Genomic DNA, 114,166 nt, shown 5'->3' with positions numbered 1-114,166 from the left:
TCGCGACATTTGCCATTTTGTTTATCCTCCACTCCAAAACAGCCTGTTGGAGCGCCCATTGGCAGGTCCGGCATTCCTCCCGAGAATGGCCGGACGTGGTGCGCCTGGTGAAGAGGATGGCAGAAAACAACCGATGCAGGCAGAGATGCTTTCGGCTTATGACTTTCGTCTAATGCGGCGATCAATCGCGGCCGGACCGGAGAGCGTGCTGGCGCGCGGCAACGTCTTGACTCTTCCCCAAAACCGCGTAAGAGCAGCGACGAACGAGGAAATCACCACCATGCGACCGATCGGTCCAGCCATCGCTGCTTTGATCCTGCCGGCTCTTGCCGCGGGGCAGGATGTCGATTTTTCGTTCGCTTGCAAAACAACGGCCAAAACGACGACGAAAACCGTCTGACGTCTCTGGCCCTCCGCTCTCTCCCCGGTTTGGCCGGGGACAGGAACCCTCGCGGCAGGTCGCGCGGTTTCCCCCTCACCCGACGAGGAGAGACAGAAAAGAGAGCTTAGATCATGGGTTTCAAGATTGCAGTCGCAGGCGCCACCGGCAATGTCGGCCGGGAGATGCTGAACATTCTTTCCGAACGCGGCTTTCCCGCAGATGAAGTGGTCGCCCTTGCTTCGGCCCGCTCCCAGGGCACGGAAGTTTCCTTTGGCGACAAGACCCTCAAGGTCAAGAACCTCGAAAACTACGACTTCTCCGACACCGATATCTGCCTGATGTCGGCCGGCGGCGCCGTGTCGCTGAAGTACTCGCCGAAGATCGGCCAGCAGGGCTGCGTCGTCATCGACAACTCCTCGGCCTGGCGCTACGACGCCGAAGTGCCGCTGATCGTGCCGGAAGTGAACCCGGACGCGATCGCGCAGTTCACCAAGAAGAACATCATCGCCAACCCGAATTGCTCGACCGCCCAGCTCGTCGTCGCGCTGAAGCCGCTGCACGACCACGCCAAGATCAAGCGCGTCGTCGTCTCGACCTACCAGTCGGTTTCCGGCGCCGGCAAGGACGGCATGGACGAACTCTTCAACCAGACCCGCGCTGTCTTCGTTGCTGATCCGATCGAATCGAAGAAGTTCACCAAGCGCATCGCCTTCAACGTCATCCCGCACATCGACGTGTTCATGGAAGACGGCTACACGAAGGAAGAGTGGAAGGTTCTGGCCGAAACCAAGAAGATGCTCGACCCGAAGATCAAGGTGACCTGCACCGCCGTGCGCGTGCCCGTCTTCATCGGCCACTCGGAATCGGTCAACATCGAGTTCGAAAACGAGATCACCGCCGACGAAGCGCGCGACATCCTGCGCGAAGCGCCGGGTTGCCTGGTCGTCGACAAGCACGAGAACGGCGGCTACGTCACCCCTTACGAATGCGCCGGCGAAGATGCCACCTACATCTCGCGCATCCGCGAGGACGCGACCGTCGAAAACGGCCTCAACCTGTGGGTCGTCTCCGACAACCTGCGCAAGGGCGCTGCTCTCAACGCCATCCAGATTGCCGAGCTCCTGGTCAACCGCGGCCTGATCAAGCCGCGCAAGCAGGCTGCCTGAAAACGGCACTAGAACCATTCACTCCCGCCAGGCTCTTTCGGGCCTGGCGGGTTTCCTGTTTCACGAGGGGCCGATCCTTCCCGGATTCACGTGAAACCACGATAAAGTTACCTGCCGCTTGCGGGAGGTGACACGGCCGGCGAAGGCTGGCATTTTCAAGAGCAACGAGATTCGGGCTATGACGGGGTATTTCATGCACAGGGCGAAGTGCGCAGCAGTGGGGCTTGTCGCCCTGATTTCGACTGCAGTTTTTCCGGCGGTGGCATCTGCCGCCCAATGCGGCAATGACGGAAGCGGCTTTGAAGCCTGGGTGCAGAACTTCAAGCAACAGGCTTCCGGCAGCGGCATCAGCCCGCAGGTGCTCGACCGTGCACTCTCCGGCGTCTCCTACAACAAGGCGACGATCCGCGCCGACCGCGGCCAGAAGAGCTTCAAGCTGTCGCTGGACCAGTTCATGCAGAAGCGTGGCGGCCAGGTGATCATTTCCCGCGGCAAGAAGATGAAGCAGCAGAACGCTGCTCTCTTTGCCAGCATCGAGCGGCGCTACGGCGTACCGGCCGGCCCGCTGATCGCCATCTGGGGCATGGAAACCGGTTTCGGCGGCTTCATGGGCAAGGAGCACACGCTCTCGGCCGTTTCAACGCTCGCCTATGACTGCCGTCGCTCGGACTACTTCACCAACCAGCTTTATGCGGCCCTGCAGCTCGTGCAGCGCGGCGACCTGAGCCCGGATGCGCGTGGCGCCGCCCACGGCGAAATCGGCCAGACCCAGTTCCTGCCCGCCAACGTCCTGAAATACGGCGTCGATGGCGACGGCAACGGCCATGTCGACATGGTTCGCTCCAAGGCCGACGCGCTGGCGTCCACCGCCAACTTCCTGCGCGGCCATGGCTGGCAGCCGGGCGCCGGCTATCAGCAGGGTCAGGCGAACTTCGCCGCGATCCAGGGCTGGAATGCGGCAACCGTCTACCAGCAGGCGATCGCCATCATCGGCGCCGAGATCGACGGTCTCTAGGATTTGCGTCTTTCGGAACGTTTAGCCGTTCCAACCAGACAAAAGGCCCGGTTCGAAAGAGCCGGGCCTTTTTGCTGAGCGGTCACATTCCCGGGCGGGAGAAGTCGCCGGTGACCGGGTCCATCACCCAGAGTTCGCCGGTCGAGATGTCGAACCAGGCGCCATGCAGGTGGAGCTTGCCCTTGGCCTCGAGGATCTGGACGCAGGGGAACGTGCGCAGATTGGCAAGCGAGTTGCGGATCGAAACCCGCTCGAGCGCGCGCTGGCGCTCCGCCTGGGTCATCACGTCGTTGCTCTGGATCTGCTCGGCCGAGGGCTTCAGAAGATGCATCCAGCGTCCGATGAAATCGCCCGGCGACAGCGGCTCGGCATCCGGATCGAGTGCCGCCTTGATACCACCGCAGCGGCCGTGGCCCATGACGACGATGTCGCTGACGCGCAGCGACTGGACGGCGAACTCCAGCGCCGCCGAAGTCGAGTGGTAGTGCCCATCCGGCTCGTAGGGCGGCATGAGATTGGCGACGTTGCGCACGACAAAGAGTTCGCCCGGGCCGCTGTCGAAGATCGTTTCCGGCGCAGCGCGCGAGTCGCAACAGGCAATGACCATTGTCTTCGGCTTTTGCCCGGTTTCCGCCAGCGCCTTGTAGCGTTTCTGCTGCTCGCTGAAGCGACCGTTCATGAAATTGTGGTAGCCGTTCAGAAGATAGTCCGGAAAACGCTGCTGCTGCTTGTCCATCGATTGCTCCGCTCGTGCTTCAAGGCGGCATGGCCGGCTTTCGCCCACCCGCACCTCCGTCATGAAAATGATCGCGATCTAAAATTCAATCCACGATGCCATAGGGTGGCGGTCCGTGAACAGCTTCTTCACTTGCGCCGCATCTGATTCGGATGAACCAGCCGGCGCATCTGCACCATCGCCATGGGCGTCGAGAGGCTCGACGCGTCCTGCTCGATGGTCAATTCATCTGCGCCGCGCTTGACGCTCCGCGCGATGATCTCAAATACGCTCGCCGTCGCCATCTGCAAGGCGCGTTCCTCTGAAAGTCCTTCAAGGATTCGGGCGAGAAACACCGCCGCCAACAGGTCGCCCGTGCCGTTCGGCGGGTTTTCGACCAGACGATGTTCGGCAAGCAGCGCGTGGTTGCCCGAAAGAAAGAGATTGCCGGTCCCGCCGCTCATCATCGGCACGGCGGACGTCACCAGCACGCGGGCCGGACCAAGGCCGAGCGCCGCGTCGAGGATCGCCGTGTTCGTCTCCAGCGTCGCGCCAGCGAGCCAAGCAAGCTCGTAGCGGTTCGGGGTCGCAAGATTTGCAAGCGGCAGCAGGCGGTCGCGAATGGCAACCGCCGTGGTTTCCGGCACATAGAGACCACCGGCATCGCCGACCACGGGGTCGCAGGCATAGATCAGCTTGGGATTGCGCTCCTTCAGCGCCGTCACCAGCCGCGCCACAGCTTCCGCCTGTCCCGCCGAGCCGAGGTAGCCCGAAAGCACGGCGCGCACCTCTCCGGCCCAGGGTGCTGCAATGAGGTCATCGATCACCGCCCCGAAATCCTGATCGGAAATGGCGATCCGCGTCGAGCGGCCATGGCCCGGATGCCAGGGGAGGATGACGGTCGGCAGGGCCCAGACCGGATGCCCCAGGGTCTCCAGCGCGAAGACCACGGCCCTGTTGCCCACCTTGCCGCGCACGACATGGCTCGAGATGACGATGACGGCGCCGGGCAGGGAAGGCATTTCGGGCATCGACCAGTCCAATCCTACGATCTCGAAACTCTGTTCACCCGACTGTCACCGCCCTGTCAACAGCCGATGGCAGATAGGCTCCGGAGAAGCCTCTGGCGTTTTCGTGCTTTTTCTTCGATTTTCGAGCAATTTTCGCGAAATTACCTTCGATTTAAATGGATTTAAGCTGTTTTCACGTGAAATTCTCCGATTTTGGGCTCGATTTTGCCGAAATCAGCGTAAAAAGCGGTCGCCATTAGCCATGGTTCTGATAGGGTTTGGCCTATCATGAATGGGAGAGACTTCATGGGCGTGAAATACAATCCGAAGCGGGACAGACACATCGACGCAGCGAAGGCGGCCGCCATCAAACTGGGCGTCGAGGCGCTGGCGCCGGAGATCCTCTTCGGTGGGGCCAGCAACGATGACCTCGATCTCTATTCGGCGGACATGCTGGCGCTGACCGCAGCCCATGCGGCTCGTGAACTCGCCCGCTGGGACGGCGGCAAGCCGCAGGTTTCGGTCGAAGCCGTCGCCGGCATCGCGCCGGGTGGTACCGAGGTATCGGTCATCGCCGTAACCGAACGCAACATGCCGTTCCTCTATGACTCGGTCATGGGGGAAATCACCAGCACCCACCGTGACATTCACCTCGCGATCCATCCCATCCTGGTCAAGGAACCGGGCAAGCCGGCAAAGCTCTTCGATCCGGAAGAGGAAAGCGATCCGTCGCACCGCGTCAGCCATATCCAGATCCACCTGACCAAGCTTGCGCCCGTCGAGGCGGAGCAGCTCAGCAACCGCATCCGCGACGTGCTGGAGCAGGTCCACCAGACCGTGCACGACTGGCCGGCGATGACGACCTTGCTCGATCAGGCCATGTCGGAACTCGAAACCTACAACGCGACGCGCAAGAAGAGCGACCGCGACGAGGCGCTCGCCTTCCTTCGCTGGCTGCGAGACAACAACTTCACCTTCCTCGGCATGCGCGAATACACCTATTCGGGCAAGGGCGAGAAGGCAGCCGTCGAACGCGGCAAGGGCAGGGGCCTCGGCATCCTCTCCAACCCGGATGTGCGCGTTCTGCGCCAGGGCAAGGACGCGGTGCTGACCACACCTGAAATTCTCGCCTTCCTCGATGGCCCCGATTTTCTGATCGTCACCAAGGCCAACGTCAAGTCGGTCGTGCATCGCCGCGCCTACATGGACTATATCGGCGTCAAGCGCTTCGACGCCGACGGCAACGTCGCTGGCGAGTTGCGCATCGTCGGCCTGTTCACCTCCTCGGCCTACACCCGCCAGGCAGCTGAAATTCCGCTTCTGCGCCACAAGATCGAAAAGATCGTCGATCACTTCGGCTACGATCCGCAAAGCCATTCCGGCAAGATGCTGGCCAACACGCTGGAATCCTATCCGCGCGACGACCTGTTCCAGATCGATGTCGGCCTGCTGGCCGCCTTCTGCGAACAGATCAACGAACTCGGCGATCGGCCGCGCATCCGCGTGCTGCCGCGCATCGACCATTTCGACCGCTTCGTGTCGGTCATCGTCTTCGTGCCGCGCGAACAGTACGATTCGGATGTTCGCGAGAAGATCGGCGACTATCTGAAAACGGTCTATGACGGCCGCGTCTCCGCCTATTACCCGGCCTTCCCGGAAGGCGGTCTCGCCCGCGTCCACTTCATCATCGGCCGCTCCGCCGGCAAGACGCCGCGCATTCCGCAGGCCAAGCTCGAAGAGGCCGTTCGCGGCATTGTCACCCGCTGGATCGACCGGTTTGACCTGCTTGCCCGCAAGGACGGCATCGAACTCGATGTCGACAATGCCTACCAGTCGTTCTTCACACCGGCTGAAGCCTATGCGGATCTCGCAGATATCGCCGCCTGCAAGGGGCCGGATCCGATCCGGATCGAGTTCTATCACTATCCCCGTACCGTTTCGCGGCCCGATACCGCCGAGCTCAAGATCTTCCACGCCAGCGAACCCGTGTCGCTGTCGCGCCGCGTGCCCTTGCTTGAAAACCTCGGCTTCCGAGTGATCAGCGAACAGACCTACGACATCGGCGTCAACGCCCACGGCGAAGAGAAGCGCAAGGTCGTGTTGCACGATATGGAGCTGATCCATCGCGATGGCCTTGCGCTGAACCTCGAAAAATCCGGTCCGGCGCTCGAAGAAGCGTTCCTGGCCGCCTGGAACGGCACGACCGAGGACGACAACTTCAACCGTCTGGTCCTGCTTGCGGGCCTCAATGCCCGTGAGGTGACGGTCTTGCGCGCCTATGCCCGCTATCTGCGCCAGGCGGGGATCACCTACTCGCAGGGCTATATCGCCGACACGCTGAACAAGTATCCGGCGATCGCCGCCGACATCTTCAAGCTGTTCGTGACCCGCATGGATCCGAAGCTCGAGGAAAAGCCGCGCGCCAAAAAGTGCAACGCGCTGCTGTCGGCGATCGAGGACGCGCTCTCGGCCGTTCCGAGCCTCGACGAGGATCGGATTCTGCGACGCTACGTCAACGCGATCGAAGCAACGCTCCGGACCAACTACTTCCAGCATGACGCCGACGGCAAGCCGCGCGCGGTGCTCGCCTTCAAGCTGGACCCGAAGCAGCTCGACGGCCTGCCGGAACCGCATCCGTTCCGCGAAATCTTCGTCTACGGCACCGAGGTCGAGGGCGTGCACCTGCGCTTCGGCAAGGTCGCCCGCGGCGGCCTTCGCTGGTCGGACCGCGCCCAGGACTACCGCACGGAAGTGCTCGGCCTCGTCAAGGCGCAGCAGGTGAAGAACGCCGTTATCGTGCCCGTCGGCGCCAAGGGCGGCTTCTATCCGAAGCTGCTTCCGGTGGGCGGCACCCGCGACGAGGTCTTCAAGGCCGGTACCGAAGCCTACAAGACCTTCATCCGCACGCTTCTGTCGGTCACCGACAACATCGTCGGCCAGGACGTCGTGCCACCGGCCGACACGCAACGCCATGACGGCGACGATCCCTACTTCGTCGTGGCCGCCGACAAGGGCACCGCGACCTTCTCCGACACGGCCAACGGCCTGGCGCAGGAAGCAGGCTTCTGGCTCGACGACGCCTTCGCATCGGGCGGCTCGGCCGGTTACGACCACAAGAAGATGGGCATCACCGCCCGCGGCGCCTGGGAAACCGTCAAGCGACACTTCCGCGAGATGGACATCGATATCCAGACGACGCCCTTCACCGTTGCCGGCGTCGGCGACATGTCGGGCGACGTCTTCGGCAACGGCATGCTGCTCTCCGAAAAGATCCGCCTGATCGCCGCCTTCGATCACCGCGACATCTTCATCGATCCGTCGCCGGATATCGATGCCTCCTTTGCCGAGCGTAAGCGCATGTTCGACCTGCCGCGTTCGAGCTGGCAGGATTATGACCGCAAGACGCTTTCGGACGGCGCGATGATCATCTCGCGTGCCGAAAAGTCGGTGACGCTGACGCCTGAGGCGATGGCCGCCATCGGCCTCGACAAGCAGAAGGCAACGCCCTTCGAGATCATGAACGCGATCCTGAAGAGCCAGGTCGACCTGCTCTGGTTCGGCGGCATCGGCACCTATGTGCGCGGTAGCAACGAAACGGACGCCGAAGTCGGCGACCGCGCCAACGACGCCATTCGCGTGGCGGCCGAAGAGGTCCGCGCCCGTGTTATCGGCGAGGGCGCCAACCTCGGCGTTACCCAGAAGGGTCGCATCGGCTTCGGCCTCAACGGCGGCCGCTGCAACTCGGATGCCATCGACAACTCGGCGGGCGTCAACTCGTCCGACGTCGAGGTCAACATCAAGATCGCGCTTGCGTCTGCCATGCGCGACGGTCGCCTGACCCGTCCGAAGCGCAACACGCTGCTCGCCTCGATGACCGAGGAAGTGGGCCACCTGGTGCTGCGCAACAACTACGAGCAGTCGCTGGCGATCTCGCTGACCGCCATGCAGGGGCTCGGCAACCGCACGACACTCGGCCGGCTCATGACTCGCCTCGAGGCCGATGGCCATCTCAACCGCAAGGTCGAGACGCTGCCGACCGACCAGGCGATGACCGAGCGTTACCAGGCGGGCAAGCCATTGACCCGCCCGGAAATCGGCGTGCTGCTCTCCTACTCCAAGCTCGTTCTCTTCGATGAGCTGATTGCGAGCGAGCTGCCCGACGATCCGTACTTCACGGCGACGCTCGAGCGTTACTTCCCGGGCAAGATGCGCAAGGCCTATGCCGGCGACATCCACGGCCACCGCCTGCGCCGCGAAATCATCGCGACGATCCTCGCCAACGAGGTGATCAACCGCGGTGGTCCGGCCTTCGTCTCGACCCTGACGGACGCCACCGGCTTCCTCTCGGCCGACGTCGTCAAGGCGGCGGTGCTGGCGCTCGACGGCTTTGACCTGCCGCGGATCTATGACGAGATCGACGCGCTCGACAACAAGATCGGCGGTGGCCTGCAGAACATCCTCTACCAGGAAGTGGGCCGCATCTTCACGCTCGTCACCGAGCGGACGCTGCGCACCCATGCGGCGACCGGTTCGGTGTCCGAGGCCGTATCGCGCCTCGGCGATGGCCTGCAGAAGCTGCGCGCGACCATGCGCACTGCAGTCTCCGGCGAGAGCGCCGAGGAAGCACGGTTGAAGACGGCTGCCTTCGTCGAGGGCGGCGTCCCCGCCAAGCTCGCCGAGGAAATCTCGGAACTGGCGCTGATGACTCTGGTGCCCGAGATCATGCAGATTGCCGCGGAAACCGGCGAGACGCTGAGCCGCACGGCGCAAGGGTACTTCGCCGTGACCGACACGCTTCGCATCAACCGCCTGCTGGCGGCGTCCGATCGCGTTCCGGCAACGGAGCAGTTCGAGGCCATGGCTCTGTCTCGCGCCGTCTCCGATATCGCCGCTGCCCGGCGCGATATCACCGCGGCGGCCCTGCGCGAGCAGAAGAAGGAGCGCAATCCGGTTGCCGCCTGGGAAGAAAGCGAACGCGTTCGCGTCGCCCAGGCGACCGGCCAGTTGCGCCTTCTGACCGAGAAGGGTGAAACGACGCTTGCCAAGATCACCGTTGCTGCGGGTCTCCTCAACGACCTCGCACGCGGCAGGGCGAAGTAACGGACAAAAATGCGGGCAGTTTTTTCGCCCGCATCCGGTTCCAGACCTTTTGGAATCGGTTCAATTGAAGATAGGCTGCGCCGCGCGTTCGAGGGGACGCGCGGCGCAGTCGTTTCGGGAGGGGACTTTGCAGATTTCGGCCGAGCGGACTGAAGACCAGCCACGTACGTCCCGTGCGGGCATCGCCGGCTGGATGCTGTTCGACTGGGCCGCGCAGCCCTTCTTCACCGTCATCACCACCTTCATCTTCGGCCCCTATTTCGTATCGCGGCTGACGGAGGACCATGCGGTCGGCCAGGCGATGTGGGGCTACACGCTCACCGTTTCGGGCATCATCATCGCGGTTCTTTCGCCGGTGCTCGGCTCGATCGCCGACGCCACCGGGCCGCGCAAGCCCTGGATCGCCTTCTTCGCCGTCATCAAGATCGGATCGCTGGCTATGCTCTGGTTCGCGGCCCCCGGCTCGCCGATCCTCTATCCGGCGATCTTCATGATCCTTGCGACGGTCGCAGCCGAGTTCTCGATCGTCTTCAACGATTCGATGATGCCCCGGCTGGTGCCAGAGAAGGACGTGGGGCGCATTTCCAACATCGCCTGGGGGCTCGGCTATCTCGGCGGCATGATCGTGCTGATCGCCGTGGTGGCGCTGCTTGCCGGAAGTCCTGAGACTGGCAAGACGGCCCTTGGCATCGACCCACTGTTCGGCCTCGATCCGGCTGAGGGCGAGGATGCGCGCATCACCGGCCCGATCTCCGCCGTCTGGTACCTCGTCTTTATCCTGCCGATGTTCCTGTTCACGCCCGATGCCACCAAGGCGGCGATGTCGCTCGGCAAGGCAACCGTCACTGGCCTCAGGGAGCTCAAGGGCACGCTCGTCGAGCTTCGCGAAAGGCGCGGGATCCTGCGCTTCCTGATCGCGCGCATGATCTTCCAGGATGGCGTCAATGGTCTGCTGGCGCTCGGCGGCACATTCGCGGCCGCGATGTTCGCGTGGCAGACCCTGGAACTCGGCGTCTACGGCATCATTCTCAACGTCGTCGCGATCGGCGGCTGCCTCTGTGCAAGTTGGCTGGATGCGCACCTTGGCTCCAAGGTGATCGTCACCGCCAGCTTGATCTGCCTGACGATTGCCACCATCGGCATCGTCTCGACGGGCCCCGGTTTCACGCTGTTCGGGCTGCTGCCGCTGTCGATGGACGATACCGGCGGCCTGTTCGGCACCGCCGCCGAAAAGGCCTACATTCTCTACGGCCTGCTCGTCGGCGTCGCCTTCGGCCCCGTTCAGGCCTCGTCGCGCTCCTATCTCGCCCGCAGCGTCAGCCTCGACGAGGCCGGTCGCTACTTCGGCCTCTATGCGCTGTCCGGTCGCGCCACCTCGTTCCTCGCTCCCGCATCCGTTGCCACGATCACGCTTGCCACCGGCTCGGCAAGGATCGGCATGATGGCGCTCATCGCCTTTCTGGTCGTCGGGCTGCTGATCCTTCTGCGCACGCCCTATCCGGCCGATGACGGACGCAAAAAAGCCGCCGCCTCCTGGGGACGCGACGGCTTCTGACTTTCCGGGCATCCGGGAAGAGCGCGTGGCGCTCGTCCCGAACGAACTCAGTGGCGGAAGTGGCGCATGCCGGTGAAGACCATGGCGACGCCATGCTCGTTCGCAGCCGCAATCACCTCTTCGTCACGCATCGAGCCACCGGGCTGGATAACAGCCGTGGCACCCGCCGCAATCGCCGAGAGCAGACCATCGGCAAACGGCAGGAAGGCTTCGGAGGCAACGGCCGAGCCCTTGGTAAGCGGCGTTGCAAGACCCAGTGCCTTGGCGGCTTCTTCGGCCTTGATCGCGGCAATACGGGCGGAATCGACGCGGCTCATCTGGCCGGCGCCGATACCGGCCGTCTGGCCGTCCTTGGCGTAAACGATGGCGTTCGACTTCACGTGCTTGGCGACCTTGAAGGCGAACTTCATGTCTTCAAGCTCCTGCGCCGTCGGCGCGCGCTTGGTGACGACCTTGAGCTCGAGGTCCTCGACCATGCCGTTGTCGCGCGTCTGCACGAGCAGGCCGCCCGAGACGGTCTTGGCCGCAAGGCCCGGGATGCGCGGGTCCGGCAGGCCACCGGTCGCAAGCAGGCGCAGGTTCGGCTTGCGCGCAATCACCGCCTTGGCTGCGTCGCTGACAGCAGGCGCGATGATCACTTCGGTGAAGAGCTTGACGATCTCTTCGGCCGTCTCGGCGTCGAGCTCCTGGTTGAGCGCGATGATGCCGCCGAAGGCCGAGGTGGAGTCGCAGGCAAGAGCCCGGCGATAGGCTTCGGCAAGCGTCGGAGCAGTCGCAACACCGCAAGGGTTGGCGTGCTTGATGATGGCGACAGCCGGTGCCTTCTCGGGCAGGAACTCGGCCACCAGCTCGAAAGCCGCATCCGTGTCGTTGATGTTGTTGTAGGAGAGCTGCTTGCCCTGCAGCAGCGTCGCGGTGGCGACACCCGGGCGGTTCTCGCCGGTCAGGTAGAAGCCCGCCTTCTGGTGCGGATTCTCGCCGTAGCGCATCTCTTCCTTCAAGACGCCGCCGATCACCCGGTGACGCGGCATCGGCGTGTCGAGCGCCTCGGCAAACCAGTTGGAAATGGCGGCGTCGTAAGCCGCGGTGCGGGCATAGGCCTTGGCGGCCATCTTCTGGCGGAAGGCATAGGTCGTCTTGCCGGAAGCAAGCTCTTCGAGCAGCACCGGATAGTCGGCCGGATCGGTGACGATCGTCACATAGGCATGGTTCTTGGCCGAAGCGCGGATCATGGCCGGACCACCGATATCGATGTTTTCGACGGTTGTCGGATAGTCGCCGCCCTTGGCCCGGACTTCCTCGAAGGGATAGAGGTTGATGATCGCAAGATCGATGGCGGTGATGCCGTGGGTCGACATGGCGGCAACGTGATCCGCATCGTCGCGGATCGCCAGGAGGCCACCGTGAACGCCCGGATGCAGCGTCTTCACGCGGCCGTCCATGACCTCAGGGAAACCGGTCAGCTCGGAAACGTCACTCACCGGCAGGCCGGCCTCGGAGAGCGCCTTGTGCGTGCCGCCCGTCGAAACGAGCCGGATGCCCTTCTCGTTAAGAGCGCGCGCGAGCTCGACGACACCCGTCTTGTCGGAGACGGAGAGGAGGGCGGTGCGGACCGTAACCTCGTTCGGGGCGGGGATTTTCTTGGAGGCGACAGCCACAACCATGCTCCTTTGGCGGCGCCGGACGCCCCGGGAGGAAGCTCCGGCGGTTGAGATGGCTGCCCGTTAGCATAGCTTGCCGGGCGAAGGAACCTCGCCGGGCCTGAAGATCGCGATGAATTTGGATCGGATCGATCCAAATTCATCAATGCTACCGCTTCTGAAACGCGAACGGAAAACCTGAGGCGCTTTCTTGGGCGTGCCCGTCGTCAAGACAGAAGGCTCAGTTGGCGCGTGAAAACGTCCACTGGATCTCCGGCTGCTGCGCGATCGCAAAGGTCACCGTCAACTGCTGCGAGGCCCGGATACCCGAGGGATCGGCAAAGAAGATATCCTCCTCGACTGCAAGCTCGCCGTCCTGGCAGGCAAACAGCCAGATCTCGCCGTCGGGCGCCGTCAGGAAGATCTCGCGCGCACTGTTCTGGCGAATGGCGACCGCGGGGTGAATGTGGAATCGTGCTACGGCAACCCCCGTATCGCCTGCCTCAGGGTCGCTGCCGTCTGTGCGCGACAGCCGGTCGCGGCCGCGGATCATGCGGCCGCCGTTCAGGACGCCGATGCCACGCTCGTGAACGAGACCGAAGGCGGAAAGGTAGCCGTCATGGCTCGCCGTCACCGACTCGAGCCCGCCCGCCTCGTCCTTGCGGGCCGCCGTCACCTGCTTGACGCCTGACGTCATGATCGGTCCGAGAAAGCGCGACTGCGAGAAGCGCGACGACGAGGTGTCGTTGACCGTCACCGTCGAATGGGCAGCCGTCATCCGCGCCATCTGGCGGAACCGCTCCCCGGCAAACTTCGGCGCACCGGAATTGACGACGAAACGCGTCTTGCCCGAGGACATCTCGAAGGACAGGCAACCGGCATGGGCGCTGCGCGACAGGTCGACCGAAAGCGGCCGGCCAGTGTCCATGATGACGACGGTGTTTTCCATCGCCATACGTTCGTAGTGGGCGTGCGGCAGCGAACGGAAGGGTTCGCCGGCCGTCTCGTCATAGCGCAGCACCGACGCCAGTTCATGCGCCAGGACCGACGTGGCGCCGTTGAACAGCGCCAACTCACCACCCTGATGCCGGAAGAAGCGCAGGGCCGGGTACATCCGGTCGATGCAGGGAATGAGGCGCGACGGCACGTCATGGCCGAGATTGACGTAGGTCTGGCGGAGCGGCAGCAGGTCCAGCAGCAGTTCGAGGCCAGCGCGCGGGCTGCGCGAGAAGTGGCTGCCGTCCGGCAGGATCTGCCGGTCGAGTTCGAGATCGAGGTGGCGCGATGCCTTGCGGATGGCGCTGGGCGATGCCGGCATGGAAACCGACGCCATGGCAAGCGCAAGCCGCACCCGAAGCCTCTGCTCGCCGTCGCGCACCGTATCGGCGATATGCCTGAGATAGCGCACCTGCAGCGCCAGGCTCTTGAGGAAGCGTCGGTAGAAGCCATGTTCGGCATTGCGCAGCACGACCGGCGAATGAGAAAGCCAGGCGATGATGCGCTGCGCCATGATATCCGCATCCCAGGCAACGCCGCCGAGATCGCGTCCATGGGTGCCGATCCAGTCGTCGACGATCTGCCGCAGCCGGACGAAGCCTGCATCCTCGCGGATCGCCCGCAAGTGCCGCAGCCAGCCGAAGGAATGCAGCCGGGCGGCAAATTCGCGCGACGGCAGATCGATCTCGAACGGCGACTCGCCCTCCGTGTCGAGCACGCGGCCGGCAAGCGGGAAACGCCCGGCAAGAATCTCTTCCGCGACAAAGGGATCGACGGCCCTGAGATCCGTCGGCGCAACAATCAGCCGATTGGGGGTGGAGCCGGTGAAGCGCAGCGTGGAGACGCGCCCGATCGACAGGCGACGCGACACACGGCGCCAGCCTTCACGCACATACAGGTAAGAAAGCCTTCGCCTGCCGGAAAACAACATCAACGCCGCCGGTTACCTCATTTCTGGCACGATCACTCACATCATCGGAGCGCGCCAGGACCTCGCGCCAGCGCCCGCATGGTGCCGCGAAGACCATTAAACTTTTATCAATCCTGCCATCTTTGATAGGCTTCCCGGTCGAAAGCGTCAAATGATGCGGTGAAACAGGGCCTTGAGGCCCAGTTCCAAGCGCTGAAATGCGAGTTTGCGCTGTTATTTGCGGCGAATCACCGCTGCGTAGAAACCATCGAGGCCGCTCGAAAACGGAGCATCGAGCGGCAGCATGGCAGGCGTCGTCCGCATTTCGCCGATCGGCGTGATCGCGTCCTCGAGCCCCGGCCAGTCGGCGGCGGAAATCGGCACCCGCTCGTAGCTTTCGCCAGAACCTACGACCCGGGCAACGACCTCTTCGCCTTCGCGCGGGTCGAGGGAGCAATTGGAGAAGACGACCGTGCCGCCGGGCTTGACCACCGTCAGCGCATGACGAAGCAGCCGCTCCTGCAGGTCTGCGAGCTTTTCGATGTCTTCCGGTCCCTTGGTCCACAGCACGTCAGGGTGACGGCGGGTCGTGCCGGTCGAAGAGCAGGGGGCGTCGAGCAGGGCGGCATCGAACAGTGTCTCCGGCTGGAAGTCCGCCATGTTGACTTCCGTGGTCTCAGCCTCGAGCCCAAGCCGCTTGAGATTGCCCTTCAGCCGGCGCAAGCGGCTACCGGACTGGTCGAGCGCCGTCACTTCGGCGCCGGCGAGGATGAGCTGGGCGGTCTTGCCGCCGGGTGCGGCGCAGAGATCGACGGTTCGCTTGCCCTTGAGGTCTCCGAAGAGCCGCGCCGGGATCGATGCGGCCGCGTCCTGAACCCACCAGGCACCGTCATCGAATCCGGCTAAGGAAGGGATCGAGCCTGAGAATGCGCCAAGCCGTACCGAGCCGGTTGGCAGGACGGTACCGCCAAGCCGCTCGGCCCAAGCCGCAGGCTCGGACTTGACGGAGAGATCGATCGCCGCCGGCGTCAGCTGCGCCTCGGCGATCTTCTCGGCCGCCGCTGCGCCATAGTGGGCAATGAGGCGCTCGAAGAACCATTCCGGCATCGCCGGAATATGGCGCGTGCTTTCGAGAACGGCATCCTTTTCACGCGACAGACGCCGCAGCACGGCGTTCACGAGATTGGCGAAACGACGGTTACGCGGATCGTTCTGTGCCTGTTCGACGGCGAGATCGACAGCGGAATGATCAGGCACGTCCAAATAGAGGATCTGTGCCGCCGCCACGGCAAGCACGTGATCGAGCGCCCGCGCACCCTCCGGCAAGGGCGTCTGCAGCAGCGAGTTGATCGCAGCCTGCACGCGCGGGAGATGGCGAAGGGCGGAATTGAGGATTGCCCGGACCAGGGCGCGGTCGGCTTCATTCAGCTCGCGATAGGCCGGGTTGCCGTGCTCGCTGTCGAGCATGCCGTCGAGCGACGTCTTGCGGTCGATAACGGCCGCCAGGATCTTCGCGGCGGCCTGACGCGCTCTCAGGCCAGGCTTCTCCGGACCACGCGGCGCCGGGGCAGGCTTCTTCGACCTTGCTGCGGCGCCGTTGCGGTGCGATCGTTTCGGACGTGAATCGTTGTTGTTTTCTGCGGACATCAGGACCAGGGACCTTTGGGCGGTTCGGAACCACCGCGACCCCAACCGGTAGAGGGCACAGAGCGCGATTTGCGCACGGGATTATCAGCCCGAACCGGCGGCGTCGAGACCGAAGACATCTCCTGGGCCATCTGCTGCAGGGCAGCGATGCGGTTTTCGGTGTTCGGATGGGTCGAAAACAGGTTGTCCATGCGCTCGCCGGAGAGCGGATTGATGATGAACATATGCGCCGTCGCCGGGTTGCGCTCGGCATCGTCGTTGTGGATCTGATGGGCGGCGCCTGCGATCTTCTGCAGCGCCGAAGCGAGCGCCAGCGGCTTGCCGCAAATCTCGGCGCCACGACGGTCGGCCGAATATTCGCGCGTCCGGCTGATCGCCATCTGCACCAGCATTGCCGCAATCGGCGCCACGATCATCGCCACCAGCGTGCCGATGAAGCCGAGCGGATTGTTGTTTTCACGGTTGCCGCTGAAGAAGAAAGCAAAGTTGCCGAGCATCGAGATCGCGCCGGCAAGGGTGGCCGTCAGCGTCATCGTCAAGGTGTCGCGGTTCTGTACGTGGGCGAGTTCATGCGCCATCACGCCGGCGACCTCGTCATAGTTGAGAGCGTGAAGCAGGCCGGTCGAAGCGGCAACCGCGGCATTCTCCGGGTTGCGGCCGGTGGCAAACGCGTTCGGCTGCGGGCTGTCGATCACGTAGACACGCGGCATCGGCAGGCCGGCATTGCGCGCGAGGTCGCGAACGATGCCGTAGTACTCCGGCGCGCTGCGCTCATCGACCTCCTGCGCGCGGTACATGCGCAGCACCATCTTGTCGGAGTTCCAATAGGAGAAGAAGTTCATACCTGCGGCCATGATGAAGGCGATCATCATGCCGCCGCGTCCGCCGATGGCGAAGCCTACCGCCATGAACAGGGCGGTCATGACTGCAAGCAGCATGGCGGTGCGGACAAGGTTCATCAGAAGGCTCCGGGTCGTCGACGTTTCACGTGAATCAGGGTTCCCGTACGGGGAACGGCATCCTATATGATGGGTGCAAACAGCCAATTCTTCAATATTGATGCTCGAATCCGGATACCGTTCAGATGCAGAACGACAATGACAACGCCGCCGACCGCCCGAAGAAGCCGCTGCCGCCTGCCGCCGTGCGGGCCCTGAAGGAAGCGGAAGAGCGGCGTCAGGCGGAGATCAAGAAAGAGCTGCCGCCGGAGATCGGCGGGCGCGGGGGCGAAGATCCAGCCCGCTACGGTGATTGGGAGATCAAGGGTCGCGCAATCGACTTCTAAGTTCGGGTTAGGTGCCGGCGCCTGCGACCGCTATCTGAATCCGGCTCACGAAATTGTCCGGCTTGCCGAGACAGGTGCCGCATCGGCGATACCGGAGATCTTACATCATCTGCGACGATAGGAGAGCCGCCGCACGCCCGAGAGGTGCGCGGCGGCTTTTCAAGGTCAGGCCTTGTTCTGGCGGTTCGCGATCAGATCGTCGACGACGGCCGGATCGGCGAGCGTCGAGGTATCGCCGAGCGCGCCGAAATCATCCTCGGCGATCTTGCGCAGGATGCGGCGCATGATCTTGCCCGAGCGGGTCTTCGGCAAGCCCGGAGCGAACTGGATCTTGTCCGGTGTGGCGATCGGGCCGATTTCCGAACGGACATGCTTCACCAAGGCGGCGCGCAGTTCGTCGTTGCCGATTTCACCAGCCATCAGCGAGACATAGCAATAGATGCCCTGGCCCTTGATCGGGTGTGGATAGCCAACGACGGCCGCTTCCGAGACGAGGTGGTGCGACACGAGCGCCGATTCCACTTCAGCCGTGCCGAGACGGTGGCCCGACACGTTCAAGACGTCGTCGACGCGGCCGGTGATCCAGTAGTAGCCGTCTTCATCGCGGCGGCAGCCGTCACCGGTGAAATACTTGCCCTTGTAGGTGGCAAAGTAGGTCTGCCCGAAACGCGCGTGGTCGCCATAGATTGTGCGCATCTGGCCCGGCCAGCTGTCGATGATGCAGAGGTTGCCGTCGGCAGCGCCTTCGAGCACGTTGCCTTCATTGTCGACGAGCTGCGGCTGAACGCCGAAGAACGGCCGCGTAGCCGAACCGGGCTTGAGGTCGGTCGCGCCCGGGAGCGGCGTGATCAGGATGCCGCCGGTTTCCGTCTGCCACCAGGTATCGACGATCGGCGACTTCTGCTCGCCAACGACGTTGTAATACCACTCCCAGGCTTCCGGGTTGATCGGCTCGCCGACCGAACCGAGCAGGCGAAGCGAGGAGCGCGAGGCGCGCTTGACGAAGTCGTCGCCGGCGCCCATCAGCGAGCGGATCGCCGTCGGCGCCGTGTAGAAGACGTTGACCTTGTGCTTGTCGACCACTTCCCAGAAACGCCCGGCATCCGGGAAATTCGGCACGCCTTCGAACATCACGGTGGTCGCAGCATTCGCGAGCGGACCATAGACGATATAGGAGTGGCCGGTGACCCAGCCGACGTCGGCCGTGCACCAGTAGACCTCGCCATCGCGATAGTCGAAGACATATTCGTGCGTCATCGATGCATAGACCAGGTAGCCGCCGGTCGTGTGCAACACGCCCTTCGGCTTGCCGGTCGAGCCCGAGGTATAGAGGATGAACAGCGGATCTTCCGCCTTCATCTTCGCCGGCTCGCAATGCGGCTTCACGGTGGCGATTTCCTGGTGGTACCAGAGGTCACGGCCCGGTGCCCAGGCGGTCTTGCCGCCGGTGCGGCGCACGACCAGAACCTTGTTGACGATGACATGCTGTTTGGCCGCGATGTCGATCGCCGTATCGGTGTTTTCCTTGAGCGGGACCGGCTTGCCGCCGCGAACGCCCTCGTCGCAGGTGATGACGAAGGTGGACTCACAGTCGACGATACGGCCGGCAAGCGCATCCGGCGAAAAGCCGCCGAAGACGACCGAATGAATGGCGCCGATGCGGGCGCAGGCAAGCATCGCATAGGATGCTTCCGGGATCATCGGCATGTAGATGGTGACGCGGTCACCCTTCTTGACGCCATGCTTCTTCAGGACGTTGGCAAGGCGGCAGACCTGCTCGTAGAGCTGGTTGTAGGTGATCTTCTTGTCGATATAGGGATTGTCGCCTTCCCAGATGATGGCGGTCTTTTCGCCATGCGTCTTCAGGTGGCGGTCGATACAGTTGTAGGAGACGTTGGTAAGGCCGTCTTCATACCACTTGATCGAGACCTTGCCCTTGAAGGATGTGTTCTTGACCTTGGTATAGGGCTTGAACCAATCGATCCGTTTGCCGTGCTTGCCCCAGAACTTTGCCGGATCAGAAACGCTCTCTTCGTACCACTTCAGGTATGTGGCGTTATCAAGCAGCGTCCGGCTCTTGGCAGACTTCAACACCGGATAGATTTTGGCGGACATATTTTCCTCCCTACGCATTCCTAGTGCGGTTCGCCCCTCCTAGGGCTCCCCCGTTTCGCGCACATTCATAGCAGGTCAAATGCCCGCCGCAATTAGACAAAAGGACATTTGGAACTGAAGAATTGCAATTTCGCGACAACGACGGTATAGAGGCCCACATTTCCCGGAAATCAGTGGTAGACTCCACGGCCCGCGACACCGGCGCGGCGGACAAAAGGACTATATCCATGGCTCAGCAACTGCTTATGCCCAAGGCGACCGCCGTCTGGCTGGTTGACAATACCGCGCTGTCCTTCGACCAGATCGCGCAGTTCTGCAAGCTGCACCCGCTCGAAGTGAAGGCGATCGCCGACGGTGAATCCGCGCAGGGCATCAAGGGCCTCGACCCGATCGCGACCGGTCAGCTTTCGCGCGACGAGATCGCCCGCGCCGAAGGCAACCCCAACCACAAGCTGAAGCTGTCCGAGCCGAAGGTTCGCGTGCCTGATAGCAAGCGCAAGGGCCCGCGCTACACCCCGGTTTCCAAGCGCCAGGATCGCCCGAACGCTATTCTGTGGCTCGTCCGCAACCATCCGGAACTCAAGGATGCGCAGATCTCGCGTCTCGTCGGCACCACCAAGTCGACGATCGAACAGATCCGCGAGCGCACCCACTGGAACTCCGCCAACCTGACGCCGATGGACCCGGTAACCCTCGGCCTCTGCTCGCAGATCGACCTCGACCTCGAAGTCGAACGCGCTTCCAAGGGCCGTCCGCTGCCGACGGCTGCCGAACTCGGCCAGACGCTGGAATCGGCCCAGGAAACCGAAAAGCTGGGCTTTAGCTACGAGCGCGAGGAAGAGAAGGAAATCGACGCCGATGCCGTCTTCGCCAAGCTCAAGTCGCTGAAGTCGGACCGCAAGGACGAGGACGAAGACGATCAGTACTGATCGCCGTCCAGCCCAATGAAAAAAGCCCGGATCGTCGATCCGGGCTTTTTTGTTGGTCGGTGCTCGGCAACGAGTTCAGTAGGCCGAGCCGGATGGGTCGTTGAGATTGTGCCGCTCGGTCCCCTTGAGTGGCGGATTGAAGATGCTGACGAGAACCAGATCCTCGTCCTTGCCGCCGCGCAAGAAATGTTTGTCGTTCTGGTCGAGCACGTAGATATCGCCCTTGTTGATCGGGAAGACCTTGCCCTGCATGTCCTCGACCTCGCCGTGCCCGGCGATGCAATAGCAGGCTTCGAGATGGTTGCGGTACTCGAGCAACGATACCGTTCCGGCACGAACGACCGTGTGGCAGACGGTGAAACCCATGCCATCCCGCTCGGTTAGCAGCCGATGGCTGGTCCCGCTGCCCCATTCGACAAAATGGTCGGTAGCTTCGATCTGCTGCAGGCTGCGCACGAACATAGGTCTCTCCATCTGTAAGGATTTCTAATGTCTACGGACGGGAAACTCTCTCCCAATCCGGTGATAGGCCCAGTATCCATTGACAACGGTGACCAATCAAACGACCTTTCCTCAAGGCATTGATGAGGAAAGCTTACAAATGATGTTGCCACCACTCGGCATGCTGCGTGCCTTCGAAGCCGCGGCGCGTCTGGCGAGCTTCTCCCGCGCCGGCGACGAGTTGCATGTGACGCACGCGGCCATCAGTCACCAGATCCGGCTGTTGGAGGAGTGGTTCGGCCGGCCGCTCTTCGTGCGCGAGAAGCGTGGGGTCAGGCTGGCGCCAGAGGCCGAGAACCTGGCCGCGGTATTGACATCGGCATTGGAGCGCATCGCTGCGGAAACGGAACTGCTACGACTGAACGCCAAGGCGCAGGTGAGCGTTGCCTGCATACCCTCGATCGCCACGCGCTGGCTGATCCCGGCACTCGGCGAATTCCTGCACCGTCACCCGGAGGTGGACGTCAAGGTCGTCTATGCAATGGCAGAGCAGCAATTGCGGGAAACCGGCTGCGACGTCCTCATCACGCTCGGGGCCGACAAGAGCGAAGGAACCCGTTCCAACCGGCTGTTCTCCCGCATCAACCGTCCGGTTGCGAGCCCTCGCTATCTCGAACGAAAAGGCGCGCTGACGTCACCGCAGGCGATCGCGTCAGCCGATCTGTTGCACGACGAAACGACGTCACGCTGGCGCGATTGGCTGGCAAGGGCAGGGCAGGAGGCCACGCAGACGTTGCGTGGCCCCGTGTTTCAGGACTTCAACCTTTTGGCAACGGCAGTCATTGCCGGCCATGGCGTGGCGCTTTGCCCGGTCGAAGTCTTCCGGCGCGAAATCGACAACGGAGACCTGGTGATCCTGTCCGATATCGCCACCCTGGAGGACGAAAGCTACTTCCTGATCACCAAAGTCACACGCTCAAGGGCCGCAGCCAGTTTCAGTGATTGGTTTGCCGCGGTCGTGCACACCTAATGCGGCGTGCACCGCGCAAATTCATGAGCCGGCTTAGCAATCACTAGACGCCGATGCCTCGCCCATGCAGAGCGACGGTGATTTCGTCGAGAATGACAGGATCATCGATCGTCGCCGGCATTTTCCAGGGCTGACGGTCGGCGATCTTCTGGATCGTGGCGCGCAAGATCTTGCCCGACCGCGTCTTCGGCAGCCGCTTGACGCAGATCGCCAGCCGGAAGGCGGCAACCGGTCCGATGCGTTCGCGCACGAGGCTGATGACTTCGCGTTCGATCTCCGACGTTTCACGGGAAACATTGGAGTTGATGACGAGGAAGCCGGCCGGGATCTGGCCTTTCAAATCGTCGGCAATACCGATGACGGCACATTCGGCAACATCGGGGTGGCTGGAGCAGACCTCCTCCATCGCTCCGGTGGAGAGGCGATGGCCAGCCACATTGATGATGTCGTCCGTTCGCGCCATGATGAAGATATAGCCATCCTCATCGAGATAGCCGGCATCGGCAGTCTTGTAGTAGCCGGGAAACTCGTCGAGATAGGCCGCGCGGAACCGGTGGTCTGCATTCCAGAGCGTCGGCAGGCATCCCGGCGGAAGCGGCAGCTTCACGACCACATTGCCCAGCGTACCGGCTGTTACCGGATGTCCGGCATCGTCGAGGATCTGGACGTCGTATCCCGGTAGCGGAACGGCCGGCGAACCGTATTTTACCGGCAGAAGGCCGAGCCCCATGGGATTTCCCGCCACAGGCCATCCGGTTTCCGTCTGCCACCAATGATCGATGACGGGCACGCCGAGCGCCTTCTCGGCCCAGTGGATCGTGTCGGGATCCGCCCGTTCGCCGGCGAGAAACAACGCGCGAAACTTCGACAGGTCGTATCGGCGAACGTGAGAAGCCTCCGGATCCTCCTTGCGAATCGCCCTGAGCGCCGTCGGCGCGGTGAACATCACCACGACGCCGTGCTCGGCTATGATCCGCCAATAGGTTCCGGGGTCCGGCGTGCCGACCGGCTTGCCTTCGAACAGGATCGACGTGCTGCCATTCAGGAGCGGGCCGTAGACGATGTAGGAGTGGCCGACGACCCAGCCGATGTCCGACGCGGCCCAGAAGACTTCGCCCGGCTGCACGCCGAAGAAGTTCTCCATGGACCATTTGAGCGCGACCATGTGGCCGCCATTGTCGCGCACCACCCCCTTGGGCTGGCCGGTCGTGCCCGAGGTGTAGAGCACATAGAGCGGATCGGTCGAGGCGACCGGCACGCATTCGGTTTCTTCCCCTGCCTCTTTCGCCGCGGCGAGCGCCGACGCGAAATCGATGTCGCGTCCCTCGGTCATGGCGGCTTCCGCCATCTCGCGCTGGAAGACAAGGCAATGGGCCGGCTTGTGGGTTGCGATGTCGAGCGCCGCATCGAGCAGCGGCTTGTAGGCGACAGTACGACCGGGTTCGATCCCGCAGCTTGCAGACACGATCAGCTTCGCTTGACAATCGTCGATGCGCACGGCGAGCTCGTTGGCGGCAAAGCCGCCGAAGACCACGGAGTGCACGGCGCCGATGCGCGCAGCCGCGAGCATCGCAACCGCCGCCTGCGGGATCATCGGCATATAGATGATGATCCGGTCGCCCTTGCCGACCCCCAGCTTGCGGTAGACGGCGGCCAGGGCCGCTACGTCGGCGAGCAGAGATGCGTAGGAGATGCGCTCCACACGCCCGGTGACGGGGCTGTCATAGATGAAGGCGATCTGCTCGCCACGGCCAGCGACCACATGGCGATCCAGGCAGTTGTAGCAGGTATTGGTAACGCCATCGGCGAACCAGTGCCCATAGATGCCGGCCTCCGCATCGAACGCCCGTACCGGTCTTTCAAACCAGTCGATCGCATTGGCTGCATTGGACCAGAAACTCTGCGGGTCCGCTTTCCAGCCCGCGTACACGTCGGCATAGCTGCTCGCCATGTCCGTTCCTCCCTGCGCATGTTGCCGGACATGTCCGGCCTCCTCGTGCACAAGGATAGGCTAATGAGAGACGAGGGGAACCCCGACGAAAGCGGTATGTGACGAAGTGACCTCAGCGTGCGCCGAAAATGGCCGAACCGACGCGAACGCCGGTGGCGCCGAACTGGATAGCAGTCTCGAAGTCGCCGGACATGCCCATCGACAGCTTCTCGAGCTTGCAGGCAACGGCCAGCTTGGCGAGCAGAGCAAAATGCGGACCGGGATTTTCCTCGACCGGCGGAATGCACATCAGCCCCTCGATCGAAAGGCCCAGCTCGTTGCGGCAGAGTTCCACGAAGGCGGCGGTCTCGTCCGGCGCAATGCCGGCCTTCTGCGGCTCCAATCCGGTGTTGACCTGCACATAGAGCCTGAGCGTTCGGCCCTGTTTCTGCATTTCGGCAGCAAGCGCGCGGGCGATCTTCTCGCGATCGACCGTCTCGATGACATCGAACAGCGCGACGGCTTCCGCCGCCTTGTTCGACTGCAGCGGACCGATCAGGTGCAGTTCGAGACCGGACGTCTCGGCCTTCAGCTCCGGCCACTTGCCCTGCGCTTCTTGCACGCGGTTCTCGCCGAACACCCGCTGCCCGGCCGCAATCACCGGGCGGATGGCATCAGCGTCGAAGGTCTTGGAAACAGCCACGAGCGTGACGGCGCCTTTGGCGCGACCAGCAGACTTCTCCGCCGCCTGAATCCGGCTCACGACATCCTGCAACCGCTCTTGAACTTCCATGGACCTGCTCTCCGACACGGGATTTCCAAACCACTGACCGAGCGGCTTAGGCAAAGTTGAGCCGATTGCCAAGGCCGCTCCGTCGCGGACCGGCTCAAATCCGCCAAAGTGTCGCGCCAAACCCTTCAAAAACTTGACCGTCAGGCGGTTTCGTGGTGAAGGTCACCCCAACTATCATGAGGCGCAACTATGCGCCGCAGAACTTCCGGAACATCGAAAAGACATGTCTAGCGAACGATACAATCCGCGTGATGCCGAGCCCCGTTGGCAGCAGGAATGGGAAAAGAACGAGGTCTTCCAGACCGAGAACGACGATCCGCGCGAAAAGTACTACGTGCTCGAGATGTTCCCCTATCCCTCGGGCCGCATCCACATGGGCCACGTGCGCAACTACACCATGGGTGACGTGGTAGCGCGCTACAAGCGCGCCCGCGGCTTCAACGTGCTGCACCCGATGGGTTGGGACGCCTTCGGCATGCCGGCCGAGAACGCCGCCATGGAGCGTGGCGTGCACCCGGCCAGCTGGACCTACCAGAACATCGCCTCGATGAAGGCGCAGCTGAAGGTCATGGGCCTGTCGCTCGACTGGAACCGCGAGTTCGCAACCTGCGACCCCGCCTATTACCAGCGCCAGCAGTACCTGTTCCTGGACTTCCTGGAAAAGGGCCTCGTCTACCGCAAGCAGTCCAAGGTCAACTGGGACCCGGTCGATAACACAGTGCTGGCCAACGAGCAGGTGATCGACGGCCGCGGCTGGCGATCGGGCGCTCTGGTCGAACAGCGCGAACTGACGCAATGGTTCTTCCGCATCACCGACTTCAGCCAGGAACTGCTCGACGCGCTCGATACGCTGGATCAGTGGCCCGAGAAGGTGCGCCTGATGCAGAAGAACTGGATCGGCCGCTCCGAGGGCCTGTCGCTGCGTTGGGAAATCGTCGAGGGCACCGCCGGCGACGCAACGGAACTCACCGTCTACACCACCCGTCCGGACACGCTCTTCGGCGCCTCGTTCCTGGCGATCGCTGCCGATCACCCGTTGGCAAGGCAGGTGGCGGCCAGCAATCCCGAGGTCGATGCATTCTGCGAAGAATGCCGCCGCGCCGGTACCTCGCTTGCTGCGCTGGAGACGGCCGAGAAGAAGGGCATCGACACCGGCATCCGTGCCAAGCACCCGCTCGATCCGAGCTGGGAGCTGCCGGTCTATGTCGCGAACTTCGTGCTGATGGACTACGGCACGGGCGCCATCTTCGGCTGCCCCTCCGGCGACCAGCGCGACCTCGACTTCGCCCGCAAATACGATCTGCCTGTCGTTCCAGTCGTCATGCCGAAGGACGGCGACGCCGCAACCTTTGCCATTGGTGACGAGGCCTATATCGGCGACGGCGTGATGATCAATTCGCGCTTCCTCGATGGCCTGTCGACGGAAGACGCCTTCGAGACCGTTGCTTCGAAGCTCGAGAAGGAAATGCTCGACGGCGCGCCACGTGCCGAGCGCAAGGTCAATTTCCGCCTGCGTGACTGGGGCATCTCGCGCCAGCGCTACTGGGGCTGCCCGATCCCGGTCATCCATTGCGAGGACTGCGGCGTCGTGCCGGTTCCGAAAGCCGACCTGCCGGTCGTGCTGCCGCCGGATGTCACCTTCGACAAGCCGGGCAATCCGCTCGACCGTCACGCCACCTGGCGCCACGTCGCCTGCCCGCAATGCGGCAAGGACGCCCGCCGCGAGACGGACACGATGGACACCTTCGTCGATTCGTCCTGGTACTTCACGCGCTTCACAGCACCTTGGGAAGACAATCCGACCGACCCCAAGGTCGCCAACCACTGGCTGCCGGTCGATCAGTACATCGGCGGCATCGAGCACGCGATCCTGCATCTGCTCTATTCGCGCTTCTTCACCCGCGCGATGAAGGCGACCGGCCATGTGGCCGTCGACGAGCCGTTCAAGGGCCTGTTCACGCAAGGCATGGTCGTGCACGAAACCTATAGCCGCGGCGAAGGCGCCCAGCGCGAATGGGTGACGCCGGCCGAAATCCACATCGAGGAGATCGATGGACGCCGCCGTGCGACGCTGATCGAGACAGGTGAGGACATCGCCATCGGCTCGATCGAGAAGATGTCGAAGTCGAAAAAGAACGTCGTCGATCCCGACGACATCATCGCCTCCTACGGCGCCGACACCGCTCGCTTCTTCGTTCTCTCCGATTCACCGCCGGATCGTGACGTGATCTGGTCCGAAGCCGGTGTCGAAGGATCGCATCGCTTCGTGCAGCGCGTCTGGCGCCTGATCAGCGAAGCGGCCGAGAAGCTGCGCGCAATCGAGGCCGCCCCGGCGCTCGAAGGCGAGGGACTGTCGGTTTCGCAAGCCGCGCACAAGACGCTGCGAGCGGTCGAGGCGGACTATGACAAGCTCGCCTTCAACAAGGCCGTGGCGCGCATCTACGAGCTCGTGAACACGCTTGCCGCACCGCTGACACAGGTAGCCGCCGGCAAGGCCGACGCGGCCCTGGCAAGTGCCGTAAAGGATGCCACGACGATCCTGATCGACCTGATCGCACCGATGATGCCGCACCTCGCCGAGGAATGCTGGCGCCAGATCGGCGGCGAAGGGCTGATTGCAGAACGCCGCTGGCCGGCGTTCAACCCAGCCTTGGTGGTCGAGAACGAAATCACCATGCCGGTGCAGATCAATGGCAAGAAGCGCGCTGATTTGACAATCGCCCGCGATGCGGATCAGAGTGCGATCGAAAGCGCCGTCCTGGCGCTCGATGCCGTCAAGTCCGCGCTCAACGGCAGCAGCCCCAAGAAAATCATCGTCGTGCCCCAGAGGATCGTCAATGTCGTTGTCTGATAGAGCTGGTTTCCGTATCCGGTCGATTCCGGTTCTGGCTGGCGTGCTCATGTTGACCGCGCTCGCCGGCTGCCAGGTCCGGCCGCTCTATTCCGACCCGGTCGGCACCTCGACGGCACTGGCGGCGATCGAGATTTCCGAAGCCAACGACCGCGTCGAGCAGGAAGTGCGCAACGCGCTGATCTTCCTGGCCGCAGGTGGCCAGGGCGAGCCCGCGAACCCGCAATATCACCTGGCGCTCACCGTCACCCACCGCTCGATGGGCGTGCTCTACGATCAGGCCAAGGACCGCGCCGGCGCCGGCCGTATCGTCGTCAAGGCGGACTACAATCTGACGAAGATCGGCACGGGCGAGACCATCAAGTCGGGCAACCGCACGGCGGTGGCCCTCGTTGACTTCCCGGTTCAGGAATTTGCCAAGGTGCGCGCCGTTCGTGACGGCGAAAACCGCGCGGCCAAGGAACTGGCCGAGCTGATCCGGGCCGACATCGCCGCGGCTCTCAGCCGCTAAGCGGTGTCGGCATGAGCGAGGTCAAGTCGCACGAGTTCGACTCCTTTCTCCAGAAGTCAGCCGGAGTCTACCGGCTTTTCATCCTCTACGGGCCCGACCGCGGGCTCGTCTCCGAGCGTGCTTCGGCAATCGCCGGCCGCTGCGGCGTGCCGCTCGACGATCCCTTTTCGCTGTTGAAGCTCGACGTCAGCGAACTGACGCAGTCGCCGGGGCGGCTGCTCGATGAGGTAAACTCGATCGGCCTCTTCGGCGGAGAAAAGCTCGTCTGGGTCCGTGGCGCAGCCAACGAAAAGCCGCTGGTCGATGCCTTGCAAATCCTGTCCACCGAACCACCGACCGGAAGCTATGTGATCGTCGAGGCCGGCGACCTGAAGAAGGGGTCGGCACTTCGAAAGGTCGGCGAGAGCGCCCGTTCGGTCGCCTGTATCGCCTGTTACAGCGACGATACGCGCAGCCTGCAGGCGCTGATCGACAAGGAACTCGGCGACGAGAAGCTGGGCATCAGCCCCGCGGCTCGGCAAAGGCTGCTGGAGGCGCTCGGCGGCGACCGCCTGGCCTCGCGCAACGAGTTGCGAAAGCTCGCGCTCTACTGCCGTGGCAAGTCCACGGTGGACGAAGAGGACGTTCTCGATATCGTTGGCGATGCCAGCGCCATCTCCGTCGACGATGCCGTCGATGCGGTGCTGAAGGGCGACCTCGATGGTTTGCTGCACGCCATGCAGAAGATCACGACATCCAAGACGCCGGCCTTTCTGGTGCTGCAGGCGTGCCTGCGCCAGTTCCAGCAACTCGATGTGATGCGCGCCGAGATGGACGCAAGCCGTCAGCAGGCCGGCCAGGTGATCGCCACCCTCGGACGTGGTCTGCACTTTCGCCGCAAGCCGATCGTCGAGGCAGCCTTGAAGCACTGGTCGAGCCCTGCCATCCGTCGCGAACTCAACCGCCTGCAGACGACCGTTTTTCAGAGCCGCAGCCGCGCGAGCCTGGAAGAGAGCCTTGTGCTACAGAACCTGATGGCGATCGCGGTGCAGTCGGCGCGACGCTGAGTTCTCCGCCAGGCCTATTGCCGCTTCCAACGCTGAGTCAGAGCTTCACCGGCGGGCTTTCGGCGGGTCTGCCTGAGATGTTTGGGTGCCTTCATGTCACCAGCCGAATTAAGCTGTATGCCAAAAGATCTCGTTATATCAAACAATTAGGCGCGCCGCTCTTGGAGCGACGCGCCATCAATGCATGAATTCGAGATCTGAAGGAGTGGCTTATCGCCGCTCCAGCAGCCTGCAGATTTCTTCAAGCTGATCCAGCGTCTTGTAGGCGATGCGCAGATGGCCACCGGACGCCTTGTGGTTCACCGTGACTTCAAGCCCGAGGCTATCGGACAGCGTGCGCTCGAGCGCCAGCGTGTCCGCATCCTTCTCGTCGCGACGGGCGGTCTTGCCGTAGTTCGGATCGTTCTGCGCGCGAATATCGTTCTGCGCGATACGCTCGGCGTCACGCACCGAGAGACCCTTGGCAATGATCGCCCGGGCGAGGGTGGCAGGATCCGACGTTGGAATGAGTGCGCGCGCATGTCCGGCCGACAGCGTGCCTTCCGACAACATGTCCCGAACCGGCTCCGGCAACTTCAAGAGACGCAGGCTGTTGGCGACATGGCTTCGGCTCTTGCCGATGATCTCGCCGAGATCGTTCTGCGTATAGCCGTGCTCGGCGATCAGTTGTTCATAGCCAAGCGCTTCGTCCAGCGGATTGAGATCCGAGCGCTGGACGTTTTCAACGATGGCGATTTCGAGCGCCGTGCGATCGTCGACGTCGCGAATGATGACCGGGATTTCGGTGAATCCGGCCAACTGTGCCGCACGCCAACGGCGTTCACCAGCGATGATCTCGTAGCGATCGGCGCCGATCGTCCGGGCGACGACAGGTTGAACGATCCCGTGCTGGCGGATCGAATTGGCAAGATCCTGCAGTTCGGCCTCGTCGAACTGACGACGCGGGTTGCGCGGATTGCGCGATACGAACTCGATCGGCACGCGCCGATCGGGATTGACCGGGGCAGGGGCGGCCGCGCCCGTTTGCAACGGCTGATCCATCTCGCCGATCAACGCGGCCAATCCGCGACCGAGCCGCCTCTTCGAGCTATCGTCGTTCATATCGTCACCCGAGTTAAATTACGCTACCGAAATGATTATGCCGCCTTGCGCTGGCGCTCGCGCTGAATGACTTCGGAGGCCAGCTGCAGATAGGCCTGGCTGCCGGCGCATTTCAGATCATACAGAATGGCCGGTTTGCCGTAGGACGGCGCTTCCGAAACGCGAACATTGCGCGGAATCAGAGTGTGGTAGACCTTGTCGCCCAGATGCGTCCGCACGTCGCTGACGACCTGCTGTGCCAAGTTGTTGCGCGAATCGAACATGGTCAGGACGATACCCTGGATATCCAGGCTCGGATTCACGGTCCGGCGTATCTGATCCACGGTCTCCAGTAGCTGGCTCAGCCCCTCAAGCGCGAAGAATTCGCACTGAAGCGGCACAAGCACCGAATGGGCCGCTGCCATCGCGTTCATCGTCAGTAGGTTGAACGATGGCGGGCAATCGACCAGCACGTAGGAGTACTCCATTGCGGCGGGGCTGACCAAGGCCTTGCGCAAACGGAAGACACGATCCGGTTCCTGCGCGATTTCCATTTCGACGCCGAGAAGGTCCATTGTCGACGGAATGATTGCAAGGTTGGGGACCGCCGTTTCCTGGGCGATCTCGCCGATTCCGTGCGATCCCATCATCAATTCATAGGACGACAGGTTCCGATCGCGGCGCTGGATACCAAGACCGGTACTGGCGTTGCCCTGAGGGTCGAGATCGACGATCAGGACGCGCTCGCCGATAGCCGCCAATGCGGTCGCCAGATTGATGGCCGTCGTGGTTTTGCCCACGCCACCCTTCTGATTTGCGATTGTGATGATCCGGTTTTTGCCACCAAACATGTTTCCGCTCGCGATCACTAAGCCTTGCGTGACAGATTTGCGATCTCGAGCACGACAGAATCCGGCTCGACCACGCTTGGATGTTTTACCAGATCAAACTGATAGCGGCTAATGGCTTTGTCGATTTCGCGCTGGTAATCCCGCCCTTTGTGAAAATAGGCGACTGCTTTTTGGTCCTGTGCCGTCATCCACGGCGCAGAATAGTCAAGCAGCAGGGTCAAATCCGCTAACGCACGCGCAGAAACAGCGTCGGCGCGGGGAATAATCGCGCCCGCATCTTCGATTCGAACCGGGTGAACGGAGCCGCGCGCGCCCGTTTCTGCCAAGGCGACGCGCAAAAAGGCAGCCTTCTTGTTGTTGCTTTCGACGAGATGCACCCAGCCATCAGCAAACTCAGCGAGATAGATCGCCGTAATCACGCCGGGAAAACCGCCACCGCTCCCGAGATCGACCCAGGTCTTCGGATCCGGCGACAGCTGCGCGAGTTGCAGACTATCGACGATATGCCGGCGCCAAAGATCCTCGACCGTCGACGGCGCTACAAGATTGATCGACTTCGCCCACTTCTGAAAAAGTCTGGCAAAATGCTCGAGCCGTTCATTCGTTTCACGTGAAACACGCAGTCCGTTCAACACATCGATTGGACTCGCCTTCATTGTACGCTGACCTTTTCTTCACGTTCTACGGTACGGTTCTGTCGCTTCAGCCATGCCAGGATCAGCGATGCGGCTGCCGGCGTCATGCCGTCGACCTTCATCGCCTGAGCCAGATTGCGGGGCGCCTGCTGCTTGAGCTTCTGCTTCAACTCATTGGAGAGGCCCGAAAGCATATCGAAGTCGAAGCCATCGGGTATGACGAGATTTTCTTCGCGCTGAATGCCGGCAATATCCGCGGCCTGACGATCCATGTAGACGGCGTAGACCGCATCGATCTCAAGCGCCTCAACGACGCGCGGACCAATCGACGACAGCTCGGGCCAGATCGGCTGCAAGCTGGCAATCGACTGATCGGGATAGGACAGGATCTCGAAAGCGGTACGCCGTTGACCATCCTTATTGAGCTTCAAGCCATGACGGTTACCCTCGGCCGGGGTGACCGAGAGGCTCTTCAGCAGCGCGCGCCCCTCATCGAAACGCGCACGCCAATCGACAAAGCGATCGCGGCGCACATCGGAGATGCAGCCAATCTCCATGGCAAGCGGTGTTAGGCGTGCATCGGCATTGTCAGCCCGCAGCGACAGTCGGTACTCCGCGCGGGAGGTGAACATGCGGTAGGGCTCAGTGATGCCACGCGACGTCAGGTCGTCGATCATGACACCAATATAGGACTGCGTCCGGCTGAACACGACTTCGGGACGGTTCGTCGCGACCAGAGCGGCATTCAAGCCGGCGACGAGGCCCTGGGCGCCAGCTTCCTCGTAGCCCGTCGTGCCGTTGATTTGCCCAGCCAGGAAAAGCCCCGGCATCTTGCGCACGGCGAGGGTCGCGTTCAATTCGCGCGGATCGACGTGATCATACTCGATCGCATAACCAGGCTGGAGGATTGCAACATTCTCCAAGCCGGGGATCGTCTTGATAAAGGCTTCCTGAATGTCTGCCGGCAGCGATGTCGAAATACCGTTCGGATAGATCGTGTCGTCGTCGAGACCCTCGGGCTCCAGGAAGATCTGGTGACCATCACGCTCGCCAAACCGTACGATCTTGTCCTCGATGGACGGGCAATAGCGCGGTCCGACACCCTCGATCTGACCAGAATACATCGCCGACTTGCCGATATTGTCGGCAATGATCTTGTGTGTCGCTTCCGTGGTGCGCGTCACGCCGCAATCGATCTGGCGGTTCACAATCGTGTCGGTCATGAATGAGAACGGCACCGGATCCTCGTCCGGGCCCTGGCGGCCAACACTTGCCCAGTCGATGGTGCGTCCATCCAGGCGGGCGGGCGTTCCAGTCTTCAGGCGGCCAAGCCGCAAGCCAAACCGCAACAAGGTGCCGGAGAGCCCGACGGACGGTTCCTCACCAACGCGACCGGCCGGGATCTTTTGATCGCCGATATGAATGAGGCCCTTCAAGAACGTGCCCGTCGTCAGAACGACGGACTTGGCTTGGAAGCTTCGGCCGTCCTTCATGACGACACCTTGGATACGGCCGTGGTCTTCCAACAGGTCGAAGGCATCGCCCTCGATAACCGTCAAATTGTCGATGGCAGCGATCTCCCGCTGCATGGCTTCGCGATAGAGGCGACGATCGGCTTGCGTGCGAGGTCCACGCACGGCCGGTCCCTTGCGGCGATTGAGCAGACGAAACTGAATGCCGCCAGCATCCGCGACGCGCCCCATCAAGCCGTCCATCGCATCGATCTCGCGGACCAGGTGTCCCTTGCCCAGGCCACCGATGGCCGGGTTGCAGGACATAATCCCGATCGTCGATGCCTTGTGCGTGATCAACGCCGTGTTGGCGCCCAGACGCGCGGCTGCAGCCGCGGCCTCGCAGCCGGCATGACCACCGCCAATGACGATTACGTCAAATTGCATCTTTGCCTCTTCTCCGGGGTTGACCCCTGTACGAATCGTTTCACGTGAAACACGATGAAGGACTCGCAAACGTTGTATTGCTCTGCGCTACTGATTATTTCCCGATACAGAATTCGGAAAATATCACATCAAGAAGGTTCTCAACATCCACACGCCCGGTTATCCGTCCAATTGCATCGCCAGCAAGGCGCAAGAGTTCTGCGCGTATGTCCAGTCCCAGATCCTGCCTTGCCAGGCTGTCGTCGATCGAGTGTTGCGCCTGCCGCAGGCTATCGACATGTCGCCGCCGAGACGGCAGTGACAGCGACGTGCGCCCACTGAGATCGGGCAGATGCGCCGAGATCGCGTCCAGCAGTTGTTCCATACCGTCGCCGGTTTTCGTGGAAACCAACACGTCGGCAGAACCATCGCGCCAACTAACACTGCCGCGATCGAGTTTGGTTCCGACGCGCAGCACCGGCGTCATCTCGGGTGCAAGGTCGGATATGACATCAAATCCATCAGGCGCATCGGCCAGCAGCAAGATCAGATCCGCTCTCTCGATAATTTCTCGCGCGCGACGAATGCCTTCTTGTTCTACTTTCTCGTCGGTCTCCCGCAGACCGGCCGTGTCATAAAGTTTCACGGAGAATCCGGCTAAGGAAAGGTCGACAGAAAGAACGTCGCGGGTCGTGCCGGCAATCTCAGTGACGATTGCAATGTCGCGTTGGGCCAGCGCGTTGAGCAAGCTCGACTTGCCGGCGTTTGGCTCACCTGCGATAACGATCTTCAGGCCATCGCGGATGATCTCCGCGATCGGTGCGTCGGCAATATGCGCTGCGATCTCTTGCGACAGTAGAGACATGTCCCGCCAGATGCGCTCGCTGACCGATCCCGGCACGTCGTCTTCATCGGCAAAATCGAGCTCCGCCTCGATCATCGCCCGCGCATGGGTCAAGCGCTTCGCCCAGCCGGCATAGACTTTTGACTGTCCGCCGCCGGAATGCTCGATCGCGAGCCGACGCTGCATTTCCGTCTCGGCGACAATCAGGTCAGCGAGACCCTCCACCTCGACCAGGTCGAGCTTGCCGTTCTGGAAAGCGCGGCGTGAAAACTCACCGGCTTCTGCATGGCGCAAACCCTCGAGCTTCGAGAGTTCCTCAAGCAGCGCGTTGACCGCGGCGCGGCCACCATGGATCTGAAATTCGGCGCAATCTTCTCCGGTAAAGGAGGCAGGTCCGTGAAAGTAGAGAACAAGGCCGCTATCGATAACATCACCGTTACGAGACCGAATCGATCTCAATGCCGCCGACCGCGGCGAGGGAACCCCACCGCATAGTGCCTGCAGCACCGCTTTGGTATGCCTTCCGCTGACACGCACGACGGCGACGCCGGCGGGCAGAGCTCCGCTGGAAAGCGCATAGATCGTTTGCGTCGCTGTCATGGGCTCACCTGAAAAGACCGCGGGCGCATGCAAGTGCGTCGATGGTCGAAACAATGGGGATCGTCGAAGTTCCCGACCGGATCGTCCTGCTTCGCGGAGTGCGCTCACACGGAGCCAAACGGTATCTCAAAGGGTCGGCGTGCTTATGCCGAAAGAATGCCGAAATTTCAAGATGCCGCTGCATCCTCGTGTTTCACGCCCGTACGTGTTTCACGTGAATCAGCAGGTGGGGCGGCGATCCAACGGCGGGCGTAGAGCGGAGATCGTTGCTAAACCGAATCGAACGCAGTGGAGAATCCGGCTAAGGTTTTGAAACGAAAAAACCGGCCGACGCATGGTCGACCGGCTTTCACAATTGGCGATGAACGTCTTAGGTGTTCATCGAGTCGAAGAAATCGCCGTTGTTCTTCGTCTGCTTGAGCTTGTCGATAAGGAACTCGATCGCGTCCGTCGTTCCCATCGGCGCCAGAATACGGCGGAGCACGAAGATCTTCTGCAGATCCTGGCGCGGAACGAGCAGGTCTTCCTTACGCGTACCGGACTTGAGAATGTCCATCGCCGGGAAGATGCGCTTGTCGGCGACCTTGCGGTCAAGCACGATTTCCGAGTTGCCGGTGCCCTTGAACTCTTCGAAGATGACTTCGTCCATGCGGCTGCCGGTATCGATCAGCGCGGTCGCGATGATCGTCAGCGAGCCACCTTCCTCGATGTTACGGGCGGCACCGAAGAAACGCTTCGGGCGCTGCAGGGCGTTGGCGTCGACACCGCCGGTCAGGACCTTGCCCGATGACGGAACAACGGTGTTGTAGGCGCGGCCAAGGCGGGTGATCGAGTCGAGCAGGATGACGACGTCACGACCGTGTTCCACGAGGCGCTTGGCCTTTTCGATCACCATTTCGGCGACCTGAACGTGGCGCGTCGCCGGCTCGTCGAAGGTCGAGGAAACGACTTCGCCCTTCACCGAGCGCTGCATGTCCGTCACTTCTTCCGGACGTTCGTCGATCAGGAGAACGATCAGGTAGCATTCCGGATGGTTGGCGGTGATCGAATGGGCGATGTTCTGCAGGAGAACGGTCTTACCGGTGCGCGGCGGCGCGACGATCAGGCCGCGCTGGCCCTTGCCGAGCGGTGCGACCAGGTCGATGACGCGGGCCGAAAGATCCTTCGAGGTCGGAACATCGAGTTCCATCTTGAAGCGCTCGTTCGGGTAGAGCGGCGTCAGGTTGTCGAAGTGGACCTTGTGACGGATCTTTTCCGGATCGTCGAAGTTGATGGTGTTGACCTTGAGGAGGGCGAAGTATCGCTCGCCTTCCTTCGGTCCGCGGATCGGACCCTCGACCGTGTCGCCGGTCTTCAGCGAGAAGCGGCGGATCTGGGAGGGCGAGATGTAGATGTCGTCCGGGCCGGGGAGGTAGTTTGCATTCGCCGAGCGCAGAAAGCCGAAGCCGTCCTGCAGCACTTCAACGACGCCTTCACCGATAATCTCGATATCCTGAGCCGCGAGCATCTTGAGGATTGCGAACATCAGCTCCTGCTTGCGCATCGTGCTGGCGTTCTCCACCTCGAGCTCCTCGGCGAAAGCGAGCAGATCGGTCGGCGTCTTGTTCTTGAGTTCTTGTAGCTTCATTTCAGCCATGAAGGATCCATGTTTGGTATGGGTAGTGGAGAGATGGCGAGTATTGATTAGGGAGCTGCAGCTGGAAGGGGCAGGCTCTTGTCTTTGTCACAAGCCATGAAGAGGAGATGGCAGAAAATAGCGATTCACGTGAAACCCTGCAAGGGGCTGTCGCAAATTAGAAACGCCTATGACAGGCCGCAAATCGATTAAATTCAAAATGGCTTCACGACGACCATGATGACGATGAGGATCATCAGCAGCGTAGGGGCCTCGTTCATCAACCGCCAATAGCGCGCGTCGTGCCTGTTTTCGTCGCGCTGAAAGGCGCGCACCGCACGGCTGAAACGCATGTGGACAACCGTCAGCAGCACCACGAACAGAAGCTTGGCATGCAGCCAGCCACCCTGGAAGCCATAGACGCTCCAGGCGAGATAAAGCCCGAGCACCCAGGAAATCATCATCGCCGGGTTCATGATGACCTTCAGGAGCCGCAACTCCATCATCTTGAAGGTTTCCGACTGGGCGGAGCCGGGCTCGGCATCCGTGTGGTAGATGAACAGCCTGGGCATGTAGAGCAACGCCGCCATCCAGGACATCACGGCGATAACGTGCAACGCCTTGATCCAGAGATAGAGATCATCCGGGCGCCAGACGAACAGACCGACAAGAAGCGCCGCGAACGCGCCGAGCGCGATCGCTGCCCTGAGCCGCGCCCTGTTGCCGGGCGCCCTATCGGTCTGCTTCTCCGCCATCATCTTGCTCCGCGAACCCGGGCAACCAGCGCCGAGACGTGATCTGGATCTGCCTGCGGCGTTATGCCATGGCCGAGATTGAAGATCAGCGGACCGTGACCGAGTGCGTCGAGAATGCGGTCGATGCCTTCCTCAAGCGCCACGCCGCCGGCGACCACCCGCATCGGATCGAGATTGCCCTGTACCGGCCCTTCCTTCTGCAGGTCCTTGGCGAAGGAAAGCGGAACCGTCCAGTCGAGGCCGATTGCGTCTGCCCCGGTCGCCTGCCGGTAGCCGTTCAAAAGCTGCCCTGCGCCCTTTGCAAAAGCAATGATCTTTGCCTGCGGCCGCTGCGCCCGAACGGAGGCGATGATCCGCTGCACCGGTTTGATGGCGTAGCGGGCGAATTCCTCCTCGCCGAGAACACCTGCCCAGGAATCGAAGATCTGCACCGCATCGGCGCCGGCATCGATCTGCCGCACGAGATAATCCGCCGACACATCCGCCAGAAAGGCGAGCAAATGATCGAAAGCTTCGGGATTGCGATAGGCGAAGAGACGGGCAGGGGCCTGATCCGGCGTACCGTGTCCGGCGATCATATAGGTCGCAACCGTCCAGGGAGCGCCACAGAAGCCGAGCAGCGTCGTTTCTGAGGGAAGTTCTGCGCGCAACCGCGAAACCGTCTCAAAGACCGGCTGGAGGTGCTCAGCGATGCCCTCTGGCTTCAGGAGACGGATACCATCGACATCGATCGGATCCATTCGCGGCCCATGGCCTTCTTCGAAGCGCACGTTGCGTTTCAGTGCATCGGGAATGACCAGGATGTCGGAGAAGAGAATGGCAGCATCGAAAGCGTAGCGCCGGATCGGCTGCAAGGTGACCTCGACGGCGAGATCGGGCGTGTAGCAAAGATCGAGGAAGCTTCCGGCGACAGCACGTGTCGCCCTGTACTCGGGCAGGTATCGTCCCGCTTGGCGCATGAGCCAGATCGGGGGAGGTGACACCGTCTTCCCTGCCAAAACTTCCAGAACCTTTCTGCGCGTTTCGGTCACGGATCGTCTCTCCCAATTTAAAATCAAAGATATTTACAAGGTTTCTATTTCTTAGAGTCGGTGGGTATCAAGGATTAAAACTACCCACCGACTTGTCCACGAGCGGCGATCGTAGCGCCAACTGACGGGACAATGAGAGCGATCTCTGGAAAAACAGCGTGGTCAATCCAGGAAACGCTTTTTGAATCATGTCTTTAAGCCGCGCTCGATTTTTGCCGCGCCTGTGGAAAAGCGGTTGATACGCGTGACACTTTGTCCGCACCGCGAGTCTTGTCCACATCCGCCCCGAAACAATGTCCGCGACAGTGCCAATTGTGAATAACTCGGCTGTTTTCCACTTGCCTGGATCCAGGCCCCGTCGTTAGCTGTGTTTGATCCCGGCTTATCAACAGCACCAGGAGAATTGCGTGGAGAACAAGAAAAACTACTTCCACCTTCACCTGATTTCGGACTCAACGGGCGAGACTCTCATTGCCGCCGGGCGCGCCGCCGCCGCCCAATTTCAAAGCTCGCATGCGCTCGAGCACGTCTATCCGCTGATCCGAAACCGCAAGCAGCTGCTGCAGGTTCTCGACGCCATCGATGGCGCACCGGGCATTGTTCTCTATACGATCGTCGATCGCGAACTCGCCGACATCATCGATCGCCGTTGCCGCGAGATGGGCGTTCCCTGCGTCTCGGTGCTCGATCCGATCATCGACCTTTTCCAGTCCTATCTCGGATCCCCGTCGCGGCGGCGCTCAGGCGCTCAACATGTGATGGATGCGGAATATTTCGCCCGCATCGACGCACTCAACTTCACCATGGACCATGACGACGGTCAGCTGCCGGCCGATTTCGATGATGCGGATGTCGTTCTCGTCGGCATCAGCCGGACGTCGAAGACGCCGACCAGCATCTATCTCGCCAATCGCGGCATCAAGACGGCGAATATCCCGATCGTCCCGGGCGTGCCGCTGCCTGAAAGGTTGATGGAAGCGACGAAGCCTCTCGTCGTCGGGCTGATCGCGACGGCCGACCGTATTTCGCAGGTGCGCCAGCACCGGGTGCTCGGAACGACGCAAGGCTTTCACGGCGATCAGTACACAGACAAGGCCTCGATTACCGAGGAACTGAAATATGCCCGGTCTCTCTGCGCGCGCAACAATTGGCCGGTCATCGACGTCACCCGCCGTTCGATCGAGGAAACCGCGGCGGCGATCGTTGCCCTGCGTCCGCGTCTGCGTTAGAGCGGATTCGAACAATTCGGGAACCTGAATGATGACATCTTCGCTCGTCCTGGCCTCGGCCAGCCCGTTTCGGCGGGCGCTCCTGGAGAATGCCGGCCTGGTCTTTAAAGCGAGGGCAGCCGAGATCGATGAGCGCGTGCTGGAAAAGCCGCTTGAAGATAAAGGTGCAGCACCCGAGACCGTCGCTCTCGAACTGGCGGAAGCAAAGGCGCGGGATGTCGCGCGGCATTTTTCCGGGGCGCTGGTGATCGGTTCCGATCAGACGATGTCCCTGGGCTCGCGGGTCTACCACAAGCCGAAGACCATGGCTGAAGCCGCCGCACACCTGCTGTCGCTTTCCGGCCAGACGCACCGCCTCAACAGTGCGATCGTGCTTCTTCGTGATGACGAGATTGTCTGGCGGCACGTCTCTTCCGCCCACATGACCGTACGACCGCTGACAGCGGAGTTCGTCGAGCGTCATCTGGAGCGTGTCGGCGAGAAGGCGCTTTCGAGCGTCGGCGCCTACCAGCTGGAAGGCGAGGGCATCCAGCTCTTCGAAAGGATCGAGGGCGACTACTTCACCATCCTCGGTCTTCCGATGCTGCCGCTGCTTTCCAAACTTCGCGAACTGGGAACGATCGATGCGTGATTCACGTGAAACATTTGTTAACCACGCCTTCGTCACCGGCTACCCGATCAAGCATTCCCGGTCGCCGTTGATCCATGGTTATTGGCTGAAACAGCTCGGGCTGCCCGGCAGCTACCGCGCCCATGAGGTCAAGCCGGAAGATTTCGCCGCCTTCGTGGCCAGCCTCAAGGATGGGACATCCGGTTTCAGCGGCGGCAATGTCACCATTCCCCATAAGGAAGTGGCCTGTCGGCTGGCGGATCAGCCGGATGAGCTGAGCCAGGAACTCGGAGCTGCCAACACGCTGTGGGTTCAGGACGGAAAGGTGCATGCCACCAACACCGACGGCCGCGGCTTCGTTGCCAACCTCGACGAGCGGGCGGCCGGTTGGGACAAAACGTCGACGGCGGTCATCCTCGGCGCCGGCGGCGCCAGCCGGGCGATCATCCAGGCTGTTCGCGACCGTGGCATAAAAACGATCCATGTCGTCAACCGCACCGTCGAACGGGCGCAGGAACTTGCCGACCGGTTCGGCCCGGCGGTCGAAGCCCACCCGATGGGCGCACTCACGGACGCAATGACCGGCGCAGGTCTGTTCATCAACACCACCTCACTCGGCATGGACGGCAGCGAAGCACCGGCAATCGACTTCGGTGTCATGGCTTCGAGCGCCGTTGTCACGGATATCGTCTATGTTCCCTTGAAGACGCCGATCCTGGCGCAGGCAGAAGCGCAAGGCTTTGCGACCGTAGACGGTCTGGGCATGCTTCTGCATCAGGCGGTGCCCGGCTTCGAACTCTGGTTCGGCTGTCGGCCGACGGTGGACGCCGCTCTTCGACAATTGATTATCGACGACATGGACAGGCACTGATGATTATCCTCGGGCTCACCGGATCGATCGCCATGGGCAAGTCGACGACCGCCCAGATGTTTCGCGATTTCGGGGTGCCGGTGAACGATGCCGACGAGGTCGTGCATCAGCTCTATAGCGGCGAGGCGGTCGCACCGGTGGAAGCGGCCTTTCCCGGAAGCACGAGAGATGGAAAGGTCGATCGCGCCGAACTTTCGCGCCAACTCATGCAGGCGCCGGAACGGCTGCGCGAACTCGAGGCGATCGTCCATCCGCTGGTGCGCGGCAGGGAGCAGGAGTTCCTTGCGGAAAACCGCGCCGCCAATGCGCCCTTTGTGGTCCTCGACATTCCTCTTCTGTTTGAAACGGGCGCGGAAAAGCGGGTCGATCGCGTCGTCGTCGTGACCTGTTCGGCCGAACTGCAACGCCAAAGGGCGCTGAAGCGCCCAGGGATGACCGAGGAAAAACTTGCGATGATCCTTGCGCGGCAGGTGCCGGACAGCGAAAAGCGTAAACGCGCCGACTACATCATCGATACCAGCGACAGTTTCGACGTCACCCGGGCCCAGGTGAAGGCCGTCGTCGACCAACTCGCAGCCAGCAACGGAGACGCGGATGCGTGAGATCATCTTCGATACGGAAACGACAGGCCTCGACAATCGCGAGGACCGGGTGATCGAAATCGGCGGTGTCGAGCTCGAGAACCAGTTTCCGACCGGCCGCACGCTGCACATCTTCGTCAATCCCGGCAGCCGCAAGGTTCACCCGGATGCGCTCGCCATCCATGGCATCACCGACGAGTTCCTGAAGGACAAGCCGCCATTTGCCGATGTGGTCGAGGAGATCCTCGCGTTCTTCGGCGATGCCCGCTGGGTCGCGCACAACGCCACCTTCGACATGGGTTTCATCAACGCCGAGTTCGCAAGGCTGGGAATGCCTCCGATCGCGAACGATCGGGTAACGGATACGCTGGCGCTCGCCCGCCGCAAAAATCCGATGGGACCGAACTCGCTCGACGCACTGTGCCGCCGGTATGGCATCGACAATTCGCATCGCGCCAAGCATGGCGCTCTTCTCGACTCCGAACTGCTGGCTGAAGTCTACATCGAGATGCTCGGTGGCCGTCAGGCCGCACTCGGGCTCGTGTCCAGCAAATCGACCGGCCAGGCGATCGAACACGATGAAGCGCCGATCCTTATCGGCCAGCGGCCGCGCCCCTTGCCGAACCGGCTCTCGGAGGCTGACCTGGCAGCTCATGCGGCGTTGATTGCAAAGATCGGTTCCAAGGCGATCTGGACAAAATACGAACCTCAGGAATGAGGCAGATACGAAAAAGCCCGGCACATTGGCCGGGCTTTTCGTTTCAGCAATCTGAAATTCGATCAGTTTGCGGTTTCGTTCGAAACCTGGGCGCGGACCTTTTCTTCGGCCATGCGCTGGGCGAACATCTGGGCGAAGTCGATCGGGTCGATCATCAGCGGCGGGAAGCCGCCGTTGCGGGTTGCGTCGGCAACGATCTGACGGGCGAACGGGAACAGCAGGCGCGGGCACTCGATAAAGAGCAGCGGCAACATGTGCTCCTGCGGGAAGCCGGCAACGCGGAAGACGCCGCCATAGGCGAGTTCAACGTTGAACAGAACGCGGTCGCCGTCCTTGGCTTCTGCGTTCAGCGAGAGCACGACGTCGAAATCGTTCTCTGCGAGCGGGTTTGCATTGACGTTGACGTTGATATTGATCGCCGGCGCCTTGTCACGGGCCTGCAGCGAACGCGGCGCGCCCGGGTTTTCGAAGGAAAGGTCCTTGATATACTGGGCGAGGATGTTCAGCGTCGGGCTCTGCTGCGCGCTGCCGTTGCCGTTGGATGCGGTATCAGTCGTCATAAGGGTTCCTCGACAAAAATAGGTGAGGCCATCTAGCATTTCGGCCTAGGGCTTACAACCCTGCGGGCCCGGCGCTTTCCAGCGGCCGCGCGGCCTCCCGCTCCAAGCGGAGAGTTGAAAGAATGCTCCGGAATATGGGCGATAGCGTGCCGTTCCTGCATTCTGCCGGCATGGCTTTGGCTAGGGCCGGCGGCGATCGTCGACCTGCGGCGGGTCCTCGTCGTCCGTCCGCGAGAATTCGCCGTCTTCCAGGTCGATGACGCGCGGCGAGGGGCCCGGTTCGCGCGGACGTGTCCAGCCGGCACCGGAGGCAGCGGTCACGATCGTCATTCGCTTGCGCAGAAAACCGGCAACCGCATTGCGCACGAAAGGCAAAAACAGCAGGAGACCGATCACGTCGCTGACGAAGCCCGGCACCACCAGCAAGATCGCCGCGACGAACAACAATGCGCCGCCAAGCACCTCCCGGCCCGGGTCGCTGCCGTTGCGCGTGGCGTCCTGCATCCGACGAATGACGGTAAATCCCTGGACTCTCAGCAGGATAACGCCGACAAATGCACTGGCAAGAACCAGAAGCAACGTCATCAGGAGGCCGATCTCTCGGCCGACGACAACGAAACCGGCGATCTCGGCCAGCGGAAGCCCGAGGATGGCAAGGGGGATAAGAAATGAACGCATCGATGCTGCCCGAAAATGAAACCTGGTGTCACATCCCCGTCTAAGGGTGCGACATCGCCATTTGAATGATCTATTCTTGCGGACTATATGGAATAGCCACGAGAAATTCTAACAGCGGTTCCGGGTGGAAATGGGCTCTTTTGACTTCATCACGTTTTTTTTCCTGATCGCCGCGGTGGTCATTTTCCTGCAACTGCGCAGCGTCTTGGGCCGCCGGACCGGGAACGAGCGGCCGCCGTTCGATCCGTATTCGCCACGCGACATGAGCCAGGGGCCGGATAACGGTGACAAGGGCAAGGTCGTGCAATTGCCGCGCCGCGAGAATGCGGACGAAGAAGCGAACCGCTACGAAGCGATCGACGCCTTTGCCAAGACCGGAACGACGCTGAACACCCAGCTACGGGCGTTGAGCGATGCGGATCAGGCTTTCGATCCCAAGGAATTCGTCAACGGCGCCAAGATGGCCTACGAGATGATCGTCATGGCTTTCGCGGACGGCGACCGCAAGACGCTGAAGAATCTGCTGTCCCGCGAGGTCTATGAAGGCTTCGACGCGGCGATCACCGATCGCGAGCGCAAGGGCGAAGTCGTCAAGTCCACCTTCGTCGGCATCGACAAGGCGGACATCATTCACGCCGAAGTGAAGGACAGCGAAGAGAACATCACCGTTCGCATCGTCAGCCAGCTGATCTCGGCGACCTACGACAAGCAGGGCGGTCTGATCGACGGCGACGCCGAGTCAGTTGCGGAGGTCAACGATCTCTGGACCTTCGCGCGCGACATTCGCTCGCGGGATCCGAACTGGAAGCTGATCGCCACCGAATCCGAAAACTGAGCGGACGCGGTACCGATGTCCTATCGACTTGAGCCAGCCCGTTTCTCCGAGCTTCCGGGCTGGCAGGATGATGATCCGACCACGGTGATCGAGGCGATGCGTCGCTGTCACCAGCATGTCTCGACGGTCAAACCCTATCGCACGGGTTCTCTCGGGATTTCGGTCGACGATCTTTCGCCGGCCTTCTCCGCATCGCAGCAGCAGGTTGACAGCGCAGAGAACGCGCGGGCGTTTTTCGAAGCGCAGTTCGTCCCCTTCCGGATCGTGCCCGAGACGGGTTCCGGTTTTGTCACGGCCTTCTACGAGCCCGAGATTGATGTCCGCGCCGAACCGGACGAGACCTATCGTTATCCGCTCTACCGCCGGCCGGACGATCTGGTCGATGTTAACGATGGCAACAGGCCGGAGGGCATGGATCCCTACTTTGCATTCGGCCGCTCCGAGGGTGGACGGATCAGCGAATATCCGGACAGGCAGGCAATCGAGCAGGGCCATCTGGCCGGCCGCGGCCTGGAGATCGCCTATGCGAAGTCCAAGGTCGAGATCTTCTTCGTTCATGTGCAGGGTGCCGCACGGCTCCGGTTCCCGGATGGTTCGCGTCGTCGCGTCACTTATTCGGCCAAGACCGGGCACTATTTCTCCGCCGTCGGCAAATTGCTGATCGAGCGCGGCAAGATCGATGCCGCCACCGTTTCGATGATGAGCATTCGTGACTGGCTGGAAGCCCATCCCGACGAGGTCGATGAAGTTCTCTGGCACAACCGGTCGTTCATCTTCTTCCGCGAGGCAGAGGTCGAGGACGAGCGGTTGGGGCCGATTGCCGCCGCCAAGGTCTCGCTCGAGCCGAACCGCTCATTGGCCGTCGATCGGTTGATCCACACTTTTGGCGTTCCCTTTTTTATCGCCAGCGGGAGCTTGACGCGGCTCGATGACGGAAAGCCCTTCCAGCACCTGATGCTGGCGCTCGATACCGGCTCGGCGATTGTCGGCCCGGCGCGCGGCGATATCTTCACCGGGTCCGGTTTCGAGGCTGGCGAACGGGCCGGAGCGGTTCGCAACGCGGCCGACTTCTACGTCTTCGTTCCCAAGGCGGCCGCGGCCCGTTACGGCCATGGTTAAGGACAAGAAGCTCTCGGCCGAGGATCGCATTCTCTGGGGCAAGGTTGCCCGTTCGGCGAGACCGATGCCCGGTCGGCTCGTCGATCTCATGGAGATTCTGGCCGAGGCCGAACAGGCAAAGCCTCCGGAAGAGGCGAAGGCCAAGCAGCAGCCGCAACAGCCGGCAACGGCAGCCGAGCAGTCGGGCATAGCGCTGACGAAGAAGCCCGGCGAAAAAGTGCATCATCCTCTGGAGCGGCCGGTCAAGCGCAAGCTGGCCAAGGGGCACCTGGTGCTCGAGGGTCGCATCGACCTGCACGGTATGATCCAGAGCGAAGCGCATGGTCTTCTTCTGCAGTTTCTGCTGAGGGCGCACGAGCGGGGGCTGCGGCATGTGCTCGTCATTACCGGCAAGGGCACTTCGTTCGGCAGTGACGGCGCCTTGAAGCGAGCCGTGCCACTCTGGTTCTCGCTTCCCGAATTCCGGCCGCTGATCTCGTCCTATGAACCTGCCGCCCGAAACCATGGCGGCGACGGCGCGCTCTATGTTCGCCTGGCGCGGGTGAGGGGCAGCGCGCTATGACGCCCTTCGGCCAGGCTCTGCGCGAACTCCGGCGCCGCAAGGGCGTGTCGCAGAAGGAGATGGCGAAGGCGATCGGCGTCTCTGCGGCTTATCTCTCGGCGCTCGAGCACGGAAAGCGCGGTGCACCGAGCTTCGATTTCCTCCAGCGCGTCACCGGCTACTTCAACGTGATCTGGGACGAGGCGGAGGATTTGTTCCGCATCGCCAATGTCTCCTCGCCGAAAACGGTGCTCGACACGTCGGGTCTGACGCCCGAGCACACCGCATTTGCAAACCGTCTGAGCGAGCAAATCCGTGCTTTGTCTCCGGAGACGATCCGCAAGCTGGAAGATGTTTTGGAAAAAGCCACATTTCCTGATAATGACAGGGGATGAATGCTTGTTTCCGGCCGCTGCCTGGCGGTCCGGGATTTGGAACCGTGGACAAATTTCCTATAGTCCGCGAGGCGTCCGAGACGTGATTCGCAACGAATCACCATGTCCGAAGAACCTGGAAAGACCCGTACCGTATGACCGATACTCCTGAAACCGCAGCCGGCGCCAGCGCCGAATATGGTGCCGATTCCATCAAGGTGTTGAAGGGCCTCGACGCCGTACGCAAGCGGCCGGGCATGTATATCGGCGACACGGACGATGGCTCCGGCCTGCATCACATGGTGTACGAAGTCGTCGACAACGCGATCGACGAGGCGCTTGCCGGCCACGCCGACGTGGTCACGGTGACGCTCAATCCGGACGGATCCGTAACCGTGACCGACAACGGTCGCGGCATCCCGACCGGCATCCATAAGGAAGAGGGTATCTCGGCCGCCGAGGTCATCATGACCCAGCTGCACGCCGGCGGTAAGTTCGACCAGAACTCCTACAAGGTTTCGGGCGGCCTGCATGGCGTTGGCGTGTCGGTGGTCAACGCGCTTTCGGTCTCCTTGAAGCTGAAGATCCGCCGCGACGGCAAGATCCACGAGATGAGCTTCACCCACGGCGTCGCCGATGGTCCGCTCGCCGTCACCGGCGATGCGGGTGACGCGACAGGCACCGAGGTGACGTTCCTGCCGAGCGCCGAGACCTTCTCCAAGACCGAGTTCGACTATAGCACGCTCGAACATCGCCTGCGCGAGCTCGCCTTCCTCAATTCCGGCGTCCGCATCATGCTGACCGACAAGCGCCATTCCGACGTCCGGCAGGACGAACTGATGTATGAGGGCGGCCTCGAAGCCTTCGTCGCTTATCTCGACCGCGCGAAGAAGCCGCTGGTGCACAAGCCGGTGGCTATCCGCGGCGAAAAGGACGGCATCACCGTCGAAGTGGCGATGTGGTGGAACGACAGCTACCACGAAAACGTGCTCTGCTTCACCAACAACATCCCGCAGCGCGACGGCGGTACGCATATGGCGGGCTTCCGGGGCGCGCTGACCCGACAAGTCACGTCCTATGCCGATACATCCGGCATCACGAAGCGGGAAAAGGTCACGCTCCAGGGTGAGGACTGCCGCGAAGGCCTGACGGCTGTGCTCTCGGTCAAGGTTCCCGATCCGAAGTTCTCGTCGCAGACCAAGGACAAGCTGGTGTCGTCGGAAGTGCGGCCGGTGGTCGAAAGCCTCGTCAACGAGGCGCTGAGCACCTGGTTCGAGGAACACCCGACCGAAGCCAAGATCCTGGTCGGCAAGGTCGTCGAAGCGGCTGCCGCCCGTGAAGCCGCCCGCAAGGCCCGCGAATTGACCCGCCGCAAGGGCGCGCTCGATATCTCGTCGCTGCCCGGCAAGCTGGCGGACTGCTCCGAACGCGATCCGGCCAAATCCGAAGTCTTCCTGGTGGAAGGTGACTCGGCCGGTGGTTCCGCCAAGCAGGGCCGGTCGCGCGAAAACCAGGCGATCCTGCCGCTGCGCGGCAAGATCCTCAACGTCGAGCGTGCGCGCTTCGACAAGATGCTGTCGAGCCAGGAAATCGGCACGCTGATAACCGCGCTCGGCACCTCGATCGGCAAGGACGAGTTCAACGCCGACAAGCTGCGCTATCACAAGATCATCATCATGACGGACGCCGACGTCGACGGCGCCCACATCCGCACGCTGCTGCTCACCTTCTTCTTCCGGCAGATGCCGGAACTGATCGAGCGCGGCCACATCTACATCGCCCAGCCGCCGCTCTATAAGGTGACGCGCGGCAAGTCGGCGCAGTATCTCAAGAACGAACAGGCGCTCGAAGATTACCTGATCTCGATGGGTCTCGAGGAAGCGACGCTGCAGCTTGAATCGGGTGAAGTCCGCGCCGGGCAGGACCTGCGCGAGGTCATCACCGACGCGCTGCGCCTGCGTAACCTCATGAACGGGCTTCACTCGCGCTACAACCGGGCGATTGTCGAGCAGGCGGCCATTGCCGGCGCGCTGAACGTCGAGCTCAACGGCCAGCGCGACGAATACGAAAAGACCGCCGCTGAAATCGCCCGACGTCTCGACGTGATCGCCGAGGAAACCGAGCGCGGCTGGACCGGTACCGTTACCAGCGAAGGCGGGCTGCGGTTCGAACGCATGGTGCGCGGCGTCAAGGAAGCCGCGGTGCTCGATATGGCGCTGATCGGTTCGTCCGATGCGCGCTACATCGACCAGCTGGCGTCGAAGCTGAAAGAAGTCTACTCGGCGCCGCCGGTATTGCGTCGCCGTGACGGCACGCAGGAGATCAGCGGCCCGCGTGCGCTTCTCGACGCGATCTTCGCCGCCGGCCGCAAGGGCCTGTCGATGCAGCGCTACAAGGGTCTGGGCGAAATGAACGCCGAGCAGCTCTGGGAAACGACGCTCGATCCGAACGTCCGCTCGTTGCTGCAGGTCCGGGTGACCGACGCCACCGACGCGGACGGTCTGTTCTCGCGCCTGATGGGTGACGAGGTCGAGCCGCGTCGCGATTTCATTCAGGAAAATGCGCTGAGCGTCGCCAACCTCGACATCTGATCGAGGCCATTGCAGAGACAAAAAGAAAATCCCGGCCTGAGAGCCGGGATTTTTGTTTGTGCTTCACTCGCCCTTGAACTGGCCCTCGAAGGCGAATTCGCCGACCGGCTTGCGCTGGCTCGGAATTTCGCGTGCGCGCAGATCGTCCGGCAATGTCGAGGGATCGGCGAGCCGGCCGATCGCAACGGCGGCTTCGACCCGGTAGTGTTCGGGGACGTTCAGGGCGTGCATTGCCTTGTCGCGATCGATGCCCGCCATGCCGTGGGTGTGCCAGCCCGCAAGCGAGGCCTGCAAGGCGAGGCTGTACCAGGCCGCCCCGGTATCGAAGGCGTGGGTATAGGCATGCCGCATCTCGCCGTTCTGTGCTGCATTATGCGTTCTTGAAATCACGATCAGCAGTGCTGCCGCATTCTTCGCCCAGCGTTGGTTTCCCTCGTCGAGCGTTTCGAGCAGCACCGGGAAGCGATCCGTGCCGCGACGCGCATAAACGAAACGCCAGGGTTGTCGGTTGCTGGCAGACGGCGCCCAGCGGGCCGCTTCGAAGAAGGAAAGCAGGGTCTTTTCGTCGATTTCCTCGTTGGTGAAGGCGCGGGGCGACCAGCGCTCGATGAACATGGCATCGATCGGATGGTCAGCTTTTCTGTTGTCGGTCGCCGTCATGGACATGCCTCTTCTCGGTGTCGCGTGAACTTGGGAACGCCGCCGGACCGACGGGCGGCCCATGGTTTGATTCGTTTCGAACGCTACATGAGGACGGATGGCGAAGGAACGGGTTGGATGCACGCAAACGTGAGCGCCCGTTCGCCTAGTGCGCCTCAGGAAATTGCAGAAACGGCGACTTGGGGTCATTGCTGTTTCCAAGAAAAAAGTTGTATAAGTTCTGTAGGATTTGAGAGAGGACGGATCATGTCGTTTAAGGACCCATCATTGTTTCGCCAGGCAGCGCTTATCGGCGGCGAGTGGATCGAAGCGGACGCGGCAAACGCGATCGAGGTGAACAACCCGGCGACGGGTGAAATCATCGGTCGCGTGCCGAAGCTCGGCGCCAAGGAAACCAAGGCTGCGATCGAGGCCGCGCGTGTCGCCCAGAAGGGCTGGGCAGCGCGCACGGCCAAGGACCGCGCCGGTGTCCTGCGCAAATGGTTCGAGCTGATGATCGAGAACAAGGAGGATCTCGGCCGCATCCTGACGCTGGAGCAGGGCAAGCCGCTGGCCGAAGCGACCGGCGAAATCGTCTATGGCGCAAGCTTCGTCGAGTGGTTTGCCGAAGAGGCGCGCCGTCTCTATGGCGACCTGATCCCCGGCCACCAGCCCGACAAGCGCATCCTCGTGATGAAGCAGCCGATCGGCGTTGTCGCAGCGATCACGCCCTGGAACTTCCCCAATGCGATGATCACCCGCAAGGCCGGCCCGGCCTTTGCCGCCGGCTGCGCCATGGTGCTGAAGCCGGCCGCCCAGACGCCGTTCTCGGCGATTGCGATCGCCATTCTGGCCGAGCGCGCCGGTCTGCCGAAGGGTCTTTTCAGCGTCATCACCGGCTCAGCTCGCGAGATCGGCGCCGAGATGACCTCGAACCCGGTCGTGCGCAAGCTCACCTTCACCGGCTCGACCGAAGTGGGTGCGGAGCTCTATCGCCAGAGCGCGGCCACCATCAAGAAGCTCGGCCTCGAGCTTGGCGGCAACGCGCCCTTCATCGTCTTTGACGATGCCGATCTCGACGCGGCTGTCGAAGGCGCGCTGATCGCCAAGTTCCGCAACAACGGCCAGACCTGCGTCTGCGCCAACCGCATTTATGTGCAGGACAAGGTCTATGACGCCTTCGCCGACAAGCTCGCCAAGGCGGTCGCCAAGCTGAAGATCGGCAACGGCGTCGACGAGGGCGTGATCCTCGGCCCGCTGATCGACAAGGCGGCGCTGGAGAAGGTGGAGGAACATGTCGCCGACGCCACCTCGAAGGGCGCTCGCGTCATCCAGGGCGGTAAGCGTCACACCCTCGGCGGTAACTTCTACGAGGCGACGGTTCTGGCCGATGTCACCCAGGCGATGGCGGTTGCACGCGAGGAAACCTTCGGGCCGGTCGCACCGCTCTTCCGCTTCACCGACGAGGCTGATGTGGTCGAGCAGGCGAACGACACCGAGTTCGGCCTTGCCTCCTACTTCTACGCCAAGGATCTTGCGCGTGTTTTCCGTGTGGCCGAAGCGCTGGAATACGGCATGGTCGGCGTCAACACCGGGCTGATCTCCACGGCCGAAGCGCCGTTCGGCGGCGTCAAGCTGTCCGGCCTCGGACGCGAGGGCTCACGCTACGGCATCGAGGAGTTCACCGAGATCAAATACGTCTGCCTCGGCGGCGTTGCGTAAGATACGGTACCCAATCTGAAAAACCGGCCGGAAAGTTCTGGCCGGTTTTTTTCTTTGCCGATAGAAATCTCGTAATTGCGGGATCGAGGCATCGCTCGTCCCGTCGCATTGCAGGAGGAGACGACCCATGCCGGCACCGAAGAACCCGTTCAAAGCAGCGCTGCGCGAAAACCGCTTCCAGCTCGGGCTGTGGGTGGCGCTTGCCAGCCCCTATGCAGCCGAGGTGGTGTCCGGCAGCGGTTACGACTGGCTGCTGATCGACGGCGAGCACGCGCCGAACGACATTCCGCTGCTGTCGGCGCAGTTTCGTGCCGTCGCCGCATCGGCGAGCCACCCGATGGTTCGCCTTCCGGTGGGCGATACCGTGCTGATCAAGCAGATCCTCGACACCGGCGTGCAGACGCTCCTGATCCCCATGGTCGAGAGCCTGGCGCAGGCGCAGCAGCTGGTGCGCGCCACCCGCTATCCGCCGCATGGTATTCGCGGCGTCGGCGCCGCCCTCGGGCGCGCCTCTGAGTTCGGCCGCATCGGCGATTATCTCCAGACCGCCGGCGATGAAATCTGCCTGATCCTGCAAATCGAAAGCCGCGCGGGTCTTGCCGCCATCGACGAGATTGCCGCACTCGATGGCGTCGACGGCCTCTTCATCGGTCCCTCCGATCTGGCCGCCGACATGGGCTATCTCGGCAAGCCAGGCCATCCGGAGGTACGCGCGGCGATTGCCGACGCGTTCGAGCGCATCAAGAAGGCCGGCAAGGCACGCGGCATCATGACGCTCGACCTCGAGCAGGCGCGCGACTATCGCGAGATGGGCGCTGATTTCATGGCGATCGGCACGGATGTCACCTCCCTCGTGCGTGCGACGACGACGCTGCGCCAGGAGTTTCTCGGCGAAGCGACGTCGGCTCCGAAGAGGCAGGAATCCGGCTACTGATTGCAGATTGCCTGGAGTTCGGGCATCGCAACGCCCGGGCTCCAGCGCCGCAAATCGACGATCCGCCGCTCGATCTTTTCGCGGTGGTGGTTGGCGATATCGCCTAGGCGGTGATCGAGGAACGGGTTTCTGAAGCGTTCCAGCGTCGCGACAACATAGTCTGCCGCTTCGCTCTCCAGGCCCTTTGCCGCAAAGGCCGGAATCACTTCGGATCGATAGATACGGTCTAGCGGCATGGCGATGTCGGGATCGGTCAAGATTTCCCGCACAGTCTCCTTCGGGTCGCGGCCTTGCCTAAGCCAGAGATCGGCCAGCACCGTGTGGCCGAGATTGAGGATGTGGAGCTTCAGCTTCTCGTAAGGCGTCAGGTCATCCACGAGCTTTACACAGGGGTGGATGCATGGGGGCTGCAAGCCGGGCTGGTTTTCGATTGCCCAGAGCGCATAGGGCTCGGCAATGGCACCGGCCGGCTCGAGCGGCTCGGAGACGATGCGGTCGACCAGCGTGTTGGCCCAGACGACATCCTTGTCCAGCCAGTCGGCAAAGGCTTTGTCTTTCACCCGCTCCGCCGCAAGCCGCAGCATCAGTGCCTTCAGCACGTCGCCGTTGCGCGATACCAGTTCGCAGGGAAGCATCGTCAGGGGACGCCCGCCTGCGTCGAAGCGCGCCTTCAACAGCAGAAGCAGCTTGCCCGGAAAGGAACGGGGAACTTCCGTTATCGGATCGTCCTCGCCGAGCTGGTAGCCCGTGTCGCCAGTGTTGGAGATCAGGATTTCGGCTTCCTCGGCGACAATCGCCCGGATCTCGCTCCAGTTTTGGGCTGTCGAAAGCGCGCGCACGACGCTTGTCACGTGCTGCGTTGCGTCAATCCTCTCGCCTCCCTGGATGCCACGAATGATAACGGGAAAGCCGTCGGGGCGCGAAAGTGCCGCAAGACGTCCGGAGCGTTCGCTGGACCCGGTCGTCTGAACGATCGTGATCGGTCCTGCTGCCTCTCCTCTCTTCAAAGCCTCGCTGATGAAGAGGTCGGCATGCGCCTGAAGGAAACGGCTCGTTCCGAATTGCACGATCGGCGTCGGCATGCGTAGGCTCCGATAGCTGGCTATGGAATGGATTGGAGAAGGGTTTCGCGCGCCGACTGAAGGTGTCGCCGGCAGGCCTGTTCGGCCTTTGCCGGATCGTGCGAGCGCAGCGCTTCGATATAGGCGAGGTGTTCTTCCAGCGCACGGGCGTTGCGCTGGCGGGCATTCGTCTTGTTCCACTGGTAGTGATAGTGGAAGACGATCGCGATGATGTCGTAGAAATCGATGATGAAGCGGTTGCTCGATGCCTTGTGCACCAGCAGGTGAAACTGCTCGTCGAGCTCGGAGAACTCCCGGTAACGGTTGTCGATGTCGGCGAGGATGTCCCGGTGCAGGGCCTCGATTTCCCGAAGCTCATCCCAGGCCGGATGATCGTGGGGCAGGGAGACAAAGCGGGCGGCCGAGCGCAGCTCGAACATCTCGCGCACTTCCGTCAGTTCCAGCGCGAATTCGCGGGTGAAGCCTTTCAGGATCCAGTGGCTGTTCGGCCGCTTCTCGATCAGGCCGAAGCGGCTGAAGCGGATCAGGAACTCGCGCACGCTGGTCGTGCCGGTGCCAATGTCGCGTGCCAGTTCCAGTTCGTTGATCTGCATGCCCGGCTCGGCGCCACCGGCGAGAATCCGGCGCATGAAGCTGCGCTCGATAATCTCGGCGAGTGAATCCGTCTCTTCCGTTGGAAAATAATCGTCGGGCCGGGGTTGGCGCAGCACGCTCTTCTTGCGTTTGTCCCAGGCGATTAGCTGTAGTTCCTCGAAGCGGCTGAGGATCGCCCGCACCGTCGTCCGGCTGACGCCGAGCATCTGCCCGAGCTCCGGCTCGGAGGGCAGCGAGGATGTGTCCGCCAGCAGCTTCAGGCAGCGGTTATAGGCATCCTTGAAGACGGTGTTCTGTTTTGCCATGGGCGACGTCCGGATCGTTCGAAGTTTTCTGCGCTTACGCGGAACGCTCCTCTATCCCGTCGCTCCGGTTTTGTCTGCGTCTGTCATCCATATCTGTTCCTCCCAGCCGCTCCGGGGCGTCTCGGCCGTGCCGTCGATGTTTTCGCTATAATACCCATTGACGGCAATCTGTCTATTGTAGATAAAAGACAGAACGAAAATCGTGAGGGAGAAATCGGGTGTCCGCGCCGTCCACCATCCTGCTCGCACCGGAGGACAATGTTGTCGTGGCGACGCTGGCGATTGCAGCCGGCGACGTTCTGCCAAACGGCGTGCGCGCGGCGGCAAAGGTCGATGCCGGACACAAGATCGCCATCCGCGCCATCCGCTCCGGCGAACCGGTCGTCAAATACGCCCAGGCGATCGGCCGGGCGACCGCTGATATCGCGCCGGGCGACCACGTGCACGCCCATAATCTCGCCTTCGACAAGGACCGCCTGGCGATCAGCCCTCAAGGGGCGCCGGAAGCGGCAAGCGATGCCGACAGGGCGCGCACCTTCATGGGTTATCGAAGAGGGGACGGCCGCGCAGCGACGCGAAACTACATCGGGGTCGTCGCCAGCGTGAACTGTTCCACCACCGTCTGTCGCGCCATCGCCGAGGAGGCGAACAGGCGCATCTTGCCGAGGTACGAAGGCATCGATGGTTTCGTGCCGATCGTGCACGATCAGGGCTGCGGCATGTCCTCGACGGGCGATGGCATGGCCAATCTGCACCGCACGCTCGCCGGCTACGCCCGCCATGTCAATTTCGGCGGCGTGCTGATGGTCGGCCTCGGCTGCGAGGTCAACCAGTTGACGCTCTATGGCCAAAGCGGCACCGGCGCGGAGAAACGCCATTTCAACATCCAGGAAGCCGGCGGCTCGCGCCGTTCCGTCGAAAAGGCGTTGGGTATTCTCGAGGAAATAGCTGTCGAAGTCGGCAAGGAACGTCGGGTCGCTATCCCGGTCAGCGAGATTATCGTCGGTCTGCAATGCGGCGGGTCGGACGGGCTTTCGGGCATCACCGCCAACCCGGCGCTGGGTGCTGCGGTCGACATCCTTGCGGCCGCCGGCGGCACGGCGATCCTCTCCGAAACTTCGGAAATCTATGGCGCCGAGCACCTTTTGCGCAGCCGGGCAGTGAACGACGCGGTCGCGGTGAAACTCGATGGGCTGATTGCCTGGTGGGAGAACTATGTGGCGCTGCATGGCGCTTCGCTCGACAACAATCCTTCGCCGGGCAACAAACGGGGTGGCCTGACCACCATCCTCGAAAAGTCGCTCGGCGCCGTCGCCAAGGGCGGTCGTTCGCCGCTGAATGCGGTCTACCGCTACGCCGAGCGCGTGACCGAGCGCGGGCTCGTCTTCATGGATACCCCCGGCTACGACCCGGTATCGGCCACCGGCCAGGTCGCCGGCGGCGCCAATGTCATTGCCTTTACCACCGGCCGCGGCAGCTGTTTCGGCTGTCGCCCCGCGCCGTCGATCAAGCTCACCAGCAACACGGCGCTCTACCGGGCGATGGAAGAGGACATGGATATCGATTGTGGCGTGATCGCTTCGGGGGAGGCGAGCATTGCCGGGCTCGGCCGCGAGATCTTCGACCTGATCGTCGAGACCGCCTCGGGCCGCAAGACCAAGAGCGAGCTTTTCGGCTACGGCGATAATGAGTTCGTGCCCTGGCATTTGGGCGCAACGCTCTAAATACCTAAGGCATCCTGAGAGGAGGAAACGGGGAATGCAGACGAGACGGATCGGTCGAACCGACCTATCGGTGACCGAGTTTAGCTTCGGCGCTGCCGGTCTTGGCGGCCTCTACCGCGAATGCACCCGCGACTCCGCGATCGTGACCCTGGACGCTGCCTGGCAGTCGGGCATGCGCTACTTCGATGTCGCGCCTTTCTACGGTCTCGGTCTTGCCGAGCGTCGTGTCGGCGACTTCCTGCGCGACAAGCCGCGTGATCAGTTCGTGCTCTCCACCAAGGTTGGCCGTCTCCTGCATCCGGTGCCGGAAGACAAGGTGCCGGACTATTCCTACGTGAACCCGCTCAATTTCGACGTCACCTACGATTACAGCTATGACGGCATCATGCGCTCGGTTGAGTTCAGCTATGCCCGGCTCGGGCTCAATCGCATCGACATCCTCTATGTGCACGATATTGGCGTCTACACCCATGGAGCCGCTCGCAATGCGGTCTACCTCCGGCAATTGCTGGAGGGCGGCTTCAAGGCGTTGGAGGCGCTGAAATCCTCGGGAACGATCGCGGCCTATGGCCTCGGCGTCAACGAGGTGCCGGTCTGTCTCGATGTCCTGCGTGAGGCCGATCTCGACTGCATCCTGCTCGCCGGGCGTTACACGCTGCTCGACCGGTCCGCTGTCGCTGAACTGCTGCCGCTCTGCGAGAAGAAACAGACCTCGCTCGTCGTCGGTGGGGTGTTCAATTCGGGCATCCTGGCGACGGGACCGGTCGAAGGTGCGCATTTCGACTACATGCCGGCGACGGACGATATCCGGCAAAAGGTTGCCGCCATGGACGCGGTTGCGCGCGGCATGAATATGCCGCTTGCCGCACCTGCCATGCAGTTTCCGCTGGCCAGTCAGCAGGTCGCCTCGGTGCTGCTCGGCACCGCCAAGCCGCAGAGCCTGGCGCGCAACATGGCGCTCGCCGAGCACCGGTTTTCCGCAGCGGATTTCGCGGCTTTTGAACCGTTCACACTGGTCGCACCGGAGCTCGGGGACGCGCCGGTTCGGGTCTAGCGGACGGCACTAGAGCGCCGTCTGAAATGCTGTTCCGGCAGCTTGCCAAGCCGGGATTGTCGTATTAGCATTCCAATATGTTTTTTATCGATAAAAGGTCGATAAGCCAGCACCTGCGATCGATCTCCAAGAAGTGGAACACGGTGCACCAAGAGGAGAAACCTGGGATGAGCATTCTGAAAAGCAGCCTTACCCGCCGCGCCTTTACCGCCTTGGCCGGCGCCGCGATGATCGCCGGCATGTCGCCGGTCGCGTCCTTCGCACAGGACGTGACGATCCCGATCATCGTCAAGGATACCACGTCCTTCTATTGGCAGATCGTGCTCGCCGGTGCCCGCGCCGCCGGCAAGGATCTCGGCGTCAACGTGCCGGAACTCGGCGCTCAGGCCGAATCCGACATCAACGGCCAGATCAGCATTCTCGAGAACGCGGTTGCCGGTGCCCCGGCTGCCGTCGTCATCTCGCCGACGGAGTTCAAGGCGCTCGGCAAGCCGATCGACGAAGCGGCCAAGACCGTGCCGATCATCGGTATCGATTCCGCAGCTGATTCCAAGGCCTTCTCGTCGTTCCTCACCACTGACAACGTCCAGGGCGGTCGCATCGCCGCCGATGGTCTTGCCGCAGCGGTCAAGGAAATGACCGGCAAGGAAGAGGGCGAAATCGCCATCATCACCAACCTCCCGGGCGTCGGCTCGCTCGACCAGCGCCGTGAAGGCTTCCTCGATCAGATCAAGACCAAGTATCCGGGCTTCAAAGTCGTTGCGGATAAGTATGCGGACGGCCAGGCAACCACTGGCCTCAACATGATGACCGACCTGATCACAGCCAACCCCAATCTGGTTGGTGTCTTCGCATCCAACTTGATCATGGCGCAGGGCGTTGGCCAGGCGATTGCCGAAAACAAGCTCGGCGACAAGATCAAGGTGATCGGCTTCGACAGCGATGACAAGACGGTGGGCTTCCTCAAGGAAGGCGTTCTGGCCGGCCTCGTCGTTCAGGATCCCTACCGCATGGGCTATGATGGCATAAAGACGGCGCTCGCCGTCTCGAAGAAGGAGAAGGTCGAGGCGAATGTCGATACCGGTGCCAATCTGGTGACCAAGGCCAACATGGCCGAGCCGAAGATCGACGCTCTCTTGAACCCGAAGATCAAGTGACGACGGCTGCGGCGGGCTTGAGCCTGCCGCACCCGCTTGCGGCCGGAACGAGGACCGGCCGCAAGCGATCTCTGCGATGGGAGGAATGCGCAGATGACCGACTTGCAAGAGCCACGCGACATCAGAACAGAAGGACTGCATGTGGCGACGCGTCACCCGGTTCCCAAAGGCGAGCCGATCCTGGAACTGCGCGCCCTGCAGAAGAAGTATGGTGCCGTCGAAGCCTTGAAGCCCGCGTCGCTGACCTTTCTTTCCGGTGAAATTCACGCGATCGTCGGCGAAAACGGTGCCGGTAAGTCGACGCTGATTAAGCTTCTGACCGGCGTTATCAAGCGCACGTCCGGTGAAATCTTCTGGTGCGGAAAACCCGTTCAGCTCGGTACGCCGCAGGAGGCGATCGAGCGCGGTATCAATGCCGTGCACCAAGAGGTCGTACTTTGCGCCCACCTGTCGGTTGCGGCCAATATGTTTCTGGGCGACGAGATCAATCGCAACGGCCTGATGCGCAAGCGCGCGATGACCGATGCGGCACAAAACGTGCTGGATGATCTCGGCTTCAACCTGCCGGCCGGTGCCGTGCTTGGTAGCCTGACGATCGGCCAGCAGCAGCTCGTCGCCACCGCGCGCGCCGCCATGCGCGGCACGCAGTTTCTAATCTTCGATGAGCCGACCGCCTATCTCACCCGTCAGGAATCGGCCCAGCTCTTCCGGCTGATCCGAAGGCTGCAGACCGAAGGGGTGACGATCGTCTATATCAGCCACCGCATGGAGGAAGTCTTCGAACTGGCCGACCGTGTCTCGGTGCTGCGTGACGGCACCCATGTCGGCACCCGCAAGATCGGCGAGACCAACGAGGCAGAACTGATCGCGCTGATGATCAACCGCACCATCGAGCAGATCTATCACAAGGAACATTTTCCGCCGGGCGCTGTCATCGTGGAGACGCGCAACTTGAGCGGCCCCGGCTTTCAGGATGTGTCGCTGACGGTGCGCGCCGGCGAAATCGTCGGCCTCTACGGGCTGATCGGCGCGGGACGCAGCGAGTTTGCGCTCGGCCTTTATGGCCGGCATCCGCCAACGGGTGGAGAGGTCTACTGGCAGGGCCGCAAGGTGGAGATCGCCAGCGAACGTAAGGCCATGGACCTCGGCATTGCGCTTGCGCCCGAAAGCCGGCGTGACCAGGGCCTCTGCCTCAACTTGCCGATCGGCCTCAACATCAATCTGCCGGTTTTCAACCGGCTGACGCGCGGCCTGACGATCAACGGCCAGCAGGAGCGGGAAAATGCCGACCGGCAGATTCGAGACCTGAAGATCAAGACGCCGTCACGCCGGGTGCTGGCGTCGGCCATGTCCGGCGGCAACCAGCAGAAGATTGTGATCGGCAAATGGTTGAGCCACGGCGCCAAGCTTTTCATCTTCGATGAGCCGACGGTCGGGGTCGATGTCGGCACCAAGGCGGAAATCTATCGCCTTTTTGCGCGGCTTCTGGAGAACGGGGCAGGCATCATCCTGATCTCGTCCTATTTGCCGGAGGTCTACGAACTGGCAGACCGGCTGCATGTGTTCCGGCGCGGGCGGCTGGTCGCCAGCCATGATTATCACGCCGCCAGCCATGAGGAAGTGCTGACGCAGGCGATCGGCGTTTGATCACAGAGCGGGATGAGCGTGAGCGGTTTTCCGCCCGCATCCGGCTTCAAGAAGTTTTAGGGGACGCAGGGAGGAAGACGATGAGTGCGGAGACGGCGGAGAGCGGTGCAAGTGCTGCACCAAGGAAAGGTGTGAGCATCCTTTTTGGTCTCACCCTACTCGGTTTGCTTCTGTTGCTCTGGGCGGCGCTGGGCTTCGCGACCAACAGCTTCTGGACGCCCAACAACATCAGCAACCTTTTGCGCCAGGGGGCGATGACGGCGATCCTGGCAGTTGGCCAGACCTTCGTCATCATCACCGCCGGCATCGATCTGTCGGTCGGTGCCGTGGTCGGCTTCACCAGTGTTATCGTCGCCTGGCTGCTGGCCGCCGGCGTTCCGCTCTGGATTGCCATCATCCTGACGCTCGCCTTCGGTGTCCTGATCGGCGCCTTCCATGCCTTCGGCATTGTGCGTATGGGTCTGCCGCCCTTCATCATCACGCTGGCGACCCTGACGTCGCTGCGCGGCATCGGCCTCCTGATCACCAATGGCTCGACCATCTCGATCACCAATGAGGCCTTCACCAATTTCTCTCGCGCGGATTTCCTGGGCGTTCCGAGCCTGTTCTGGATGGTGATCGTGGTGGCGATCCCGGCCTATGTCTTCCTGCATTTGAGCCGTTTCGGCCGCTATCTCTTTGCGGTCGGCTCCAACAGCGAGGCGGCGCGCCTCTCCGGCGTCAACGTGCATCGCACGATCTATCTCGCCTATATCCTGTCATCCACCTGCGCCGCCTTTGTCGGCCTGCTGCTTGCCTCGCGCATCGGTATCGGCAACGCCACCCAGGCCGAAGGCTGGGAGCTTCAGGCGATCGCCTCGTCGGTCATCGGCGGCACCAGCCTGTTCGGGGCGGTCGGCTCGGTACATGGGCCGCTGCTCGGCGCATTCATCCTCGCGACGATCAACAACGGCGCCAACCTCTTGAACGTCAACTCGTTCTGGCAGCGCATCATCACCGGGGTGCTGATCATCGTTATCGTCTATTTCGACCAATTGCGTCGCCGCAGCGCCCGTTAGGCGCTGCCGTATTCGAGAGAATTGCCATGAAAGCCGTGCTCTGCCCGCAACCCGGTCGGCTGGAGGTCGTCGACCGCACGCCAATCGAAACCGTGCCGGACGGTTGGGTCCGCCTCGCCGTCAGCCATGTCGGCATCTGCGGTACGGACTACCATATCTTCGCCGGCAAACATCCGTTCCTCGAATATCCGCGGGTCATGGGCCATGAGATTTCGGCAACGGTGATGGCCGGCGGGAAAGGGACGACGATGGCGCCCGGCACGCCGGTCGTGGTCAACCCCTATCTCGCCTGTGGTGCTTGCGTTGCCTGCCGAAAGGGCAAGCCCAATTGCTGCACGGCCATCAAGGTACTCGGCGTTCACACCGACGGCGCGTTTTGCGAAGAGATCGTCGTGCCGGAGGGCAATCTTTATCCGGCGCAGGGTCTTTCGCCGGAGGCGGCCGCCACTGTCGAGTTCCTGGCGATCGGCGCCCACGCGGTCCGCCGTGCATCGACGGATGCGGGGTCACGGGCGCTGGTTATCGGTGCCGGACCGATCGGTCTCGGCACCGCGATCTTTTCCCGCATCGCCGGCCATGACGTGGTGCTCGCCGACACCAGCGCGGAGCGGCTGGACTTTGCCGCCCGCAAACTCGGCTTTGCCAAGGGCATCGTCGTGGATACCGATACGGCGGCGCGCGTTGTCGCGGCGACGGATGGAGACGGTTTCGATGTCGTCTTCGACGCGACCGGGCATGGCGGCTCGATGCAGGCGGCCTTCGCCCACGTCGCCCACGGTGGCACCCTGGTCTTCGTCAGTGTCGTCAAGGACGATATCCGCTTCTCCGATCCGGAGTTCCACAAGCGCGAGATGACGCTGGTCGGCAGCCGCAACGCGACGCGGCAGGATTTCGACCATGTCGTCGCATCGATCGCGTCCGGCCTGGTGCCGGTAGAGGCGCTGATCACCCACCGCACAACGCTGGACGGCGCGGTTGCCGATCTGCCGCGATGGGCGGAGGAAAAGACGGGCCTGGTGAAGGCTGTCATTCAAGTGGCGGCCGCGTGAACGCTGGCGGGTTTGCTGCATCGCCACAGCGATGCGCACCCCATCTTTGCCGCTGCGAGGCGCCAATTATCCCAGAAAAGGCCAGGTATTGCGGCTCGACGCACGAAAATAGCGGAAAACGGCCAGTTTCGAGCAAGCTCGTTTGCAAATCGTCAGGAATCCGGATTCATTCTGGCTTCAGGCCTTGTATCGAGGCGAGACGGGTATATTTGTTGCACTGCACAAGAAAAGTGGTAGTCTGGCAGCGATTGCGGACACCAAGACAAACAATCGCAAGCTTGCGTCCGACCGGGAGCGGCGTTGTCGTTGATTGAACCAAGGGGTACGCTTCCCATGTTCTACCAGCTCTATGAACTGAACCACGCAATGATGGCGCCGTGGCGCACGGCAGCCGACGCCATGCGGCTCGCGTTCAGCAATCCGATGAACCCCGTCTCGCACACCTATTTCGGTCGCGCCGCCGCAGCCGGTCTTGAAGTGTTCGAGCGCTCCACCCGCCGTTATGGCAAGCCCGAGTTCGGTCTTCCCGAGACGGTCGTCGATGGTCAATCGGCTTCGATTTACGAGCGCATCGTCTGGCGCGCGCCGTTCTGCAACCTCATTCATTTCGAGCGTGCCTTGCCCAAGGGCCGCGCGCCCGATCCGAAGGTGCTCATCGTCGCGCCGATGTCCGGCCACTATGCGACGCTGTTGCGCGGCACGGTGGAAGCCCTGCTGCCGCATTCCGACATCTATATCACCGATTGGATCGATGCCCGCATGGTGCCGCTCAGCGAAGGCACCTTCGATCTCGACGATTACATCGACTACGTCATCCAGATGCTGCATTTCCTCGGGCCTGACACCCATGTGATCGGCGTCTGTCAGCCCGCGGTGCCCGTGCTTGCTGCCGTCGCATTGATGGAAGCTGCCGATGATCCGCTGTCGCCGGCGACGATGACGCTGATGGGCGGACCGATCGACACCCGCATCAACCCGACAGGCGTTAACCAGCTCGCGGAAGAGCGTTCGATCGAATGGTTCCGTGACAATGTCATCATGCCGGTGCCGTGGCCGCAACCGGGTTTCATGCGCATGGTCTATCCGGGCTTCCTGCAGCTCTCCGGCTTCATGTCGATGAACCTCGACCGGCACCTGATCGCCCATAAGGAGTTCTTCGCCCACCTGGTGAAGAACGACGGTGACGCCGCCGAAAAGCACCGCGACTTCTACGACGAATATCTCGCGGTCATGGACCTGACGGCCGAATTCTACCTGCAGACGGTGCAGGTGGTGTTCATGCAGCATGCGCTTCCGAAGGGCGAGATGATGCATCGCGGCAAGCGCGTCGACACGACGGCGATCAAGAAGGTGGCGCTCCTGACGGTCGAAGGCGAGAACGACGATATCTCCGGTGTCGGTCAGACCCAGGCGGCGCAGACGATCTGCACCAACATCCCCGACCACATGCGCCTGCATTACATGCAGCCGGATGTCGGCCACTACGGCGTCTTCAACGGCTCGCGCTTCCGCCGCGAAATCGCGCCGCGCATCGTCGCTTTCCACCGCGAGCACGCGCGCCACGCAAAACCGGTGAAGCAGCTGATCAAGGGCGGCAAGTCGGCCTGATCTCGGCGGCACGGCCGTTTTGACTGCGTAGAGTCAAGGGTTTGTCCGATTCCGGGGGAGGGCGTCTTGCAGAGCCAAGAGCGCCTTCCCACATCGTTTTCATCGGGCCGCATGGGCGGCCCGGATGATTGCGAGGAATCCTGAAGATGAACCAATCTGCAATGATCCGTCCGGATTGGACGCCCGCGACCATCGCCCTGATGGTGCTTGGCTTCGTGGTCTTCTGGCCGCTCGGCCTGGCCATGCTCGCCTACATTCTCTTTGGCGAAAAGCTCAAGACGTTCAAGAAAGACGCAAACGATACGGTGGATGGCATGTGCTCGGCTTTCAAGCGCGGCGGCCGCCGTTCCAACTGGACGCATCGCACCGGTAACGTCGCCTTCGACGACTGGCGCGAAGCCGAACTTACCCGTCTCGACGAGGAACGCCGCAAGCTCGACGAGATGCGCGAAGAATTCGACAGCTATGCGCGCGAGCTTCGCCGCGCCAAGGACCAGGAAGAGTTTGACCGCTTCATGCGCGACCGCAAGAACGGCGGCTCGGGCCCGATTGTCGAAGCCCACTGACCTGACGAAACCGCTTCCGGCGTTTCACATGAAACGCCGGATCACTTTTGGCACGCACCCCAACCTGTGAACTGTAGGCGAAAGCCCCGCGAATCGGTTAGAAAGCCTGCATGTTCCCTTCCTTCAAGCGGCGCATTCAACCTGCACCACCCGCAACGACGCGGCAGATCGAGGTCGCCGGCAAGTCCCTGCCGCTGACGATCAAGCAGAACGCGCGCGCGACGCGCATGACGCTGCGCATCGAGCCGGGCGGCCGGGCCCTGAAGATGACGGTGCCGCAGGGCCTCCCCGAGCGAGAGGTCAACGCCTTCCTGACACGACACCAGGGCTGGCTGATGACCAAGCTCGCCCGCTTCTCCGGCGAGAGCCAGATCGAGGAGGGCGGTTCCATCCTCATCCGCGGCATCGCCCACCGCATCGAGCGCACCGGCAAGATCCGCGGGCTCACGGAAGCGATCGTGATCGATGACGAACCGGTGCTGCGCGTCAGCGGCGGCGAGGAACATCTCAACCGGCGAATCGTCGATTTCCTGAAGAAGGAAGCCCGCCAGGATCTCGACCGGTTGGTGGCGATCTACACCGGCCGTATCGGCCGACGGGCAAAGTCGCTGTCGCTCAAGGACACGCGCAGCCGCTGGGGATCATGCTCGGCCGACGGGGCGTTGAGTTTCTCCTGGCGCATCGTCATGGCGCCGCCGAAGGTCATCGCCTATCTCGCGGCGCATGAAGTGGCGCATCTGCAGGAAATGAACCACGGCCCGAACTTCTGGGCGCTCTGCGGCAGATTGTGCCCCGATACGGAGGACGCCAAGCGCTGGCTCCGCCGCAACGGCACGATGCTTCACGCGATCGACTTCGATTGAATCCTGGAGGGCGATGAGCGGCTCGTTATGCGCGGTGGCGCAACGCTTCGCGGATCTTCTCGTCGGTCTTGTATTGGCTGAGCGCATAGACCGACCAGATCGCCGCCGGTACCCAGCCGATCAGCGTCAGTTGCAGGATCAGGCAAATGAGGCCGGCAAAGGGGCGGCCGATGGTAAAAAACTGCAGCCAGGGCAGGATAAGCGCGAGCAACAGGCGCATCAGCGCGCCTGCCGCGCAAGGGGCCCACACCCGGCGAAGGACGGGTGCAGGGGCGCTGAGTGACCGCTTTTGCGTCGGTTTTTGGCTCGACTCGCGCGGCATTTCATGCAAGGTCGCTTCTCATGAAAACCCAAGTGAAGATATGCGGGCTGAAGACCGCGGAAGCGGCGGAGCGTGCTGTCGCGCTCGGCGCATCCCATGTCGGCTTCATCTTTTTCCCGAAGAGCCCCAGGAACATCGAGCCTGACGATGCCGGCCGCATCGCCGACAGGATTCGCGGCCAGGCAAAGATCGTCGCCGTCACCGTCAATGCCGACAATGACGAGCTCGACGAAATCGTTTCGGCGCTCAACCCGGATATCCTGCAGCTTCATGGCAGCGAGGACGGGGAGCGGCTGCTGACGGTTAAGGCAATGTACGGCCTTCCCGTCATGAAGGCCCTTTCGGTGCGCGAAGCATCGGACCTTGAAAAGATCGATGCCTATATCGGCATCGCCGATCGCTTCCTCTTCGATGCCAAGCCGCCAAAAGGGTCCGAATTGCCCGGTGGCAACGGCGTTTCCTTTGACTGGAAGCTGCTCGATGCGCTTGACGGAAGCGTCGATTACATGCTTTCCGGTGGTCTTAACGCCGACAACATCGGCGAGGCCATGGCGCAGACCAGCGCGCGTGCCATCGATATCTCCTCCGGCGTCGAGAGCGCGCCGGGCGTCAAGGATCTGAAGCTCATGGAATCGTTTTTCAATGCCGTTCGCCAGGCAGAGGCGGGCATGCCACGGTCAGGGAGCAGGACGTGAACCAGGCGCCAAAGTTGAATTCCTTCCGGGGTGGCCCGGACGAGGACGGCCGTTTCGGTATCTTCGGCGGTCGCTTCGTGGCCGAAACTCTGATGCCGCTGATCCTCGATCTCCAGAACGAGTGGGACAACGCGAAGAACGACCCGGCCTTCAAGGCGGAGCTGGAGCATCTCGGCGCGCATTATATCGGCCGCCCGAGCCCGCTCTACTTCGCTGAACGGCTGACGGCGGAGCTTGGCGGCGCCAAGATCTACTTCAAGCGCGAAGAGCTGAACCACACCGGTTCCCACAAGATCAACAATTGCATCGGCCAGATCCTGCTCGCCAAGCGCATGGGCAAGACGCGCATCATCGCTGAGACCGGCGCCGGCCAGCATGGCGTGGCCTCGGCAACCGTCGCCGCCCGCTTCGGCCTGCCCTGCGTCGTCTACATGGGCGCGACCGACGTCGAGCGCCAGGCGCCGAACGTTTTCCGCATGAAGCTCCTGGGCGCCGAGGTAAAGCCGGTAACGGCCGGCAGCGGCACGCTCAAGGATGCCATGAACGAGGCGCTGCGTGACTGGGTCACCAATGTCGACAACACCTACTACCTGATCGGCACGGCTGCCGGCCCGCATCCCTATCCGGAGATGGTCCGCGATTTCCAGGCCGTCATCGGCCAGGAAGCCAAGGAGCAGATGCTCGCTGCCGAAGGCCGGCTGCCGGATCTCGTCATTGCCGCCGTTGGCGGTGGCTCCAACGCGATCGGCATCTTCCACCCGTTCCTCGATGACGAGAGCGTCAAGATCGTCGGCGTCGAAGCCGGCGGCAAGGGCATCGAGGGCGACGAGCATTGCGCCTCGATCACCGCCGGTTCGCCCGGCGTGCTGCACGGCAACCGCACCTATCTGCTGCAGGACGGCGACGGTCAGATCAAGGAAGGCCATTCGATTTCGGCCGGCCTCGATTATCCCGGCATCGGCCCGGAACATGCCTGGCTCAACGATGTCGGCCGCGTTGAATACGTGCCGATCATGGACCACGAAGCGCTCGAAGCCTTCCAGACGCTGACCCGTCTCGAAGGCATCATCCCGGCGCTCGAGCCGTCGCATGCGCTTGCCGAGGTGATCAAGCGCGCGCCGAAGATGGGCAAGGACGAGATCATCCTGATGAACCTCTCCGGCCGTGGCGACAAGGACATCTTCACCGTCGGCAAGTTACTGGGAATGGGGCAGTAAGATCATGACCGCACGCATGGACAAGCGATTTGCCGATGTCGCGGCCGAAGGACGTCCGGTCCTCGTCACCTATTTCATGGGCGGCGATCCGGATTTCGAAACATCGGTTTCGATCATGAAGGCGCTGCCGAAGGCCGGCGCCGACGTCATCGAACTCGGCATGCCGTTCTCTGACCCGATGGCCGACGGCCCGGCGATCCAGTTGGCTGGCCAGCGCTCGCTGAAGGGCGGCCAGACGCTTGAAAAGACGCTCGAAATCGCCCGCCGCTTCCGCGAGGACGACGAGCGCACGCCGATCGTACTGATGGGCTATTACAACCCGATTTATATCTACGGCGTCGATCGCTTCCTGACGGATGCGCTTGTCGCCGGAATCGACGGCCTGATTGTCGTCGACCTGCCGCCGGAAATGGACGACGAGCTTTGCATCCCGGCGTTGGAAAAGGGCATCAACTTCATTCGCCTGGCGACGCCGACCACGGACGACCGTCGCCTGCCGAAGGTGCTCGAAAACACCTCCGGTTTCGTCTACTACGTGTCGATGAACGGCATCACCGGATCGGCTCTGCCCGATCCGTCGTTGATCGGTGGCGCCGTCGGGCGTATCAAGGCACACACCAATCTGCCCGTTTGCGTCGGTTTCGGCGTCAAGACGGCGGAACATGCAAGGGCCATCGGAGCATCTGCCGATGGTGTGGTCGTCGGTACGGCGATCGTCAACCAGATCGCGTCGAGCCTGACCGAAGAGGGCAAGGCGACCGATGCGACGGTTCCGGGTGTCGAAGCGCTGGTGAGAGGGCTCTCGGCAGGCGTGCGGTCCGCACGTCTCGCAGCAGCCGAATAATTGCCTATATTAGCGCGCACAACCCGAAGGAAATCTTCAGGAGTTACTAAGTGAACTGGATCACAAACTACGTTCGGCCGAAGATCAACTCGATGCTGGGCCGCCGGGAAGTTCCGGAAAATCTCTGGATCAAGTGCCCGGAAACCGGCGAGATGGTGTTCCACCGCGATCTCGAGGAAAACAAGTGGGTCATCCCGCAGTCCGGCTTCCACATGAAGATGCCGGCCAAGGCGCGGTTGAAGGACCTGTTCGACGGCGGCATTTTTGAAGCGTTTCCGCAGCCGAAGGTTGCCCAGGATCCGCTGAAGTTCCGCGATTCCAAGAAGTACTCGGACCGTCTGCGCGACAGCCGTGCCAAGACCGAACTGGAAGACACGATCGTTGCCGGTCTCGGCCGCGTCCAGGGCGTCAAGCTCGTTGCCGTCGTGCACGAGTTCAACTTCATCGGCGGCTCGCTCGGCATGGCTGCCGGCGAGGCGATCATCAAGGCCTTCGAGCGGGCAATTTCCGAGAAGTGCCCGCTGGTCATCTTCCCGGCTTCGGGCGGCGCCCGCATGCAGGAAGGCATCCTGTCGCTGATGCAGCTGCCGCGCACCACCGTTGCCGTCAACATGCTCAAGGAAGCCGGCCTTCCCTATATCGTCGTGCTCACCAACCCGACCACCGGTGGCGTTACCGCATCCTACGCGATGCTCGGCGACATTCACATGGCTGAGCCGGGCGCTGAAATCGGGTTTGCCGGCAAGCGCGTGATCGAGCAGACCCTGCGCGAGAAGCTGCCGGAAGGTTTCCAGACGTCGGAATACCTGCTGGAGCACGGCATGGTCGACATGGTCGTCAAGCGCCATGACATTCCCTCGACGCTCGCCCGGGTCCTGAAGATCCTGATGAAGAAGCCGGCCGAAGCCTCCAAGCTCAACGGCGGCACGCAGCCGGCGGCACTGCCGGTCGCTGCCAGCGCCTGAAGCGCCGCGTCGGCTGAACTGTATAGAACAAAATGATGCATCTCCGCGATATCTTGTGTGCGGGGATGCTGCAACTCAGGGCGTTACAGCGATCGGTAGACGGCCTATAGGGCGCGCGCTGTAGCAGCCGAGCGTGTCGGGGCGGGGTTAAGAGATGGCAGCGGTGGAAGCCAGCGAAGCGGGCTATGAGATCGAAAAACTTCTCGCCCTTCACCCCAAGGGCTTCGACCTGTCGCTGGACAGGATCACCCGGCTTCTCGCAGCACTCGGCAATCCGCAGGACCGCCTGCCGCCGGTGATCCATGTCGCCGGCACCAACGGCAAGGGCTCGGCAACCGCGTTTTCTCGGGCGATCCTGGAAGCGGCCGGCCTCAGTGTTCACGTCCATACCTCGCCACATCTCGTCAACTGGCACGAGCGCTATCGCCTGGGCGTCAAGGGCGGCAAGGGGAAGCTCGTCAGCGATCCCGTTCTCGCCGATGCCGTGCGTCGCGTTGCTGAAGCCAATGGCGGCGAGAAGATCACCGTCTTCGAAATCCTGACCGCCGTTACCTTCGTGCTCTTTGCCGAGCATCCAGCCGATGTCGCGATCATCGAGGTCGGCCTTGGCGGCCGTTTCGATGCGACCAACGTCATTGCCCGTCCGGCCGTCTCGGTCGTCATGCCGATCTCGCTCGACCACCAGGCCTATCTCGGCGATCGGGTGGAGCTGATTGCCGCCGAAAAGGCCGGCATCATGAAACGCGGCTGCCCCGTGGTCATCGGCCAGCAGGAGGAAGAGGCCGCTCGTGACGTACTGGTCTCGACGGCGGAGCGCTTGGGTTGCCCGATGTTCGTCTACGGCCAGGATTTCATGGCGCATGAGGAGTTCGGTCGCCTCGTCTATCAGGACGAGGGCGGGCTCGCCGACCTGCCGCTGCCGAAGCTGCCCGGGCGCCACCAGTATGCCAATGCCGCCGCGGCGATCCGCGCGGTACGGGCCGCCGGTTTCGATGTGTCAGAAGCGGCGATCGAGCGTGGTCTTGCGGGTGTCGAATGGCCCGGACGCCTGCAGCGGCTGACCAGCGGCAAACTCACGCATTACGGTCCGGTTGGCGCGGAAATCTGGGTCGATGGCGGCCACAATCCCGGTGCCGGCCAGGTGATCGCCGAGGCGATGGCGACCTTCGAGGAGCGCGAATCGCGACCCTTGTTCCTGATCATCGGCATGATCAACACTAAGGAGCCGATCGGCTACTTCCGCGCTTTCCTCGATCTCGCCGAACAGGTCTTCACCGTTCCGATCCGCGGCTCCGATGCTGGGCTTGATCCGGTGGCGCTTGCCAGCGACGCCGCATCGGTCGGCTTCGAGGCGTCCGCGGTCTCGTCCGTCGCCGAGGCGCTGACGATCATCTCCAATCTGGTCGACGAAGACCCGGCGCCGCCGCGCATCCTGATCGGCGGCTCGCTCTATCTGGTGGGTGACGTGCTTGCTGACAACGGCACGCCGCCGAAGTGATCAAGGTCTGGCTCAGCCAGCCCGCTTCCAGATCGGAGACAAGAAAAAAGCCCGGCATGCCGGGCTTTTAATATTCTCAGCGGTGAATCCGCCTTATGCAACCGCCGTGGAGATCCACGAGGACAGAGCCGTCTTCGGAGCGGCGCCAACCTTGATGTCGGCCACTTCGCCGGCCTTGAACATGGCGAGCGTCGGGATCGAGCGAACGCCGTACTGGGCGGCCAGTTCCGGGTTTTCGTCGATGTTGAGCTTGGCAACCTTGACCTTGCCGGCGAGTTCGTTCGAGATTTCCTCGAGGCTCGGCGCGATCATCTTGCACGGGCCGCACCATTCAGCCCAGAAATCGACAACCACCGGCTCGGCGGAGTTCAGCACTTCCTGCTGAAAATTGGACGTATCGACCTTTACAGTAGCCATAGGCTGCTCCTTGCGTTCGGAATGTCAGTATCCAGATGTTGTGTCTCATGTGAGAAGGCACCGCTGGATTTTCAATATCGGGTATCTCACTTTGTCGCGAGGTCTTCAAGGCTCCTGTCGAGCGCTTGATTGGGAACGACGTGGATTGCCGGCCCCTCGGTGAAGATCAGCACGCATCGAAACGCATGCGCCGGATAAAGCGGCTGCAGGAGGGCGCGGTAGATTGCAAGCTGCGCCGTGTAGGCGAAGGGAATGTCGCCGGGCGATGTCGGCACCTGCCGGTTGGTCTTGAAGTCGGCAATCGTCACGACGCCGTCGCCGACGGCCAGCCGGTCGATCCGGCCGGAAACCGCGTGCTCGCGCTTGCCGAGCGTCAGCGTGCCCATGACCGAAACTTCGGCCCGGCTGCTCGCCGAGAACACTGCGCCGAGATCCGGATGGGCGAGCACCGTTTCGATGCTGGCGATCAGTGCGGCGCGCTGTGCCGGCGGCCAGCTGGGCACGGATCGTTCGAGATAGCGTTCGGCCGCGGCCCGGCGATCGTCTTCCGCCATCGAGGGCAGAACCTGCAGCAGGCGGTGCAGGATGGCGCCCCGCAGCATTGAGAGATTTGCCGGCGCCTTTTCCGAGAAAAGAGCCGAACCGACGAGCGCATCGCCGTCATCCTCGTCGACCGCAATGCCGACGCCGGAAGGGGTGAGCGGGCGCGGCAGCCGCTTTTGCGGCGGCAACGGCGTCGAAAGCGCCTTCGGCAGCGTGGTTACGGTGCGGCCGGAATCGGCCGAGCGCGCATCGCCGGAGGGCAGATCGCGCTCGAGCTGTTTGTCGCGCCAGGCATGGCCGGACCATTCCTCGCCGCCGGCATGGAAGCTGGTCGGGTGGCCGCGACCGCTTTCATCTCCGGCAAGGCTCGCCTGAACCATGGCATGCCATGTATCGGCAACGGCCCGCTGGCCGCGATAACCGCAGACAATCAGGCGGTCGGCGGCGCGGGTCATGCCGACATAGAGCAGGCGACGATATTCCTCCTCGGCCAGCGTCTTCAGCCGCTCGCCGTCGGCAGTGATGAGCGAGTTCGATTCCGCGCCCGGCGCGCGCCACACCGGAAGCGGCAGGACGCTGCCGTCCCTTTGTGCGAGTTCGAGGAAGCGGAGCGAAGGCACATGCTGGTTGCTGAACGCCGCGCCGCCGCCATCGGCAAGGAAGACGACTGGCGCTTCCAGGCCCTTGGCCGCGTGCACCGTCATGATCCGGACTTCGTCGCGTTCCTTGTCCTGCTCGCGCTTGACCGTCGGTGCTTCCATTTCCAGCGTCGAGACGAAGGCTTGCAGGCCGGGCAGGCCGCTCCGCTCCTGGTCGAGTGCGAAGGTGAGGAACTCGTCGAGAATGTCGCTGACCTCGGTGCCGAGGCGCGCGAGAAAGGCGGCGCGGCCGCCATGCACGCCGAGGACGCGGGCGTAAAAATCATGCGGCGCTAGTTGGTTGGCGAGCGCCATGTAGGATTTCAGCGTTCGCGCCGTCTGGTGAAACAGGATGCCGTCATCGGCTTCGTGCTGCAGCCGCTGCCAGAGGCTTTCGCCCTCGCCGCGCCGGGCCGCGAGTTCGAACAGCGCGTCCTCGCCGAGGTTGAACAGCGGGCTTTTCATCAGCGCGGCCAGCGACAGGTCGTCCTGCGGCAAAAGCACGAACCGCCCGAGGGCGAGCAGGTCCTGCACGGCAATATGCTTGGTGAGCACCAACCGGTCGGCGCCGGCGACGGGAATGTTGTTGCGGCGCTTGAGCGCTCTCGTCAGCGCGTTGACAAAGGCGTCGCGTTTGCGAACCAGCACGATGACGTCGCCCGGCCGCATGGGCCGGCGAACACCCTTCTCGACGATCGTCTCCTTGCCGATCCAGCTTTCCAGCGTGGCCGCGATCCGCCGGGCGAGGATATTGACCGGCGCGCTCTCCGGTGTCGCGTCGAAGGCGGCGGTCCATTCCTCGTCCGTATCCACCGGTTCGGCGGCGATCACGTCCCAGATGTCGACGGCGCCGGGATGACCGATGCGGTTCGAAGCATGCACCACCGGCTCGCTGCGGGCGCTGAGGCCTCGCGAATGCGCCGGATTGGCAAAGACGGCGTCGACGGCCGAAAGCACGTCGACGGTCGAGCGGAAGGAGAGCTGCAGGCGGATGGGCTCGAAAGCCTTGCCGCCGTCGCGCACCCTGCGTTCGGTCTCCTGGCTCTCGCGCGAAAACCGCTCCGGACGCGCACCCTGGAACGAGTAGATCGACTGTTTCTCGTCACCGACGGCAAACATCGTGCGGGCCGCACCGCGTGCGCTCTCGCCCGAGAAGAAATCCGAAGCCAGTGCTTGGATGATCGTCCACTGCGCCGGGCTGGTGTCCTGCGCTTCGTCGACGAGGATATGGTCGATGCCCTGATCGAGCTTGTAGTGCACCCAGGCGCTGACATCGCCGCGGGCAAAGAGCGCTGCCGTCCGGTTGATCAGGTCCTCGAAGTCGAGCTGGCTGCGCCGCCGCTTCAGTTCCTCATAGTCGGCATTCAACCGCTCGGCGAGCGTCAACGCCGCCAGCGTCGCCTCGAACATGCGGAGGATGCTGATGTGATCGATGCAGGCGACGACATGGCGGTAGGCCTCGTCCACGAGGTCGATGAGATCGGGGGCTGCCTGCTGCATCGCCTTGTTGAGGAAGGCGGATTGCGCCCGCGGCTTGCCGGTGCCGGTGAAGAACAGATGACGCAGGCCGTCATAGCGTGCGCTGAGGTCCGTCATCTTCGAAACGGTCCGCAGTCCCTCCGCGAAGTCGAGTACCTTCGTGCCGCCGACGCTGGCGGCGAGCGAGAAGTACCGTTCGAGCGCCGCGCCGTTCAGACCCGCCAAGGGCCAGATCGTCGCCATGGCGCTGTCGGCGCTTTCCCCCGGGACTAGCTTCAACGCCCGGCGCAGCTCGGCCTCGGTACCGCCGAGCCCGTCGGCGTGTTCGAGGAAAGCCTGGATCGCAGTTCGGTTTCCGACGATCGCGGCCAGCAGTTTTTCCAGGCCGGTGTCGTCGGCGATGTCGAGCACGGTGGCAAAGGCGTGGGCAAGGGCCGGATCGTCCTTGGCCGCGGTCGCGGTCAGCAGCAGCCGGCGCGCATCGGCCAACAGAACCGCAGCCGCGCGATCGTCGAGTACCGAGAAATGGCCGGCGACATTGGCCTCCAGCGGGAACTGGTGCAGCAGCGCCTCGCAAAAGGCGTGGATCGTCTGGATCTTCAGGCCGCCCGGGGTCTCCAGCGCGCGGGCGAACAGACGCCGCGCCTCCTGCAGCTTCAAACGCCCGGGCCGTTCGCCCTCGATCGCCTCGATCCGCTTTTCCAGCGTCGCGTCGTCGAGCGTTACCCATTCAGCCAGCCGCTCGAAGACGCGGTTCGACATTTCGGACGCCGCCGCCTTGGTATAGGTGAGGCAGAGGATCGCCGAGGGGCGGCAGCCGGCAAGCAGCAGCCGGATCACCCGCTGGGTCAGCACATGGGTCTTGCCGGAGCCGGCATTGGCCGACACCCAGGCGGAGCGGTCCGGGTCCGAGGCCAGCGACTGCCGTCGCGAGGTCCAGTCGAGCCAGCCCTGAGGCGTCGCCTGCTCGGGGCCGAGGCTGTCATCCCTCATCGCCATCCTCCTCTTCGCTGTCGGCCGTCGACCATTCGGCCACGCGCGCCAAATGGTCGTATTCGCCGCCGTAATCGCGCTCCTTTTGAACAATCACGCGCGAGGCAAAGCCATGTTTTCCGGAGAGCAGCGCAGCCAGCAGCTTCCTGAGTTCGGCAAGCGACTCGTCTGCAAGTTGGTCGGCCGACTTCGTCTCCTTCGACTTGCTGCCTTCGTTGTTGACCGCTTCCGATTTGAAGCGCGCACCGGGCTTGAGCCGGACATAGAGCAGCGACTGCGGATGGCTGGGCGGCATGTCCTTGAAGGCGCCGGCCTTGAGCGCGGCCGCTTCCAGCGCCAACTGCGGGTCGAGCAGCACGCGCGCTTCCTTGGTCGATGGGCTGGAGCCGGTCTTGTAGTCGATGATCTCGACGCTGCCGTCGGTCAGCGTATCGAGCCGGTCGGCAATGCCGGTCAGCCGCATGTCGGCGACGCCGAGCTCCATCGATGCCGCGACTTCGGTGCGCGATCGGCGGATGAAGCGTGCGCGTTCGCGCTCCCATTTGATGAAGGCCAAACCGACGGCCGCGAAGCGTGGACGCCAGATCGTGTCGATATGGGTGGGCAGTCGCGCCTCGTTAAAAGCCTCGTTCAGCAGCCGGTGCATGACGTCTTCGGCCGACGGTGACATCAGATCGACGCCGGAGCGCACGAAACGCTCGACGATCTGGTGGTAGAGCGTGCCGCGCTCGGCCGGACCGGGGTCGCTGTTGAATGGCAGCAGCGGGTGCAGCCGAAGAATGCGTCGCGCATAGATCGCATAGGGGTCGCGCCGCAGCCGCGACACTTCGCTGAAGGAGTATTTGCGCGGCTGCAGGTCTGCCGGTGGTTTGGGGGCGGGGCGCTCGGCCAGCGGCTGGCGGCTGCCATCGTCCAGCATGCGGGCCCAGGCGAGATAGTCGGCGCCGTTGGCGTGCAGCACTTGCGTCAGCCGCTCGCCGCCGAGCGCCAGCAGCCGCTGCAGCCAGCGCGAGGCGACGGTCGGTGCAGCGCCCTGGCGCATCGAGCGGGTGAAGATCAGCCGCCTTGTGCCGCAGGCCATCTGGAAGTCGTGCGCAAGCTGGCCGATGCGTCGTTCCGGCGGCTCGAGACCGATGCCGGTCTTCATGGTGCGCGAAAGGAAGGGATCGTTTGCGGTCTGGCCCGGCCAGTTGCCCTCGTTCAGGCCGCCGAGAACCACCAGGTCCATGCTCTGCAGGCGCGATTCCAGCGCGCCGAAGATGAACACCCGCGGATGGCGCATGGAGCGCGGTTTGACCGAGGCGCTTGCCGACAGTGCCTCGACGACATCGCACCATTGCGGCCCGTCCGCAGTCATCTGGCCGTCGGTTTCGATGATGCCGCGAAGGAGGGTTGCGAGCGTATCGGCGGCCTCGCCGGACCAGAGCCCACCGAGGTCGCCGCGCTCATCGGCGCAGGCTGCTTCCAGGGCCTCGCCGGTGCGCATCGCCCAGTCGGCAAAGCTGAACTCGTCCGAGAACACGCGGCTGCCGTCCCGGCTGCGCGTCAGCGCGGAAGCAAGCGGTGCGACCGCGAGACTGATCTTCGCCGCCACGTCGCGGGCGGCCTGAAGCGCGTCATCACCGATGCCGATGCGCCATTCGGGCGGGTGGCGATCGGCCTTGTGCTGGACGATCGCCACGTCGAGCACAGCTTCGAGGGCCAGCAGATCGATTGTCGCGGTGCTGCCGCGCAGTGCCATGCGTTCCAGCGCGTCGGCCCCTTCGCGCATGCTGTCGCGGGAAAGCCCGAAGCGCGCCAGCGGATGCTTGAGCAGCGCGACGAAGGGCACGGGATCGCCGGGGCGCAGGCAGGCTTCCAGCAGCAGCCGCAGCAGGCTGCCCTGTGGCGTCGCGGTAAGAGGCGTGCCGGCGGAATCGTCGGCCTCGATGCCGAAGCGGGCAAGCTCGGCGCCGACCCGCCGTGCGAGGTTGCGGTCGGGCGTGATCAGCGCCGCCTGGCTCTCGTCGCTGCCTTCGAGCGCGAGCCGCAAGGCGACCGCGACCGCGGCCGCTTCCTCGCGCTCGTTGGCGGTTTCGATGAGCGCTGCATCCTCGAAAGCCCTCTGCAGCAACACCGGATCCAGTTCGCTGCGCATCTCGGTCCAGGCATTGGTCGCCTTGGCCGGCAGAAGTGCGTGCGACAGGATCTCGGCGCGGACGTCGAGATCAGCCTCGGCGCTGGCCAAGGTGATTACGTCGGGCCGCAGAACGGCCATGCGCTTCAGCAGCCGGTAGAAGCCGTATTGCGGGTGGCTGCGGCTTGCCGGGTCCGGCCTGCCGTCAAGGGCGGCATCAGCGACGATCATGTCCCATTCGGCCTCGCTCATCGTCTGGTCGAGGCCAGGCAGTACGATCGTGCCATTGGGCAGCTTCTGCACGGCGGCAATAAGCGCTGCCGTTGCGGGAATGGAGCCGGTCGAGCCGGCAATGATGATCGGTCCCTCGATCTTGCCGCCGGCGATGCGCTGCGTCTCGGCCTGCAGGATGGCGTTGCGGTGGCGCGCGGGCGAGGATTGTTTCAACTCCTCGAGCCGCTCCGGCCAGTAGCTACGGGCGATCTTCAGGAATTCGAGCGTCAGCTGCCACCAGAGCGCGTGTTCGCCGGCATCGAGTTTGTCGAGCTTGTCCCAGTTGAGCTCTTCCGTCTCCATCGCATCGATGAGGTCGGCAAGGTTGCGCGCAAGCCAGATCGCATCGGCGGGACTTGCCGGTGCTATCAGCGGGCTCTCCGCATGGATGTCTAGCACCACCTTCGGCAGCCGGTTGCGCCAGGCGAGGATCAGCCGGCCAAGCTCGATCAGGCGTGCGGTGCCGGGAAGGGGCGGAGCCAGATCGAGGATCGCCGGCACCTCGGCATCGAAGAATCCGCTGTCGTCTTCGGTCTCGCCGAGCGCCTTGATGGTGGGCAGGATGGTGGAGCGGCCGCCGAGCAGGTCGACGAACTCGGACCGGAGCACACGGGCCGAGCGCCGCGTCGGCACGAAGATCGTCACGCCCGCGAGCGGCAGGGGATCGGCCGGGTCGTAGCGGAAGTCCGGGGTCAGGCTACCGTCACAAAGCTTTTCGGCGAGCGTCTTCAGGAAGGGGAGACCCGGCGGGATCGTGAAGACGTTGGACCGGCGGCCACGCACGCTCATCCCTCCGGCTGGTGGCGGCGGATCGCCGCCTCCGCTTCGCCGATTGCCTCGGGTGTTCCGACCGTCATCCAGTGACCGTCGAGCAGCAGGCCGTAAAGACGGCCCTCTTCGGCGGCGCGATCGAAATAGATGTTGAGATTGAAGGCGTCGTCGGGCGCGTCGGCAAAGAGCCGGGAATGAAGCGCGATTGCGCCGGCATAGACGACCGGGTTCGGCAGGCCTTCGGCGTAACGCGTGAGCTTGCCGTCGTCACCCAGCGAGAAATCCCGCTTGCCGTTGTGGCCGGTCGTATCCTCGTCGCGCACGCACAGGAGCAGCATATCCATGCGCTCCGCGTCGAAGGCGGCGGCGAGGCGCGTCAGGTTGCTGGGCTTGCCCTTGGGCTCGCCGACCCAGAAGAGATCGGCATTCATCACCAGAACCGGACCTTCCGGCAGCAGTTTCAGCCCCTTGGCGAGACCGCCGCCGGAATTCATCAGTGCCTCGCGCTCGTCCGAGATCACGATCTCCGGGGCACTGCGTCGGCTGAGATGGTCTTCCATCTGGTCGGCGAAATGGTGAACATTGACCGCGGCCGTGCTGACACCGGCCTCCACCAGGAGGTCCAGGACGTAGTCGATCATCGGCTTGCCGGCGATCTCGACGAGCGGCTTCGGCATCGTGTTGGTGATCGGACGAAGACGGGTGCCGAGGCCCGCGGCGAGCACCATCGCATTGCTGATCGACATTGATTCTCTGTCAGTTCGCTGATTCGGAAACGAGGATTCCGGTCTTCATACACCAGTCGTGCAAGGGTTTCAGCGATTCATGTGAAAGCGCCGCCTGAAGATAGGCGAAAGTGCGCGGCATGTGTTTCATGTAGCCGGGCTTGCCGTCGCGCTGCATCAGCCGCACCCAGATGCCGACGAGTTTGCAGTTGCGCTGTGCCGACATCAGGTGCCAGTCGCGCAGGAACGTTGCCTCGTCGAAACTGCCGCTGGCGCGCCGTTCGGCGAGATAGATCTCCATCATCCGGCTTGCGAGCGAAGGCGCGATGGTGACGCGGGCATCCTGCACCAGGGACGCGACATCATAGGCGGTCGGGCCGATCATTGCGTCCTGGAAGTCGATGAGACCGATCCGGTCCAGGCCTTCGCGGTCGCCACGCCAAATGATGTTTGGAGAGTGGAAATCGCGCAGCAGCAGGTTCGTTTCGGATGTCTGCAGGAGGTCGATCAGGCCGTCCCAGATCTCTCCGTATTCGCGCTTCTCGTCGTCGCTTGCCGGCGCGCCACGTTTCCAGGGCAGATACCAGTCGGTCAGGAGCCGTGTCTCGATCTTCATCGCCGTCCGGTCGAAGTCCGGAATGCGGTGGATCACAGTCGGCTCGACGCTGATCTCGGCCTCGGACCGTTCCGCGTGCAGGCGGGCAAGCAGCCGTGCGCTCTCGATGTAGCGTTCGTCGATCGGTTCTCCGTCCGCATCGAGAACGCCGTCCGAGCCGAGGTCTTCGATCAGGAGGATGCCCTGGTCGAGATCGCGGGCGAAGATTTCAGGCGCTGCAAAGCCGCGGGCAATGAGCATCTGATCGACGGCGACGAAGGGAACGACATCCTCGGCGATGTGCGCCAGCTGCTGATAGTACTTTCCGTCCTGAAGGATCGGGCCTGGCTTGTGCCGCGGCGAATCCATCAGAATCCGGCTAACGGAACCGTCCGCCGGGTAAATGCGCTCATAGGCCCGGATCGAGGCGTCGCCGCTCAGGTGCCGGCGCCGCGCTTTCGAATGTCCGTTCGTATCGAGAAACGCGCGGATCGCCAGCGTCCGGGCGATGCGCTGCAGCGTGGCATCAGGTGCCGAAATTTCGACGCGCCGTCCGTCCTTCTCGTGGGTGATAGACAGCGTGATGCGGCTTGAGGGCAGGGCGTCGTCCGCCCGTTCCGGCCACTCGACCAGGCAGATGCCCTGCGAAAGGGCTTCATCGAAGCCGAGTTCGTCGAGTTCGCTGGAATCGGCCAGCCGGTAAAGGTCGAAATGCGCGGCGGGAATGCGCAGGTCGTAGCTCTGCACCAGCGTGAAGGTCGGGCTCGGCACTTCCAGGCTGTCGTCATCGGCGACGGCTCTGAGAAACGCGCGTGCCAAAGTGGATTTGCCGGCGCCGAGATCGCCCGAAAGGGCGACGCAGTCGCCAGGTTTCAGGGCGAGCGCCAGGTCTTCACCAAGCTCGATCGTTGCCGCCTCGTCCGCAAGATGGCGTTCGATCGCCAGCATTATTCGGCCGCGACGGTGGATGGCACGTCGGCCGAGGGAATGCGGCAGGTCACTTCGGTGCCTTCGCCTTCCTTGCTGCGGATCGCGACAGTGCCGTGATGCAGGCTGACGAAGCTCTCGACGATCGAAAGCCCGAGCCCGGCGCCGCCCCGTTGGCCGTGGCTTTCAAAGCGGTTGAAGACGGTGTCGAGCACGTCCTGCGGAATGCCGGGGCCGCTGTCGGAGACCGAGAAGATGAAGTCGCTGCCCTCGCGGCGGCATGCCAGTTCGATGACGCTGCCATCGGGCGCGAAGTTCGCGGCATTGGTGAGCAGCTTGACGAAGATCTGCTTCAGACGCTGCTGATCGGCGACCATCCGGCCGAGATTGTCGGGTGCTGCGATCCGGAGCGTGACGCCACTCTCGATCAGCCGGTCGGCCATCTGATGGGCGATGTCGTCGAGGAAGTCGGTGAGGCTGATGTCGGAGAGGTCGAGCTGGACGATACCTGCATCGACGGTCGCAAGATCGAGGATGTCGTTGACGATCGTCAGAAGCAGCGACGAGGAGGTGGCGATGTGGTCGACATATTCGGCCTGGCGCTCGTTGAGGTCGCCGAAGGCAGGCGTCTTCAAAAGATCGGCGAAACCGATGATGTTGGTCAGCGGCGAGCGCAGCTCATAGGAAACGTGATGGACGAAGTCGTTCTTCAACGCGTCCGCCTTGCGCAGCGCCTCGTTCTTTTCGGTGAGCGCGCGCTCGACCCGGACGCTGTCTGTGATGTTGACGAACGTCAGCATCGTCTGGGCGTTCGGCAGCGGAATGACGGCGTAGTCGAGGATCAGCCCGGTTCGAAGTTCGAGGATGCCGCGGCTGGAGGGGCGTTCGTCGTCGAAACTGGTGATGATGTGGGTGAAGCGCTTCCATCCGTCCGGCCGGTCGTAGGAGAGAAGGCAAGCCTGCTCGATCGCCCGGATGTGGGTGTCAGGCTTGGCTTCCGCTTCGCTGATGCCCCAGATCGCCCGGAACGCCGGGTTGGACAGGCGGATGCGGCCGTCAGGCCCGAACACCGCCACACCTTCGGCGAGATGGTCGATGGTTTCGCCCTGGACCTGGACGAGCGTGTTGTAGCGCGTTTCGAGATCGACCTTCTCGGTCAGGTTCTCGAACGCCCAGGTAACGCCACCCTGCGGACGGGCGGTGGCAAAGACGCGCAGCGTCTGTCCGTTCGGCAGGTGCCAGAGATCGCTCTGCGTATCGAGCGCCTGGTAGACCGACAGCGCGTTCGCCTTCCACTGTTTCCAGTTGAGCTGTTCCGGCAGCTGGCCGCCGGCGCGCAGCCGGTCGAGCACTTCGCCGTTGTCGGGCTTGCGCTCGAGGAAGCCGATATCGAGGTTCCACAGGCGCTGGAAGGCCTGGTTGTAGAACTGCAGACGCTGGTTGCCGTCGAAGATCGCGACGGGCGTTGCCAGATGGTCGAGCGTTTCCGCATGGCTCTTGAGCGTGCGGTTGAGCTCTTCGCGCACGGCCTCGATGCCCGAGATATCGACTGCGATACCGGCCGAACCGGCAGCGCTGCGGGCGTCGACGACATCGAAAAAGGTGCGGTTGCCGCGAACGACGGTCGAGACCTTGTCGTGGAAAGGCGTATCGAAGGTCGAGACCGACCGGATTTTTTCGCGCGCGACGGTCGCAAGCAGCTCGCGCTTTTCGGCGACGGCGGTGGCGACATCGGGCGCCTCGACGGCGTCGGCATAGGCTTCGTTGACCCAGACGAGCGCGCCGTCGGTGCCGCGCTGCCAGACGGGCAGGTCGATCGCGTCGAGGAGCGTATGGAAGGAGCGAAGCGCGGCATTGAGCCGGTCGTGTTCGAGCTTCAGCTCGGCGAGCTCCGCCCGCATGTTGTTGAGCGCGATGAAGCGCACGAAGGCGCGGCCGCCGGAAACGCGTCCCTGGGCCTCCAGCACTTCGTTGCGCTGTGTTTCGATGACGAGATCGAAGCTGCGGGCCTGGGTGCGCAGCGCCTCGATCGATTTTTCCAGCTCGCCGGCGGACTGCGCCTTGACCCAGCGGCCGAAGGCCAGGAAGTCGCGATCGTCGGAAGGCGCGCCGGTTTCCGCCGGCAGCTGGCCGAGCAGTTCGGCGCGTTCAAGCAGTCCGTCCCAGATGACGATCCGGCGGTTCTTGTCGGCGACCAGCGCCTGGTAGCGCGAGAGGCGCTGGTTGGCGTCGGAAAGGTCGGAGCGAAGCTCGCGGTTTTCCGCCTCGATGTTGCCGCGCTGGCGGATCAGCCAGATGGCCGAGATCATCGCTGCGGAAATGACGCCGATCAGCACGGAAAAGGTGACGACCTCCGACGAGCCGAAGATGCCGGCCTTTTGCGGGACAACCTGGGCCAGTGCGTCCGTGGCGGTGAAAAGCGTGGTGCCGGCCAAAAGGCGGCGCAGGAATTTCGGACCCTTGCGGCGGATGGCCGGAAAATCTGTCTGGTCTTTGTTCATGGCGCTGCCATCCCCGTCTGTCCGAAGGGTGCTGCCGGCCTTGCTGCGCCTTGCACAGTTCCACCGGGGCCCTGTTCAAGGGTCCGCGTCAGTTCCGCTTGCATCCCCGGTCTGTCTCCGTCTGTTTGCCGCCTATTCGACAAGACATCCCATCCGCGATGCCCAAGGTCCGCACCGGCATCACGAATCAATGGGTTAGAGCATACTTCCTCGTCGAATCGTCGGGAAGGGAGGCGCTCAAAAAAGCGGCCGCGCTCTCTTGTCAAGAACGCGGCCACAAGATGTTGTGGATTGCCCGGGTAAGGATTAGTACCGGTAGTGCTCAGCCTTGAACGGGCCCTGCGTCTTCACGCCGATGTAGTCTGCCTGCTCTTCGGAAAGTTCCGAAAGCTTGGCGCCGAGCTTCTTCAGGTGCAGGCGAGCGACCTTCTCGTCGAGGGCCTTCGGCAGAACGTAGACTTCGTTCTTGTACTTCTCACCCTTGGTGAAGAGCTCGATCTGGGCCAGGACCTGGTTGGAGAACGAGGCCGACATCACGAAAGACGGGTGACCGGTGGCGTTGCCGAGGTTCAAGAGGCGGCCTTCCGACAGGAGGATCATGCGGTTGCCCTTCGGGAACTCGATCATGTCGACCTGCGGCTTGATGTTCGTCCACTTGAGGTTACGCAGAGCCGAGACCTGGATCTCGTTGTCGAAGTGGCCGATGTTGCCGACGATCGCCATGTCCTTCATCTCGCGCATGTGGTCCATGCGGATGACGTCCTTGTTGCCGGTCGTCGTGATGAAGATGTCGGCCGAGGCGACCACGTCTTCGAGCTGAACGACTTCGAAGCCGTCCATGGCTGCCTGCAGCGCGCAGATCGGGTCGATTTCCGTAACTTTGACGCGGGCGCCGGCGCCCGAGAGCGAGGCAGCCGAACCCTTGCCGACGTCGCCGTAACCGCAGACAACGGCGACCTTGCCGGCCATCATCACGTCGGTACCGCGGCGGATGCCGTCAACCAGCGATTCCTTGCAGCCGTACTTGTTGTCGAACTTCGACTTGGTGACGCTGTCGTTGACGTTGATCGCCGGGAACGGCAGCAGGCCCTTGGCCTGGAGCTGATAGAGGCGGTTGACGCCGGTGGTGGTTTCTTCGGTCACGCCCTTGATGGCGTCGCGCTGCTTGGTGAACCAGCCCGGCGAAGCGGCAAGGCGCTTCTTGATCTGTGCGACGAGGATCTCTTCTTCCTCGGAACCCGGGTTCGAAAGCACGTCCTCGCCGGCTTCGGCGCGGGCGCCGAGCAGGATGTACATGGTGGCGTCGCCACCGTCATCGAGGATCATGTTGGAAACGCCGCCGTCGGCCCACTGGAAGATCTTGTCCGTGTAGGTCCAGTATTCTTCGAGCGTTTCACCCTTGACGGCGAAGACCGGAACGCCGCTGGCGGCGATTGCGGCTGCGGCGTGGTCCTGGGTCGAGAAGATGTTGCAGGACGCCCAGCGGACGTCGGCGCCGAGTGCGACCAGCGTCTCGATCAGAACGGCGGTCTGGATGGTCATGTGCAGCGAGCCGGTGATGCGCGCGCCCTTCAGCGGCTTCGAAGCGCCGAACTCTTCGCGGCAGGCCATCAGGCCCGGCATTTCCGTTTCGGCGATCGCAATTTCCTTGCGTCCGAAATCGGCGAGTCCGATGTCGGCGACAATGTAGTCCTGAGTGGTGGTCATGGAGTTCTCCGGGCTGATCTCTTCAAGCCGCGCGGCCTTGGCCATCTCCGCGGCGCGATTATGCCTCCCACGCCTATACGACGCGGTGAGAGTGCGACCGATCTATCAGGATTCAGGGTGAAGAGCAACCGTGATATAAAGAAGTCTTTATATCTTTATATTGCTGTCAGATTTCTTCGCCGAACTTGTCGGCGACCAGAGCGTCGAGCGCATTCAGCGCCTCTTCGGCCTGCGCGCCGCTGGCGGTCACGCAAACGCTGCAGCCGGTGCTGGCGGCCAGCATCATCAGCCCCATGATCGAGGTTCCGCCAACGGTCATGCCGTCCTTCGAGACGGTGATCTCGGCGTCATAGGCCTCGACCGTCTGCACGAACTTTGCTGACGCCCGCGCATGCAGGCCTCGCTTGTTGATGATCAGCAGTTCGCGCGTCAGCGACATGTCGGGGCGGTGATCCATTATTTGCCACTCAGGACGCGGCTGGCGACGTTGATGTACTTCCGCCCGGCCTCCGAGGCCTCGACCAGTGCCTTGTCCATGTCGCTCTCGCCGCGCACGCCGGCGAGTTTGATCAGCATCGGCAGGTTGACGCCGGCGATCACTTCGACGGTGCCGCTGCGCATCACCGAGATGGCGAGGTTGGAGGGGGTCCCGCCGAACATGTCGGTGAGGATGATGACACCGTTGCCTTCGTCGACATTGGTGACCGCGTCGAGGATATCCTGCCGACGCTGGTCCATGTCGTCCTCGGGGCCGATGCAGACGGTCTCTATAGCTTTTTGCGGACCGACAACATGCTCAAGCGCATGTCGAAATTCCTCAGCCAGCTTGCCATGGGTGACAAGCACAAGTCCGATCATGGGTATCTTCGCTCCAACTGCACACGCAATTCACTGATGGCCAGATATCGCAATGCAGCAATTTCGTCCACCTGTTGGGGAGGGCATCTTGGCAAGGAAAAGGGGAAGTGCAAGCCAAAAATGCCGAAAAACCGGTCGCGCTGACGGTAAATCGGGCTAGAAACCTATTTTTTCAGCGATGAGCGCCTGCAAAATATTGAGAACCTGTGCGCCATCTTCAACGGGAACGCGAACAATCGGCAATGCTCGCCCGAGTGGCAGGGGCAATGTCTCGTCATCAGGCGGCAGGCGCGGGTCGAATGGGGCGCTGACGGGCAGCAAGGCCCAGTCCATCACCGCGCTGGGCACGGTTTCGATCGTGCCGATGCCGGCGCCGCGGATTTCGATAAGGCCGTGTATGGAGGGCGGGCAGCGCGCCACGATCCGGTCGTGTTCGAGCACAAGATCGACCCGGTCATCGGCGACCAGCGCTGCAAAATGTCCGGCCTGTCGGGCGGCCGTGATGCAGGCGAGCGCCAGTCTGGATTTGCCGGAGCCGGACGGCCCGGTGATCAGGAAGCCGCGCGTCCCGAGCACGATTGCAGTGCCGTGGACATTGGCGCGGGCTGTTGTCACGCGTGCGGCTCGGCGGGAAGGGACAGGATGAAGCGGGCGCCGGCGATACGGCCATCCGGTCCGGCGATGTTCTCGGCCTTGAGCGTGCCGCCATGGGCTTCGGCGATCTGCCTGGAGATCGACAGCCCGAGGCCGGAATTCTGGCCAAAGTCCTCGCCTTCCGGACGATCGGTATAGAAGCGCTCGAAAATGCGGTCGATGTCTTCGGCCTGGATGCCGGGACCATTGTCCTCGATATAGACGAGGCAGCGTGAGCGCGAGCGCGTCAGGCGCACGACGATCCGCCCGCCGTCCTCAGGCACGAAGGAACGGGCGTTTTCGATCAGGTTGGTAATGATCTGGCCGATGCGCAGGTCGTAGCCGCTGACGGCAAAGCGCGCCTTCGGGCTGTCCTTTCGGTCGATGACGAAATCGAGCAGCACCGACTTCTTCTTGCTGCGGACCTGGCGCGAGATATCGACGAGGTCGCCGAGAAGTTTTTCCAGATCGATCGTCTTGGCGTCGCTGCGGGCAAGTTCCGCGTCGAGACGCGAGGCGTCGGAGATGTCGCTGATCAGACGGTCGAGGCGCCGGACGTCGTGCTGGATGACATCCATCAGCCGCTTCTTCGATTCGTCGGTCCGCGCCAAAGGCAGCGTCTCGACGGCGCTGCGCAGCGAGGTGAGAGGGTTTTTCAGCTCGTGGCTGACGTCGGCAGCAAAGTTCTCGATCGCGGCGATCCGGTCGTAGAGCGCAGTCGTCATCTCACGCAGCGCGACCGAAAGGTTGCCGATCTCGTCCTGGCGCGAGGAGAAATCAGGAATTTCTTCGCGCTCCTTGGCGCCGCCGCGGCGCACGCGCACGGCGGCTGCAGCCAGGCGCCGCAGCGGATTGGCGATCGTCGACGACAGAAGCAGCGACAGGATGATGTTGACGAGGGCCGCGACGCCGAAGACGCGGATGATGGCGAGACGCTCGGCCTGGACGATCTTGTCGATGTCGCCGGCTTGGGTCGAAAGCAGGAGCACGCCGAGAACGGCGCGGAAGCGCTGAACGGGCACCGCCACGGAAACGATGAGCTCGCCCTTCTCGGTAACGCGTTCGACATAGCCGCGCACGCCCGTCAGCGCATTGGTGACCTCGGGATAGATCGAGCCGTTGCCACCCGGCGGTTCCTTGTAGAGCGGCAGGTTGCCCGGCTGCAAAAGCTTGTTCAGCCAGCTGTTGAGCTTTTCGCCGATGCCCGTCGATTCCGGCTCGATCGGCGGCAGGTCGAAGCGCAGCACCTGGCCGCCGCTATAGAGATGGCGCGAATCGAGCAGCAGGTCGGCGTCCGCGTCGAACAGCCGGGCGCGGGTGCGCGTCGGCGAGATCAGCCGGCGCAGAACGGGCGCGACGCGTTCCTGGATGATCGGGAAGTCGAGATCCTCGTCGCTCGGCAGCGGCGTGATGCTCTGGCCGGCTTGCAGTTCCAGCAGCTTTTCGGGATCGATGGTGATCGAATTGGTATCGACGGAAGCGGAAGCCGAGATCGCGCCGGCGATGATTTCGCCCTGGGTCAAAAGGCTTTCGACGCGCGCATCGATCAGCCCCTCGCGGAACTGGTTGAGGTACATGATGCCGCCGACCAGAACGACGAGCGCTACCAGGTTGAAGAAGACGATACGGCGGGTGAGGCTCGAGAAGACGGCATTGCCGAAGAGACGACGAATGAGCGTGAAGGGGTGCGCCCAGCGGCGCTGGCCCTTCAGTGCCTGGGCACGCCCGTCATTGTCTTCAATGTCGCCCTGCAAGACTTCTACCAAATGTCCCGCTCCCGCGCGGACTGTCCTTCATAATCGTTCGATGGCGGCGGCGCTGCCGGCCGGTTGCGCCGCCTTCCATGATTTTGATCCGAAGACGGCGGAGATCGTGTCGAGCCTCACAGGAGGCCGTCACCATCGCGCCGCTTCAAATGCGCCACTCTGGGCGCAATGGCAAGCCCCTTGGGCTCAGGCACTTTCCCGGAAACGATAGCCGACACCGTAAAGCGTCTCGATCATGTCGAAGTCGTTGTCGACCATCTTGAACTTCTTGCGCAGCCGCTTGATGTGGCTGTCGATGGTGCGGTCGTCGACATAGACCTGTTCGTCATAGGCCGCGTCCATCAGTGCGTCGCGGCTCTTGACCACGCCCGGGCGCTGCGCCAGCGAGTGAAGAATGAGGAATTCCGTCACCGTCAGCGTCACCGGCTCGCTCTTCCAGGTGCAGGTGTGGCGCTCCTGGTCCATCACCAGCTGCCCACGCTCGAGCGAGCGCGACGGCGCATCGGTTGCCTTGACGGTATTGTTCGTGTTGGCCGCCGCGGCTTCGCGGTTGGCGGCGCGGCGCAGGATCGCCTTGACGCGTTCGACCAGCAGGCGCTGCGAGAACGGCTTGGTGATGAAGTCGTCGGCGCCCATCTTCAGGCCGAAGAGTTCGTCGATCTCTTCATCCTTGGAAGTAAGGAAGATTACCGGCAGGTCCGACTTCTGCCTCAAGCGGCGCAGCAATTCCATGCCGTCCATGCGCGGCATCTTGATGTCGAAGATCGCAAGCTGCGGCGGCCGGGCGAGCAGGCCTTCGAGCGCGGAAGCGCCATCGGTATAGGTCTCGACCTTGTAGCCCTCCGCCTCCAGGGCGATGGATACGGACGTCAGAATATTCCGGTCATCATCGACAAGCGCGATGGTCTGCATCGTGTTCAACTCCGTCTTTTGAGGTGCCGGTCCCGTCCCCGAAACTCCGGCATTCGCGAGTCACGGGTGCGTTAGTGAGTATAAAGGTGGAACAAATTGTGGCGAAGCCGAAAAAGCACTTGTCGTAACGATAGGATAGGTCCCGTCAGATCGGTGTTCGGGATGTCGATTTCAACCGATTAAAAAAACGATAATTTTCTTTAAATCGATTAATATACTGAAATCATTATTCTTTTTTTGACGTCGCCTTGTTTTTGAGCGAGCATGCAAGTAAGGTCCGGCGAAATTCAACGCCAATGGCCAAACACGAAGGAAGCTTGACCATGGAGCAACTCGGCACTCGCAATCTCGCGAACGGCTTGGAAAAACTCGGCTTTATCGACCTGGATACGGTTCGGTACAACCTCGAAGCCGCAGAGCTTTATGAGGAAGCTCTTCGCCGCGGCGAGGCCGAACTGACGGCACACGGTGCGCTCGTTGCCCGTACCGGCCAGCACACCGGCCGCTCGCCGAAGGACAAGTTCGTGGTTCGCGATGCGAACACCGACGACCAGATCTGGTGGGACAACAACAAGCCGATGTCGCCCGAGCATTTTGCTCTGCTGCGCAAGGACATGCTCGAGCATGCCAAGGGCATGTCGCTCTACGTGCAGGATCTGGTTGGCGGCGCCGATGCCGACAACGCGCTGCCGACGCGCGTCGTGACCGAGTACGCTTGGCATTCGCTGTTCATCCGCAACCTGCTGATTCGTCCGGCCCGCGAAGCGCTCGGCGCCTTCCTGCCGAAGCTGACGATCATCGATCTGCCGAGCTTCAAGGCTGATCCGGAGCGCTACGGTTGCCGCACCGAGACGGTCATCGCCTGCGATTTCACCAACGGCCTGATCCTTATCGGCGGCACGTCCTATGCCGGCGAGATGAAGAAGTCGGTCTTCACCGTCCTCAACTACCTGCTGCCGAAGAAGGGCGTCATGCCGATGCACTGCTCGGCAAATGTCGGCCCGGCCGGCGACACCGCGATCTTCTTCGGCCTTTCCGGCACCGGCAAGACGACGCTTTCGGCCGATCCGACCCGCACGCTGATCGGCGACGACGAGCACGGCTGGGGCGAGCAGGGCGTCTTCAACTTCGAGGGTGGTTGCTACGCGAAGGCGATCCGCCTGTCGGAAGCGGCTGAGCCGGAAATCTACGCCACGACCCGCCGCTTCGGCACGGTCATGGAAAACGTCGTGCTCGACGAGCGCCGCGTGCCTGATTTCGACGACGGTTCGCTGACGGAAAATACCCGTTGCGCCTATCCGCTCGACTTCATCCCGAACGCCAGCGACACCGGCACCGCACCGCAGCCGCGCACCATCATCATGCTGACGGCCGACGCCTTCGGCGTGATGCCGCCGATCGCCAAGCTGACGCCGGAACAGGCGATGTACCACTTCCTGTCCGGCTACACCGCCAAGGTCGCCGGCACCGAAAAGGGCGTCACCGAGCCGGAAGCCACCTTCTCGACCTGCTTCGGCGCACCGTTCATGCCGCGTCACCCGTCGGAATACGGCAACCTCTTGAAGGATCTGATCGCCAAGAACGGCGTCACCTGCTGGCTCGTCAACACCGGTTGGACCGGCGGCGCCTATGGCACCGGCAGCCGCATGCCGATCAAGGTGACGCGCGCTCTGCTCGCGGCCGCGCTTGACGGCTCGCTGAACGCTGCAGAACTGCGCACCGATGCCAACTTCGGCTTTGCCGTTCCGGTCTCGGTCCCGGGCGTCGACGACGGCATCCTCGACCCGCGCTCGACCTGGGCCGATGGTGCAGCCTATGACGCACAGGCCCGCCGCCTCGTCGACATGTTCATCACGAACTTCGCCAAGTTCGAGAGCCATGTGGACGGCAGCGTTCGCGATGCGGCTCCCGGTACGAAGATCGCCGCCGAATAAACATTGTCGGCTATGATTCACGTGAAACCTGGTCCTTGTGGCCGGGTTTTTCGCGTTTGTGCCTGCTGTCTGTTTCCTCGAAAGCTCTTCGATCAAAGGGGAGCCAAAGTGCTGTGGCGACCTTTGCGCGTCTGATGAGCCGCGCGGCGCCGCAGTGTTTTCAACGGGTTCGCTCTGTGCCATAGATCGGGCCGAGGTGAACCATGGCCAGCGACCCGCTTTACATAAACGACAATATCGTGATTGCCGGCTGGGAGCTGACGGAGCAGTTCGTGCTGGCCGGCGGCCCGGGTGGGCAGAACGTCAACAAGGTGTCGACCGCCGTTCAGCTCTTCTTCAACGTCCAGGCGTCTCCGGCGCTTTCCGACCGTATCAAGGCCAATGCCCTGAAGATCGCCGGCAAGCGCGCCTCGAAAGAGGGCGTGCTGATGATCGAGGCGAGCCGCTTTCGCAGCCAGGAGCGCAACCGGGAGGATGCGCGCGAGCGGCTGAAGGAGCTGATCCTCGAGGCCGCCGAGCCCCCGCCGCCGCCGCGCAAGAAGACCAGGCCGACGCGCGGCTCCGTCGAGCGGCGTCTCAAGGAGAAGTCCGGGCGCGGGGAGATCAAGAAGCTCCGGGGCCGGCCTGGAGGCGATTGATTCTTTTTGCGGCTCCCTTGCCTTTTGGCCGGCAGCGCCCTCTCTTATCGAGCAGTGTTTTCGCAAAAGGAGATATTCATGGGTCTTTTCAGCTTTATCAAGAACGCCGGCAAGAAGCTTGGCATCGGCGGCGACGACGATGCTCCGGATGCCGAAAGCGTTCAGAAGGAACTTGCATCCCACGATCTCGGCACGAAGGACGTGCAGGTCGAAGTGGCCGGTGACAAGGTCGTGCTGAAGGGTGTCGTGAAGGACCAGAGCGTCTTCGAAAAGGCCGTCGTCGCCGTCGGCAACACGCTCGGCGTGTCCGCGGTCGAGGCCTCCGAACTCAAGGTCGCCGATGCTGGCGCAGCACCTGCTCCGGCAAAAGCGCCCGTCTTCTATACGGTCAAGAAGGGCGACAACCTCTGGAAGATCGCCGAGGCGCAGTACGGCAAGGGCAAGGGCGCCAAGCACACGGTGATCTTCGAAGCCAACAAGCCGATGCTGACCCATCCGGACAAGATCTATCCCGGCCAGGTTCTGCGCATTCCGGATCTGGATGCGGCCTGAGCGTGTCCTTCAGGCGGTCGCTTGCAATTGCCGCGCTGGCGAGCCTCTGGCTTGCCGGCGTTTCTCTGGCGCAGCCTTTCCGTGAACCCGCCAAGGGCAGCTCGGAGCGTGCCGCCATCCTCGACGCGATCCGTCCCGCGGTCGAGGCGGAGATGCGCGGTCCGGTCGAATTCGTCGTCACCGCCATGCGTGCCGCACCCAACTGGGCCTTCATGCAGGTCGAGCCGCAGCGTCCCGGCGGCGGATCCATCGACCTGTCGCAAACCGGGTTGCGTGACGAGACCGACATGATGGATGGTCTGACGGTGTTCGCACTCGTCAGTTTCCAGAATGGCCGCTGGAACCTGGTCGATCATGTTGTCGGGCCGACGGATGTCGCCTATGCCGGCTGGCCGCTTCGCTATGGCGTTCCGGCTGCACTTCTCGGCCTGGAGCAATAGGGGCTTTCAAATGCAGGTGCTCCCGAAAGGGATCAGACATATTCCGGGCTATCTCGATCGCGCCCGACAGGAACAACTGGTCGAGGCGATAAGGTCCGTCGTTGCCGAAGCGCCGCTGTTCGTCCCGGAAATGCCGAAGACCGGGAAGCCCATGTCCGTGCGCATGACCAATTGCGGTGCGCTCGGTTGGGTCACGGACCGCGATCGCGGCTATCGTTACCAGGCTCAGCATCCGGTGACCGGCCGTCCCTGGCCAGCGATGCCGGATATCCTGCTCGATGTCTGGAATGCGGTTTCCGCAAGCAGCAAGATGCCGGAGGCCTGCCTGGTAAACTTCTATTCCGAAGAGGCCCGCATGGGGCTGCACCAGGATCGCGACGAGCGCGACCTTGAAACCGCCGTCGTCTCGATCTCGCTCGGCGACAGCTGCCTCTTCCGCGTCGGCGGCAATACGCGCGGCGGCCAGACCATGTCTTTCCGGCTGGAAAGCGGCGATGTCGTGGTGCTGGGTGGGGAAGGGCGGCTCGCCTTCCATGGCGTCGACCGCATCTATCCGAGCACATCGACGCTGCTGAAGAATGGCGGGCGGGTCAACCTGACGCTCCGCCGCGTCAATCCCTAATGATGCGCTGAAAGCTCAGAGCTTCCTGAGCGCCACCTTTTCCGTCAGGTGGTTCGGGCCCTTCTGCAGGATCAGGTCGGCGCGCGGGCGCGTCGGCAGGATGTTCTGGTGCAGGTTCTTCAGGTTGATGTTGTGCCAGAGGCCCTCGGCAATGGCGCGGGCCGCATCCTCACTGATGGTCGCGTAGCGGTGGAAGTAGGATTCCGGGTTCTTGAAGGCGGTCTCACGCAGCCGCATGAAGCGGTTGACGTACCAGCTGTGGATCAGGCTTTCCTCGGCATCGATATAGATCGAGAAGTCGAAGAAATCCGACACCATCGGCACGATCTTGCCGTCGGCCGGCAGGTTGCGCGACTGCAGAACGTTGATGCCTTCGAAGATCAGGATATCCGGCCGGTCGATGACGGTGTACTGGTCGGGCAGCACATCATAGGTCAGGTGCGAGTAGCTCGGCGCCTTGACGTTCGGCTGGCCCGCCTTGATCGCCGACAGGAAGCGTAGAAGCGCTCCGACGTCGTAACTCTCCGGAAAGCCCTTGCGGTCCATCATGTTTTCGCGCTGGAGCACGGCGTTCGGATAGAGGAAGCCGTCTGTCGTCACCAGGTCGACCTTCGGGCTCGACGGCCAGCGCGCCAGAAGCTGTGCCAGAATACGGGCCGTCGTCGACTTGCCGACGGCGACCGATCCGGCAATGCCGATGACGAAGGGAGTCTTCGTCTCGGACATGCTGAGGAAGCGCTTGCGCTGCTCAAAGAGCATCTGCGACGATTCCACATGGGTCGAAAGCAGGCGTGACAGCGACAGGTAGATCTGCCGCACTTCGCCGAGATCGACCGGGTCGTTCAGCGAGCGCAGCCGCTGCACCTCGTCGGCCGTCAGCGTCAACGGCGTATCGGCGCGAAACCGCGACCATTCCTCGGCAGTGAAGAAGTGATAGGGCGAATAGTCCCGCTTCTGCAGATTGTCCGGCAGGTCGGCCGCTTCGATGTCTTTCGCCGCTATCGTCATGGGGTCTGCCGATTTGCCTTTTCCTGCAGGCCGGATTGGTTGGTCCGCCGCTGAAGTTCGTTGAGCACATCCTGCAACGGAACGTCGGCGATCTTCAATACGACCATCAGATGATAGATGAGATCGGCGCTTTCGGCGATGAGATTCGCGCGGTCGTTGCTGATCGCGGCGATCACCGTCTCGACCGCTTCCTCGCCGAGTTTCTTGGCCGCCTTCGGCTGGCCGCCGGCGACCAGCTTTGCCGTCCAGGATTGGTCCGGGGCCGCCTGCGCGCGTGTCGCGACGATGGCCTCGAGGTCGGAAAGTGTGAAATCAGCCATGGAAGATCCTGAAGCTCAGTCGAGGCGCATGGCGATGCCATGCTCGGCCATATAGCGCTTGGTTTCGCCAATGCTATAGGTGCCGAAATGGAAGATGGAGGCGGCGAGCACGGCGGTCGCGTGACCGTCCCTGATGCCGGCGACCATGTGGTCGAGCGTACCGACGCCGCCCGATGCGATGACCGGCGCGCGAACCGCGTCGGCGACCGCGCGCGTCAGCGCGATATCGTAGCCGCTCTTCGTGCCGTCGCGATCCATCGAGGTGAGCAGGATCTCGCCGGCGCCGAGATCGACGACCCGGCGGGCAAAATCGATCGCGTCGATGCCGGTCGGCTGGCGTCCGCCATGGGTGAAGATCTCCCAGCGATCGGCTTCGCCGTCCACCGAGACCTTCTTGGCGTCGATCGCAACGACGATGCATTGGTTACCGAACTTGTCGGCCGCTTCCGCGACGAATTCCGGGTTCTTTACCGCAGCCGTATTGATCGACACCTTGTCAGCGCCGGCCAGGAGCAGCTTGCGGATGTCCGAAACCTGGCGCACGCCGCCGCCGACGGTCAGTGGCATGAAGCACTGTTCGGCGGTGCGGGCGATGACGTCGAAGATCGTCTCGCGATTGTCTGACGAGGCGGTGATGTCGAGGAAGCAGAGCTCGTCGGCGCCGGCAGCGTCATAGGCGCGGGCCGCCTCCACTGGGTCGCCGGCGTCGATCAGGTCGACGAAGTTGACGCCCTTGACGACACGGCCGTCCTTGACGTCGAGGCAGGGGATAACGCGGGCTTTAAGCGTCATGGTTTCAAGCCTTTCTCGCGGCGCGGATCAGATCCAGCGCCTCCTGCGGGTCGATACGGCCGTCGTAGAGCGCGCGGCCGGAGATGGCGCCTTCGAGCTTGCGTGCATCCGGCTCGACCATACGCCTGATATCGTCCATCGAGGCGAGGCCACCCGACGCTATGACAGGAATGGAAACCGCGTCCGCCAGTTCCAGCGTCGAGGCCCAGTTGATGCCCGTCAGAATGCCGTCGCGGTCGATGTCGGTATAGATGATCGCCGAGACGCCAGCGCCCTCGAACTTCTTGGCAAGCTCGATCACGCCGAGTTCGGATGCCTCGGCCCAGCCTTCGACGGCGACCTTGCCGCCCTTGGCGTCGATGCCGACGGCGACCTTGCCCGGGAACTTGGCGCAGGCTTCGATGACGAGCGCCGGATCACGAACAGCGACGGTGCCGAGGATGACGCGGGCAAGCCCGCGCGACAGCCAGTTTTCGATATGGTCAAGTGTGCGGATGCCGCCGCCAAGCTGCACCGGGTTCTTGGTCGCCTTGAGAATGGCGTCGACGGCGGCACCGTTGACCGTCTCGCCGGCAAAGGCGCCGTTCAAGTCGACCACGTGCAGCCATTCAAAGCCCTGGTCTTCGAAGGCAAGGGCCTGGGCCGCCGGGTCGGGGTTGTAAACCGTCGCCTGGTCCATGTCGCCGAGCTTCAGGCGCACGCATTGCCCGTCTTTCAGGTCGATCGCGGGAAAAAGGATCATGGGTCTGTCCAATCAGTCGTGCGAAAGCTCAGGGCTTCCAGCGCAGGAAATTCGAAATGAGGGCGAGGCCGAGCGCCTGGCTCTTTTCCGGGTGGAACTGCGAGCCCGCCTTGTTGCCATTGGCGACGAAGGCCGTGACCGGTCCGCCGTAGTCGGCCTCGGCGACCACGTCGGCCGCGTTCTCGGCGGCCAGGTGGTACGAATGTACAAAATAGGCATGCAGACCGGCTTCGCCAACACGGATACCGTCAAACAGCGGATGCTCGCGCTTGAGCTTCAGCGTGTTCCAGCCGATCTGCGGGATCTTCAGCGTTGTGTCGGCGGGCGTCATTTCGACGACATCGCCGGGGATCCAGCCGAAACCATGGGTGATGGTCTTCTCAAGCCCGCGCGACGACATCAACTGCATGCCGACGCAGATGCCGAGGAACGGCCGGCCAGCCTGTTCGACCGCTTCCGTCAATGCCTGCTCCATGCCATCGACGGCAGCAAGGCCACGGCGGCAATCGGCATAGGCGCCGACGCCTGGAAGCACGATGCGGTCGGCGCTCGCCACCCGCTCCGGCTTGTCGGTAAGGTCGATCTCGGCTGCAATGCCGGCTTCGCGGGCGGCGCGTTCAAAGGCCTTGGTGGCTGAGCGCAGGTTGCCCGAGCCGTAATCGATGATGGCGACGCGCATCAGCGTTCTCCGTAGGAATCAAAAAGGCCGAGACCAGGGCCGCCACTTGAGGGCTTGCGCACGGTCCAGTCGGCCGGGGAAGGGGCGGCGGGCTTGGTCTCGTTCGAAGCCAGGCTCGTGAAATAGATCTCTTCGGCCGCTTCGAGATTGGGCGCCGGCACGATGGAGCGCAGCGTCCAGTCACGGGCAGTCAGGCTGCGCGCCACCAGAACCGGTCCTTCGAGCGCCACCACCAGCCGAAGCGCGAGGTTCGCCAGGAGAGCCGGTAAGAAACCGCTCTCGTGGTTCGACAGGAATATTAACGAGATCTGCAGAACAGCAACTGCGATGCCGATTGCCCATTGGCGCTTGGCCAGAAGCCAGAGCGTCGGGAAAAGGAAGGCCCACCAGGAAAAGCCGTCGGCGACGAAGCGCGCCCGCTCGTCGTTGGCGCGCGCACCCGGCGGGGTGAGGATCATGTAAGAAGCCATGAGTCAAAGCCAGTGACTGGCCGCTTAGGCAAGGGTCCCCTTGGTCGAGGGAACGCGGCCGGCCTGGCGCGGGTCGATTTCGGTTGCGGTGCGCAGCACCCGGGCGACGGACTTGAAGCAGGTCTCGGCGATATGATGGTTGTTGGCGCCGTAGATGTTCTGGATATGCAGCGTGATCCCGGCGTGCTGGGCGAGCGCCTGGAAGAATTCGCGCACGAGTTCCGTGTCGAAGGTGCCGATTTTCGGCGACGTGAAGGTCACGTTCCAGACGAGGAACGGCCGGCCGGAAACGTCCACCGCCGCACGCGTCATCGTCTCGTCCATCGCGAGATCGAGCGAGGCGTAGCGGGTGATGCCGCGCCGGTCGCCGAGCGCCTTGGCAATCGCCTGGCCGATGGCAATGCCGGTGTCTTCGACCGTATGGTGATCGTCGACATGCAGGTCGCCGTCCGTCTTGATCTCCATGTCGATCAGCGAATGTCGGGCGAGCTGGTCCAGCATATGGTCGAAGAAACCGACGCCGGTCGAAATCTTGGAGATTCCGGTGCCGTCGATGTTGACCGATACGGATACCGCGGTTTCGTTGGTCTTTCGCGAAACCTCTGCGGTACGGCTGGACGTGGCTTCTGCCATCGGGCTCTCCTGTATACGCTGACGCGGCTCCTTATCAGGCAAAAGCTGAAATATCCAGAACTTGAACGGTCGATTCGAATCATCCGGTGGCAGCCGCCGAACGAAGATTGCGCCGGCGGCCTGTTGCCATTTGCAAACCTGTCTGCCGTACTTACATAGGCCTCAAGCAACCAGGCTCGTGTCACGAGCCGCAATGCCCCGCGTATCAGGGGCCCACGGGTAATTTCATGAGCGAACACAATCCCTACGGAACGATGCATGCGACGACCATCATCACGGTACGCAAGGATGGCAAGGTGGTGATGGCTGGCGACGGCCAGGTGAGCCTCGGCCAGACCGTGATGAAGAGCAACGCGCGCAAGGTGCGGCGGCTTGCCAAGGGCGACGTGATTGCCGGTTTTGCCGGCGCCACCGCCGATGCCTTCACGTTGCTGGAACGGCTCGAAGCCAAGCTCGAGCAGTATCCCGACCAGCTGATGCGCGCTGCCGTCGAACTCGCCAAGGACTGGCGCACCAACAAGTATCTGCGCAATCTCGAAGCGATGATGCTGGTCGCCGACAAGTCGATCACGCTGGCGATCACCGGCAATGGCGACGTTCTCGAACCCGAGCACGGCACGATCGCCATCGGATCGGGCGGCAACTACGCCTTTGCCGCGGCCCGCGCCCTGATGGACAGCGACAAGTCGGCCGAAGACATCGCCCGCCGGGCGCTGCAGATCGCCGGCGACATCTGCGTCTACACCAACCACAATATCGTCGTGGAGACACTGGATGCCCAATGAGCCCGCGCATGTCAGTTTCGTGCCGGTGGTCAATGACGATCTGCCGATGCTGCATGCCTGGCTGAGTGAACCGCATGTGCGGCAATGGTGGGGCGACCCGGACAAGGAAGTGGCGCTGATCCGCGAAGGCTGTGAGACGGGCGAAGTGGAAGGCTTCATCTTCCACGTGGCCGGCGTGCCGGCGGGCTACATCCAGTCCTGGGTGCCGGCCCAATACCCGGACGACGAGCCCTGGGCGAAGGACATGCCGGCCGATGTGCCCGGCATCGATATCTTCATAGGCCCGGCGGAACTGACGGGCAGGGGCGTCGCCTCGCTCGCGGTCCGGGCCTTTGCCGGGCGGCTCTTTGCCGCCGGCGCCCCCCGCGTCGTGATCGACCCCGACGCCGGCAACCGAAGGGCTGTCAGCGCCTACACCAAGGCCGGCTTCGTGCCTTACGCAGAATGGATTGATACGTCCGGCCGCACCCTCCTGATGGAGCTGACGCGGACCGAGTTTGAGAGGACTACATGAGTACGTTTTCACCCAGGGAAATCGTGTCGGAACTCGACCGTTTCATCATCGGCCAGAACGACGCCAAGCGCGCCGTGGCGATCGCGCTTCGCAACCGCTGGCGCCGCCAGCAGCTCGGCGACGAGCTGCGCGACGAGGTGATGCCGAAGAACATCCTGATGATCGGACCGACCGGTGTCGGCAAGACCGAGATCTCCAGGCGTCTTGCCAAGCTCGCCGGCGCGCCCTTCGTCAAGGTCGAAGCCACCAAGTTCACCGAGGTCGGCTATGTCGGCCGCGACGTCGAGCAGATCATCCGTGATCTCGTCGAAGTCGGCATCGGTCTCGTGCGCGAAAAGCGCCGCGCCGAAGTCAAGGCAAAGGCGCACCAGAATGCCGAGGAGCGTGTGCTCGACGCGTTGGTCGGCGCCACCGCGTCACCGGCAACGCGCGACAGTTTCCGCAAGAAGCTGCGGGCCAACGAACTCGACGACAAGGAAATAGAGATCGACATCGCCGAGACCGGCGCGCCGGGCGGCGGCTTCGAGATCCCGGGCATGCCGGGCGCAAATATCGGCGTGCTCAACCTTTCGGAGATGTTCGGCAAGGCGCTCGGCGGCCGCACCAAGAAGGTCAAGACGACGGTCAAGGCTTCCTATGCCATGCTGATCGACGACGAGTCCGACAAGCTGCTCGACAACGAGCAGATCCAGCGCGAGGCCATGAAGGCCGTCGAAGACGACGGCATCGTCTTCCTCGACGAAATCGACAAGATCGCCTCGCGGGAAGGCGGCATGGGCGCCGGCGTGTCGCGTGAAGGCGTGCAGCGAGACCTGCTGCCGCTCGTCGAAGGCACGACGGTCGCCACCAAGTACGGGCCGGTCAAGACCGACCACATCCTCTTCATCGCGTCCGGCGCCTTCCATGTGGCAAAGCCGTCGGACCTGCTGCCGGAATTGCAGGGCCGCCTGCCGATCCGCGTCGAGCTGCGCGCGCTGACCAAGGAAGACTTCCGCCGTATCCTGACGGAAACCGAGGCGAGCCTCATCCGCCAGTACAAGGCGCTGCTGGACACGGAAGAGGTCAAGCTCGACTTCACGGACGACGCGATCGACGCGCTTGCAGATGTGGCCGTGCAGTTGAACGCCACGGTCGAGAACATCGGCGCCCGCCGGCTGCAGACCGTGATGGAGCGTGTGCTGGACGAGATTTCGTTCAACGCACCCGACCGTGCCGGCCACGAGGTGACGATCGACGCCGAATATGTGCGCAAGCATGTCGGCGACCTCGCCGCCAACACCGACCTGTCGCGCTACATCCTGTGACATTTCGGTCGTAGGGCCATGCAAACGCCCGCAACCCTGAATACGCAGGCCGCCTGTCTCTCGACAGGCGGCCGCATTTTTTCTAACACGGATGCGGTTACCGATCGTGGTCCGGGCATTTTTCCGACATGATCTTGGCGTAGGAGCGCCCCGCCGACCGAGGCAGCCTCCACCAGTCACAGGAAGAAGAGATCGTGCGTTTCACCGCCTGCATGCTCGCTATCGCTACGTTTTGCCTGACCGCAAGCCAGTCATTCGCCGCGACCGACGTTCCGCCGGGCAACCGTAACGTCGAGCAACCGGCGATCCCCGGCGCTTCCGTGCGCCGCACCAAGGCCGGCCGCACGTCCTTCGACGCCAAGTTCGACAAGGTCCGCGATCTCTTGGCGACCGACAAGCAGCTGATCAGCAAGATCAAGTCCGTGTCGCGCGCCTATGGCATCGCGCCGATCCACATGGTCGGCGCCATCGTCGGCGAGCACACCTACAATGTCGACGCCTACGACCGGCTGCAGTCCTATTACGTCAAGGCGGCGGCCTATGCCGGCAACAGCTTCCAGTTCGGCTATGATGGCGAGACGGTCGCCGAATTCGTGGCGCGCCCGCAATTTTCCGAATGCGGCGCCAAGAAGGGCGCCTATGCGCTGTGGAGTTGCCGCGAGCGGGTCTGGGACAACGACTTCCGCGGCAAATCGGTGGGCGGCAAGTCCTACCCGAACAACCGGTTCAGTGCCGTTTTCTTCCAGCCGTTCTTCGCCGGCCAGACCTTTGGCCTCGGTCAGATCAACCCGCTGACCGCGCTGATGCTGACCGATATCGTCGCGAAGACCTCGGGCTACGAGCGCCTGGACGAGAACAACGCCGCCGGCGTCTATGAGGCGATCATGGATCCGGACGTGTCGCTTGCCTATATGGCGGCCTCGATCCGTCACTCGATCGACGCCTACAAGTCGATCGCAGGGGTCGATATTTCGACCAACCCTGGGGTGACGGCGACGCTCTACAATGTCGGCAATCCCGATGGCCGCGCCGCAGCGCTCGCCGCCAAGATCCAGAGTGGTCAGGCGCAATGGCCGGAGGAAAACTATTACGGCTGGCTCGTCAACGACAAGCTGTCGGAGCTCGAAAGCCTGCTGTGATTCACGTGAAGCACTTTCCTTGATTGCGCCGTAAAAACCTGAAATCCTGGGGCAATCGAGAAAGGCAATCACCATGGACATGCGTCCGGAGCCGTTCGAACCGCCGGCTCCCGTTCCCCGTGTCGGCATTCCTTCCTACCTGAAGATCATCAGGACCGTGCTGCGCAATCCGCTCGAACTGTGGGGCGAGCCGTCCTATACGCTGCCCTGGATCGAGACGAAGTTCGTCACCCAGCGCACCCTGATCGTCAACGATCCCGGTCTCATCCGCCATATCCTCGTCGATAATGTCGCCAACTACGAAATGTCGAAGGTGCGGCGGCTCATCCTCAGGCCGATCCTGCGCGACGGTCTGCTGACGGCGGAAGGCGAAGTTTGGAAGCGTTCGCGCAAGGCCATGGCGCCGGTGTTCACGCCGCGCCACGCCAAGGGTTTCGCCGGGCAGATGCTGCACAGTTCGGAAGCGTTCGTCGAGCGCTATGCTGGAGCCAAGAAAGCTCCCTTCACCACCAATGTCGCCAACGACATGACGGAACTCACCTTCGACATCCTGGCCGAAACGCTGTTTTCCGGTGAAGTCGCTGTCGAGAGGGACGGGTTCGTCCAGAGTGTGGAGGAACTGCTGCACCGCATGGGCCGCGTCGATCCGATGGACATTCTGCTGGCGCCCGAATGGGTCCCGCGTCCGACCCGCATCGGCGGCAGGAAAGTGATGAACCGGTTTCGTTCGATCGTCTCGGAGACCATGGCGCTTCGCCGCCGCAAGATGGCGGAGGATCCGAAGGCCACGCCGCAGGATTTCCTGACGCTGCTTTTGGAGATCGAAGGCAGCCAGGGACTTTCGACCGCTGAGATCGAGGACAACATCCTGACCTTCATCGGTGCCGGGCACGAGACCACCGCCCGGGCACTTGCCTGGACGCTCTACTGCGTCGCCAATACGCCCGCCTATCGCGAGATCATGGAAGCCGAGATCGATGCGGCGATGGCCAGCGGCGCCGAACCGGTCGAATGGCTCGGCCTGATGCCGCATGTGCTTGCCGCTTTCGAGGAGGCAATGCGGCTCTATCCACCGGCGCCGTCGATCAACCGCGCGGCGATCGAGGAAGACGCGTGGACCTCGCCGTCAGGCGAGCAGGTGCGCATCCCTAAGGGTATCGCCGTGCTGATCATGCCCTGGACGCTGCATCGCCACGTTCTCTATTGGGAGAAGCCGCGCGCTTTCATGCCAGAGCGTTTCCTCCCGGAAAACCGCGAAAAGCTGCACCGCTACCAGTATCTGCCTTTCGGCGCCGGCCCGCGCGTCTGCATCGGTGCGACCTTCGCGCTGCAGGAGGCGGTGATCGCGCTCGCGGTGATGATGCACCGCTACCGCTTCGATCCGACCGCGGAGACCAATCCCTGGCCGGTGCAGCGGCTCACTACTCAACCGCAGGGCGGGTTGCCGATGAGGGTTTCGGTTCGCTGAAGGTCTTGCCGGGGATCGGTGACTGTACCGAACGCACCGGAGAGTCCGCCGGCTTCGGCTGCTGCAGCATCTTCGACGGTTTCTTGATCGTCTTGATCTGGGCGCAGGTGGCGTCGCCGACATTGTCGCAGGGCTTGTAGACGACGATCTCGCTGCCGGCGCCGTCGTCCCAGACCGCCTGGATCGTCAGCGTCTGCGCCGTTTTGGCGGGTAGCGAGATATAGACATACTCGGCTGTCTCGTCGCCAGGCAGGTTGAAAGGCAGCTGCGGATTGCACTTGGCCAACGGGAAGCGTTGGTCGAGCGCGTCCGAATTGATCGAATAGCGGATTTCCGATAGCCGGCAATGCATCGTCTGCAATGCGGTGAAATAGATCAGTTGCCGGTCGTCATAGTCGCGAAACTGGATCCAGCCGGTCTGCTTGTTGGCATCGAGCATCGCCTTGTAAATTGCGACTTCGGGCAGCTGCGGCTTGTATTCTTCCTCGTCCGTGTCCTGGGCGTGCGCCGTCCCAATCGGAAGCGCAAGGGAGATAGCCGAAAGCAGCCAAGCAAGAGCGAGTGGACGGCGGCGTTGGTGCATGCGCTATGTCTCCGGCCTGCCTTTGTGTCGCTCGACAGATCATCGATGTCTGCGGCACGATGGTTTTCCCTTGAAATATGTCATATCACCGCATCGATCCCCATTGAACCCGGGGCCTCTGCGCCCCGCGCGAATTCCGGACTGCGCGAATTGACCTCCCATTTTCTTCTCGGCATCGACACCGGCGGCACCTACACCGACGCCGCCCTCTTCTCGGAGACGCAAGGGGTGGTCGCCAAGGCCAAGGCGCTGACGACCCGCCACGACCTCACGGTCGGTATTTCCGGTGCGGTCGAAGCGGTGCTCGATCAGGCCAAGGTGCCGGTCTCGGCAATCAGCATGGTCTCGCTGTCGACGACGCTTGCCACCAATGCGCTGGTCGAAGGGCAGGGCGGTCGCGCCGGCCTCGTCATGATCGGTTTCGGTCCCGAGGATCTGAAGCGCGACGGTTTGCAGGAAGCGCTTGGCTCCGACCCGGTGATCTTCCTGCCGGGCGGGCACAATGTGCATGGCGGTGAGACCCCGCTGGACATGAGCGAGCTCGATGCCGTCCTGCCAACGCTTGCTGGTCAGGTCTCCTCCTTCGCTGTTGCCGGCTATTTCGCTGTGCGCAATCCGGATCATGAAAAGCGCGTGCGCGATCGCATTCGCGAGGTCTCGCACTTGCCGGTCACCTGCAGCCACGAACTGTCCTCGAAGCTCGGCGGGCCGCGCCGAGCCCTGACGACGCTGCTCAACGCCCGCCTCGTCTCGATGATCGACCGGCTGATCGGGGCCTGCGAAGGGTTCCTCAAGGCGCGCGGCATCGACGTGCCCATGATGGTGGTGCGCGGTGACGGTGCGCTGATCTCGGCCGAGGAGGCTCGACTGCGCCCGATTGAAACCATTCTTTCCGGCCCGGCGGCGAGCCTCGTCGGCGCAAGGCATCTGACCGGCCTCGACAATGCCGTGGTCTCCGACATCGGCGGCACGACGACCGACGTCGCTGTTCTCGATGGCGGCCGTCCGCGGCTCGACGCCGAAGGGGCCGTCGTCGGCGGCTTTCGCACCATGGTCGAGGCGGTGGCGATGCGGACCTATGGTCTCGGCGGTGATTCGGAAGTGCGCATCAATGATCGCGGCCTCAAGGCGAAGATCGACCTCGGCCCGCGCCGGCTGATGCCGCTCAGCCTTGCCGCAGCGCTCCACGGCGATGCGGTCATCTCCGTTCTTGAAAGACAGATGCGCGCCCAGCACACCGGACGCAATAACGGACGCTTTGCCGTTCGCACCGGCCTACCGGACCATCTTGCAAGCGGCCTGCAGCCACAGGAGCAGGCGCTCTACGAGCGCATCGATAGCGTCCCCGTGTCGCTGGAAACGCTGTTGGTCTCGACGCCGCAAAAGGCGACGCTCGATCGCCTGGTGGCCCGCGGGCTTGTCCATATCTGTGGTCTCACGCCGTCCGACGCCATGCATGTGCTCGGCCGGCAGTCGCAATGGAACCTCGAAGCGGCCGAACTCGGCATTCAGCTTGCCGCCCGCACCCGCGACGGCTCTGGCCAGCCGATTGCTTCTTCTCCGGAGGCGATGGCGCAGATGATCGTCGACCGCCTGACGCGACAATCCTCCGAAGTCATCCTGCAGGCCTGCCTTGGCGAAGATGGCGCCGGTGCGATCGATCCCGCCGTGTCTCAGGCCGTCGATCGTGCGCTGACCCGGACGCCGGGCATCGTGCGGTTCTCGCTCGGTCTTGACCGCCCACTCGTCGGCCTTGGTGCTTCGGCGCCGGTTTATTACCCGGCTATCGCCGATATGCTCGGAACCGAAGCCGCCATTCCCGAGGAGGCCGGCGTCGCCAATGCCGTCGGCGCCGTGGTCGGCCAGGTGAGCGCCACCGTCACTGTTTTCGTGACGATGCCGGAGGAGGGGATCTTCATCGTCAACGGCGCCGGGACCAGCGAACGTTTTCTCGATCAGGAAAAGGCGTTTGATGCCGCACGCCGGCGGGCCGAGACGACGGCACTGGAAACGGCACGCACCAATGGTGCCGATGATCCCGCTGCGTTGCTGCGCGAGGAAATCGATGCGCCGGAGGTCGAGGGCAGCCGTAAGCTTGTCGAGGCCCGGTTCATTGCGTCCGCCAGCGGTCGTCCGCGCATCGCCCACGGCTGATCTTTTCCATTTCGGAAACAATTCTTCGCATCCTTGCAGAATTGACAGGGAATGAATTGATGAGAAACTGCGGCCGTTTCACGCGCGTATTGCGCATGGGCTGGTCCGCGACCCGCTTCAGGCGCAAGATCAACATGTTGGGGCGTTTTCATCGCATCCGGTCGGATCGGTGGCGCTCCTTACGTCTATTTCAAGGAGTTGGCAGATGGACCGCATTGAGACGTATGGATTGAAGATTGATGCGGACCTCCATCGCTTCCTGGTGGAAGAAGCGATGCCGGGAACCGGCGTCGAGGCCGAACATTTCTTCGAGCAGCTTTCCGCCCTCGTGCACGACCTGGCCCCGAAGAACCGGGCTCTGCTCGCCAAGCGCGACGACCTGCAGGCCAAGCTCGACGCCTGGTACAAGCAGAACGGCGCGCCGAGCGACATGGAGACCTATCAGGCCTTCCTGCGCGATATCGGCTACCTGCTGCCCGAGGGTGGCGCGTTCAGCGTTTCGACCGCTGATGTCGATCCGGAAATTGCGACCATCGCCGGCCCGCAGCTCGTCGTTCCCGTCATGAATGCGCGCTATGCGCTCAACGCCGCCAATGCGCGCTGGGGTTCGCTCTATGACGCGCTCTACGGCACGGATGCGATCTCGGACGCCGATGGCGCCGAAAAGGGCCGCGGCTACAATCCGAAGCGCGGCGCCAAGGTCATTGCCTGGGCCCGCGACTTCCTCGACGCCAGCGCGCCGCTGGCAAAGGGCAACTGGGCCGCGGTCACGTCGCTCAAGGTCGCCGACAATGCGCTGACGGTCGGCCTCAAGGACGGTTCGAGCACGACGCTTCGCAACCCTGCCCAGTTCGTCGGCCACAGTGGTTCGGAAGGCGGGCGCTTCGAGATCGTTCTTCGGCACAACAATCTGCATGCGATCGTCGTCCTCGACGCGTCCACGCCGATCGGCAAGGAGGATCCGGCCGGCATCGCCGACGTCATCCTCGAATCGGCGATCACCACGATCATGGACTGCGAGGATTCGGTCGCGGCCGTCGACGCCGAAGACAAGGTCGTCGTCTACCGCAACTGGCTCGGCCTGATGAAGGGCGACCTCGAAGAAGAAGTCGCCAAGGGCGGCAAGACCTTCACCCGCCGCCTCAATCCCGATCGCATCTACACAGCCACCGCCGGCGGCACTTTGTCTCTGCCGGGGCGCTCGCTGATGCTGGTTCGCAATGTCGGCCACCTCATGACGAATCCAGCTATCCTTGATCGGGACGGCAACGAGGTGCCTGAAGGCATCATGGACGCCATGGTCACCGCGCTGATTGCCCTGCACGATGTCGGCGAGGGCGGTCGCCGCATGAACTCCCGTGAGGGGTCCATGTATGTCGTCAAGCCGAAGATGCACGGCCCCGAGGAAGTCGCCTTCGCCAGCGAGATTTTCGGCCGTGTCGAAAAGGCGCTCGGCATGCCCGCCAATACCATGAAGATGGGCATCATGGACGAGGAGCGCCGTACCACGGTCAACCTCAAGGAATGCATCCGCGCTGCCCGCGAGCGCGTCGTCTTCATCAACACCGGCTTCCTCGATCGCACCGGCGACGAAATGCACACCTCGATGGAAGCGGGGCCGATGATCCGCAAGGGCGACATGAAGCAGGCGGCCTGGATCGGCGCCTACGAGAACTGGAACGTCGACATCGGGCTTGAATGCGGCCTGTCCGGTCACGCCCAGATCGGCAAGGGCATGTGGGCGATGCCCGACCTGATGGCAGCGATGCTGGAACAGAAGATCGCCCACCCGAAGGCCGGCGCCAACACCGCCTGGGTTCCGTCGCCGACGGCAGCCACCCTGCATGCCACGCACTACCATCGCGTCAATGTCGCAGAAGTGCAGGCGAGCCTGAAGAGCCGCGCCCGCGCCAAGCTCTCCGATATCCTGTCGGTGCCGGTCGCCGTCCGTCCGAACTGGACGCCGGAGGAAATCCAGCGCGAGCTCGACAACAATGCGCAGGGCATCCTCGGCTACGTCGTTCGCTGGGTCGACCAGGGCGTCGGCTGCTCGAAGGTTCCCGACATCAACGATGTCGGCCTGATGGAAGACCGCGCGACGCTGCGCATTTCCGCCCAGCACATGGCCAACTGGCTGCACCACGGCGTCGTCACCGAGGCCCAGGTCGTCGAGACGATGAAGCGCATGGCGGCCGTCGTCGATGGACAGAATGCCGACGATCCGCTCTATGTCGCCATGGCCGGCAACTTCGACGGTTCGATCGCCTTCCAGGCCGCCGTCGAGCTCGTCCTCAAGGGCCGCGAACAGCCGAACGGCTACACCGAGCCGGTCCTGCACCGTCGCCGCCTGGAGCTGAAGGCGCTGAGCGCCGCCTAAGCAACGTCTGGGAAGGCCGGTCGAACCTGGCTGGCCTGCCGCCCTTGCGTCGATAGACGCAGACACTGAAAAAGAAAAAGGCCGCCGAGATGATCGGCGGCCTTTCGATTTCAGTCGATCAGTCTTGTTTACTGCTGAACGACGACGCGGGCGCTCTTGCCGGGGCGAACGCGCGAATAAAGGTCGATGATGTCCTGGTTGATCAGGCGGATGCAGCCGGACGAAGCGGCAGTCCCGATCGACGACCATTCCGGCGTGCCGTGCAGGCGGAAGAGCGTGTCCTTGCCCTGGTCGTTGAAGAGGTAGAGCGCGCGGGCGCCGAGCGGGTTCTTGAGGCCGGGGCCCATGCCTTCTTCGACATACTTGGCGACTTCAGGCTTGCGCTCCGCCATTTCCTTCGGCGGGTGCCACATCGGCCATTCCTGCTTCCAGGCGATATAGGCTTCGCCTTCCCATGCAAAACCGGCCTTGCCGACGCCGATGCCGTAACGAACGGCCTTGCCGCCGGGCAGCACGTAATAGAGGAAACGATTCGGCGTGTTGACGACGATCGTTCCAGGGCGCTCGCTGGTCGCGTAATCGACGATCTGGCGATGGAAACGGGTATCGACCTTGCTGATCGGAATGGCCGGCAGAGCGTAACCATGATCCTCAACTGCGCCATAATCGCCGTTAAAGATCTGATTCGTAGCAACCTGTACCGTTGCGGGCGCGGGTTCGTTCGCAGCCGTTTCAGGCTTGGACGAGGTCGTCGAGCAGCCGGCAACGGCGAGTGTCGCCGCGAGGCTGCACAAGAGGAAGGCATTGCGGAAGCGCATGGGATTCTCTTAAAAAGAAGCGAAGTAAAAACTGGGTCGCCGCGACCAACAGTGACTACGGTTATTTTCGATTAGTTTGTGCTATGCAAGAGATTGCGCGGCCACATTTTGGCTGAAAAGTGCAAATTCCATGACCCTTGTTTTTTTGCAACAAAATGACCGGCCCAAAGGGACACCGGACGCATGACGATCCTCTCCATCCATGGCGACAACCCCTTGATCGACGGACGCCAGTCGAATCGCGCGATGATGGTGCGTCGCGGCGTGCAGCGGCTGTTCGCCGAGCTGCGCCATTCCGTCCTGCCGGAACTGACCTTGGCGAGCGGGCGGCGTGCCGATCTGATCTCCTTGTCGGTCAAGGGCGAGATCTGGATCGTCGAGATCAAGACATCGATCGAGGACTTTCGCGTCGACCGCAAATGGCCGGACTATCGCCGGCATTGCGACCGGCTGTTCTTCGCCACCCATGCCGGCGTGCCGCTCGATATCTTCCCGGAGGACTGCGGGCTGCTGCTGTCTGATGGTTATGAAGGCCACATCGTTCGCGAGGCGCCCGAACACAAGCTGCCGCCGGCGACGCGCAAGTCGGTGCTGCAGCTTTTTGCCCGTACGGCGGCGCAACGGTTGATGCTCGCGGAATGGGCAGCCGAGCGCAACGGCGAACTCGGTGATTCGATCGGCGACATCCTCTCCGGCGGTCGCGACTGAGCCTGGAAGGAAAACGACCGGAGCAGCGGTTTTGCGTCGGTCGCGGGAGCCGGTTTCTTACTTCGGCGCGCGCTTGGCGAGAATGCGCTGCAGCGTGCGGCGGTGCATGTTGAGCCGGCGTGCCGTTTCCGAGACATTGCGTTCGCACATCTCATAAACGCGCTGAATATGCTCCCAGCGGACGCGATCGGCCGACATCGGGTTTTCCGGCGGCTCGACGCGTTCGCCCTGGCGCTGCACGAGTGCGGCAAAGATGTCGTCGGCGTCGGCAGGCTTGGCGAGATAGTCGACCGCACCGAGCTTCACCGCATTCACGGCAGTGGCGATGTTGCCGTAGCCGGTCAGCATGATCATGCGCGTATCGTCGCGCCGTCCGCGGATCGCCTCGATCACGTCGAGGCCGCTGCCATCGCCGAGCCTGAGGTCGATCACCGCGTATTTCGGCGGGTTGCCCTTGGCCTTGGCGATGCCTTCCGCGACCGATTCGGCGATGTCGACCGAAAAGCCACGGGCTTCCATGGCGCGGGCCAACCGCCTGAGAAAGGGCGCGTCGTCATCGACGAGCAACAGGGTGCGGTCCGGCCCGATCAGTTCGGCGTCCTGTGCGGTGGTGCTGGGCGAAGCTGTCGATTTGTCGGTCATTCTCGCAATCCTTGAGCGAAAACAGAACGCTTTCGCCGAGATTATAGGTTTCTTCTGCTGTCGTTCAATAAACTGCGAAATGTCATTTCGCCAGTTTCGTATCCATCAGGGCGCGCGGCCATTCGACGCTGACCCGGGCGCCAGGCCTGTCCGGCCCGCCGTTCTCGAAGCGCAGGCGCGCGCCCGAGCGTTCGAGCAGCGTCTTGGCGATGAAGAGCCCGAGCCCAAGGCCGCCGGCACTGTCATCCTTCTGCCGGCGCGTCACATAGGGTTCGCCGATCCGCTGCAGGATATCAGGTGCAAAGCCGTCGCCGTCGTCGGCGATCGTGACGCGCACCCGATCCGTCGTGTGCTCGACCGTAACGGTCACCTGCTTCTTGGCATAGTCGACCGCATTTTCGAGTAGGTTGCCGAGACCATAGAGTATGCCGGCGTTGCGGTTGCCGACCGGCTCGGTTGCACGATCGCCCTTTTCGATGAGCTCGATGTGGATGCCGAACTCGCGATGCGGCGCCATCACCTCTTCGATCAGCGACGACAGCGGCAACAGCCGCATGTGCTCCTCGCTCTCGGAGGACAGCGTCGTCAGCCGCTTCAGGATATCGCGGCAGCGTTCGCTCTGGCTGCGCAGCAGATGCACATCCTCGCCGAAGCGCGGATCGTTGCCGAGTTCGCGTTCCATCTCCTTGGCAACCACGCTGATGGTCGCAAGCGGCGTACCGAGCTCATGGGCGGCGGCAGCCGCCAGCCCGTCGAGCTGCGACAGGTGTTTTTCCCGCTGAAGCACCAGTTCGGTCGCCGTCAGCGCCTCCGATAGCTCACTCGCTTCCAGCGACACGCGGTAGGTATAGAAGGCGGCAAAGGCGGTCATCGAGACGATCGCAAACCAGATGCCGGCGGTCAGCACCCGTGGCATCAGGAGAACCGTGCCCGGATACCAGGGCAGGGGGAAGGGCGAGAAGGCGAGCGCGGTGATGGCGATCACCGCAAAACCGGCGAGGATGATGCTGTGCGATTTCGGCTGCGACGCCGAGGAAATGATGACCGGTACGCAGAGCAGCGGTGCGAAGGGATTGGTGAGCCCGCCGGTAATGAACAGCAGCCCGGTGATCTGCGCGAGATCGAGGCCGAGAAGCGCGAAGGCTGCGGGCGGCTGCAGCCGGTGCGTTGGCGGATAGCGCAGCGTCACATAGGTGTTGACAAGCGCCAGGCTGGCGATCAGCACCAGGCAGGAAATCAAGGGCAGCGGAAACTGCAGCCAGAAGGCGGTGATGAGAACGGCGATCGACTGGCCACCGACGGCGAGCCAGCGCAGCCGGACGAGCGTCTGCAGTCGCAGGCTGCGGTTGCTGGTCTGGTCGTTGTTGTGTTCGAGCGCAACAGTGGTCATTCGTGCCTGCATTCCAATTATCGATGCTTTCGTCTCATGTACCACGGGGCTTTGCCCGTGTCGTCGGCGCCGCGTTGGCCGGATCCTCGGGCCAGGGGTGCTTCGGATAGCGCCCGCGCATGTCGGCGCGCACGTCGCGCCAGGAGCCCGCCCAGAATCCGGGCAGGTCGCGCGTCGTCTGGATCGGCCGATGGCCGGGCGAGATCAGTTCGAGCAGCAGCGGCAGCCGCCCGTCGCCGATCGCCGGATGGGTCTTCAGGCCGAAGAGTTCCTGTACCCGGATCGACAGCAGCGGCTCGTCGCCGTCGTAGTGGATCGGGTGCCGCTGCCCGGTCGGCGCTTCGAAATGCGTCGGCGCCAGCCTGCCGAGTTCCCGTTGCCGCTCATGCGGGATGAGGGAGAGCAGACCGTCGGAGAGATTCGATGCCTTGATGTCGGCAATCGCGGTCACGCCGTGCTGGAAAGGCACGAACCAATCGTCGAGACGGTCGAGCAGCGCTTGATCGGAAACATCCGGCCACGGGTCGCCGATCGAACGATTGAGGAAGCCGATGCGGTCGCGCATCTGCATCGCCTCCTTGGAGAAGGGGAGAACGGCAAGCCCGAGCTGGCGCACGCCGTCGGCGAGCGCGCGCGCCGCCGATGAGCCGGTCGGTCGTGCGAGCGGCGCTTCCTCGAAGATGATAGCGCCGAGCCGCGTCACCCGCCGTGCCCGCACCTGTCGGCTGGCCTTGTCGAAAAAGCTCTGATCTTCCCGCGTAATCGCCTCGGGCATATGGTCTTCGACCTCGGCGCGCGTCAGCTCTGCCGCCGCCAGCACCCGCTGGCCACCGGCGCGGCCGGTCAGGTCGGCGATGACCAGCATGGAAGCCGCCGCCAAGCGTTCTGTCTCGGGGATCTCGGCACCCCGCCCGTTTGCCATGACGAACCGGCCGCGGCCACCGCGCTGTAGCGCGATGCGGTCGGGAAAGGCATGCATCAGCAGCGCACCCGGCTGGATCGGTTCGTGCGATTTCGAAGCACCCTTCAACTCGGCCGCCATGCGCCGCGCCAGATTGCGCGAGGCCTCGGCGCGGTCGCCACGTTCCTGCCGGAAGCGGCGCAGCCGATCCTCGAGATCGATGCTGTTGCCGCCGAGGCCCTGTTCGGTGAGCATAACCGCCAGCAGACAGGCCGCTTCCGCCTGGCCCTCTTCGGCGGCAGCAACCGCCATGGCCGCAAGCCGCGGCGGCAGGGCGAGATCGCGGATCTTGCGGCCGGCTGGCGTCAGCGCGCCGGTCTCGTCCAGGGCACCGAGGCTGGCTAGCAGTCTCCTGGCCTCGGCAAGCGTCGTTTCCGGCGGCGGATCGATGAAGGCAAGAGTGGTGGGATCGCTGACACCCCAATGGGCGCAGTCGAGCAGCAGGCCGGAAAGGTCGCTGGCGAGAATCTGCGGTGGCGTGAAGGCAGCGAGCGCAGCGGTCTGGCCGCTGTGCCAGAGGCGGATGGCAATGCCGGGTTCGGTTCGCCCGGCGCGGCCGGCGCGCTGGTCGGCCGACGCACGCGACACGCGCACCGTCTCCAGCCGGGTGATCCCGGTCGCGGCTTCAAAGACCGGAAGGCGCTGCAGGCCGCTGTCGATGACGATGCGCACACCGTCGATGGTGATCGAGGTCTCGGCGATTGAGGTGGCAAGCACGATTTTGCGGGTGCCTGATGGGGCTGGCCGGATCGCCGCATCCTGCTCCTTCTGGGTCAGGTTGCCGTAGAGCGGTACGATCGTCGTATTGTTATCGAAGCGGTTCTGCAATCGCGTGGCGACGCGGGTGATTTCGGCCTGGCCCGGCAAAAAGGCGAGGATCGAGCCGTCTTCCGTGCGATGCGCTTCGGCAATGGCCCGCAGCATCGTCTCCTCGACGCTGTCGCCGCCGCGGTCCTGGTAGCGGATGTCGATCGGAAAGCTGCGCCCCTGGCTCTCGATGACCGGCGCACCGCCGAGCAGGCCCGAGACCCGCTCGACATCGAGCGTTGCCGACATGACGATGATCTTCAGGTCGTCGCGCAGCGCCGCCTGTACGTCGAGCGCCAGCGCCAGCCCGAAATCCGCATCGAGCGAGCGTTCGTGGAATTCGTCGAACAGCACGGCTGCGACGCCCTTGAGTTCCGGGTCGTCGAGGATCATGCGGGCAAACACACCCTCGGTCACAACTTCGATGCGTGTCTTGCCCGAGACGCGGTTGTCGAGACGCATGCGATAGCCGACGGTTTCACCGACTTTCTCTCCGAGCAGCTCGGCCATGCGGCCTGCGGCTGCGCGCGCTGCCAGCCGGCGCGGCTCGAGCAGAATGATCTTTCCGCCCTTTGCCCAGTTCTGATCCAAGAGGAAGAGCGGAACGAGCGTCGTCTTGCCAGCGCCGGGTGGGGCGGAAAGCACCACGGAGGGGCCTGCGGTCAGCGCATGTGCCAGTGCGGGCAGCACCTCGCGAACCGGAAGCGCAGGAAGCTGTGTCGTCACGTCTGGTTCTCCGCCCTATAGAGAGATGATGGCGCTGCCTACGCTCGGCGCATCCGTCGGCTCATGCATCACCATGTTGTCGGTCTGCCCGCCGCATGGATCGTCATGTCGGGCAGGGCGGACAATTCGCAAGTACGGCAATTGTCGGCCCAAGGGCAAGCAGGCGCATCCGTGAGCGCGCTTCGCATGGCGCTTCATTGCTGGGGGCATCTACATCTGACGGCCGAAAGGCCCTTGCTGTCTATATATAGAAGAGGTCGCTCAGAGGGGCGTTTTGACCACACGAAATGGCCGTCAAGTTTTTGACCGTCTGGTCAAAGATTCGCGCTGCAGATTCGCTGGTTTTCCGACGCATTAAATCGACCTAGTTTATCAACAGCTGTAATTATTGTTTATAATCAGTGCTTTGTCGATTTTTGAAGTTTTTTTGAAGGTTGCTGTTGACGTGTTCGGGGATGGGGGTCTATAAGCCCGATCACTGACGAGGGCGGCGGCGCTGCT

Annotated in this window: 99 protein-coding genes (1 of these 99 cut by a window edge); 50 read left to right on the top strand and 49 right to left on the bottom strand. The window is 62.9% G+C overall.

Annotated elements, in window-relative coordinates; translation table 11 throughout:
- On the bottom strand, nucleotides 1-16 hold the start of the coding sequence (locus tag OKW20_RS23675) for an MFS transporter (RefSeq protein ID WP_429176060.1). 1,874 nt of this gene lie to the left of the window's left edge; 16 of the gene's 1,890 nt are visible here — the first part of the coding sequence; its start codon is at nucleotides 14-16; its stop codon lies off the left edge, out of view.
- A gap of 117 nt (nucleotides 17-133) precedes the next feature.
- Here OKW20_RS23675 and OKW20_RS23670 point away from each other — a divergent pair, with 117 nt between their 5' ends.
- The 3 genes from OKW20_RS23670 to OKW20_RS23660 all read left to right on the top strand — a co-directional run bounded on the left by OKW20_RS23670 (nucleotide 134) and on the right by OKW20_RS23660 (nucleotide 2,563).
- Complete coding sequence (locus OKW20_RS23670) at nucleotides 134-400, top strand: hypothetical protein (RefSeq protein WP_402325971.1); 267 nt, start codon at nucleotides 134-136, stop codon at nucleotides 398-400.
- A gap of 113 nt (nucleotides 401-513) precedes the next feature.
- The gene (locus tag OKW20_RS23665) at nucleotides 514-1,548 is read left to right on the top strand and encodes an aspartate-semialdehyde dehydrogenase (RefSeq protein WP_034800169.1); all 1,035 of its coding nucleotides are present in this window, start codon (nucleotides 514-516) and stop codon (nucleotides 1,546-1,548) included.
- A 193-nt stretch (nucleotides 1,549-1,741) separates the two neighbouring features.
- Nucleotides 1,742-2,563, top strand: a complete 822-nt coding sequence (locus OKW20_RS23660; RefSeq protein ID WP_043623755.1) for a lytic murein transglycosylase — start codon at nucleotides 1,742-1,744, stop codon at nucleotides 2,561-2,563.
- 82 nt (nucleotides 2,564-2,645) lie between these two features.
- Here the strand turns inward: OKW20_RS23660 and OKW20_RS23655 are convergent, their stop codons facing one another.
- Together OKW20_RS23655 and pdxY are read right to left on the bottom strand one after the other, a co-directional pair.
- The gene (locus OKW20_RS23655) at nucleotides 2,646-3,299 is read right to left on the bottom strand and encodes a carbonic anhydrase (protein ID WP_043623742.1); all 654 of its coding nucleotides are present in this window, start codon (nucleotides 3,297-3,299) and stop codon (nucleotides 2,646-2,648) included.
- A gap of 128 nt (nucleotides 3,300-3,427) precedes the next feature.
- Complete coding sequence (gene pdxY, locus OKW20_RS23650) at nucleotides 3,428-4,309, bottom strand: pyridoxal kinase PdxY (RefSeq protein ID WP_429176049.1); 882 nt, start codon at nucleotides 4,307-4,309, stop codon at nucleotides 3,428-3,430.
- 285 nt (nucleotides 4,310-4,594) lie between these two features.
- Here pdxY and OKW20_RS23645 point away from each other — a divergent pair, with 285 nt between their 5' ends.
- The gene (locus tag OKW20_RS23645) at nucleotides 4,595-9,388 is read left to right on the top strand and encodes an NAD-glutamate dehydrogenase (protein WP_429176035.1); all 4,794 of its coding nucleotides are present in this window, start codon (nucleotides 4,595-4,597) and stop codon (nucleotides 9,386-9,388) included.
- Between the two features lie 127 nt (nucleotides 9,389-9,515).
- Nucleotides 9,516-10,943: an MFS transporter gene (locus OKW20_RS23640; RefSeq protein WP_429176026.1), complete on the top strand. Its 1,428-nt coding sequence runs from the start codon at nucleotides 9,516-9,518 to the stop codon at nucleotides 10,941-10,943.
- A gap of 47 nt (nucleotides 10,944-10,990) precedes the next feature.
- Here the strand turns inward: OKW20_RS23640 and purH are convergent, their stop codons facing one another.
- The 4 genes from purH to htpX all read right to left on the bottom strand — a co-directional run bounded on the left by purH (nucleotide 10,991) and on the right by htpX (nucleotide 17,095).
- Nucleotides 10,991-12,601 (bottom strand): bifunctional phosphoribosylaminoimidazolecarboxamide formyltransferase/IMP cyclohydrolase, encoded by a 1,611-nt coding sequence (purH, locus tag OKW20_RS23635; protein ID WP_043623734.1) that lies wholly within the window; start codon nucleotides 12,599-12,601, stop codon nucleotides 10,991-10,993.
- Nucleotides 12,602-12,824: 223 nt separating this feature from the next.
- Nucleotides 12,825-14,510 (bottom strand): heparinase II/III family protein, encoded by a 1,686-nt coding sequence (locus tag OKW20_RS23630; protein WP_429176022.1) that lies wholly within the window; start codon nucleotides 14,508-14,510, stop codon nucleotides 12,825-12,827.
- A gap of 213 nt (nucleotides 14,511-14,723) precedes the next feature.
- The gene (locus OKW20_RS23625) at nucleotides 14,724-16,136 is read right to left on the bottom strand and encodes an RsmB/NOP family class I SAM-dependent RNA methyltransferase (protein WP_429176019.1); all 1,413 of its coding nucleotides are present in this window, start codon (nucleotides 16,134-16,136) and stop codon (nucleotides 14,724-14,726) included.
- A complete protein-coding gene (gene htpX, locus OKW20_RS23620) occupies nucleotides 16,136-17,095 on the bottom strand; it encodes a zinc metalloprotease HtpX (protein ID WP_429176000.1) in 960 nt (319 codons plus the stop codon). Before htpX ends, OKW20_RS23625 begins: the two co-directional genes overlap by 1 nt.
- 125 nt (nucleotides 17,096-17,220) lie before the next feature.
- Here htpX and OKW20_RS23615 point away from each other — a divergent pair, with 125 nt between their 5' ends.
- Nucleotides 17,221-17,421, top strand: a complete 201-nt coding sequence (locus OKW20_RS23615; RefSeq protein WP_043624199.1) for a DUF1674 domain-containing protein — start codon at nucleotides 17,221-17,223, stop codon at nucleotides 17,419-17,421.
- A 165-nt stretch (nucleotides 17,422-17,586) separates the two neighbouring features.
- On the opposite strand, the gene acs is transcribed toward OKW20_RS23615, so the two are convergent.
- A complete protein-coding gene (gene acs / locus OKW20_RS23610) occupies nucleotides 17,587-19,536 on the bottom strand; it encodes an acetate--CoA ligase (protein ID WP_034800154.1) in 1,950 nt (649 codons plus the stop codon).
- Nucleotides 19,537-19,763: 227 nt separating this feature from the next.
- On the opposite strand from acs, the gene OKW20_RS23605 reads away from it, so the two are divergent.
- The gene (locus OKW20_RS23605; RefSeq protein WP_034800153.1) at nucleotides 19,764-20,465 is read left to right on the top strand and encodes a DUF1013 domain-containing protein; all 702 of its coding nucleotides are present in this window, start codon (nucleotides 19,764-19,766) and stop codon (nucleotides 20,463-20,465) included.
- 75 nt (nucleotides 20,466-20,540) lie between these two features.
- Here the strand turns inward: OKW20_RS23605 and OKW20_RS23600 are convergent, their stop codons facing one another.
- A complete protein-coding gene (locus OKW20_RS23600; RefSeq protein ID WP_429175995.1) occupies nucleotides 20,541-20,927 on the bottom strand; it encodes an ectoine synthase in 387 nt (128 codons plus the stop codon).
- Between the two features lie 142 nt (nucleotides 20,928-21,069).
- On the opposite strand from OKW20_RS23600, the gene OKW20_RS23595 reads away from it, so the two are divergent.
- Nucleotides 21,070-21,936 carry a LysR substrate-binding domain-containing protein gene (locus tag OKW20_RS23595; protein WP_429176559.1) on the top strand — a complete coding sequence of 289 codons (867 nt, stop codon included), beginning with the start codon at nucleotides 21,070-21,072 and terminating at the stop codon, nucleotides 21,934-21,936.
- 43 nt (nucleotides 21,937-21,979) lie between these two features.
- Here OKW20_RS23595 and OKW20_RS23590 read toward each other — a convergent pair whose 3' ends face one another.
- The gene (locus tag OKW20_RS23590) at nucleotides 21,980-23,887 is read right to left on the bottom strand and encodes an AMP-binding protein (RefSeq protein WP_429175992.1); all 1,908 of its coding nucleotides are present in this window, start codon (nucleotides 23,885-23,887) and stop codon (nucleotides 21,980-21,982) included.
- Between the two features lie 112 nt (nucleotides 23,888-23,999).
- A complete protein-coding gene (locus OKW20_RS23585) occupies nucleotides 24,000-24,659 on the bottom strand; it encodes a YggS family pyridoxal phosphate-dependent enzyme (protein ID WP_429175989.1) in 660 nt (219 codons plus the stop codon).
- Between the two features lie 223 nt (nucleotides 24,660-24,882).
- Here OKW20_RS23585 and leuS point away from each other — a divergent pair, with 223 nt between their 5' ends.
- Genes leuS through holA form a run of 3 tightly spaced genes read left to right on the top strand, consistent with a single transcriptional unit; the run spans nucleotide 24,883 to nucleotide 29,067 of the window.
- Nucleotides 24,883-27,510, top strand: a complete 2,628-nt coding sequence (gene leuS, locus OKW20_RS23580) for a leucine--tRNA ligase (RefSeq protein ID WP_429119035.1) — start codon at nucleotides 24,883-24,885, stop codon at nucleotides 27,508-27,510.
- Nucleotides 27,497-28,021, top strand: coding sequence for an LPS assembly lipoprotein LptE (gene lptE / locus OKW20_RS23575; RefSeq protein WP_043624211.1), 525 nt, complete (start codon nucleotides 27,497-27,499; stop codon nucleotides 28,019-28,021). Before leuS ends, lptE begins: the two co-directional genes overlap by 14 nt.
- A gap of 11 nt (nucleotides 28,022-28,032) precedes the next feature.
- Entirely contained in the window at nucleotides 28,033-29,067 is a 1,035-nt protein-coding gene (gene holA, locus OKW20_RS23570; RefSeq protein WP_429119037.1) for a DNA polymerase III subunit delta, read from the top strand.
- Between the two features lie 210 nt (nucleotides 29,068-29,277).
- On the opposite strand, the gene OKW20_RS23565 is transcribed toward holA, so the two are convergent.
- From OKW20_RS23565 to hemE, 8 genes are all read right to left on the bottom strand, one after another.
- On the bottom strand, nucleotides 29,278-30,168 hold the full coding sequence (locus OKW20_RS23565) for a ParB/RepB/Spo0J family partition protein (RefSeq protein ID WP_043624216.1): 891 nt from the start codon (nucleotides 30,166-30,168) through the stop codon (nucleotides 29,278-29,280).
- Between the two features lie 35 nt (nucleotides 30,169-30,203).
- A complete protein-coding gene (locus OKW20_RS23560) occupies nucleotides 30,204-30,998 on the bottom strand; it encodes a ParA family protein (protein WP_192451478.1) in 795 nt (264 codons plus the stop codon).
- A gap of 17 nt (nucleotides 30,999-31,015) precedes the next feature.
- The gene (gene rsmG / locus OKW20_RS23555; protein WP_429119039.1) at nucleotides 31,016-31,654 is read right to left on the bottom strand and encodes a 16S rRNA (guanine(527)-N(7))-methyltransferase RsmG; all 639 of its coding nucleotides are present in this window, start codon (nucleotides 31,652-31,654) and stop codon (nucleotides 31,016-31,018) included.
- A complete protein-coding gene (gene mnmG / locus OKW20_RS23550; protein ID WP_429176555.1) occupies nucleotides 31,651-33,531 on the bottom strand; it encodes a tRNA uridine-5-carboxymethylaminomethyl(34) synthesis enzyme MnmG in 1,881 nt (626 codons plus the stop codon). Before mnmG ends, rsmG begins: the two co-directional genes overlap by 4 nt.
- 94 nt (nucleotides 33,532-33,625) lie before the next feature.
- A complete protein-coding gene (mnmE, locus tag OKW20_RS23545; RefSeq protein ID WP_429175984.1) occupies nucleotides 33,626-34,954 on the bottom strand; it encodes a tRNA uridine-5-carboxymethylaminomethyl(34) synthesis GTPase MnmE in 1,329 nt (442 codons plus the stop codon).
- Between the two features lie 370 nt (nucleotides 34,955-35,324).
- Nucleotides 35,325-36,590: a transcription termination factor Rho gene (gene rho / locus OKW20_RS23540; protein WP_089044254.1), complete on the bottom strand. Its 1,266-nt coding sequence runs from the start codon at nucleotides 36,588-36,590 to the stop codon at nucleotides 35,325-35,327.
- Nucleotides 36,591-36,784: 194 nt separating this feature from the next.
- Complete coding sequence (gene hemJ / locus OKW20_RS23535) at nucleotides 36,785-37,327, bottom strand: protoporphyrinogen oxidase HemJ (RefSeq protein WP_429175980.1); 543 nt, start codon at nucleotides 37,325-37,327, stop codon at nucleotides 36,785-36,787.
- Nucleotides 37,324-38,355, bottom strand: a complete 1,032-nt coding sequence (gene hemE / locus OKW20_RS23530; RefSeq protein WP_429175978.1) for a uroporphyrinogen decarboxylase — start codon at nucleotides 38,353-38,355, stop codon at nucleotides 37,324-37,326. Before hemE ends, hemJ begins: the two co-directional genes overlap by 4 nt.
- Before the next feature lie 407 nt (nucleotides 38,356-38,762).
- On the opposite strand from hemE, the gene OKW20_RS23525 reads away from it, so the two are divergent.
- The 5 genes from OKW20_RS23525 to dnaQ are packed head-to-tail and all read left to right on the top strand — an operon-like array spanning nucleotide 38,763 to nucleotide 42,364.
- Nucleotides 38,763-39,584: a pyruvate, water dikinase regulatory protein gene (locus OKW20_RS23525; protein WP_043624228.1), complete on the top strand. Its 822-nt coding sequence runs from the start codon at nucleotides 38,763-38,765 to the stop codon at nucleotides 39,582-39,584.
- A 31-nt stretch (nucleotides 39,585-39,615) separates the two neighbouring features.
- The gene (locus tag OKW20_RS23520; protein WP_429176552.1) at nucleotides 39,616-40,215 is read left to right on the top strand and encodes a Maf-like protein; all 600 of its coding nucleotides are present in this window, start codon (nucleotides 39,616-39,618) and stop codon (nucleotides 40,213-40,215) included.
- Nucleotides 40,208-41,065, top strand: coding sequence for a shikimate dehydrogenase (locus OKW20_RS23515; RefSeq protein WP_429119047.1), 858 nt, complete (start codon nucleotides 40,208-40,210; stop codon nucleotides 41,063-41,065). Before OKW20_RS23520 ends, OKW20_RS23515 begins: the two co-directional genes overlap by 8 nt.
- Nucleotides 41,065-41,667, top strand: a complete 603-nt coding sequence (coaE, locus tag OKW20_RS23510; protein ID WP_429119049.1) for a dephospho-CoA kinase — start codon at nucleotides 41,065-41,067, stop codon at nucleotides 41,665-41,667. The genes OKW20_RS23515 and coaE overlap by 1 nt, the downstream gene beginning before the upstream one ends.
- Nucleotides 41,660-42,364 (top strand): DNA polymerase III subunit epsilon, encoded by a 705-nt coding sequence (gene dnaQ / locus OKW20_RS23505; RefSeq protein ID WP_043624234.1) that lies wholly within the window; start codon nucleotides 41,660-41,662, stop codon nucleotides 42,362-42,364. The genes coaE and dnaQ overlap by 8 nt, the downstream gene beginning before the upstream one ends.
- A gap of 62 nt (nucleotides 42,365-42,426) precedes the next feature.
- Here dnaQ and secB read toward each other — a convergent pair whose 3' ends face one another.
- Both secB and OKW20_RS23495 read right to left on the bottom strand, forming a co-directional pair.
- Entirely contained in the window at nucleotides 42,427-42,924 is a 498-nt protein-coding gene (secB, locus tag OKW20_RS23500; RefSeq protein WP_043624236.1) for a protein-export chaperone SecB, read from the bottom strand.
- A 180-nt stretch (nucleotides 42,925-43,104) separates the two neighbouring features.
- Complete coding sequence (locus OKW20_RS23495) at nucleotides 43,105-43,602, bottom strand: FxsA family protein (RefSeq protein WP_429175976.1); 498 nt, start codon at nucleotides 43,600-43,602, stop codon at nucleotides 43,105-43,107.
- Nucleotides 43,603-43,732: 130 nt separating this feature from the next.
- Here OKW20_RS23495 and OKW20_RS23490 point away from each other — a divergent pair, with 130 nt between their 5' ends.
- The 5 genes from OKW20_RS23490 to gyrB all read left to right on the top strand — a co-directional run bounded on the left by OKW20_RS23490 (nucleotide 43,733) and on the right by gyrB (nucleotide 49,062).
- Nucleotides 43,733-44,437 (top strand): Tim44/TimA family putative adaptor protein, encoded by a 705-nt coding sequence (locus OKW20_RS23490; RefSeq protein ID WP_429175973.1) that lies wholly within the window; start codon nucleotides 43,733-43,735, stop codon nucleotides 44,435-44,437.
- A 15-nt stretch (nucleotides 44,438-44,452) separates the two neighbouring features.
- Entirely contained in the window at nucleotides 44,453-45,556 is a 1,104-nt protein-coding gene (gene mltA / locus OKW20_RS23485; protein ID WP_429175970.1) for a murein transglycosylase A, read from the top strand.
- Entirely contained in the window at nucleotides 45,549-46,118 is a 570-nt protein-coding gene (locus OKW20_RS23480; RefSeq protein WP_429175966.1) for a Smr/MutS family protein, read from the top strand. The genes mltA and OKW20_RS23480 overlap by 8 nt, the downstream gene beginning before the upstream one ends.
- Nucleotides 46,115-46,492: a helix-turn-helix domain-containing protein gene (locus OKW20_RS23475; protein ID WP_043624249.1), complete on the top strand. Its 378-nt coding sequence runs from the start codon at nucleotides 46,115-46,117 to the stop codon at nucleotides 46,490-46,492. Before OKW20_RS23480 ends, OKW20_RS23475 begins: the two co-directional genes overlap by 4 nt.
- 134 nt (nucleotides 46,493-46,626) lie before the next feature.
- On the top strand, nucleotides 46,627-49,062 hold the full coding sequence (gene gyrB / locus OKW20_RS23470; RefSeq protein WP_043624256.1) for a DNA topoisomerase (ATP-hydrolyzing) subunit B: 2,436 nt from the start codon (nucleotides 46,627-46,629) through the stop codon (nucleotides 49,060-49,062).
- Between the two features lie 63 nt (nucleotides 49,063-49,125).
- Here gyrB and OKW20_RS23465 read toward each other — a convergent pair whose 3' ends face one another.
- Nucleotides 49,126-49,722, bottom strand: a complete 597-nt coding sequence (locus tag OKW20_RS23465) for a nitroreductase family protein (protein ID WP_043624348.1) — start codon at nucleotides 49,720-49,722, stop codon at nucleotides 49,126-49,128.
- A 246-nt stretch (nucleotides 49,723-49,968) separates the two neighbouring features.
- On the opposite strand from OKW20_RS23465, the gene gabD reads away from it, so the two are divergent.
- Complete coding sequence (gene gabD, locus OKW20_RS23460; RefSeq protein WP_429175961.1) at nucleotides 49,969-51,423, top strand: NADP-dependent succinate-semialdehyde dehydrogenase; 1,455 nt, start codon at nucleotides 49,969-49,971, stop codon at nucleotides 51,421-51,423.
- Between the two features lie 127 nt (nucleotides 51,424-51,550).
- Entirely contained in the window at nucleotides 51,551-52,357 is an 807-nt protein-coding gene (hpaI, locus tag OKW20_RS23455) for a 4-hydroxy-2-oxoheptanedioate aldolase (protein WP_429175959.1), read from the top strand.
- Here the strand turns inward: hpaI and OKW20_RS23450 are convergent.
- Both OKW20_RS23450 and OKW20_RS23445 read right to left on the bottom strand, forming a co-directional pair.
- Entirely contained in the window at nucleotides 52,351-53,439 is a 1,089-nt protein-coding gene (locus OKW20_RS23450) for a mannitol dehydrogenase family protein (protein WP_429175957.1), read from the bottom strand. The two genes, hpaI and OKW20_RS23450, sit on opposite strands and share 7 nt — an antisense overlap.
- Nucleotides 53,440-53,459: 20 nt before the next feature.
- The gene (locus OKW20_RS23445) at nucleotides 53,460-54,338 is read right to left on the bottom strand and encodes an FCD domain-containing protein (protein WP_429175954.1); all 879 of its coding nucleotides are present in this window, start codon (nucleotides 54,336-54,338) and stop codon (nucleotides 53,460-53,462) included.
- 218 nt (nucleotides 54,339-54,556) lie between these two features.
- Here OKW20_RS23445 and OKW20_RS23440 point away from each other — a divergent pair, with 218 nt between their 5' ends.
- The 9 genes from OKW20_RS23440 to OKW20_RS23400 all read left to right on the top strand — a co-directional run bounded on the left by OKW20_RS23440 (nucleotide 54,557) and on the right by OKW20_RS23400 (nucleotide 65,064).
- Complete coding sequence (locus tag OKW20_RS23440) at nucleotides 54,557-56,062, top strand: UxaA family hydrolase (RefSeq protein ID WP_429175951.1); 1,506 nt, start codon at nucleotides 54,557-54,559, stop codon at nucleotides 56,060-56,062.
- Nucleotides 56,063-56,096: 34 nt separating this feature from the next.
- Nucleotides 56,097-57,116, top strand: coding sequence for an aldo/keto reductase (locus tag OKW20_RS23435; RefSeq protein WP_043624271.1), 1,020 nt, complete (start codon nucleotides 56,097-56,099; stop codon nucleotides 57,114-57,116).
- 167 nt (nucleotides 57,117-57,283) lie between these two features.
- Complete coding sequence (locus OKW20_RS23430) at nucleotides 57,284-58,273, top strand: ABC transporter substrate-binding protein (protein WP_043624274.1); 990 nt, start codon at nucleotides 57,284-57,286, stop codon at nucleotides 58,271-58,273.
- Nucleotides 58,274-58,366: 93 nt separating this feature from the next.
- Complete coding sequence (locus tag OKW20_RS23425) at nucleotides 58,367-59,920, top strand: sugar ABC transporter ATP-binding protein (RefSeq protein ID WP_429175947.1); 1,554 nt, start codon at nucleotides 58,367-58,369, stop codon at nucleotides 59,918-59,920.
- Between the two features lie 80 nt (nucleotides 59,921-60,000).
- The gene (locus tag OKW20_RS23420; RefSeq protein ID WP_043624277.1) at nucleotides 60,001-60,978 is read left to right on the top strand and encodes an ABC transporter permease; all 978 of its coding nucleotides are present in this window, start codon (nucleotides 60,001-60,003) and stop codon (nucleotides 60,976-60,978) included.
- A gap of 26 nt (nucleotides 60,979-61,004) precedes the next feature.
- Nucleotides 61,005-62,027, top strand: coding sequence for a zinc-binding alcohol dehydrogenase family protein (locus OKW20_RS23415; protein WP_043624287.1), 1,023 nt, complete (start codon nucleotides 61,005-61,007; stop codon nucleotides 62,025-62,027).
- Nucleotides 62,028-62,360: 333 nt separating this feature from the next.
- Nucleotides 62,361-63,635, top strand: a complete 1,275-nt coding sequence (phaZ, locus tag OKW20_RS23410; RefSeq protein ID WP_043624289.1) for a polyhydroxyalkanoate depolymerase — start codon at nucleotides 62,361-62,363, stop codon at nucleotides 63,633-63,635.
- 146 nt (nucleotides 63,636-63,781) lie between these two features.
- A complete protein-coding gene (locus tag OKW20_RS23405) occupies nucleotides 63,782-64,201 on the top strand; it encodes a DUF2852 domain-containing protein (RefSeq protein WP_043624293.1) in 420 nt (139 codons plus the stop codon).
- Between the two features lie 110 nt (nucleotides 64,202-64,311).
- Nucleotides 64,312-65,064 (top strand): M48 family metallopeptidase, encoded by a 753-nt coding sequence (locus tag OKW20_RS23400; RefSeq protein ID WP_429119074.1) that lies wholly within the window; start codon nucleotides 64,312-64,314, stop codon nucleotides 65,062-65,064.
- Nucleotides 65,065-65,089: 25 nt separating this feature from the next.
- Here OKW20_RS23400 and OKW20_RS23395 read toward each other — a convergent pair whose 3' ends face one another.
- Complete coding sequence (locus OKW20_RS23395; protein WP_034801662.1) at nucleotides 65,090-65,284, bottom strand: YqaE/Pmp3 family membrane protein; 195 nt, start codon at nucleotides 65,282-65,284, stop codon at nucleotides 65,090-65,092.
- Between the two features lie 122 nt (nucleotides 65,285-65,406).
- On the opposite strand from OKW20_RS23395, the gene OKW20_RS23390 reads away from it, so the two are divergent.
- From OKW20_RS23390 to OKW20_RS23370, 5 genes are all read left to right on the top strand, one after another.
- A complete protein-coding gene (locus tag OKW20_RS23390) occupies nucleotides 65,407-66,081 on the top strand; it encodes a phosphoribosylanthranilate isomerase (protein ID WP_429175941.1) in 675 nt (224 codons plus the stop codon).
- Nucleotides 66,078-67,298 carry a tryptophan synthase subunit beta gene (gene trpB / locus OKW20_RS23385; RefSeq protein WP_034801666.1) on the top strand — a complete coding sequence of 407 codons (1,221 nt, stop codon included), beginning with the start codon at nucleotides 66,078-66,080 and terminating at the stop codon, nucleotides 67,296-67,298. The genes OKW20_RS23390 and trpB overlap by 4 nt, the downstream gene beginning before the upstream one ends.
- Nucleotides 67,299-67,302: 4 nt before the next feature.
- The gene (trpA, locus tag OKW20_RS23380) at nucleotides 67,303-68,142 is read left to right on the top strand and encodes a tryptophan synthase subunit alpha (protein ID WP_043624307.1); all 840 of its coding nucleotides are present in this window, start codon (nucleotides 67,303-67,305) and stop codon (nucleotides 68,140-68,142) included.
- Between the two features lie 50 nt (nucleotides 68,143-68,192).
- Nucleotides 68,193-69,107 (top strand): acetyl-CoA carboxylase, carboxyltransferase subunit beta, encoded by a 915-nt coding sequence (accD, locus tag OKW20_RS23375; RefSeq protein ID WP_429175937.1) that lies wholly within the window; start codon nucleotides 68,193-68,195, stop codon nucleotides 69,105-69,107.
- Nucleotides 69,108-69,261: 154 nt separating this feature from the next.
- On the top strand, nucleotides 69,262-70,605 hold the full coding sequence (locus OKW20_RS23370; protein ID WP_043624311.1) for a bifunctional folylpolyglutamate synthase/dihydrofolate synthase: 1,344 nt from the start codon (nucleotides 69,262-69,264) through the stop codon (nucleotides 70,603-70,605).
- Between the two features lie 93 nt (nucleotides 70,606-70,698).
- Here OKW20_RS23370 and trxA read toward each other — a convergent pair whose 3' ends face one another.
- The 12 genes from trxA to chvI all read right to left on the bottom strand — a co-directional run bounded on the left by trxA (nucleotide 70,699) and on the right by chvI (nucleotide 88,459).
- A complete protein-coding gene (gene trxA, locus OKW20_RS23365) occupies nucleotides 70,699-71,022 on the bottom strand; it encodes a thioredoxin (RefSeq protein ID WP_034801674.1) in 324 nt (107 codons plus the stop codon).
- A gap of 86 nt (nucleotides 71,023-71,108) precedes the next feature.
- Nucleotides 71,109-74,675: a double-strand break repair helicase AddA gene (gene addA / locus OKW20_RS23360; protein WP_429175935.1), complete on the bottom strand. Its 3,567-nt coding sequence runs from the start codon at nucleotides 74,673-74,675 to the stop codon at nucleotides 71,109-71,111.
- Nucleotides 74,665-77,853: a double-strand break repair protein AddB gene (addB, locus tag OKW20_RS23355; protein ID WP_429175934.1), complete on the bottom strand. Its 3,189-nt coding sequence runs from the start codon at nucleotides 77,851-77,853 to the stop codon at nucleotides 74,665-74,667. The genes addA and addB overlap by 11 nt, the downstream gene beginning before the upstream one ends.
- Complete coding sequence (locus tag OKW20_RS23350) at nucleotides 77,850-78,581, bottom strand: nucleotidyltransferase family protein (RefSeq protein ID WP_429175933.1); 732 nt, start codon at nucleotides 78,579-78,581, stop codon at nucleotides 77,850-77,852. Before OKW20_RS23350 ends, addB begins: the two co-directional genes overlap by 4 nt.
- Nucleotides 78,582-78,591: 10 nt before the next feature.
- The gene (gene tsaE / locus OKW20_RS23345; protein WP_429175931.1) at nucleotides 78,592-80,103 is read right to left on the bottom strand and encodes a tRNA (adenosine(37)-N6)-threonylcarbamoyltransferase complex ATPase subunit type 1 TsaE; all 1,512 of its coding nucleotides are present in this window, start codon (nucleotides 80,101-80,103) and stop codon (nucleotides 78,592-78,594) included.
- On the bottom strand, nucleotides 80,103-82,583 hold the full coding sequence (locus OKW20_RS23340; protein WP_429175930.1) for an ATP-binding protein: 2,481 nt from the start codon (nucleotides 82,581-82,583) through the stop codon (nucleotides 80,103-80,105). Before OKW20_RS23340 ends, tsaE begins: the two co-directional genes overlap by 1 nt.
- Nucleotides 82,584-82,889: 306 nt before the next feature.
- Nucleotides 82,890-84,290, bottom strand: a complete 1,401-nt coding sequence (gene ahcY / locus OKW20_RS23335) for an adenosylhomocysteinase (protein ID WP_429175928.1) — start codon at nucleotides 84,288-84,290, stop codon at nucleotides 82,890-82,892.
- Between the two features lie 166 nt (nucleotides 84,291-84,456).
- Complete coding sequence (locus OKW20_RS23330) at nucleotides 84,457-84,747, bottom strand: HPr family phosphocarrier protein (protein WP_043624332.1); 291 nt, start codon at nucleotides 84,745-84,747, stop codon at nucleotides 84,457-84,459.
- The gene (locus OKW20_RS23325) at nucleotides 84,747-85,148 is read right to left on the bottom strand and encodes a PTS sugar transporter subunit IIA (protein WP_034801684.1); all 402 of its coding nucleotides are present in this window, start codon (nucleotides 85,146-85,148) and stop codon (nucleotides 84,747-84,749) included. Before OKW20_RS23325 ends, OKW20_RS23330 begins: the two co-directional genes overlap by 1 nt.
- A 156-nt stretch (nucleotides 85,149-85,304) precedes the next feature.
- On the bottom strand, nucleotides 85,305-85,763 hold the full coding sequence (locus OKW20_RS23320) for an HPr kinase/phosphorylase (protein WP_429175924.1): 459 nt from the start codon (nucleotides 85,761-85,763) through the stop codon (nucleotides 85,305-85,307).
- On the bottom strand, nucleotides 85,760-87,493 hold the full coding sequence (locus OKW20_RS23315; protein WP_246765060.1) for a sensor histidine kinase: 1,734 nt from the start codon (nucleotides 87,491-87,493) through the stop codon (nucleotides 85,760-85,762). The genes OKW20_RS23320 and OKW20_RS23315 overlap by 4 nt, the downstream gene beginning before the upstream one ends.
- A gap of 240 nt (nucleotides 87,494-87,733) precedes the next feature.
- Entirely contained in the window at nucleotides 87,734-88,459 is a 726-nt protein-coding gene (gene chvI / locus OKW20_RS23310; protein WP_043626797.1) for a two-component system response regulator ChvI, read from the bottom strand.
- Between the two features lie 323 nt (nucleotides 88,460-88,782).
- Here chvI and OKW20_RS23305 point away from each other — a divergent pair, with 323 nt between their 5' ends.
- The 5 genes from OKW20_RS23305 (at nucleotide 88,783) to OKW20_RS23285 (ending at nucleotide 92,645) form a co-directional block, all read left to right on the top strand.
- Nucleotides 88,783-90,393: a phosphoenolpyruvate carboxykinase gene (locus OKW20_RS23305; RefSeq protein ID WP_429175922.1), complete on the top strand. Its 1,611-nt coding sequence runs from the start codon at nucleotides 88,783-88,785 to the stop codon at nucleotides 90,391-90,393.
- Between the two features lie 203 nt (nucleotides 90,394-90,596).
- Nucleotides 90,597-91,031: an alternative ribosome rescue aminoacyl-tRNA hydrolase ArfB gene (gene arfB, locus OKW20_RS23300; protein WP_429175919.1), complete on the top strand. Its 435-nt coding sequence runs from the start codon at nucleotides 90,597-90,599 to the stop codon at nucleotides 91,029-91,031.
- A gap of 78 nt (nucleotides 91,032-91,109) precedes the next feature.
- Complete coding sequence (gene lysM / locus OKW20_RS23295) at nucleotides 91,110-91,583, top strand: peptidoglycan-binding protein LysM (protein ID WP_043616146.1); 474 nt, start codon at nucleotides 91,110-91,112, stop codon at nucleotides 91,581-91,583.
- Nucleotides 91,584-91,585: 2 nt separating this feature from the next.
- On the top strand, nucleotides 91,586-92,023 hold the full coding sequence (locus OKW20_RS23290) for a hypothetical protein (protein ID WP_429175915.1): 438 nt from the start codon (nucleotides 91,586-91,588) through the stop codon (nucleotides 92,021-92,023).
- 10 nt (nucleotides 92,024-92,033) lie between these two features.
- Complete coding sequence (locus OKW20_RS23285; RefSeq protein ID WP_429175905.1) at nucleotides 92,034-92,645, top strand: alpha-ketoglutarate-dependent dioxygenase AlkB; 612 nt, start codon at nucleotides 92,034-92,036, stop codon at nucleotides 92,643-92,645.
- Between the two features lie 15 nt (nucleotides 92,646-92,660).
- On the opposite strand, the gene coaA is transcribed toward OKW20_RS23285, so the two are convergent.
- The 7 genes from coaA to hisB are packed head-to-tail and all read right to left on the bottom strand — an operon-like array spanning nucleotide 92,661 to nucleotide 97,289.
- The gene (gene coaA, locus OKW20_RS23280) at nucleotides 92,661-93,653 is read right to left on the bottom strand and encodes a type I pantothenate kinase (RefSeq protein ID WP_077968629.1); all 993 of its coding nucleotides are present in this window, start codon (nucleotides 93,651-93,653) and stop codon (nucleotides 92,661-92,663) included.
- Nucleotides 93,650-93,973, bottom strand: coding sequence for a phosphoribosyl-ATP diphosphatase (locus OKW20_RS23275; protein WP_043616133.1), 324 nt, complete (start codon nucleotides 93,971-93,973; stop codon nucleotides 93,650-93,652). Before OKW20_RS23275 ends, coaA begins: the two co-directional genes overlap by 4 nt.
- Nucleotides 93,974-93,988: 15 nt before the next feature.
- Entirely contained in the window at nucleotides 93,989-94,765 is a 777-nt protein-coding gene (gene hisF, locus OKW20_RS23270; protein WP_429175901.1) for an imidazole glycerol phosphate synthase subunit HisF, read from the bottom strand.
- Nucleotides 94,766-94,769: 4 nt separating this feature from the next.
- Nucleotides 94,770-95,507, bottom strand: a complete 738-nt coding sequence (gene hisA, locus OKW20_RS23265; protein WP_192451521.1) for a 1-(5-phosphoribosyl)-5-[(5-phosphoribosylamino)methylideneamino]imidazole-4-carboxamide isomerase — start codon at nucleotides 95,505-95,507, stop codon at nucleotides 94,770-94,772.
- 28 nt (nucleotides 95,508-95,535) lie between these two features.
- Nucleotides 95,536-96,186 carry an imidazole glycerol phosphate synthase subunit HisH gene (hisH, locus tag OKW20_RS23260; protein WP_060608913.1) on the bottom strand — a complete coding sequence of 217 codons (651 nt, stop codon included), beginning with the start codon at nucleotides 96,184-96,186 and terminating at the stop codon, nucleotides 95,536-95,538.
- Nucleotides 96,186-96,656 (bottom strand): DUF2628 domain-containing protein, encoded by a 471-nt coding sequence (locus OKW20_RS23255; protein ID WP_429119102.1) that lies wholly within the window; start codon nucleotides 96,654-96,656, stop codon nucleotides 96,186-96,188. Before OKW20_RS23255 ends, hisH begins: the two co-directional genes overlap by 1 nt.
- A gap of 24 nt (nucleotides 96,657-96,680) precedes the next feature.
- Nucleotides 96,681-97,289: an imidazoleglycerol-phosphate dehydratase HisB gene (gene hisB / locus OKW20_RS23250; protein WP_043616119.1), complete on the bottom strand. Its 609-nt coding sequence runs from the start codon at nucleotides 97,287-97,289 to the stop codon at nucleotides 96,681-96,683.
- A gap of 227 nt (nucleotides 97,290-97,516) precedes the next feature.
- Here hisB and hslV point away from each other — a divergent pair, with 227 nt between their 5' ends.
- The 5 genes from hslV (at nucleotide 97,517) to OKW20_RS23225 (ending at nucleotide 102,499) form a co-directional block, all read left to right on the top strand.
- Nucleotides 97,517-98,074: an ATP-dependent protease subunit HslV gene (hslV, locus tag OKW20_RS23245; protein ID WP_051659613.1), complete on the top strand. Its 558-nt coding sequence runs from the start codon at nucleotides 97,517-97,519 to the stop codon at nucleotides 98,072-98,074.
- Nucleotides 98,064-98,588 (top strand): GNAT family N-acetyltransferase, encoded by a 525-nt coding sequence (locus tag OKW20_RS23240; protein WP_429175895.1) that lies wholly within the window; start codon nucleotides 98,064-98,066, stop codon nucleotides 98,586-98,588. The genes hslV and OKW20_RS23240 overlap by 11 nt, the downstream gene beginning before the upstream one ends.
- Nucleotides 98,585-99,892 carry an ATP-dependent protease ATPase subunit HslU gene (gene hslU / locus OKW20_RS23235; protein WP_429119108.1) on the top strand — a complete coding sequence of 436 codons (1,308 nt, stop codon included), beginning with the start codon at nucleotides 98,585-98,587 and terminating at the stop codon, nucleotides 99,890-99,892. Before OKW20_RS23240 ends, hslU begins: the two co-directional genes overlap by 4 nt.
- Nucleotides 99,893-100,086: 194 nt before the next feature.
- Entirely contained in the window at nucleotides 100,087-101,031 is a 945-nt protein-coding gene (locus OKW20_RS23230; protein ID WP_402326045.1) for a DUF1402 family protein, read from the top strand.
- Nucleotides 101,032-101,104: 73 nt separating this feature from the next.
- The gene (locus OKW20_RS23225) at nucleotides 101,105-102,499 is read left to right on the top strand and encodes a cytochrome P450 (protein WP_429175888.1); all 1,395 of its coding nucleotides are present in this window, start codon (nucleotides 101,105-101,107) and stop codon (nucleotides 102,497-102,499) included.
- Here the strand turns inward: OKW20_RS23225 and OKW20_RS23220 are convergent.
- On the bottom strand, nucleotides 102,453-103,082 hold the full coding sequence (locus OKW20_RS23220) for a hypothetical protein (protein ID WP_429175881.1): 630 nt from the start codon (nucleotides 103,080-103,082) through the stop codon (nucleotides 102,453-102,455). The two genes, OKW20_RS23225 and OKW20_RS23220, sit on opposite strands and share 47 nt — an antisense overlap.
- 150 nt (nucleotides 103,083-103,232) lie before the next feature.
- Between OKW20_RS23220 and OKW20_RS23215 the strand changes: the two genes are divergently transcribed.
- Nucleotides 103,233-105,236, top strand: a complete 2,004-nt coding sequence (locus OKW20_RS23215) for a hydantoinase/oxoprolinase N-terminal domain-containing protein (RefSeq protein WP_429119116.1) — start codon at nucleotides 103,233-103,235, stop codon at nucleotides 105,234-105,236.
- Nucleotides 105,237-105,441: 205 nt separating this feature from the next.
- Nucleotides 105,442-107,613 (top strand): malate synthase G, encoded by a 2,172-nt coding sequence (locus tag OKW20_RS23210; RefSeq protein WP_429175879.1) that lies wholly within the window; start codon nucleotides 105,442-105,444, stop codon nucleotides 107,611-107,613.
- Nucleotides 107,614-107,741: 128 nt separating this feature from the next.
- Here the strand turns inward: OKW20_RS23210 and OKW20_RS23205 are convergent, their stop codons facing one another.
- On the bottom strand, nucleotides 107,742-108,431 hold the full coding sequence (locus OKW20_RS23205; RefSeq protein WP_429175876.1) for a L,D-transpeptidase: 690 nt from the start codon (nucleotides 108,429-108,431) through the stop codon (nucleotides 107,742-107,744).
- 183 nt (nucleotides 108,432-108,614) lie between these two features.
- On the opposite strand from OKW20_RS23205, the gene OKW20_RS23200 reads away from it, so the two are divergent.
- Nucleotides 108,615-109,139, top strand: a complete 525-nt coding sequence (locus tag OKW20_RS23200; protein ID WP_043616098.1) for an MmcB family DNA repair protein — start codon at nucleotides 108,615-108,617, stop codon at nucleotides 109,137-109,139.
- Between the two features lie 57 nt (nucleotides 109,140-109,196).
- Here the strand turns inward: OKW20_RS23200 and OKW20_RS23195 are convergent, their stop codons facing one another.
- From OKW20_RS23195 to hrpB, 3 genes are all read right to left on the bottom strand, one after another.
- Complete coding sequence (locus tag OKW20_RS23195) at nucleotides 109,197-109,781, bottom strand: ActR/PrrA/RegA family redox response regulator transcription factor (protein ID WP_034802128.1); 585 nt, start codon at nucleotides 109,779-109,781, stop codon at nucleotides 109,197-109,199.
- An 82-nt stretch (nucleotides 109,782-109,863) separates the two neighbouring features.
- Nucleotides 109,864-111,171, bottom strand: a complete 1,308-nt coding sequence (locus tag OKW20_RS23190; RefSeq protein WP_429119123.1) for an ActS/PrrB/RegB family redox-sensitive histidine kinase — start codon at nucleotides 111,169-111,171, stop codon at nucleotides 109,864-109,866.
- A 34-nt stretch (nucleotides 111,172-111,205) separates the two neighbouring features.
- Nucleotides 111,206-113,665 carry an ATP-dependent helicase HrpB gene (gene hrpB, locus OKW20_RS23185; RefSeq protein ID WP_429175872.1) on the bottom strand — a complete coding sequence of 820 codons (2,460 nt, stop codon included), beginning with the start codon at nucleotides 113,663-113,665 and terminating at the stop codon, nucleotides 111,206-111,208.
- Between the last annotated feature and the right edge of the window lie 501 nt (nucleotides 113,666-114,166).

Origin of the sequence: Ensifer sp. LBL (genome assembly GCF_050435225.1) — a bacterium.
Classification (GTDB): Bacteria; Pseudomonadota; Alphaproteobacteria; order Rhizobiales; family Rhizobiaceae; genus Ensifer.
This window is presented reverse-complemented; position numbering and strand designations above follow the sequence as displayed.

What these genes read in the sequence shown, in the direction of transcription:
- trpA (WP_043624307.1), top strand. Translation starts at nt 67,303, where the DNA reads ATGACCGCACGCATGGACAAGCGATTTGCCGATGTCGCGGCCGAAGGA.
- OKW20_RS23325 (WP_034801684.1), bottom strand. Translation starts at nt 85,148, where the DNA reads ATGATCGGACTTGTGCTTGTCACCCATGGCAAGCTGGCTGAGGAATTT.
- OKW20_RS23625 (WP_429176019.1), bottom strand. Translation starts at nt 16,136, where the DNA reads ATGTCCGCAGAAAACAACAACGATTCACGTCCGAAACGATCGCACCGC.
- holA (WP_429119037.1), top strand. Translation starts at nt 28,033, where the DNA reads ATGAGCGAGGTCAAGTCGCACGAGTTCGACTCCTTTCTCCAGAAGTCA.
- tsaE (WP_429175931.1), bottom strand. Translation starts at nt 80,103, where the DNA reads ATGCTGGCGATCGAACGCCATCTTGCGGACGAGGCGGCAACGATCGAG.
- OKW20_RS23590 (WP_429175992.1), bottom strand. Translation starts at nt 23,887, where the DNA reads ATGGCGAGCAGCTATGCCGACGTGTACGCGGGCTGGAAAGCGGACCCG.
- OKW20_RS23495 (WP_429175976.1), bottom strand. Translation starts at nt 43,602, where the DNA reads ATGCGTTCATTTCTTATCCCCCTTGCCATCCTCGGGCTTCCGCTGGCC.
- rsmG (WP_429119039.1), bottom strand. Translation starts at nt 31,654, where the DNA reads ATGAAGGCGAGTCCAATCGATGTGTTGAACGGACTGCGTGTTTCACGT.
- OKW20_RS23285 (WP_429175905.1), top strand. Translation starts at nt 92,034, where the DNA reads ATGCAGGTGCTCCCGAAAGGGATCAGACATATTCCGGGCTATCTCGAT.
- lptE (WP_043624211.1), top strand. Translation starts at nt 27,497, where the DNA reads ATGTCGTTGTCTGATAGAGCTGGTTTCCGTATCCGGTCGATTCCGGTT.
- OKW20_RS23225 (WP_429175888.1), top strand. Translation starts at nt 101,105, where the DNA reads ATGGACATGCGTCCGGAGCCGTTCGAACCGCCGGCTCCCGTTCCCCGT.
- OKW20_RS23240 (WP_429175895.1), top strand. Translation starts at nt 98,064, where the DNA reads ATGCCCAATGAGCCCGCGCATGTCAGTTTCGTGCCGGTGGTCAATGAC.
- OKW20_RS23275 (WP_043616133.1), bottom strand. Translation starts at nt 93,973, where the DNA reads ATGGCTGATTTCACACTTTCCGACCTCGAGGCCATCGTCGCGACACGC.
- hisH (WP_060608913.1), bottom strand. Translation starts at nt 96,186, where the DNA reads ATGCGCGTCGCCATCATCGATTACGGCTCGGGCAACCTGCGCTCAGCC.
- OKW20_RS23420 (WP_043624277.1), top strand. Translation starts at nt 60,001, where the DNA reads ATGAGTGCGGAGACGGCGGAGAGCGGTGCAAGTGCTGCACCAAGGAAA.
- hpaI (WP_429175959.1), top strand. Translation starts at nt 51,551, where the DNA reads ATGCCGGCACCGAAGAACCCGTTCAAAGCAGCGCTGCGCGAAAACCGC.
- OKW20_RS23595 (WP_429176559.1), top strand. Translation starts at nt 21,070, where the DNA reads ATGTTGCCACCACTCGGCATGCTGCGTGCCTTCGAAGCCGCGGCGCGT.
- OKW20_RS23425 (WP_429175947.1), top strand. Translation starts at nt 58,367, where the DNA reads ATGACCGACTTGCAAGAGCCACGCGACATCAGAACAGAAGGACTGCAT.
- arfB (WP_429175919.1), top strand. Translation starts at nt 90,597, where the DNA reads ATGGCCAGCGACCCGCTTTACATAAACGACAATATCGTGATTGCCGGC.
- rho (WP_089044254.1), bottom strand. Translation starts at nt 36,590, where the DNA reads ATGGCTGAAATGAAGCTACAAGAACTCAAGAACAAGACGCCGACCGAT.
- OKW20_RS23465 (WP_043624348.1), bottom strand. Translation starts at nt 49,722, where the DNA reads ATGACGGCGACCGACAACAGAAAAGCTGACCATCCGATCGATGCCATG.
- OKW20_RS23400 (WP_429119074.1), top strand. Translation starts at nt 64,312, where the DNA reads ATGTTCCCTTCCTTCAAGCGGCGCATTCAACCTGCACCACCCGCAACG.
- secB (WP_043624236.1), bottom strand. Translation starts at nt 42,924, where the DNA reads ATGACGACTGATACCGCATCCAACGGCAACGGCAGCGCGCAGCAGAGC.
- hisB (WP_043616119.1), bottom strand. Translation starts at nt 97,289, where the DNA reads ATGGCAGAAGCCACGTCCAGCCGTACCGCAGAGGTTTCGCGAAAGACC.
- OKW20_RS23490 (WP_429175973.1), top strand. Translation starts at nt 43,733, where the DNA reads ATGGGCTCTTTTGACTTCATCACGTTTTTTTTCCTGATCGCCGCGGTG.
- OKW20_RS23330 (WP_043624332.1), bottom strand. Translation starts at nt 84,747, where the DNA reads ATGGATCACCGCCCCGACATGTCGCTGACGCGCGAACTGCTGATCATC.
- OKW20_RS23615 (WP_043624199.1), top strand. Translation starts at nt 17,221, where the DNA reads ATGCAGAACGACAATGACAACGCCGCCGACCGCCCGAAGAAGCCGCTG.
- OKW20_RS23190 (WP_429119123.1), bottom strand. Translation starts at nt 111,171, where the DNA reads ATGACCACTGTTGCGCTCGAACACAACAACGACCAGACCAGCAACCGC.
- OKW20_RS23220 (WP_429175881.1), bottom strand. Translation starts at nt 103,082, where the DNA reads ATGCACCAACGCCGCCGTCCACTCGCTCTTGCTTGGCTGCTTTCGGCT.
- OKW20_RS23475 (WP_043624249.1), top strand. Translation starts at nt 46,115, where the DNA reads ATGACGCCCTTCGGCCAGGCTCTGCGCGAACTCCGGCGCCGCAAGGGC.
- OKW20_RS23405 (WP_043624293.1), top strand. Translation starts at nt 63,782, where the DNA reads ATGAACCAATCTGCAATGATCCGTCCGGATTGGACGCCCGCGACCATC.
- OKW20_RS23670 (WP_402325971.1), top strand. Translation starts at nt 134, where the DNA reads ATGCAGGCAGAGATGCTTTCGGCTTATGACTTTCGTCTAATGCGGCGA.
- OKW20_RS23665 (WP_034800169.1), top strand. Translation starts at nt 514, where the DNA reads ATGGGTTTCAAGATTGCAGTCGCAGGCGCCACCGGCAATGTCGGCCGG.
- OKW20_RS23195 (WP_034802128.1), bottom strand. Translation starts at nt 109,781, where the DNA reads ATGACCGACAAATCGACAGCTTCGCCCAGCACCACCGCACAGGACGCC.
- OKW20_RS23390 (WP_429175941.1), top strand. Translation starts at nt 65,407, where the DNA reads ATGAAAACCCAAGTGAAGATATGCGGGCTGAAGACCGCGGAAGCGGCG.
- mnmE (WP_429175984.1), bottom strand. Translation starts at nt 34,954, where the DNA reads ATGACAGCGACGCAAACGATCTATGCGCTTTCCAGCGGAGCTCTGCCC.
- OKW20_RS23565 (WP_043624216.1), bottom strand. Translation starts at nt 30,168, where the DNA reads ATGAACGACGATAGCTCGAAGAGGCGGCTCGGTCGCGGATTGGCCGCG.
- OKW20_RS23435 (WP_043624271.1), top strand. Translation starts at nt 56,097, where the DNA reads ATGCAGACGAGACGGATCGGTCGAACCGACCTATCGGTGACCGAGTTT.
- gyrB (WP_043624256.1), top strand. Translation starts at nt 46,627, where the DNA reads ATGACCGATACTCCTGAAACCGCAGCCGGCGCCAGCGCCGAATATGGT.
- OKW20_RS23645 (WP_429176035.1), top strand. Translation starts at nt 4,595, where the DNA reads ATGGGCGTGAAATACAATCCGAAGCGGGACAGACACATCGACGCAGCG.
- hslU (WP_429119108.1), top strand. Translation starts at nt 98,585, where the DNA reads ATGAGTACGTTTTCACCCAGGGAAATCGTGTCGGAACTCGACCGTTTC.
- hisA (WP_192451521.1), bottom strand. Translation starts at nt 95,507, where the DNA reads ATGATCCTTTTTCCCGCGATCGACCTGAAAGACGGGCAATGCGTGCGC.
- lysM (WP_043616146.1), top strand. Translation starts at nt 91,110, where the DNA reads ATGGGTCTTTTCAGCTTTATCAAGAACGCCGGCAAGAAGCTTGGCATC.
- OKW20_RS23205 (WP_429175876.1), bottom strand. Translation starts at nt 108,431, where the DNA reads ATGCGCTTCCGCAATGCCTTCCTCTTGTGCAGCCTCGCGGCGACACTC.
- OKW20_RS23350 (WP_429175933.1), bottom strand. Translation starts at nt 78,581, where the DNA reads ATGTCGATCAGCAATGCGATGGTGCTCGCCGCGGGCCTCGGCACCCGT.
- OKW20_RS23450 (WP_429175957.1), bottom strand. Translation starts at nt 53,439, where the DNA reads ATGCCGACGCCGATCGTGCAATTCGGAACGAGCCGTTTCCTTCAGGCG.
- addA (WP_429175935.1), bottom strand. Translation starts at nt 74,675, where the DNA reads ATGAGGGATGACAGCCTCGGCCCCGAGCAGGCGACGCCTCAGGGCTGG.
- mnmG (WP_429176555.1), bottom strand. Translation starts at nt 33,531, where the DNA reads ATGCAATTTGACGTAATCGTCATTGGCGGTGGTCATGCCGGCTGCGAG.
- OKW20_RS23200 (WP_043616098.1), top strand. Translation starts at nt 108,615, where the DNA reads ATGACGATCCTCTCCATCCATGGCGACAACCCCTTGATCGACGGACGC.
- OKW20_RS23585 (WP_429175989.1), bottom strand. Translation starts at nt 24,659, where the DNA reads ATGGAAGTTCAAGAGCGGTTGCAGGATGTCGTGAGCCGGATTCAGGCG.
- hemJ (WP_429175980.1), bottom strand. Translation starts at nt 37,327, where the DNA reads ATGATGGCGGAGAAGCAGACCGATAGGGCGCCCGGCAACAGGGCGCGG.
- OKW20_RS23605 (WP_034800153.1), top strand. Translation starts at nt 19,764, where the DNA reads ATGGCTCAGCAACTGCTTATGCCCAAGGCGACCGCCGTCTGGCTGGTT.
- mltA (WP_429175970.1), top strand. Translation starts at nt 44,453, where the DNA reads ATGTCCTATCGACTTGAGCCAGCCCGTTTCTCCGAGCTTCCGGGCTGG.
- OKW20_RS23660 (WP_043623755.1), top strand. Translation starts at nt 1,742, where the DNA reads ATGCACAGGGCGAAGTGCGCAGCAGTGGGGCTTGTCGCCCTGATTTCG.
- OKW20_RS23480 (WP_429175966.1), top strand. Translation starts at nt 45,549, where the DNA reads ATGGTTAAGGACAAGAAGCTCTCGGCCGAGGATCGCATTCTCTGGGGC.
- OKW20_RS23395 (WP_034801662.1), bottom strand. Translation starts at nt 65,284, where the DNA reads ATGCGCCTGTTGCTCGCGCTTATCCTGCCCTGGCTGCAGTTTTTTACC.
- OKW20_RS23430 (WP_043624274.1), top strand. Translation starts at nt 57,284, where the DNA reads ATGAGCATTCTGAAAAGCAGCCTTACCCGCCGCGCCTTTACCGCCTTG.
- OKW20_RS23515 (WP_429119047.1), top strand. Translation starts at nt 40,208, where the DNA reads ATGCGTGATTCACGTGAAACATTTGTTAACCACGCCTTCGTCACCGGC.
- OKW20_RS23210 (WP_429175879.1), top strand. Translation starts at nt 105,442, where the DNA reads ATGGACCGCATTGAGACGTATGGATTGAAGATTGATGCGGACCTCCAT.
- OKW20_RS23520 (WP_429176552.1), top strand. Translation starts at nt 39,616, where the DNA reads ATGACATCTTCGCTCGTCCTGGCCTCGGCCAGCCCGTTTCGGCGGGCG.
- acs (WP_034800154.1), bottom strand. Translation starts at nt 19,536, where the DNA reads ATGTCCGCCAAAATCTATCCGGTGTTGAAGTCTGCCAAGAGCCGGACG.
- hslV (WP_051659613.1), top strand. Translation starts at nt 97,517, where the DNA reads ATGAGCGAACACAATCCCTACGGAACGATGCATGCGACGACCATCATC.
- OKW20_RS23370 (WP_043624311.1), top strand. Translation starts at nt 69,262, where the DNA reads ATGGCAGCGGTGGAAGCCAGCGAAGCGGGCTATGAGATCGAAAAACTT.
- ahcY (WP_429175928.1), bottom strand. Translation starts at nt 84,290, where the DNA reads ATGACCACCACTCAGGACTACATTGTCGCCGACATCGGACTCGCCGAT.
- OKW20_RS23445 (WP_429175954.1), bottom strand. Translation starts at nt 54,338, where the DNA reads ATGGCAAAACAGAACACCGTCTTCAAGGATGCCTATAACCGCTGCCTG.
- leuS (WP_429119035.1), top strand. Translation starts at nt 24,883, where the DNA reads ATGTCTAGCGAACGATACAATCCGCGTGATGCCGAGCCCCGTTGGCAG.
- OKW20_RS23655 (WP_043623742.1), bottom strand. Translation starts at nt 3,299, where the DNA reads ATGGACAAGCAGCAGCAGCGTTTTCCGGACTATCTTCTGAACGGCTAC.
- dnaQ (WP_043624234.1), top strand. Translation starts at nt 41,660, where the DNA reads ATGCGTGAGATCATCTTCGATACGGAAACGACAGGCCTCGACAATCGC.
- phaZ (WP_043624289.1), top strand. Translation starts at nt 62,361, where the DNA reads ATGTTCTACCAGCTCTATGAACTGAACCACGCAATGATGGCGCCGTGG.
- OKW20_RS23305 (WP_429175922.1), top strand. Translation starts at nt 88,783, where the DNA reads ATGGAGCAACTCGGCACTCGCAATCTCGCGAACGGCTTGGAAAAACTC.
- coaA (WP_077968629.1), bottom strand. Translation starts at nt 93,653, where the DNA reads ATGACGATAGCGGCGAAAGACATCGAAGCGGCCGACCTGCCGGACAAT.
- OKW20_RS23415 (WP_043624287.1), top strand. Translation starts at nt 61,005, where the DNA reads ATGAAAGCCGTGCTCTGCCCGCAACCCGGTCGGCTGGAGGTCGTCGAC.
- trxA (WP_034801674.1), bottom strand. Translation starts at nt 71,022, where the DNA reads ATGGCTACTGTAAAGGTCGATACGTCCAATTTTCAGCAGGAAGTGCTG.
- htpX (WP_429176000.1), bottom strand. Translation starts at nt 17,095, where the DNA reads ATGAACCTTGTCCGCACCGCCATGCTGCTTGCAGTCATGACCGCCCTG.
- OKW20_RS23560 (WP_192451478.1), bottom strand. Translation starts at nt 30,998, where the DNA reads ATGTTTGGTGGCAAAAACCGGATCATCACAATCGCAAATCAGAAGGGT.
- OKW20_RS23340 (WP_429175930.1), bottom strand. Translation starts at nt 82,583, where the DNA reads ATGAACAAAGACCAGACAGATTTTCCGGCCATCCGCCGCAAGGGTCCG.
- chvI (WP_043626797.1), bottom strand. Translation starts at nt 88,459, where the DNA reads ATGCAGACCATCGCGCTTGTCGATGATGACCGGAATATTCTGACGTCC.
- hisF (WP_429175901.1), bottom strand. Translation starts at nt 94,765, where the DNA reads ATGACGCTTAAAGCCCGCGTTATCCCCTGCCTCGACGTCAAGGACGGC.
- OKW20_RS23600 (WP_429175995.1), bottom strand. Translation starts at nt 20,927, where the DNA reads ATGTTCGTGCGCAGCCTGCAGCAGATCGAAGCTACCGACCATTTTGTC.
- coaE (WP_429119049.1), top strand. Translation starts at nt 41,065, where the DNA reads ATGATTATCCTCGGGCTCACCGGATCGATCGCCATGGGCAAGTCGACG.
- gabD (WP_429175961.1), top strand. Translation starts at nt 49,969, where the DNA reads ATGTCGTTTAAGGACCCATCATTGTTTCGCCAGGCAGCGCTTATCGGC.
- OKW20_RS23630 (WP_429176022.1), bottom strand. Translation starts at nt 14,510, where the DNA reads ATGTTGTTTTCCGGCAGGCGAAGGCTTTCTTACCTGTATGTGCGTGAA.
- OKW20_RS23255 (WP_429119102.1), bottom strand. Translation starts at nt 96,656, where the DNA reads ATGGCTTCTTACATGATCCTCACCCCGCCGGGTGCGCGCGCCAACGAC.
- pdxY (WP_429176049.1), bottom strand. Translation starts at nt 4,309, where the DNA reads ATGCCCGAAATGCCTTCCCTGCCCGGCGCCGTCATCGTCATCTCGAGC.
- addB (WP_429175934.1), bottom strand. Translation starts at nt 77,853, where the DNA reads ATGAGCGTGCGTGGCCGCCGGTCCAACGTCTTCACGATCCCGCCGGGT.